The organism is Prevotella sp. P5-108, assembly GCF_002251385.1.
Taxonomy (GTDB): domain Bacteria; phylum Bacteroidota; class Bacteroidia; order Bacteroidales; family Bacteroidaceae; genus Prevotella.
Genome location: NZ_NPJJ01000043.1, coordinates 115,344 through 230,686 on the forward strand (window position 1 = coordinate 115,344; position 115,343 = coordinate 230,686).

A 115,343-nucleotide genomic window follows, 5' to 3' on the forward strand; every position below is an offset into this window, starting at 1 on the left:
ACTCCATCAATTGTGTCATCATGTCGCCGACCCGCGAGCTGGCGCAACAGATAGACCAAGCGTTCCAAGGTTTCGGCTACTATCTCAACGGAGTAAGTAGCGTGCCTGTATATGGTGGCAACGATGGTAACCGTTTTGACCAGGAAACCAAGGGTATGCGTATGGGCGCTGACGTCGTAATCGCAACTCCCGGACGATTTATCAGCCATATTAATATAGGTAATGTAGATTTGAGCAAGACGTCATTCTTCATCCTTGATGAAGCCGACAGAATGTTGGATATGGGCTTTTCGGAAGATATCCTGACCATAGCCAAGCTGTTGCCAAAGGACTGCCAGGTAATTATGTTCTCGGCTACCATGCCGAAGAAGATAGAGGACCTGGCAAAGACTCTGCTGAAAGACCCTGTGGTCATAAAACTCGCCGTAAGCAAACCGGCTGAGAAAATCAAGCAGAGCGCTTACCTGTGTTACGAGCCCCAGAAGATATCGATTATCAAATGGCTGTTCAAGCAGGATGAACTGAAGCGCGTGATAATCTTCTGCGGAAAGAAGACCAAGGTAAAGGAAGTAAGTCGCGCCTTGACCAAGGCCAAGATTTCTGTGGGAGAGATGCACTCAGACCTTTCGCAGGCTGAGCGTGACGATATCATGTTCAAATTTAAGAGCGGACAGATAGATGTGCTCGTGGCTACCGATATTGTGGCACGCGGAATAGATATCGACGACATCGCTATGGTCATCAATTATGATGTGCCCCACGATGCAGAAGACTATGTACACCGTATTGGTCGTACCGCGCGTGCAGACCGTGATGGTGCCGCCATTACTTTTGTCAGCGATCTGGATATCGCCGCCTTCAAAGACATAGAGAAGTTTCTCGAAAAAGAAGTTGAGAAAAATCCTCTTCCAGAAGGTATGGAAGGTCCTGAATACAAGGTGGTCAAGGCCAAGGCCAAATCAATTCGCCGCAAGAGCAGAGACCAGAATGCCCATAAGCACAAGCCTCGCAAGGACTCTGAAAGAGGCAAGGAGCAGAACAGACAGTCTGACCAAGTCAAGGAAAAGCAGAAGTCTGCCGACAAGGGAGATAATGGCAAAAACAGAAGAAGACGCTACCCCGACAACAAGCCCAGCCATCCAGCTATGGACAAGCCTGTCAACCAGCAGGATAAAGGAGACAAGGCAAAGGACAAGGGTGAGAAGGCAAGAGACAAGAGCGACAAACCCAAGGATAAGAAGTATAACAAGCCAAAGCATCGTCGTCCAAACTCTATGAAGAAAGACGGGACCGTGAATGCAAAACCGCAGATGGCAACTCCTGCTCGCCAGGAGCGTGCAAAAACTGAGAAGAAAGATGCTTCGGGTATTTCCGGCTTGCTCAAAAAGCCCATGAAGTGGCTGAAGTCGCTGACCAAGAAATAGGCAAGAATGAGCAATCAAAGGATAGGACCCTTATAGATTTCTATAAACTTGACAAATGATAAAAGTCGCTTATCTACAAGCAAGATAAGCGACTTTTCCATTTAATATACACCTTGCAGATTACTCTGCAGAATGCTTGCGACTGTAAATGGCCATATTGTCAGAAGCCTTAAAGGCAATTTTATCATGGGCTTCGATTTCAATACGCTCTTTGGTGTTGGGATTGAAACCTGTGCGTGCCTGGCAGCTCTTGATATAGAAACGGCCGAAATCGGGAATGGCCACCTCGCCGTCTCCCTCGCAGATGTTGTCGGCTATACAGCCTAATACTGTGTTCAGAAGTTTGCCGGCCTGGGCTTTGGATACTCCAGCCTTTTCGGCAATCTGTGCTGTAAGTTGAGCTCTATTCATAACTTATTACTTTTTCTTTTTCAACAAAAATATCTCGCTATTGGCATTATCTGTCAGCACCAACTCTCCATCGTTGTTGACGTCAAATCGCTTCACCTTGTCCAGAGCCTTCAATACCTTCTGCTCATTGGTCATATCGGCGCACATCATGAGCGTGCATCCCATACCACTGAGGTCTATTTTGTTGTTCTTTGTTTTGAGCAGACCTGTAAGGCTGTTGCACCCCGTGTTACCATAAACTCGCTTGTCCTTGGTGTTAAACCCTAAGAAGGGTATCTCATCTCCGGCTTTTTTGTCTATTGCACTACCGTTGATACGTTCTATCGTCCATTCGCCAGACAAATCAGCCACTGACGCCATCTTCTGGGTGGAACTACAGCTTGTCATCAAGGCAATTGCTGCCATGGAAATAAATAAGTTCTTATTCATTCTTATGATTGTTATTATTATGATACATGCAAAGGTAGTCAAAAATTGAGGCATGGAGAAATAATGCCATGTTTTTTTGTTCGTTCTCCACGTTTTCCGTCCATCTCAGCATGGTGTTCTGGTAAGCAATGATACATACATCTATGAAAAAACCTCAGGACAACAGGTGTCCTGAGGCTGTAAGTCTTAATCTATGATTAATGAGTCAAGCCATATTCATGATGGCATGGTGATTACTTTTCACACTTCTGCTCTTCCTTCTTGTGGTGGTCGCAGCTTTTGCAGTTTTCCTTCAGTTTGGCAATCTGCTCAGCATTCAGGATGGTCTGAAGTTCCTTCATATATTCTTCGTGCAGCTGCTTCATCTTCTTGGGACACATCTTCTTGTGATGATGCTGGCCCTGCTGCTTCTTGCAGTGGCCTTCGCCGGCGGCATGATTTTCCTTGGAGCACTTCTTCTCGGTCTCTACCTTCTTATCGCAGCAACCGTCTTTCTTCTGTTCGTCTTTCTTGTCGCAGCAGCCATCTTGCTTCTTCTCATCTTTCTTGCAAGTGCCTTCATTCTTATGCTCACCCTTGCCGCAGCAATCTTTCTTCTCAGCGTGCTTGCCTTCGCAGACTGCAGACTGCAGCTTCAATTCAAAATTCTTGTTGAGTTCCAGAACCTTGGCTTTCTGAGCCTCATCCAAACCGAGCTTCTGGGCCATCATCTCAGTCTTGTGCTGAGCCTTATCCTGCTTCTTGCAAGAGCCACACTTCGCTTCCTGAGCGTTAACACTTGTTCCTATCAGCACTGAGGCTAATAATGTCAATACGAACTTTTTCATAATTTTCTTTTTAATTGTTTATTTGTTAATGAACTATATCTATTAAGACGTAGAATGTAGTCGTGAGTTTAATGAATATGCAATCAAATGTGATATTTATACTTCTTTTTGGCTCGTTGTGGCTCAAGATTGTCGTAACTACCCTGGAAAGAACACGAAGAGGCAGAGCCACGATATTGGCCATATCTTGCATGAATCCGTTCGACATAATCTACGGTTTCGTGACCACGCATATAGCCATATTTCACAATCGGGTCGTTATAGAAACGAGATTCGCGCAGCCCCAATACAAAGCCAGCTACATCTCTCCAGTGGTGTGGCGCCTTGCCATGCTTCTTGGCCAAAGCCATTGCATCGCGAATATGATGATAACCGCCATTGTAACTGGCCAAGACGAAATTGGTTCTTTCCGCTTTGTCGGGAATATCTCTGAATTTTTCATTGAGCTGTGCGATGTATTTTACCGCAGCGGCAATATTAGCTTCGGGTTCATACAATAGATGTCTTGGCAAGCCTATGTGGTCGGCTGTTTCGGGCATAATCTGCATGAGACCACATGCACCAGCCCAACTGCGCGCCTTGGGGTCAAATGTAGATTCCTGATAACATTGGGCAGCAAGCAATCTCCAGTCTATGCGCGCCACGGGGGCATACTTCTGGAATAGATGGTCGTATTTGGAAATGATACCAGCGCCCTTGTCGAGCATGGGGGAATAGACATGACGCTTGATACTATGGGTGGAGAGGGCAAACTCTTGTTCCTTGATTATCTGGGTAATCATTACCGGTTTGAACCAGCGGTTAAGGGTATCGGCAAGAGCCGTATTAGCATCGCCTACTGCCCAACTGGTTTTGTCCTTGGGGTAAGAAACACCACAAAACTTTATGCCATGGATGGAATGGGGGAGTGGGATGGCGGCAATGTCGCCCTCGCCTTGCTTCAACCGATGGACAAGTTCTGCCGTATCTTTACATACTTCAACGCGGAGCGATACTCCAAGTGTCTGTGCAAACTTTTCGCAAAGCAGATACTGGGTTCCCATACCTCTGCCGTGATATTCGTAATAGGTCTGAGGGCCGGAAAGGGTGAGCATGATAATCTCGCCATTGTTGAGGATATCGTTAAAGGTATAGTCGGTGGATATAGAGTCTGTATTGGTCTCGAGACTCGTGCCCCAAGGCGTTTGCTCAACCTTCTTGTCATGCTGACAAGCCATGAACAAAAGCGCAAAAATTATGAATAAATATTTGTCTAATCGCATAATTAGTACAAAGTTACTACATTATTTGGATTAATGAAACATTTTATCTACTTTTGCATTACAATTTTCATGATAATCAACACTAATTATTATAGTATGTTATGTTAAGGATAGCAGTACAATCCAAAGGCCGCTTGTATGAAGACACAATGTCACTGCTTGCAGAGGCAGATATAAAAATAAGCGCATCCAAACGTACATTATTGGTACAGTCAACCAATTTCCCTGTCGAAGTGTTATATTTGCGTGATGACGACATTCCCCAAAGCGTAGCTACGGGGGTTGCCGACCTTGGAGTAGTAGGAGAGAATGAATATATAGAAAGAGGTGGCGGTTCGGATATCGTGTCGCGTCTGGGCTTTAGCAAATGCCGGCTGTCGCTCGCTATTCCCAAAGATATCGACTATCAAGGGCTGAAATGGTTTAACAACAAGAAAATCGCTACTTCTTATCCTGTCATTCTGAAAGATTTCCTGAATAAGAACAACATCAATGCGGAGATTCATGTAATTACTGGAAGTGTGGAAATATCACCTGGAATAGGACTGGCAGATGCCATCTTCGATATCGTCAGCAGCGGTTCGACACTTGTGAGCAACAACTTGCGTGAGGTGGAAGTAGTCATGGAGAGCGAGGCCCTTCTTATCGGCAACAAGTCGATGGACGAACACAAGAAGAGCGTCCTGAAAGAAATGCTGTTCCGTTTCTCGGCAGTAAAGAATGCAGAAGACAAGAAGTATGTCAGAATGAATGTTCCCAAAAATCGGCTGGAAGAAATCATCAATGTTCTTCCCGGCTTGAAAAGCCCTACCATAATTCCTCTGGCAGACGATGCGTGGTGCTCGGTTCATACTGTGTTAAGCCAAAAGCGATTCTGGGAAATCATAGGTAAACTCAAAGAGCTTGGGGCACAAGGAATCTTGGTTACCCCGATAGAGAAAATGATTTTATAGAACATCTAAACGAAAGAACGGATGAATAGAGAGAAAACCATCTACGGCGAGTATTTTCACTATCCTGCCGCAACGGACTGGGAAAAGATAGCGGCCCGACCTCATCTGGATACCCAACAACTTGCGGAGGTGGTAAAAGATGTGTTGGCAGATATCAAGGCTAATGGCGATGAAGCCGTAAGAAAATACGAGTCCAAGTTTGACCATGTTGAATTGGATAGCCTGAAAGTGAGGGCAGACGAAATCAATGAAGCTGAAGGCTTGATAGATGACGAGCTGAAGAATTCACTCTTGACAGCCTATCATAACATCTATACCTTTCATGAAAGCCAACGTTTTCAGAGCCATCACGTTGAGACATGTCCCGGCGTCGACTGCTGGCAGAAAAGTATGCCTATCGAAAAGGTAGGACTTTATATCCCGGGTGGTACTGCTCCCTTGTTCTCTACGGTTCTAATGTTGGCAACTCCTGCCAAAATTGCTGGTTGCAAGGATATTGTCATCTGTACCCCGCCAAACAAAGAAGGAAAAGTAAATCCCGCCATCCTTATGGCAGCCAAAATAGCAGGCGTGACAGAAATATTCAAGATAGGCGGAGTACAGGCAATCGGAGCCATGGCTTATGGTACAGAAACGGTGCCAAAGGTATATAAGATATTTGGTCCCGGCAACCAATATGTTATGGCTGCCAAGCAACATGTGTCACTTACCGATGTCGCCATTGATATGCCTGCTGGTCCATCGGAGGTTTGCGTCATCGCAGACGACACAAGCAATCCTATATTTGTAGCTGCAGATTTATTATCACAGGCAGAACATGGCGTTGACTCACAGGTATTGCTCATCACCACATCGGAAACGATGTTGGATGAAATCATTGCCGAGATTAAATCTCAACTTGAAGTTCTTCCACGCAAACAGATTGCTGTCAAAGCATTGGAGAATAGCAAATTTGTTTTGGTTCATGATACGGCAGAAGCCATGGCAATAAGTAACGCCTATGCTCCGGAACATCTGATTATAGCTACGGCAGACTACAAGGAACTGTCTGAAAAGGTTGTCAACGCAGGCAGTGTGTTCCTTGGACAATATGCTTGCGAGAGTGCTGGTGACTATGCCAGTGGTACTAATCATACTCTGCCCACTCATGGCTATGCCAAGGCATACAATGGAGTCAATCTTGACAGCTACTGTCGCAAGATAACTTTCCAACATCTGTCACGTCAGGGCGTAGATTCTATCGGTCAAGCCGTAGTCACTATGGCAGAGAATGAGCAACTTGAAGCACATGCCAATGCTATGCGTGTGCGTTTAACCAATCTGTAAAAATGAAGAGTTTAAACAGTTTAGTACGCAAAAACATTTTGAGTCTGGCGCCTTATACCTGTGCGCGCAATGAATATAATGGACACGAGGCCAAAGTTTTTCTCGATGCCAACGAGAACCCGTTCAACAATCCTCTGAACCGTTATCCGGACCCGTTGCAGCTCGAACTTAAAGCAAAGATTGCCAAAGTCAAACATGTCAGTCCTGAGTGTATGTTTCTGGGTAATGGTTCCGACGAAGCAATAGACCTTTGCTATCGTGTATTCTGCGAACCAAGAATTGACAACGTGGTTGCCATCGAGCCAACTTATGGTATGTATCGCGTATGTGCCGACATCAATGATGTGGAATATCGTGCCGTTGATTTGGAAGGCAATTTCCAGATAAAGGCAGACAAGTTGCTGGACGCCTGTGATAACCATACTAAGTTAATCTGGATATGTAGCCCCAACAATCCGACTGGAAACAATCTCGACAGGGATGAAATCGAGAAAGTCATCAATGGTTTTGACGGCATGGTTGTGGTTGATGAAGCATACAGTGATTTCTCCAAAGTCAAACCATTCAGGGCAGAACTGGAACGATACCCTAATCTGATTGTACTCAATACTATGAGTAAGGCATGGGGCTGTGCAGCCATCCGACTCGGTATGGCTTTTGCCGGAAAGGAAGTGATTGACATATTTAATAAGGTGAAATATCCCTACAATGTGAACTATCTCACCCAGCTTAAGGCGATGGAAATGCTCTCTGATCCATTTGAGGTAGAACAATGGATAGACGTATTACTGACAGAGCGCACTCGTACGATGAAGGCATTTGTCGATTTGTCTTGTTGCCATGGTGTTTATCCTACTGATGCCAACTTCTTTCTCGCCAAAATGACTAATGCACAGAAAATTTATGATTATCTTGTGGAGAAGGGTATCATCGTGCGTAATCGCACGCGTGTAAAATTGTGTAACGATTGCCTGCGTATTACTGTGGGTACCAAGAGTGAGAATACAGCTTTAATTGCTGCCTTGCGACAATATACAGGAGATTAGTACTGTCGGTCTCCATCTATTCTAAAATGCTAAAGTATAATGGCTCTACAAATAGGAAACCATTATACTTTAGCATTTTTATATGATACGCAACTTCCGTCTAAAGACGTTCAACTTACTTCTGTTCAATTGTTCGAGGCTTGAGCATGGAGAAGGCTATGCTGCCTACAAGCACCACAAGGATAAAGCCAAGCGACCAGAGATTGTCGATGTGTACAAAATCGCTAATGATGAGTTTTATACCGATGAAGAGCAAGAGAATGCAAACACCAGTCTTGAGATAAATAAACTTGTCGGCTATGGCGGAGAGAAGGAAGAACATAGCTCTCAGTCCCAATATGGCAAATATATTGGAGAAGAAGACCACGTAGGGGTCAAGCGATACAGAGAAGACGGCAGGAATGCTGTCGAAAGCGAATATCAAGTCGCTCAATTCGATTACGAATACAGTGACAAGCAGAGGCGTAATGTGCCATTTTCCGCCCTGTTGCTTAGCCGCCATGACATACTCTTCGCCAACTTTCTTGGCTCTCACCAAGAAATGGTCGCCTGCGAACTGCGGATAGACTCTGAAATGCTTGGAAAGGAACCTAACCAATCCTTGTTTTGATGCATCGGCATCGTCTTTCTTGTTACGGTCACGGTACATCTTGTATGCACTATAAACAAGGAAGAAACCGAAAATCATAAGTATCCACTCAAAGCGTGTGAGGATGGCTGCGCCAGCAAATATGAATATGAAGCGCATGATGATGGCTCCAAAAATACCCCAATTCAAGACATGTTGAAACTCGGTGTTCTGAACCTTGAACGAGGTGAATATCATCATCATAACGAAGAGGTTGTCTACAGAGAGCATCTTTTCGATTAGATAACCCGTTATGTACGACATAGCCATATTGTGGCGGTAAAGGACAATGCCATCTTCCAGACTAACTCTGTCCAAATTTAGGTGGGTGGCGTACCTACGCGACACTTCCTGCAGGTCATCCATCGTGTGTATGCCATGAATCATGTCACCATGAAACCAGAGGAATACACCGAAAAGCAGTGCCAACACAATCCACACCGTGGTCCATATTCCCGCCTCGCGGATAGAGACAACGTGTGCCTTACGGTCGATGGCAAACATATCTACGAGAAGTATGGCTACTATGAATATTACGAAGCCTGCAAAGAATAATAATTCTGAATAATGCATTGTCTATAATCAATTTTGTTGCAAAGTTACTGCTTTTTTATGACAACGGTCGTAAGCCGCTGTTAAAAAGTTGTTACAGATTCCTTGCAGTTGCAGATATCCAGCTCATTTCTGGCTCCGACGAGTGTAGGGGCCATTGCGATAACCACATAAACACCATTATTATTTATATTTCATCCAGTTTCTTTTGCCACTTTGAAAAAATAGTAGTATTTTTGCAAAAAGTTTATAAATACTCGATACCGATATGAAATGTAAAACGATTTCGTTTGTCTTGCTGATGGCATTGCTGGTCTTGGCAGGCTGTAGCAGTAGTAAAAAGGTGGCATATTTCCAGAATATCCAGTCAGTGGATTTCGATAAGTCGAAGGGTTTATATGATGCCAAGATTCTGCCTAAAGATATGTTGACAATCACGGTAAACACACAGACACCAGAAGCGGCTTTGCCATTCAATCTTGCAGTAAGCAATGTTATCAACCCCACAGGACAATTGTCTTCCGGAGCCGGCTCGTTGCAAGGTTATCTTGTTGACAACGATGGAAACATCAATTTCCCAATTGTAGGCAAAATACATGTGCAAGGTCTTACCAAGACACAATGCCAGGACCTTATTGTCAAGAAGATTTCTCCATATCTCTCTAAGACCGAGACTCCTGTTGTGACCGTGAGGATGTCAAGTTATCACGTTACAGTGTTGGGCGAAGTAAACAAGCCAGGAGTGGTAGCCGTCACTACCGAGAAGATGAGCATTATGGAAGCGTTGGCTGAGTCGGGTGACCTGACTATTTATGGCAAACGTGACAATGTGATACTTATCCGTGAGTCTGAGACAGGGCAGAAGGAGTATCATATCATTAATCTCAACGATGCGAATGTATTCAATTCACCTTATTATTATTTACAGCAGAACGATATCGTCTATGTCGAACCCAATGGCGTCAAAGCCAAGAACTCAGGGATCGGCAGTTCGACCACATTATGGTTCTCGTTTGTTGGTATCGTTACCTCGGTGGCATCGTTGATTGTAAATATTGTAAGAAATTAAAAGACTAAAAAAATGAAGAGTGTGAAAGTAATAATAACATTCTTCATTTTTTTGAATATATAAGGGATAACACATGGAAACATTGAAACACGAGTGTGGCGTAGCTATGGTGAGACTACTGAAGCCGTTGTCATATTATCAGCACAAGTATGGCACTTGGATGTACGGTCTCAATAAGCTATACCTCATGATGGAGAAGCAGCACAATCGCGGACAGGAAGGCGCAGGACTGGCATGCGTGAAGTTTGATACTCAACCTGGCCATGAATATATGTTCCGTGAACGTGCCGAGGGTAAAGACGCCATTCGCAAAATATTTGCTACCGTTCATGAGAACTTCAAGGATGTTACTCCAGAACAGATGGCCGATTCTGACTATATAGAGCAGCGTCTTCCCTTTGCGGGCCAGCTTTATATGGGACATCTGAGGTATTCGACCACGGGCAAACGAGGACTGCAATATGTGCATCCATTCCTGCGACGCAATAACTGGAAAGCCAAGAATCTCTGTTTGTGTGGCAACTTCAATATGACCAACATAGAAGAGATTTTCGAACGACTTACAAGTCAGGGACAAAGTCCGCGAATATACAGCGACAGCTATATCATGCTTGAGCTGATGGGTCACAGATTGGACCGTGAAGTGGAGCGCAACTTTGTCAATGCCCAACACGAAGGACTTCAAGGCAAGGACATTACTCGTTATATCGATGACCATGTGGAGATGGCTAACGTTCTCAAGACTTCGATGGCCGACTTTGATGGAGGCTATGTAGTCTGCGGTATTACCGGTTCGGGAGAGATGTTCTCAATGCGAGACCCTTGGGGGATACGTCCAGCCTATTATTATAAAGATGATGAGATTGTGGCGTTGGCTTCTGAGCGTCCCGTGCTTCAGACGACATTCGATTTGTCCTGCGAGCAGGTTAAGGAACTTGAACCTGGAATGGCTCTGCTGGTCAAGCGCAACGGACAATGCCGCATAGAGCGCATCAGAGAGCAAGCCGGAGATTCTGCCTGCTCTTTTGAGCGCATATATTTCTCGCGCGGGTCTGACCGGGACATCTATCAGGAGCGCAAGAGATTAGGTGAACTTCTCACCGAGCCTGTACTCGAAGCCGTAGGGGGAGATACGGAGCATACTGTCTTTTCGTTCATCCCCAATACTGCCGAGGTGGCATTCTACGGACTCGTACAGGGGTTCAAAAAACATGTGCATGAAAAAAAGATTGCTGCTATCCAATCCTTGGGAAGGATTCCCACGCACGAAGAACTCGACAGAATACTGTCCGAGTCTGTAAGGATGGAGAAGGTAGCATGGAAGGATATCAAGCTGCGCACGTTTATCACAGAGGGCAATTCGCGCAACGACCTGGCATCACATGTCTACGACATTACCTATGGCAGCGTAGATGAGGGCAGAGACAACCTCGTGGTAATAGACGACAGTATCGTAAGAGGAACCACTCTCAAGGAGAGTATCATACGCATTCTTGACCGCTTGCATCCCAAGAAGATGGTGCTGGTAAGCAGTGCGCCCCAGATAAGATATCCTGATTATTACGGCATAGACATGGCGCGCTTGGAAGAGTTCTGCGTTTTCCGTGCGACCATGGAACTGATAAGAGAACGTGGCATGCAGCAGCTCATCCTCGACACCTACAACAACTGCAAGTCAGAGATGAACAAGCCCAAAGCCCAGATGCGCAACTGTGTGAGAGATTTGTACAAGCCGTTTACTGTTGCAGAAATCAACAGCAAGATAGTGGAAATGCTCCGGCCTGAGGGAGTGACAACACCCATTGAGATTGTGTTCCAGTCGATCGACGGATTGAGACAAGCCATTCCACATCATAAAGGCGACTGGTATTTCACGGGCAATTATCCTACCCCTGGAGGAACGCGTCTTTGCAACCAGGCATTCATTAACTATATAGACACCATATACAAACAAGAATAACAAACTGATAGATAATGAGAAATGTAACTTTAGTATTGTCTGACGGCACCAAGTTTCATGGCAAATCATTCGGCTATGAGAAACCAGTAGCCGGAGAAGTGGTTTTCAATACTGCGATGATGGGCTACCCCGAGAGTCTTACCGACCCATCCTACGCAGGCCAGTTGATGGTGCTTACGTTCCCCTTAGTAGGCAACTATGGCGTACCCCCATTCAGTTTTGAACCCAATGGTCTGCCCACATTCATGGAGAGTGACAGAATCTATGCTTCGGCCATCATTGTTGCCGACTATAGCGAGCAGTACTCTCACTGGAATGCTAAAGAGAGCTTGGCCGAGTGGCTGAAGCGTGAGCATGTACCAGGCATCACAGGCATTGACACTCGCGAACTGACCAAAGTGTTGCGCGAAGCCGGTGTGATGATGGGTAAAATCCTCTTTGATGACGAGCCAGATATTATCCCCGAGGCCGACTATGAGGGCGTTAATTTTGTTGACCTCGTAAGTTGCAAGGATATTATCAAGTATAACGAGGGTGCTGGCAAGCGGGTTGTGCTTGTCGATTGTGGCGTGAAAGCCAACATCATCCGTTGCCTCATCAACCGTGGCGTTGAGGTCGTACGTGTACCATGGAACTATGATTATACCGACATGGACTTCGACGGACTCTTCCTTGCCAACGGCCCTGGCGACCCTGACACTTGCGAAGATGCAGTCAAGATTATCAAGAAGCAGATGAATATGTCGCGCAAGCCTATCTGTGGTATCTGCATGGGCAACCAGTTGCTCGCAAAGGCAGCCGGAGCCAATATATACAAGCTCAAGTACGGCCACAGGTCACACAACCAGCCGGTATGTATGGTTGGCACAACACATTGTTATATCACCAGCCAGAACCACGGCTATGCAGTCAACGCCAAGACCCTCGGTGCCGATTGGGAGGAACTCTTTGTCAATATGAATGACGGTTCCAACGAGGGTATTCGCCATAAGACCAATCCCTGGTTTAGCAGCCAGTTCCATCCAGAGGCTTGTTCTGGTCCGGTAGATACAGAGTTCATGTTTGATAAATTTGTTGAAACATTAAATAAGTAAGATATACATCATGAAAGATGAAAGTATAAAGAAAGTATTGCTGCTTGGTTCAGGCGCATTGAAAATCGGCGAAGCGGGAGAGTTTGACTATTCTGGTTCTCAGGCCCTCAAGGCTTTGCGCGAGGAGGGTGTAAAGACCGTGCTTATCAACCCCAACATTGCCACCGTGCAGACTTCCGAGGGAGTGGCCGACCAGATTTACTTCCTTCCCGTCCAGCCTTATTTCGTTGAGCGTGTCATTGAGAAGGAGCGCCCTGATGGTATCTTGCTCAGCTTCGGAGGCCAGACCGCGCTCAACTGTGGCGTGGAGCTTTATCAGAGCGGAGTGCTCAAGAAGTACAATGTCCGTGTGCTCGGAACCCCAGTCCAAGCCATTATGGATACCGAGGACCGCGAGCTTTTCGTAGAGAAACTCAATGAGATTAATGTCAAGACCATCAGCAGCGAAGCCTGCGAGAATATCGAGCAGGTGCGCAAAGCCGCTGCCACACTGGGTTACCCTGTGATTATACGTGCAGCCTATGCGTTGGGCGGACTCGGCAGTGGATTTGCCAACAACGAGGACGAGTTGAACAAGCTCTCCGAGAAAGCCTTCTCTTTTTCTCCCCAGGTGCTCGTCGAGAAGAGTCTGAAGGGATGGAAGGAGATAGAATATGAGGTGGTGCGCGACCGTTATGACAACTGTATCACCGTATGTAACATGGAGAACTTTGACCCGCTGGGCATCCACACTGGCGAGTCTATCGTTATAGCCCCTTCGCAGACGCTTACCAACAGCGAGTATCACAAACTGCGTGCGCTCTCTATCAAGATAATCCGTCACATCGGCATCGTGGGCGAATGTAATGTTCAGTACGCCTTCGACCCAGTGAGCGAGGATTATCGCGTGATTGAAGTCAATGCGCGTCTGAGCCGTTCTTCTGCATTGGCATCCAAAGCCACCGGCTATCCATTGGCTTTCGTTGCCGCCAAGTTGGGTATGGGCTACGGCCTCTTCGAGCTCAAGAACTCTGTGACCAAGACCACCAGCGCCTTCTTCGAACCAGCCCTCGACTATGTTGTGTGCAAGATTCCCCGCTGGGACCTCTCCAAGTTCCGCGGAGTGGACAAGGAGTTGGGCTCGAGCATGAAGTCGGTTGGAGAAGTTATGGCTATCGGGCGCAACTTCGAGGAAGCCATCCAGAAGGGTCTGCGCATGATAGGGCAGGGTATGCACGGCTTTGTAGAAAACAAGGAACTGGAAATACCTGATATCGATGCCGCCCTGAGAGAGCCCACCGACAAGCGAGTGTTTGTCATCTCCAAGGCCATGCACAAGGGTTATACCGTAGACCAGATACACGAACTTACCAAGATAGACAAGTGGTTCCTCGAGAAACTCAAGCACATCATAGACATCGACGAGCAGCTCAAGACCGTCAACGCCAATACGTTGGACAAGGAGTTGCTGCGCACAGCCAAGGTTTATGGATTTACTGATTTCCAGGTGGCCCGTGCCATCGGTCTGGAAGGCGAGATGGGCAATATGCACAAAGCCACAATGGTGGTTCGCCGTCTGCGCAAGAATTATGGCATTCTGCCTGTCGTGAAGCAGATAGATACGCTGGCTGCCGAATATCCCGCCCAGACCAATTACCTGTATGTCACCTATGCCGGTGTGACTTCAGATATACAGTTTACCAACGACAAGCGTTCGGTAATCGTCCTCGGTTCGGGAGCTTACCGCATTGGCAGCTCGGTAGAGTTTGACTGGTGTGGAGTGCAGGCGCTCAACACCATACGCAGAGAGGGCTACCGCTCAATTATGATTAACTACAACCCAGAGACCGTATCTACCGACTATGACATGTGTGACCGTCTCTACTTTGACGAGCTCACCTTCGAGCGTGTGCTTGACATCATCGAGATGGAGAATCCTCATGGCGTGGTGGTGTCTACCGGTGGACAGATTCCTAACAACCTTGCCATGTGGCTCGATGCCGAGAATGTGCCAATCCTGGGTACATCGGCTAAGGATATCGACAATGCCGAAGATCGTGCCAAGTTCTCTGCCATGCTCACTGAGCGTGGTATCAACCAGCCCGAATGGAGCGCACTTACCAGTATGGAGGATATCGGCAAGTTTGTCGACCGTGTAGGTTTCCCCGTACTCGTTCGTCCATCCTATGTACTGTCGGGAGCAGCCATGAATGTATGCTCCAATGAGGACGAGCTGAAGAAGTTCCTGCAGTTGGCGGCCAATGTGAGCGTTGACCATCCCGTGGTGGTGAGCAAGTTTATCGAGCATGCTAAGGAGATAGAGATGGACGCTGTCGCCAAGAACGGAGAGATACTGGCCTATGCCATCAGCGAGCATATCGAGTTTGCCGGTGTTCACTCTGGCGACGCCACCATCCAGTTCCCGCCCCAGAAGTTGTATGTTGAGACCGTGCGCCGTATCAAGCGCGTAAGCAAGGAGATAGCTGCGGCCCTCCATATCAACGGCCCGTTCAATATTCAGTTTATGGCGCGCGACAACGATATCCTCGTCATCGAGTGCAACCTGCGTGCTTCGCGTTCGTTCCCCTTCGTGAGCAAGGTGCTTAAGCTCAACCTTATCGAGCTTGCCACCAAGGTGATGCTGGGTCTGAACGTAGAGAAACCCAATAAGAATCTCTTCGACCTTGACTATGTGGGCATCAAGGCGAGCCAGTTCTCGTTCAACCGCTTGCAAAAGGCAGACCCTGTTTTGGGTGTCGATATGAGTTCTACCGGCGAGGTGGGCTGTCTGGGTGATGATACCAATCAGGCTCTGCTCAATGCCATGTTGAGCGTAGGCCACCGCATACCCAAGCACACTGTGCTGCTGTCTACCGGTGGTGCCAAGCAGAAGGCCGAGCTTCTCGATACGGCGCGCACGCTTATCAAGCATGGCTACGAGCTCTATGCGACTGGTGGTACGTCTCGCTATTTGGCCGAAAACGGCGTTGCCAACACTATGGTCTATTGGCCCTCTGACGAGGGCAAGCAGCCTCAGGCTCTCACGCTTATGCATGAGCGCAAGATAGACATGGTGGTCAACATCCCCAAGGACCTCACCCAGCACGAGCTTACCAACGGTTACAAGATTCGTCGCACTGCGATAGACCTCAATATCCCGCTGATTACCAACAGCCGTCTGGCAAGTGCCTTCATTCATGCTTTCTGCACTCTTAACCTCGATGATCTTGAAATCAAATCGTGGAGCGAGTATTGATAAGTAGGAAATAACTAAAAAAAAGTCTGAAACACATAATTCGTGTTTCAGACTTTTTTATTTTGCATCCTCCGTATTTTATTGACGGGCCATCAGGGTTTGCAGGATTCTCTCAGCACTTCTTCCGTCCCATCGCTCGGGTATGGAGTGCTGCTTCCATTTGCTGGCAGTCATGTCGGCAGTGTATTGTGCCAACAATTCGGCGTCTTCTCCCACCAGCACATTGGTACCGGTCTTCACGGTCTCTATATGTTCGGTATAGCTGTTGAGGGTGATACAGGGCACCATGTTGAATGTTGCTTCTTCAGCCACATTGCCACTGTCGGTAATGATACCCTTGGCATGGCTGGCCAGATAGCTGAAGTCGAGATAACCCATGGGGGCAGTTATCAGGAAGCGGGTGGAATCCTTGGGCAACAACTGCGTCACGGTGTCGGCAGCCTTGGTGTGCAGGGGGGCAATTATAGGTGTGTTGCCAGCCGCAGTGATGATGGCTTCGAGCATACGTTGCAGATTTTCGCGTGCGGCCATCAGGGCTTTGCGGTTGAGGGTGAACACAATGTACTCTCCATCCTTAATGCCTTGCTCTGCAAGTATCGGCGGACGGGTAAAACGTGCGTGGTTGTTGCGGATATTGTCTATCAGTATGTTGCCTACCATATACACTTTGGACAGCTCTGCGCCCTCGCGGTTGGCCACTGCGTTGTTGCTGATTCCAGCCGTAAACAGGATGTCGGATAGACCGTCTATGACCAGACGGTTTATCTCTTTGGGCATGGTGATGTCAAAACTTCTCGTGCCCGCTGCCAGGTGTGCAAGTATGAGTCCCTGCTTCTTGGTGACTATGGCTGCTGCCATGGTCGAGGCAAGGTCGTCTACCACGATAACGGCATCGGTCTTGTGGTGTTGCAGATAATCTTCAAACTTGGACATCACTTGTCCGGTGATTTCGTTGAGGTTTTCACTTACTACTCCCAGATAGCTGTCGGGAGGGGCAATCTGCAAATCAGTAAAGAGGGTAGGCTCGAGGGTCGCGTCGTCTGCACTGCCCGCGTAGACCAACTTGATGTCGATATCGGCACCGTTTTGGCGGGCATTGCGGCAAGCGTGCAGTATGGGCGCCACCTTGATGAAGTTAGGCCGGGCGCCTGCTACTATGCAAATGTTCATTTTCTAATTATTCTCCTTTAAATAGTTCTTTAATTCCTCCTATAGAGCCCATCAGATTAGTGGCTTCATAGGGCAAGAATACGGTCTTGGTCTTGTCGCCCTGAGCCACCTCGTTGAGCATCTGTATGTATTTCTGGGCAAGCAGATAGTTGGCAGGATTGGTACTCTTGCCCACTGCTTCAGTGATTTTTGCTATAGCGATAGCCTCGGCTTCAGCCTTGCGTATGCGTGCGGTAGCTTCACCCTCGGCCCTGAGTATAGCCTGCTGCTTGTCTGCCTCGGCACGATTAATGGTCGCGGCCTTGTCTCCTTCCGACTGCAGAATCTGCGACTGCTTGTCTCCCTCGCTGGTCAGGATGGCTGCTCGCTTGTTGCGCTCTGCCTGCATCTGCTTCTCCATGGCCTGGAGTACGCTCGAGGGAGGCGTGATGTCCTGAAGTTCTACGCGATTTACCTTGATACCCCACTTGTTGGTGGCATCGTCGAGCACACCTCTCAACTTGGTGTTGATAGTGTCACGCGAGGTGAGAGTCTGGTCAAGTTCCATCTCTCCGATAATATTACGCAGAGTGGTCTGGGTGAGCTTCTCGATAGCGTTTGGCAGATTGTTAATCTCATACACAGTCTTGAATGGGTCAACAATCTGGAAATAGAGCAGCGCATTGATTTGCATCTGTATATTGTCCTTGGTAATCACGTTCTGCTTGTCGAAATCGTACACCTGTTCACGCAAGTCTATCGCGCTCGAATAGAAATAATGACCACGTTGCTGGGTTACAACTACCTTGGCGCGGTCGATGAATGGGATGATGATGTTGACACCGGGCTTCAGCGTGGCGTAGTACTTGCCGAGGCGCTCGATGATGCGGGTTTCCGACTGAGGGATGATTACTACAGCCATCTTGACAAATACGATGGCGAGGGCCAGCAGGGCCGCCAGTGTGATGAATGTTATTCCTTCCATAATGTTACGTGGGGTTGGTTGTTGTTGTATGTAGATGTCTGAACTCTCTCAACGCTGATGATGATGCTTTCTCGGCCAATAACCTTTACTGTGGTGCCGACCTCGATAGTGGTGTCGTCTGGGCTTTGCGCTTTCCATTCGTCACCGTCTATCTTCACATAGCCATAGTCACCGGGACAGATGGCTTCTATCACTCTGCCTTCGCGCCCTATAAGCGCGTCGGAGTTGCTCAATCGCTCTTGCCGGTTATGAAGTTTTCGTAGAAGAGATGGTCGTACGAAGATGATACTCAGTACTGAACAGATTGCAAAAACAAGTATCTGCGTCCATAATGGGGCTTCGGTAAATGACACTATCATGGAGCAGAACGCGCCAAGGGCAAAACAGGTAAGGAAAAAGTCTCCTGACCCCAGTTCGATAATCAGGCATATTATGGCAATGGCTGTCCATATAGCCCAAAGATTGGATGCTAAATACGCTGTCATGGTTTATATCTTTATAGTATAGCCCAAAGTTAGTGAATTTTCACACTACAGCCAAGGTTTTACCGATTTTTTTAACAGTAAAAATCTCAAGAACCACACAGACAGTCTCGCTACTATGCGAAAGAAACGCCTCCAATATATAATAAGGTTTGGCGCCCCCAGACGTCAATCACCTAACCCCGTTATCAGTTTCTCTCATCCTATCAATTATGGAAAATGCCGCGACTTTAACGAAAATCGTGATTTTTAGAAAAAAGAGGGCAAAAAACTTTATAATATGCGAAAAAAGCAGTACCTTTGCATCGCTTTACGTATGTCCTGATACGAAAAAGTTGACTTTCAAGTGTTTAGGAAGTTTAATAAGACAAGATGAGACAATTAAAAATTCAAAAAAGTATTACCAATCGTTCGAGCGAAGCCTTAGACAAGTATTTGGTAGAGATCGGTCGTGCCCCATTGATATCCATTGACGAGGAAATCGAGCTTGCCCAAAAGATTAAAAAGGGTGGCCCCGAAGGTGAACGTGCTAAGGACAAATTGGTAACAGCTAATCTGCGATTCGTAGTGTCGGTTGCAAAACAATACCAACACCAAGGCCTTACACTCACCGACTTGATCGATGAGGGTAACATTGGTCTTATTAAGGCAGCCCAGAAGTTTGACGAGACCCGCGGCTTCAAGTTCATATCTTATGCTGTGTGGTGGATTCGCCAAAGCATTCTCCAGGCTATTGCCGAGCAGAGCCGCATTGTGCGCCTTCCCCTCAACCAGGTTGGTTCACTCAATAAAATCAACCATGAAATCAACAAGTTTGAGCAAGAGTTCCAGCGTCAGCCTTCGGTAGCCGAGCTTGCTGATGCAACTAATATTGAACCCGAAAAGATTGCTCAAAGCATGATGGCAGATGGTCACCACCTGAGTATCGACGCCCCGTTCCAGGACGGCGAGGACAACTGTATGCTTGATGTCATGGCCTCTGGTGACGACAGCCGTACAGACAAGGTTGTAGACCATGAAAGTATGGCTCAGGAGCTGAATCAGGTGCTGAGCAAGGTACTCAAGGAACGCGAAATCAAGATTATCAGATATTGCTTCGGTATCGGATGTCACGAGAAGGGACTCGAGGAAATTGGCGATGAACTCAAGCTCACCCGTGAGCGTGTGCGTCAGATTCGAGAGAAGAGTATTACCAAGCTAAGAGACAGCGGTAATGCCAAAATCTTGATGAAATATCTCGGTTGATACACCTTTATTATATATACATATATATACGACCTCTATCCCCATCTTCCAAAGATGGGGATTTTTTCTGCACGACTGTTAAAGTTTGATACAAGGTGCGTTTTTTTGTTCAGGCATCCCTGTCATTCCAAGTTTTTTGTGTAGATTTGCATTATGATGCAGAGAGCCAGGTGGACAATTACCATGATCTTCGTATTGCTGTCTATGAATACGATTGCACAAGATGAGGGCAGATTTGATGTCAGCCTGCTCAACCGTATATATGACTTTCCTAATAGTGTTGACACGACGGTCTTTCATGGGCTGGATATTTATACTTATCGCAAGCTCAAAATCAATGTGGTGCGCCGCAATCTCATCCTTTTCCCTATTCCCACCATGTATCGCATCGCCCATAGCAAGGCTCGCGACTACATTGAGGAGAACTTTTCTGTGTGTCATCTATACAATACCAAGGACTATACGATAGAAAGGTTGGCGCATACATCGACTATACCGCAACAGAAGGAGACCATGACGCGCCTACAGAAGTTTTTGACTCCCAAGTTCTATGAAGAAACTATCTTTGGCAACAGCATGCTCTCGCCCTTTCACCGCAACAACAGGGCTTACTATAGGTTCCAGTTCAAGATACTCCATGATAATCAAGTCGAAATCACGTTCTATCCAAAGGTAAAGAATACTCAACTGGTTACGGGAGGCGTCATTGTCGAATCAAAGACAGGTCGCATCAGATGGGGAAAAATCGCGGGAGAGTTTGACATGATTAACTTCACCCTCAAATTCGTCATGTCTGATGACAAACTGTCACCTGTCATTCCCCAACGCTGTGAGCTCAATGCCAAGTTTAAGTTTATGGGCAATATCGTTAAAGCGCAGAATACTGCAATCTATGGTATGCCTGCCCTCAATACGGATTCGGTTGGCTCGCTTACCATGCGCCAGTTGATGGATAGCATCAGACATGACACGCTTACAACCGAAGAGAATGCCATCTATACAAACTATTATGCTGCCTTGGCTCAGGACTCTACTGAGGCAAAAAACGTCAAGCGTAGTTGGGCCAAGCGTTTCTTCTGGGATGTACTGGGGGATAATCTCTTGAACAAAATAAGTTCCAACTATGGCAACGGCAACCAGGGACAGGTAAACATCAACCCGCTGTTCAACCCGCTGTACATGGGATATAGTGGCCGCAAGGGTTATTATTATAAATTTGACGTCCGCAACCTATACAATTTCTCCACGAACCACTATCTCTACACCAGACTTAAGGCTGGCTATTCTTTCAAGCAGCGCCAGCTGTATTTTACATTACCTATAGAATACCATTTTGACAAGCGGCATAACGGCTATGTAAAGTTGCAGTTGGGCAATGGCAACTGGATAAGCAACGGCATGCTGAAAGATGAGATGCTGGCTTCATTGCCAAGCAATACACCTTATAATGGTGAGCGTATTGATTACTTTCGAGACTTCCACCTTACCCTAGAGAGCAGCTATGACTGGTCGCGTCACATTACATTGCAGGTGGGAATGGTGGGGCATAAACGTACGGCGGTAGAGCGTCACACCTATCAGCAGGCGCATGTCCCTACGTCTTATACGTCTGTTGCGCCCAAGGTCGAGATTATCTGGAGGCCTACAGGGTGGAGAGGTCCAGCTGTCAATGTGGCATACGAACGCAGCATCCGCGGCTTTATGGACGCAGACCTTGCCTATGAGCGTGTGGAGTTTGACATACAGCAAATAGTGGCCTTCAATAGATTGAAGTTCCTGTCTTTCCGCGCAGGTTGTGGTTTCTATACACTCATCGACGGTACCAGGAACTTCTTGGACTACTCCAATTTCAGAGACAACAATATCCCTGACGGATGGTATGATGAGTGGACCGGTGAATTTACGCTCCTTCCCAGCCATTGGTATAACCTTTCGCGCTATTATGTTCGTACCAACGCCACTTACGAGACACCGCTGCTCGCCTTGAGCCACATTCCCTTGATTGGAAGATATATTGAGAAGGAACGCATATATACCAACATGCTCTTTGTGACCCATCTGCATCCTTATACGGAAGTGGGCTACGGATTTACCACCCGTTGGGTATCCACCGGAGTCTTCATGGCTCATCGCAATGGGCGTTTTGATGGTGTTGGCATTAAAATCGGATTAGAATTATTCAGACAATGGTAAACTCAATCAACCCACTTACGGTCTATAAAGCAAGCGCCGGTTCGGGAAAAACATTTACTCTCACCGTAGAATACATAAAGCTACTCATCCAGGATCCATCTTCTTTTCACAATATCCTTGCCGTTACATTTACCAACAAGGCCACCGAAGAGATGAAGATGCGCATTCTTAGCATGCTTTATGGCCTTTCCAGGCAGTTGCCTGAAGCCCAGAGTTATATGGACAACATTGTCCAGTCTACAGGCTTCGCCCCAGTCATGGTGGCTACCCAGGCAGGAGAGGCGCTTAGACTCCTGCTCCATAATTACAACTATTTCAGAGTCGAGACGATAGACAAGTTCTTCCAAAGCGTCTTACGCAATATGGCAAGTGAACTCGACCTCACAGCCAATCTGCACATAGGACTCAATGACGTGCAGGTGGAAGAACAGGCAGTTGACGAACTGATAGACGGGCTTAATGTCCACGACAAGGTCTTTGGCTGGATTATGCAATACGTCAAAGAGAACATATCCGAGGACAAGGGCTGGAATGTCATCAATCTCATCAAACGCTTTGGAAGGAATATTTTCCGCGATATCTATAGAGACAACAGCAAGAAACTCAATGAAGCACTCGCCACGGATAACTTCTTTGATGATTATACGCGCATACTGAAGGAAATGCGTGACCATGCAGAAGACCACTTCAAGCACTATGCCGCCACATTCATGGACATGCTTGAAGAGAACGGCCTCCAAACCACCGACTTCAGCAATGGCAACAAGGGAGTGTGTAGCTATTTCATCAAGATGGGCAATGGCAAGTATGGCGATGCTGATGTCCTCACCAACACCGTCAAGGCCGCGATGGAAGATGCAGATAAATGGGTAAAGAAAGCCGAGCGGACTCCAGACAATCCCAAGTACAAGCTGGTGTGCGAGACGCTGCTGCCTTATCTTCAGGAGACCGAGCGTATGCGTCAGGTTCAATCGCGCCTGTATGTTTCTGCCAATCTTACATTGCGCCACCTTAACCAGTTAAGGCTGTTGGAGAATATCGAGAAAACCATTCGCGAGATGAACAGTGACGCCAACAGATTTCTGTTGAGCGACACGCAGCATCTGCTCAACGGTATGATTCAGGACTGCGATTCGCCATTTATCTTTGAAAAGATTGGCACCAGACTGAAGCATATCATGATAGACGAGTTCCAAGATACGAGCACCATACAATGGAAGAACTTCAAAATACTGCTCATGGACTGCATGAGCAATGAAGATACACAAAATCTCATTGTCGGCGACGTCAAGCAAAGCATCTATCGCTGGCGCTCGGGTGACTGGAAGCTCCTCAACAATATCGAAAGCGAATTTCCAGACCAGAGTCAGTCCGTCACAGTCAAATCTCTGGTCACCAACTACCGTTCTGACTACAATATCATTACTTTCAACAATGTCTTTTTCTCATTGGCCACACAGTACGAAGCCCGGTCATTGGATGGGAGCAATGAGGTAGACCAACTGATACAAGCCTATGCAGATGTCGAGCAGAAGCCTCACAACACCCAGGAAAGAGGTAGGGTAGAGATGACCCTGATGCCAAGCACCGAGTATGGAGAACAAATCATGGAGAAAATCCATAGCATGATTACGACCATCTTGGAACAAGGTCATGCACCCAGTAGCATCGCTATCTTGTGTCGAAGCAAGTCAACCATTCAAGAGATAGCCCGCTTTTTCGGGGAGAACTATCCCTCGGTACCGCTTATATCCGATGAAGCGTTCCGCCTTGACGCCTCCGTTGCCGTCAATACCTTAATCAGTGCTTTGCGTTATGTTTCCAATCCAGAGAGTTGCATCGACCGAGCTTATCTTAAGCAGGTGGGAATACTCGCTCCAGTAGAACGCACACGCGAACAGTTGCTTACCATGCCGCTTTACGACATGGTGCAGACCATCTATGCCATGCTCGATGAAGACATCTGCTGCAACCAGAGCGCATATATCTTCGCCTTCTTCGACCAGCTGGCCAAGTATCTCAAAGACAACATGTCCGACATTGACGACTTCCTCAACGAATGGGACAACACGCTCCACGAGAAAGCCATCCAGAGCAGTATGGACAATGGCATCAGACTGTTGACCATCCATAAGAGCAAGGGATTGGAGTACGACCATATTATCATTCCTGCCTGTGATTGGAAACTTGAACAGAGCAACTCTACCTTATGGTGTACGCCCAAGGTAGACCCCTTCAGCCGGATGCCGCTTGTACCTATAGATTTTTCCAAGAAAGGAATGGTAAATTCTATTTACGAAGCCGACTATTATTATGAGCATCTGCAGAATGTAGTGGACAATCTCAACCTGCTCTATGTTGCCTTCACCCGTGCCAAGAGCAGCCTCTACATATTGGGCAAACGCGGCACGCAGGCTATGCGTTCGGGCCTGCTCGAAGGCATTTGGGATGACCTGGCCCAAGCCCTCAACACGACTTATACGGGCAACCTTGACGACAAGACCGATACCCTCCATCTGGAGTTCGGCACATTTCCAGCAGCCCAAAGCAAGCCCACTCGTACACAGCAACCTACCGAGGAGCGCAATGTATTCCGCAAGACTTCCGAACCTATGGATATGCCAGTCATCAAGGCCTACAAGTCTGTGGCGACTTTCCGCCAGAGCAATCAGAGCATCGAATTCACTCACGACAATGAGGGCGACAATCATAATCAGTACATCAAGTTGGGCAATGTGCTGCACAAGGTCTTCTCGACGATACGTACGTCGGCCGATATAGACAAGGCCCTGCAGCAGCTGGAAAATGATGGCATCCTCTACGACAACGAGGTCAAGCGGGAACAGCTCGTCGGCATGTTGCGCAAGCGACTTGATGACGACCGGGTGAGCGAATGGTTCTCTCCCCGTTGGACCGTGCTCAACGAGTGTTCGCTGCTGTTCTACGACAGAGAGCTGCAGAAATCGCGCCTGTTGCGTCCCGACCGAGTGATAACCGACGGCGAAGAATATATCGTCATCGACTTCAAATTCGGAACCCCCAAAGAAGAATACCACACCCAAGTCAGAGAGTATATGCGTCTGCTCAGCGAGATGGGGCATAGCCGTGTGAAAGGCTACTTGTGGTTTGTGTACAGTAATAAGATAGAAGAGGTAAAATGAATAGCACTTTTTTAGAAGCAGTAGCCAAAGACCTGTTACAGAAATATGGCAGTAACCTGTCACGAATAGCCGTTGTGTTTCCTAACAAGCGTGCTTCGCTCTTTATGAACGAATATCTGGCACGGCTGTCAGACGGTCCGTTGTGGAGTCCATGCTATACCACCATCAGCGATTTGTTCAGAGAGAAGTCAGAGTTGATGGTTTCCGACCCTATCAAGCTGGTCTGCGACCTCTATCGTTCCTATACGGAAATCACCGGTAAGGATGAGACGCTCGACCGTTTCTACGGATGGGGCCAATTGCTGCTTGCCGACTTTGATGATATCGACAAGAACATGGCCGATGCCCATAAGGTTTTTGCCAACCTTAGAGACATCCACGAATTGGACGACATAGACTACCTCTCACCAGAGCAGAAGAATATACTCAAGTCTTTCTTCCACAATTTCGCCGACAACCATCTCTCCAAGCTCAAAGAGCGATTCCTTTCTCTTTGGTGCAATCTCGAAGAAATTTACCGTGACTTCAACCAGCGTCTCGCCGCGCAGGGGTTGGCTTACGAGGGCGCGCTGTATCGCAGTGTGGTGGAAGCCCAGGTCGACTATGAGTTCGACAAATATGTGTTCGTGGGATTCAATATGTTACAACAGGTCGAGCAGCGGCTCTTCCTCACGCTTAAAGCGCAGGGTAAGGCATGCTTCTATTGGGATTTCGACCACTATTATCTCGCCAACAACGAGGCGGGGCATTACATCAACGGCTATCTGACTCAGTTCCCCAACGAGCTGAGTATAGATGACGACACATATTACAACAACTTCAGCAAGCCCAAGGACATCACCTACATCTCATCCATGACTGAGAGTGCGCAGGCTCACTATATCAGTCAGTGGATAAGGGAAAACCATCGTATCGAAGCCGGCGCCAAGACCGCCATCGTGTTGTGCGACGAGTCGCTGCTCCAGACCGTGCTGCACTGTCTGCCCGAAGAGGTCAAGAGCATCAACATCACGACCGGATATCCCCTGTCACAGTCGCCGGTGGCTTCGTTTGTCCAGATACTGCTGCGCCTGCAGACCTATGGGCACCTCAAGAACACAGACAAGTATCGTCTGCGCGATGTAGCCAAGATACTCAAGCACCCTTATGGCCGATACATTTCCGACAGTTGTCTTGACCTGTACAAGGATTTGCAGAAATTCAACCGCTATTACCCCACGCGCTCCCAGCTGGCTCTCGATCAGGGATTGCAGCTTTTGTTTACCGACATCGACACGCTGGGCGACTGCCATAACCAGAACATTGCCCAATGGCTGACAGCCATGCTTCAGTACGTGGGCCGCAAGGCAAGCCAGGTCAACGACCCGCTTACCCAGGAGTCCATCTTCCGCATGTACACCATCATCAATCGTCTCGAAGGACTCATTGCCTCGGGCGACCTGCAGGTCGACAAGATTACCTTTGAACGCCTGATAGCCCAACTGATACAGAGCACGACGATTCCGTTCAGAGGCGAGCCGATAGAGGGCATTCAGATTATGGGCGTGCTGGAAACCAGAAACCTGGACTTCGACCACCTGCTCGTGCTGTCAGCCTCCGACAACAATATGCCTAAGGGTGTCAACGACTCTTCATTCATTCCCTATTCTATACGCAAGGCCTACGGGCTTACTACTATCGACCACAAGGTTGCCATCTATGCCTACTACTTTTACCGGCTTCTGCAGCGGTCGCAGGATATCACTTTGACCTACAACAAGGCTACGGAGGACGGCCAGACGGGAGAGATGAGCAGATTTATGTTGCAGATGATGGTCGAAAGTGGCCACGACATACACCACGGCATACTCACCCCAGACCAGTCGGTCAAGCAGGCGCTGTCTGGCAGTGTCATCAAGACGCCCGATTTGATGAACAAGCTCCACCAGTTGACCCAGCTCTCGCCGACAGCCATCAACCGTTACTTTTATTGCCCGCTTACCTTTTATTACAATGTAGTCGAGGGGTTGAAAGAACCCGATGAGACGGATGAAGAGATGAAGGACAGCCGCGTCTTCGGTCTTATCTTCCACCGCAGTGCCGAACTCATCTATCAGCGACTCATGCAGAAGAGCGAGGTGATAAAGCAGGCTGACATCGACGACTTGCTCAATCACCGGGAGGTCATCGAGATGATTGTAGACCAGGCGTTCAAGGAAGAACTCTTCAAGGTCAAAGACAATTCTTATACTCCCGAGTACAACGGATTGCAACTCATCAACCGAGGTGTGGTCATCAGCTATCTGCGCAAGATGCTCGACATCGACAGCCGTCTTACGCCGTTCCGCATCTTGGGATTGGAGAACAAGGTCGAGACAACTGTCAAATTCGACTCTACCGATGGCGAACGCGAAATCAAGGTACTCGGCTTCATCGACCGTCTGGACGAGATTACAGATAATGACCAGCAGCAGCGCATTCGCGTTATCGATTACAAGACGGGAATGCCAGCCCGGAAGAAGGTAGAGGAGATAGCCGAGTTGTTCAGCGATGCCGACATCCACGCCAAACACACCAATTATTATCTGCAGGCTCTGCTCTACGCGTTGATTGTGAGCCACAGCCAGGAGCTCAACCAAAGCGAGCTTGCAGTCAGCCCGGCACTTATGTTCATCCAGAACATGAGCGACGAGCAGTACGACCCCACGCTCAAGCTGGGTGACTCACTTATGGTCAGGGCTACAGATTACGAGGATGAGTTTATGGACGGACTCAGGCTGACTCTGCGTGAAATCTATGATGCCGACATCCCCTTTGAACCCACAAAAGACCAGAAAAGATGTGCCAATTGCATATATAGCAATCTTTGCAAAAGATGAAAAAAATACCAGCAATTCCTTGGTTATATTCGAAATTAATATTACTTTTGCAGCGGTTAAGGAAGATTGGCAGAGTGACCGAATGCGCTGGACTCGAAATCCGGTATACCCTTTTCCGGGTATCGGGGGTTTGAATCCCTCATCTTCCGCAAAGCGATGGAAATGATAAAGGCTCCAAGTAACAACTTGGGGCTTTTTTCATAGCCATAACCTTAATCGTCGGCAGCAGCCCGACACGAGTCACACGTTTTTCCATACCGTTTCCCGCTGATTAAGTCATCACTATAATCTTTAGACATGGCACATGTTTCACACCATTGTAGTCCATATACACCGAGTCCAACTATAAAATGGATGCAAAGCGCGAAATGGGTAATTCAAACTTTGAAATCATAATTGCAAAGTACGAAACCACTGTTTCAAACCCAGAAATCAGAAAAAAGATGATGGCGGACGGTTTGGATATGGGCTGGTTATCAATTGGACTGATGGGGCAACGGATATCGGGGCAGGTTGGGGGAGTGGTGTTGATAGGCGTGGCGATAGAGCCGAGAGGTATAGACACGAAAAAAGCATCATACTGAACCCATCGGTATTCGTATGATGCTTGCTGTGGTCGGGGCGACAGGATTCGAACCTGCGACCACCTGGTCCCAAACCAGGAGCGCTACCGGGCTGCGCTACACCCCGCACAAGGAAATGAGTGAAGATAATAGTCGGGGCGACAGGATTCGAACCTGCGACCACCTGGTCCCAAACCAGGAGCGCTACCGGGCTGCGCTACACCCCGCTTTATCTGATTCTCATTTTTGCGACTGCAAAGGTACGCATTAATTTTCTAATATCCATATAATTTCCCATATTTTTCATGACAAAATGTGCCATTTTAGGTTTTGAATGACCGATTTGGCAGCATTATGCGTCATTTTGTCAGTCGCAGAGCTGTGGGAATGTTTTTTGCAAAAATGATAGTGACAGACGGTAATCGTCTGGATGACTATAAATGAATATAAACTAATAATGGAGGAAAATATTATGATGTACCCAACACGTAACAACTGGTTAGACTCTGCTTTTGATGAGTTCTTTGACAACAATGGTATGCTGCGCACCAACACTACAGCGCCTGCTGTAAACGTAAAGGTCAATGCATTGGAATATACTATGGAGATTGCCGCACCGGGCATCAAGAAGGAATATTGCCGGATAAGCCTTAACAAGGATAACAATCTTGTTGTAAACATCGAGAACAAGATGGAGCACAAGCAGGAAGAGCGTAATGAGCACTACCTGCGTCGCGAGTTCTCTTACGGCAACTACGAGCAAGCCTACATCCTGCCCGAAGATGTAGACCGTGAGAAGATTTCAGCCAAGGTCGAAGACGGCATACTGACAATAGTTCTGCCCAAGTTCAACAAGGAAGATGTCAAGGTAGAACGTCAAATCAAAATCGGATAATCTGAAACAAAAATAGATGGGGGATGCAGCTCACAGCTGCATCCCCTGTTTCGTTTTAGGCCTTACCGATATTCATGCCCACAACATAGCCCATGGTCCATGCCGCCTGGAGGTTAAAACCTCCGGTGATGCCATCGACATCGGTCACTTCGCCTGCGAAAAACAGGTGTGTGCAGTGCTTGCTCTCCAAGGTATTGAGGTTGAGTTCGCCCAAGGCTACGCCGCCACAGGTGACAAACTCGTCCTTGAATTTGCCCTTGCCGGCGATGGCATACTGGTCATTGGTAAGCGTGTCTATCAACTTGTTAATCATCTTCTTGCCCAGTTCTCCCATACGCCGGTCGGCGGGGCATCCACACTTCTCCAGAATGTATGTCCACAGCCGAGATGTAAGGTTGAACGGGTGTAAATTGCCCGCCATCTTATTCGCGTTGCTGGCTATAAACATATAGAACTCCTGCTCGACCTCAGGATGATGCGTGCGGTTAATCCAGTTGACCGCCAAAGTGGAGTGATAATCGGCATCGTGAAGAAAGCGGGCGGCATAGGATGACAGTTTCAGCACGGCAGGTCCGCTCACGCCCCAATGGGTGATAAGCAACGGTCCTTCGGCTTTGAACTTGGTGGAAGGAATAGAGACTGTGACAGGATTGACCACGGTTCCCATCATGCTCTGCAGTCTGCGGTCATTGATGGTCAGCGTGAAAAGCGAGGCTACTGGCGATTCCAGTTTACGTACCACCGGTGACAAAAACTCCAAGCCCTTCATTTGAGGTGAGCCGCCAGTCGTTACAGCCACGCGGTCATAATGTTGCTTCTGCGTAGCGCCTGCCTGCCCGCATGTAGAGGTAATGCACAGCTTCCCGTCGGGCGTTTGCTCTATGCTCGTGATGGTGCATCCGAGTCTGAACTTCACTCCCAACTGTCGAGCGGTAGAGATGAGGCAGTCTATGATGGACTGCGAGTCTTGCGACTGCGGAAAAACGCAGTTGTCCTCTTGTGTTACAAGGGGCACGCCATGGTCTTCAAACCACTGATAGACATCATCGTAATCGAAAGTGTTGAACAAACGCTTTATAAGCTTATGCCCGCGTGGATAGGCATTGCTCAAGTCGGCAATATCTGCAAACGAATTGGTAAGATTGCATCTTCCGCCACCGGTAATTGCCACCTTGGCCAGCAGCTTGTTGTTCTTCTCAAAGATGCAGACATCTGTGTCAGGATAATAGTGCTTGGCGGTAATGGCAGCAAACAATCCGGCTGCGCCTCCGCCGACGATGGCGATATGCAGAGTAGGCATGGTCAGGTGCGGTCTATATGTTTGATGACTTTGCAGGGGTTGCCTACGGCAATACTGTTGGCTGGAATGTCATGGGTAACCACCGAGCCGGCTCCTATGGTGCAGTTGTCGCCAATGGTGACGCCAGGCAGAATAGTCACGCTACCGCCTATCCAGACCGAGTTGCCGATGGTGATGGGGCGCGCCCATTCCACTCCTTTGTTTCGCTCTTCGGGATTGGTGGGGTGGCAAGCCGTGTATAGGCTCACATTGGGGCCGATGAAGACATGGTCGCCTATCTTGACAGGGGCTTCGTCGAGAATGGTAAGGTTGAAGTTGGAAAAGAAGAAGTCGCCCACCTCGATATTGCGGCCATAATCGCAATAGAAGGGCTGGTTGACGATGGGCCTGACACCACACTTGCCGAGCAGGGCTCTGATGGCTTTTTCCTTGTTTGTATAATCGGAAGGTCTGATTTGGTTATACTGCCATACCAAGTCCTTGACCCTGTTCAATTCGTTGATGAGTTCCGGGGCGAGAGCGTCATACACCTCTCCGCTCACCATCTTTTGCCACGAATCTGTCATAAATGTGTCGCTGTATGCTATGAAACGATGTGTAAATAAACAAAAAATGCTCTGCATCATCATGATTACAGAACATCTCTACATATTTGAGCGGAATACGGGAATCGAACCCGCCTCCCAGGCTTGGGAAGCCCGTGCACTACCGATGTGCTAATTCCGCTTATACTTACTCCTGAAATGGAGCCGATACCGGGACTCGAACCCGGGACCCACGCATTACGAATGCGTTGCTCTACCAACTGAGCCATATCGGCAATTTCGCTTGCAAAGATAAGCGTTTTTTCCGTAATATCAAAATAAAGGGGAATAAAAAGTTTGAGCCATACCCGATTAATCATCCCAGCCACCGCGCAGACAATATTTGTGGCAAAAAAGTTGGTCAAACCTTTGGCAGTGTCGGCTAAAATGTATACCTTTGCACTCGCAATTGAGCAAGGGTGGTTACCAGAGTGGCCAAATGGGGCAGACTGTAAATCTGCTGGCTTTCGCCTTCGGTGGTTCGAATCCATCACCACCCACATCTTTTACCAAATATTTATTAGAATGAAATATTTGATTGTTTCCGATATCCACGGTTGTTTTCCCACTTTACAACAAGTTTTGTCTTATTATGATTCCGCAAGTTGCGATATGTTGCTCATCTTGGGCGATATCCTCAATTACGGTCCTCGCAATGGTTTGCCCGAAGGGTTGAACCCAAAACTTATAGCCGAGACGCTGAACGCAATGGCAGACAAGATAGTAGCCATACGTGGAAACTGTGACTCGGAGGTAGACCAGATGCTGCTCGATTTCCCCATCATGGCAGATTATGCTCTGGTGGTCGACAATGGGCGCAGGCTGCTGCTCACCCATGGCCATAAATATAATAAGGAGAACATGTTGCCTGGCAAATATGACGTCGTGTTCAGTGGGCATACGCATCTGTGGACTCTGGAGAATGAAGAAGGCACTGTATTCTGCAATACCGGTTCTATCACATTCCCCAAAGGAGGCAACGTGCCAACATTCGCCATCTACGAAGATGGAGTGGTCGAAATACACCATCTCAATGGCGAATTGCTGAAAAGCATTGGTTTATAAAAATACCGGATAGATAAAAAGGGTGCATCAATATGTAATTGATACACCCTCAAATGATATAATATGGAGTGAATTAATGTCGGCGTCCTGTCACAGGTGGCCGACATTTTTATTTGTCAGCCATCTGATTTTTGCGGATGAGCAGCAGCTCCATCAGCTTCTGCTCCCGCTTGGGATTAATCATCCGTCTGAAGAATATATTGGGTATGGCCACACCAATAGCGATAAACAGGATAATCAGCGATGCGTGGATGGCATTGTTCATCGCCACGGTGACTTCGCCTATAACTCCATGCATATTGATGAAGGCAAACAGGGCTCTGTACATCAGCACTCCAGGAATCATAGGTATGACACTGGGTATGCTCAGGCACTGGTGGGGAGTGTGCAGGCGACGTACCATGAAGCAGCAGATGATACTAATCACTGCAGACCCGACAAAGGAGCCTACGATGAGGCCCATATCCAATCCGACGTTGCCTGAACTGGCTCCAAGATTGACAAAATTGCGGGTGCAGACAGCTACTATACCTCCAAGGGCTACAAAGAGCATCATGTGGCGAGGTACATTGAATATCATGGAGAAACCGATAGCCGAGATAGCAGCAGCCAGCATGTATTCATCATAGGTGTGATGGGGAATCATGGACAAGTCGTGGACAAAATTGTCGATGCCACAAAACTGGATGGCAAAGGCTATGCCGAAAGCCATGGCAAAAAGCATAAGCAGCGTGTTGGTGGCTCGGGTGATACCCACCTGGGTAAAGCCTGAAAGCATGTCGCTTACGAAATTGATGAGCGGTACGCCGGGAACAATGAACAAGGCGCAGGCCAAAAGCGGATGCCATGGGGTGGAGGACTCCAAGAAGGAAATGCCAGACCGGGTGGAAATCAAGGCGAAGAGCCATGCCAACAGCGTGGATACAAAAGCTGCCAAGCCGATGTTGAAATATCCATTGGAGCCCTTGGAATTGAGGAACATACGCAGACGCAAGCCCAATATGGCTGCAATGGAGGCATAGAAGAATGCCGTCCAGTCGCAACCAAACTGGATGCAGAAGCCGCCGCACGCCAGTCCTCCTCCGATGGCTACCTGCCAAGGGGTGTAATTGCGCTTGCGCTGGTGTATCTCTGTAAGCTGTCGCTCGTATTCCTCCAAAGTCAGGTTCTTACGAATAGAGTCCCAGGAGAGATGGCTAACCTCTCGGATGGCATCCAGATTGACGCCATGCTTGTCTACTCGCTGGAACTTGGTGTAAGACTTTTCGACATCACTAAGGTTGACCATCAGCATATTGTAATTGACGTAAATATGCAGATTCTCGATGGGGATGCAGAGATACATAGCCACTCGCTTCATCGTGCGGATGATGCGGCTGGTGTCGGCTGCATTTTCAACGAGAATACAGCCGGTACGTAACAGCAAATCCAATTTGTGGTGAACCAAACGCTCGTCATCCGTTACGGGATGGGTGATAAGTGAAGATGTTTCAACCATGTCTGTCGTTTTTCTTATTTTTTCTAAACTGAATGACGCCATAAACGATAATCAGCAATAGCGCCACATCGACGGCAATAATTTTCAGCATATAGTTTTATCCTAAAGTCAATATTAATATCTGAATGGTGATAATGCGGAGGAACATCGCAAAGGGATATACCGTGGAGTAGGCTACAGCAGGAGAATCACTTGCGGTGAGGTCGTTGGCATAACGCAGGGCTGGGGGGTTGGTGTTGGCGCCTGCCAGAACTCCGATGAGGGTGTAGTAGTTGAGGTGGAAGGCATAACGGCCGATGAGTCCGCCAATAAGGAGTGGAAGCATCGTGATGATGGCTCCATAACCCACCATGGCCAATCCGTTGCCATTGAAGACGGTATCTATAAACTCTTTGCCGGTTCCCAAACCTACGCAGGCAAGGAAGATACACAATCCTATCTCTCGTATCATCAGATTGGAAGAGATGGTATTGTAAGTAATCAGGTGGAATTTGGGACCCAAGAAACCGATAAGGATGGCTACAACCAACGGGCCACCAGTCAGTCCGAGCTTAAGTGGAGCCTGGATTCCGGGGAGATAGAAGGGAATGTTGGCAACAAAACAGCCGAGCGCAATACCCAGGAAGATAGGAATGAGGTTGGGGATGTTGAGACGCTTGATGGAATTGCCCAAACGCTTCTCGGTATGGCTGATGGCCAGTTCGCTACCTACGACGGTGACCTTGTCGCCCATCTGAAGCTGGAGGTGGGGTGCGGCAACGAGTTCTACACCAGAACGGTAAACATGGGTGATGTTGGCTCCAAAGAGAGAGCGTATGCGGAGTTGGGCCAATGTCTTTCCATTGATTTCGGGACGCGTGATAAGAATACGGCGTGAGATGTGGCCTTTGTCACACTTCTCCCAGTCTACAGTAGTGGGCTCGCCAAGGCAGGCGATGATAGCTTCAATGTCACGTGGGGCAGCTGTAATGAGCAGTTTGTCATTGAGATTCAGCACAGTCGAGCCGTTAATGACATCGGTGGGGGAGGCGGCTCCATCTACAAGCATACGAGAGATGACAAAATCTCGTTGCGAGATTTCAGCTATCTGGCGCACGGTTCTTCCGACAATCTGCTCATTCTTCACGCATACGGAGAATGGACGGACGGTCAGTTCTTCAGTAGCGCCGAGACCTCGCTTGGCTGCCTCTTCTTCCTTACCGGTATGGATGCAAAGGATATACTTCAAGAGAAGGAAGATAAGTATGGCGCCGATAACACCGATAGGATAAGCAGCGGCATAGCTGGCGGCAATGCTGGGGTCGTCTATTCCATTGAGGTCGCTATTGGCTTGCTGGGCAGCTCCCAGTCCAGGCGTATTGGTCACGGCACCAGACAAGATACCTGCCATGGTGGTGATAGGAGTGCCTGTGGTATAGAATAGAATGATGGTGACAACAATGCTTATCGCGATGGTCGATATGGCAAGCATATTGAGCCTGAGACCACCTTTGCCAAACGAGGAGAAGAAACTTGGACCTACCTGGAGGCCGAGAGAATAGACGAAGAGAATCAAGCCAAACTCCTTGAGGAAGTGGAGCAGATGCTCATCAAGATTAAAACAGAAATAACCAAAGGTAATTCCGACAAACAATACCCAGGTCAGCCCCAAAGAAATGTTGGCGACCTTGATCTTGCCCAATAATAATCCCAAGGATATTACAAGCGAAAGAATCATTACTGAGTGAGCTACACCGCCGCCCCAAAGATTGGGGAAACCCATGAAAAGGTTGTGAAGTAGTTCCATTTTTATTATGTTTATTATTTGCTATCTATTGCAGATGGAAACCTATAATGGAAAGTTGTCCCATTTTGGCTGCGAAGGTACGGAGATTTGGCGTATTGGCGTCTTTATATTTATGAAATCTCACGAACACAAGAATAGAAAAAATCTCGATAATTGCTATCGGTCGTGACAATAATGAATAAAATGGCTGCCTCTACAAGGGTAGAGACAGCCGGTAAGGTGTGAGTTAGGAAAAAATATGTGTTATTTAACAATTACTTTCTTGCCGTTCTTGATATACAAGCCAGCGGGAAGGGTCTGACCCTCGCTCATCTTAACACCATTGATGTTGTAGATGCCCTGCTTCTTGCTCTCAACCACGATAGTGTTGTTGATACCCAGGGTGATGTCGCCAACCTTTACAGGCTTAATCTGGACATTGTTAGAATAGATACTATTGCAAAGAGCATAAATATCCAAAGACTTGCCTACGCCTGCAGCACTAAGATTCTGGTTACCCCAGAGTTGAATCTTTTTGGCACCACTCATGATGAAATACTTGGCATCCTTGCCTGTGCCTTCTGCGGTTACGGTGACATTCTTAAGAAGTACCAGGTCGCAGAGGTTCTTCTTGGCGAGGAGGTCTTCTACGGTAGTTACAGTAGCGTCCAATTCCAGAGAAGAGCCAGCAGTAATGGAAAGGTCACCGGCATTGGTGAACTCATTTTTCATCATTTCGGGGATGCCATTGTAGGATTTGAAGTTCATCTTGATGCTTCCGCTTACCGTTGAGTTGAGGGTGAGGGCGAGGATGCCTACATTGTAAAGCATAAGGCACTTGCCGTTTTCGCGCAGATGGACTGTGTTGCCATCAGCGTATATCACCTTGGCGTTGTTGAGGGCGAGCTTCACATAAGTCTTGTCGGCAGTCCATCCAACTACTTCCTCTAAGGTAGCGTCAGTGCAAGTAATCTTGCTAAAGTCCTTGCTGGCAACTGTGCTCGACTTGCCACCCTTAACGGCGATAGCATTTACGGTGGTGCTCTCTGTCAAAGAGAAAGGTGCAGTGTACTTCTGCGAACTTGTTGTAGGAGTGCTTTCGTCAGTAGTATAATATATGTCAGCTCCCTCTGGGCCTGTAATAGTTACAGTGGTAGAGGTTTCAAAAGTGGCGTTACCGGTAATTGTTGGCATGGCAACTGTACCCGGAGCAGCAGGCTCCCATTCAATTGATATCTCAGTTGCATAAACCGCACCATTATTGGAACGCAATCCTACATGAGTATAGGTTCCTTCAACAGAAAGCTCAGTACTCTTACCATTTTCTATTGTGCCGATTTTCGTACCCTGAGTTTTTGCATCATATAAGTCCTTAGGGCTGCCATATGCAGAAGTACTTCCATATACATCCAACTTTTGACCAGCCTTGGTGGCTTCATTCCATACAACTGTAATTTTTTTTACAGTACCACCAGATGTCGTTGTAACAATTCCAGAATTACTATTCTTTGAACGAAGCTGAACGCAGGTCGCTTTATTTGTTGCTGCGTTAAGCGAATACTTTGCTGTAGAGGATAATTGGAAATCAGTCAAGTCGGCATACGAAGTCCCCGTGATACCTAAAGCCGAGGCTGTGAACTTGTCTGTTACGTTTGCTGCATTAGCTATGCCACATGCGCAAACTGCTAATAACAAAAGTGATAAGCGTAAAAGTTTAGTCATAATGTTTATTGTTAAAGGATTAAGTTATATTACTGCAAAGTTAGTGGTTATCTATGACACAAACAAGGAAAAAGCACATTATTTTAATTTCATGCGTTTTTTTATTGATTTGTATGAGGATAATTGAAAAGGGAGGCTTGCCAATTGGCAAACCTCCCTTCATCAGTATCCCTATATATTATATAAGGTGTATCAATTCAAGATTAGATAATCTCGCTCCAGTCTTCCTGAGTCTTGCGGACATAGCTGCGATAACGGAGCTTAGCCATACGCTCAGCCTGAGAGAAGAGTTCCTCTGCTTCATTAGGATAAGCCTTCTGAACACTCAGATAACGTACCTCTCCAAGGAGGAAGTCACGGAAGTCAGCCCAGTTAGGCTCCTTAGAATCAAGCGTGAATGGGTTCTTGCCCTCGTCGGCCAACAGTGGGTTGTAGCGCCACAGGTGCCAGTAACCACAATCAACAGCGAGTTTCTCCTCATTCTGGCTTCTACCCATACCGCCCTTACGCTTCAGACCGTGGTTGATACAAGGAGCGTATGCGATAACGAGTGATGGACCTGGATAAGCCTCTGCCTCGCGGATAGCCTTCAATGTCTGTGCATTGTCGGCACCCATAGCAACCTGGGCAACATAGATATAGCCATAGGTGGTCTGCATAAGACCGAGATCCTTCTTGCGGATGCGCTTACCCTGGGCTGCGAACTGAGCAATAGCACCGAGTGGAGTAGACTTAGAGCTCTGGCCACCAGTGTTTGAATAAACCTCAGTATCGAGAACCAAGATATTGATATCCTCACCAGATGCGAGTACGTGGTCAAGACCTCCGTAGCCAATATCGTAAGAAGCACCGTCGCCACCGATAATCCACTGGCTGCGCTTTACAAGATAGTGGTCGAGAGTCTTCAACTCCTGACATACAGGGCAACCCTGCTCAGCACCAGCGGCAATCAGAGGCTTCAGCTCTGCAGCTGCTTCCTTAGAGCCGTCAGCATCGTCCTTAGCAGCAATCCACTTGTCAGCTGCAGCAACAAACTGGGCAGGTACATGCTCATCAGCCTTTGCCTCCTCGAGAAGGTGGCAGATGCGCTCCTTCATCTTCTTGTTACCCAAAGCCATACCCAGACCGAATTCGCAGAAGTCCTCGAACAGAGAGTTGTCGAATGCAGGACCCTGGCCCTTAGCATTGGTAGTGTAAGGAGTAGAAGGAATAGAAGCAGAGTAAATAGAAGAACAACCAGTAGCGTTAGCAATCATCTGGCGGTCACCAAAGAGCTGAGAAATGAGCTTTACATAAGGTGTCTCACCACATCCGGAGCAAGCGCCTGAGAACTCAAACAGAGGCTGAGCGAACTGAGAGTTCTTGGGGCTCTGCTTGATATCTACCAAATCCTGCTTAGAGGCAACATTGTGTACGAGGTAATCCCATGTCTTAGCTTCCTCAACCATAGCGGGAGCGTCAACATTGAATGGAACCATCTTGAGAGCCTTCTCGAGTTCTCCGGTTTCCTTGTTTTTCTTGCCAGGACACACATCGGCACAGTTACCGCAACCGAGACAGTCGAGAACAGAAGTCTCGATACGGAAGTGCATTCCCTTGAGTGCAGCGGGAGCCTTAATCTCCTGAGTAGCCAGGCCAGGAACACCTGCCAGCTCTTCGTCGGTAAGAACGAATGGACGGATAGCAGCGTGAGGACAAACGAATGAACACTTGTTACACTGGATACAATTCTCTACATTCCATACGGGAACGAAAGCCTCTACGCCACGCTTCTCAAATGCAGCGGTACCATTGGCCCATGTTCCGTCAACAGTGTTATGCTTAACGAAGTCAGAAACCTTGAGCAGGTCACCAGCCTGACCATTGATAGGGCGAACCAGCTCCTTAACGAATGCAGGTGCATTGTCTTCCTTGCCTTCTTCGTCAGCAAGAGAAGCCCATGCTGGGTCTACTGTCAGTTCCTTATACTCGCCTCCGCGCTCAACTGCAGCGAAGTTGAGGTCAACAACATCCTGACCCTTTTTAGAGTATGACTTCACGATGAACGCCTTCATCTGCTCTACAGCCAGGTCCAAAGGAATAACCTCAGTGATACGGAAGAAAGCAGACTGGAGAATGGTGTTGGTACGGTTTCCAAGACCAATTTCCTGAGCTATCTTAGTGGCATTGATATAGTAAACCTTGATATTGTTCTTGGCAAAGCAACGCTTAACCTTGTTAGGAATGAAGTTAACCAACTCCTCGCCGTCGAAGATAGTGTTGAGCAGGAATGTGCCATTCTTGCGCAGACCGCGGGTAACGTCATACATGTGGAGGTAAGCCTGAACGTGACAAGCTACAAAGTTAGGAGTATTTACCTGATAAGCGCTGTGGATTGGGCTGTCGCCGAAACGCAGGTGAGAGCAGGTAAAACCACCAGACTTCTTAGAGTCATAAGAGAAATAAGCCTGACAATACTTGTTGGTATTGTTACCAATAATCTGTACAGAGTTCTTGTTGGCACCTACAGTACCATCGGCACCGAGACCATAGAACTTAGCCTCAAACAGGTCGTCACCACCCATTGGGATTTCCTCCTCTTCGGGAAGAGATGTAAATGTAACGTCATCAACGATACCTACGGTGAAGTGATTCTTGGGCTGTGGCAATTCCAGGTTCTTGAATACTGCTACAATCTTAGCAGGTGTAGTATCGGATGAACCAAGACCATAGCGGCCGCCAACGATGAGAGGCTTGCGCTCGTCGTCATAGAGAGCAGACTTAACGTCAAGATACAGTGGTTCGCCCTCTGCACCGGGTTCCTTAGTACGGTCGAGCACGGCAATGCGCTTAACAGTAGCGGGAAGAGCCTTCTTCAAGAAGTCTACAGAGAAAGGACGATAGAGGTGAACTGCAACCATACCCACCTTCTTGCCCTGCTTGTTCAGGTAGTCGATGGCTTCACGGGCAGGCTCTGTAGCAGAACCCATCAGGATGATAACATTCTCGGCATCCTCTGCACCATAATAGTTGAAGAGGTGATACTCACGGCCAGTAATCTTAGAGATTTCGCCGCAGTACTTCTCAACTACTTCAGGAATTCTGTCATAATACTCATTGCAAGCCTCACGATGGGTGAAGAATGTCTCGGGGTTTTCAGCGGTACCACGAGTTACGGGACGCTCTGGAGACAATGCGCGGTCGCGGAATTTTTTGATATACTCAGGGTTAACCAGAGGACGGATATCTTCCATATCAATTTCTTCAACTTTGTGGTACTCATGAGAAGTACGGAAACCATCAAAGAAGTTGATGAAAGGAACAGATGTCTCAAGTGTGGCAAGGTGAGGAACTGCAGAAAGATCCATAACCTCCTGTACAGAACCAGAGCAGAACATGGCAAAGCCAGTCTGACGGCAGGCCATAACATCCTGGTGGTCGCCGAAGATACAGAGTGAGTGAGAAGCCAGAGTACGTGCAGATACGTTGAATACGCAAGGCAACAGCTCACCGGCAATCTTATACATATTAGGTATCATCAACAACAGACCCTGCGAAGCTGTATAGGTAGAAGTTAATGCACCAGCCTGAAGAGAACCATGGACAGCTCCAGCGGCTCCGCCTTCAGATTCCATTTCCTGAATAGAAACTCTTTGACCGAAGAGGTTCTTACGGCCTTTAGCAGCCCATTCGTCCACATGTTCTGCCATAGGAGAAGATGGGGTAATGGGGTAGATGGCTGCCACCTCGGTAAACATGTAGCTTACATGAGCCGCTGCGGTGTTACCATCACATGTGATAAACTTTTTTTCTTTAGCCATTTTTCTAAATTTTAATGAAAGTTTGTATGTTCGTTTTTATATTTACACCTTATTATATTAATATAGGAAGCCGAATAGCCATAGTGGTATCTGGTTTTCCTTACCCACCTCAGTATTATAACGCGCATAGATGGTGTCGGGAGAGAATCTGATTTTCTGCTCACCATGGGCATCGCAAATTCTGAAGTGCTTTTCGCCGTCTACGATGTAGAAGTGGTCTTTGTTGGCCTGATTTACGATATGGTCCTTCCACAACGAGTTCACGAAGAATGTCTCCATCAGTTCCTGGTCATCGATGGTGATGGGGTAGATGGCATACATGAGATTGCTATTGTGCATCATCACCTTGGTAGGCTTCTTGGGGAATTCCTCTCCTACGGGATAGATGATATTGATAAGACGCGCATCGGCCAGATACTTGATATAGTTCATCACCGTGGCACGGCTGGTCTGTATTTCATCAGCCAGATTGCTGATATTGGGTGCCTTGGGACCTTCGACAGCCAAGAGATAAAACAGCTTCTTGATTTTGTGAAGATACTTCAGCTCTATCTGCTTGATAAGGAGGATGTCGACCTCGGTCATCATGTTCATGGTCTTCAGGAGATTCTCGGAGAAATTGCGATGTTCCAAGAAGAATGGGTAAAAACCATGATGGATATAGTCGTGAAAGTACTTGAGAGGACTTACCTTGGGCAGAATGGTCTTGATGATATGCTCATGGTTGTTCAGAATCTCGCCCAACGAATAGGGACGAAAGTCGTTGCCCGTCTGCAGGTTGAGAAACTCTCTGAATGAAAAGCCTCTCAGATTGTAGCTCTTTACGATGCCGTTGAGTTCAGGGTTCTCCTCTTTCAAGCGCATCACGCTCGAGCCGGTGAAGACTATCTTGAGATTGGGGAAAAGGTCATGACATTTTCTGAGCTCGCTGCTCCAATTGGGCTGCTTGAAAACCTGGTCAATCAACAGTACACGACCACCGTTTTTAACGAAGTCTTCGGCAAATTCAGCAATACCCAAGCCCTGGAAGTAGAAGTTGTTCATATTGACATACAGACAACTGCGGTCGGCTGCTCCAAACTTCTCTTTAGCGTATTGCAGGAGAAAGGTGGTCTTGCCGACGCCCCTTGTACCCTTGATACCTATCAAGCGGTCGCTCCAGTCAATCTCATCCATAAGATTACGACGGACTGCAGCATTTGTGTTGTCTACCAAATTGGCATGGGTGCGGAAAAAGGCCTCTTCCATAAATCGATTTACTTATATAGATGCAAAGGTAATACTAATTTTCAAAATTGCAAACTCAACTTTACAAAATATTTCCAATTTCGTATTTTTTGTCACTTCTTTGCGTTGCTAAAGAATAAACTTTGTAATTTTGTGGACAATTTACAAAACAGTTATGAAGCTACATATATTTAACCCCGAGCACGATATAGCACTTGCATCTGACATGTTCAATTTCGTGGCCCCGCATGCAGGTCGCGAGATGCGCTCCGACCTGGGTTTTCTGCCTGCGCTGTGGGCCGAGGATGGCGATATGGTCCTTGTCGATGATATCGCATCGGCACTGAGCAGGGTCAGACACCTGGGTCGCTATGCCCATGATGTGGCTTTTGTGACTTACCAGGACCTGAAGCACCTTCCGCCACTTGAAGAGATATGTCCGTGGGGATGGGATAGGTCTTTGCGCTTTCAGTTGGAGCGCAATGGAATCGCTAAGGAACTGTTGCCAACCGACGCATATCTTGACAGCATCCGCGCGATGAGCCACCGCTGGTGGGCTGGCCAGAATCTGCTGAAAAAACTCACTGAAGCAAATGACGAGCGAGTTGGCAGTTCTCGACTGATTGACAATATAAGCCAACTTGAGAACATCGGCTATACTTATGTAATGAAAGCGCCGTGGAGCAGTAGCGGGCGTGGGCTCAGATATGTCGACCAACTCACTTCCCACCAACGCGGTTGGGCCAAGAATGTGATTGCGCGCCAGGGAGCATTGACCCTCGAACCCTACTATCGCAAGATAAAAGATTTTGCAGTAGAGCTGTACGCCTATCCCGATAGAATCGAGTATTTGGGATTGTCTGTGTTCCAGTCTTCCAATGGTTCGTATGTAGGGAACATCCTTGCGAGCGAAGAGGAGAAGGTGGAAATTATCTCCAAATATATCCCGTTTCATCGGGTGCAGTCGGCCATAGATGAACTATGTGCCATCCTGACCGATGAAATGGTCGGAAAATACACCGGACCGCTTGGCGTAGACATGATGATAGTCGATGAAAACGGCATAAAGCTGCACCCGTGCGTGGAGCTCAACCTCAGGCGCACCATGGGCCATGTGGCTTTGTCATTTAACCAAACCCAGACCGCCCCGCGCAAACTTATGCAGATTTCATATAGCAGAGGGTATCATTTCAGAGTGCTCACAACTGCCGAAAACTGCTATCCGTCAGTGTGGTAATGAACACAGGACGCCTTCAGTCACCTACAATTGCACACGATTGTAAGACATCCGCTCGTAGGTTGTCTTAAACTTGTGTTCAAACCACGAAATGGCAAATTGGAATTCTGAAAAGATTAATGCGAAGTCTGAAATAACAGTTTCCTACCTTAATTTCATTCCATAGACCATCTGTAGGCTCTAAGTTCTGGGGACTCACATTATGCGCAGACGTCCATCAATTATCAAATGACTTGTGGTACTCGTCGGCACAATGACACGAACTCTTTATCCACGTTCAATTATCTCATCATCGCACTGTGTTCGTGGCTCAGCACACTCGATTATCCATTAAATAATACGAAAAAACACATTTGTTGATGCTAATAATGTTATAATTCATCAACGATGCGCTATTTTTTGCATAATTTGTTTTCACGGAAAGATATTTTTTTGTACTTTTGAACTCTGATAAAATATAGGAAAATCGCTTAGAACGCAAATAAATGCCCTTAAATGCGATTTCGACCATTTTAAGTCAGCAAAACAATTAGAATAAATATAAGTAAGTAAATGGACGAAAATCAGACAATCGATCATGATAGAATAATCAAGATCAACATTGAGGAAGAGATGAAGTCATCCTACATTGACTATTCAATGTCGGTAATCGTAGCTCGTGCCCTTCCAGATGTGCGCGATGGTTTCAAACCCGTACATCGCCGTATTCTCTATGGTATGCTTGGCATCGGCAATACCAGCGACAAGCCCTACAAGAAGTGTGCGCGTGTTGTTGGTGAGGTGTTGGGTAAGTACCACCCTCATGGAGACAGCTCGGTCTATGGCGCCCTCGTCAGAATGGGCCAGGAATGGAATATGCGCTATAAGCTCATTGATGGTCAGGGTAACTTTGGTAGCGTAGACGGCGACTCTCCTGCAGCTATGCGTTATACCGAGTGCCGCCTTGCCAAAATGGGTGAGCACGTGATGGATGACCTGAACAAGGACACGGTAGACATGACCAACAACTTTGACGACACCCTCGTCGAACCTTCGGTTATGCCCACCAAGATACCCAATCTGCTCGTCAATGGCGGTAACGGTATTGCCGTAGGTATGGCAACCAATATCCCCACACATAATCTGGGCGAAGTCATCGACGGCTGCTGTGCATACATCGACAATCCAGATATAGACACCGAGGGTCTGATGAAGTATATCCCTGCTCCCGATTTCCCCACAGGTGCCTATATATATGGTTTGGAGGGCGTCAAGCAGGCTTATGAGACCGGCCGTGGCCGCATCGTGATGCGCGCCAAAGCTGAAATAGAGACCTATGACAGTCATGACAAGATTGTAGTAACCGAAATTCCTTACGGTGTCAACAAGCAGCAGCTGATAGAGTATATCGCTGACCTCGTAAAGGAGGGCAAGATAGATGGCATCTCTAATGTGAACGACGAAACCGGTCGTCAGGGTATGCGTATCGTTGTCGATGTAAAGCGCGACGCCAATGCCAAAGTCATCTTGAACAAACTCTTTAAGATGACAGCCCTGCAGAGTTCATTCTCAGTCAACTGCATCGCTTTGGTCAACGGACGTCCCCGCCTGCTTACGCTGCGCGAGTGCGTACATTACTTTGTTGAACACCGCCACGATGTTACCATCCGCCGTACCAAGTTTGAGCTGAAGAAAGCCCAGGACCGTGCACATATATTAAAAGGACTTATCATCGCGTGCGACAACATTGACGAAGTCGTACACATCATCCGTGCCAGCAAGACTCCCAGCGAAGCCAGAGTCAACCTGGAGAAGCGCTTTGAGATTGATGAGCTGCAGTCTCAGGCCATCGTAGACATGCGCTTGTCACAGTTGACCGGCCTCCGCGTCGACCAGCTGCACGATGAATACAACGAGCTGATGAAGCAGATAGACTACCTCAACCGCATTCTCACCGACGACTCGCTGTGCAGACAGGTGATGAAGGACGAGCTGCAGGAGGTCAAGGAGAAGTATGGCGACAATCGCCGTACCGAGATTATTCCTGCCGAGCACGAATTCAATGCCGAGGATTTCTATCCCAATGACCCCGTGGTTATCACCGTGAGCCACCTGGGCTACATCAAGCGTACTCCGCTCAGTGACTTCCGCGAGCAGGCTCGTGGTGGAGTAGGAGCCAAGGGCGCACAGACACGCGACAAGGACTTCATCGAATATATCTATCCTGCCACTATGCACCAGACCATGCTCTTCTTCACCAAGAAGGGCCGTTGCTACTGGCTGAAGTGTTATGAGATACCCGAGTATGACAAGAGCTCCAAGGGTCGTGCCATCCAGAACCTGCTCAACATTGAGCCCGATGACGCTGTGAACGCCTTCCTGCGTCTGCGCGGTCGTGGTCTGGAGGATGCCGAGTTTGTGAACAGCCATTACGTTGTCTTTGCCACCGCAAACGGTACAGTCAAGAAAACTTGTCTGGAAGCCTACAGCCGTCCTCGTGCAAATGGTGTAAACGCCATCCACATCACTGAGGGCGACGAGGTGGTTGATGTTCGCCTGACCAATGGCCATAACGAGCTCATTCTGGCCAATCGCAATGGTAGAGCCGTAAGATTCAACGAGAATGCAATCCGCACTATGGGTCGTGTATCGACCGGCGTACGCGGCATGCGTCTCGACGGTGATGACGATGCAGTAATCGGAATGATTGTGGTCAACGATGCCGACAAGGAGTCTGTAATGGTAGTAAGCGAGAATGGTTACGGCAAGCGTTCGCAGGTGGCCGACTATCGCATCACCAACCGCGGTGGTAAGGGAGTCAAGACCCTCGCCATCACTGAGAAGACCGGCCGTCTGGTTGCCATCAAGAATGTAACCGATGAAAACGACCTGATGATTATCAACAAGAGCGGCATTACCATACGTCTGGCTGTGGCTGATGTACGCATAATGGGCCGTGCCACACAGGGCGTGAGACTTATCAACCTGGCCAAGAAGAACGACATCATTGCAAGCGTTTGCAAGGTAATGAGTTCTGAACTTGAGGCAACTGTCGAGGAAGAAAGCCGCGCTGCCTGGTCGCAGAAGAACGATGAAATCATGAGCGACAACACCTCTATGCCGGTCGATGAAATCGAAAATGGTGAACCTACAGAAGAATAAAACAAATACAAACTAAAAATTAAATTTTATGAAGAAACTATTGATCGCTGTGTTGATGATGCTGGGCACATCCACAGTATTTGCAGGCGACAGTGAGGCTTTGAAGGCAATCTTGAAGGCCAAGACCTACGACGAGGCACAAAGCCTGGTAAAGTCAAGCGTGAACTCTCTCGCCAACGCAGCAGAGAAGGCCAAGGCTTACAATTACCTGGTAGACCTCGCCATGAAGAAAGTGAATCACGAGCAGGAAATCATCGCAGCCAATCAGTTGCAGCAGCAGTTGAATACAGGCAAGTATGAGGCTTATGACACACTGGGTTACTACAAAGCTCTTGAGCAGGCTTTTACCAACGCCATGGAGTGTGACAAGTGGGACAATATGCCTAACGAGAAGGGTAAAATCAAGCCCAAGTTCCATCAGGCCAACCAGAACAAGCTGGTCAACATGCGTACTGAGCTGATCAACGCCGGCCAGCTGCAGCCCGCAGACAACAAGAAGGCTGCTTTTGACTTCTTCTCTCTCTATGTAGACAGCTACTCTCATCCTCTCTTCAAGGAGGTTGACCGCACTGCCAACCCCGATAAGTATCTCGGTGAGGTTGCACGTGTTGCTGCCGTCTTTGCATTCCAGAACAAGGATATGGACAATGCCAACAAATATGTTGACATCGCTCTCAACGACACCGCTTCTTATAAGGAAGCCCTCAATCTCAAGATTTATCTCTCATCGCAGGACCTGAAGACCAAGGAGGACTCTGTCAAGTTTGCCAACACTCTGAAGACTCTCAACGAGAAGGATCCCAAGAATGATATGGTATTCAGCCAGCTCGCTGCTGTACTGCAGGCTTTGGGCGACAAGGACGGTGCAAGCAAGCTCATCGAGTCTCGCCTTGCTCTGAACCCCAATGACTATTCAGCTTTGGCTCTCAAGGCTCAGAACGCCATGAATGCTGCCACACAGGATCCTGCATTGTATGATGTAGCCATTGAGAACTTCAAGAAGGCCATCGCTATCAAGCCCAATGACGACGCGCTGATTTATACCTATCTTGCATTCAGCATCAATGCCAAGGCTGCTGCATGCCAGAACGCCAATGAGCAGAAGGTTCTTTGCCAGGAGAGTGTAACTTACCTGGAGAAGGCTCGTGAGTTGGACCCCAACCGTGAGCGCGCCAACTGGACCTATCCTCTCTACCAGTGTTATTATACGCTCTATGGAGCCGATGACGCTCGTACAAAGGAAATTGAGGCACTGACTAAGTAAAGGTTTAATCACTGATAAATACCGGGGTTGGTCGCCTAATCAATAGGTTGCCAACCCTTTTATTGTTTGAAGATATGATTAGAGATAATAGGACAAATGCGTATATAATGATTATGATGTTCCTTTCTTGCTGCGTCGGCAGCATCTGGGGAGATAACGTAAATCATGCAGCACAGGCAGACAAGGCAAACAGAGAGTTGCAGTTGCTTGTAGCCAAGTTGCCCGTATGCCGCGACAGTACCTATTATTATAGTCTTATCGAGAAGATAGTAGAAAAAAGTATAGAGTGCGACAGTCTGGACTGTCAACCCAATGCCAAGGGAAAGGTGAAGCCGCGTTATCGTCACACAAATTCATCCGTTGTGGGTAAACTCAGACGCAAATTGGTTGATGGTGGTATATATTATCAGGGGAAGGACCCGGTCAGAGGTCTGGCTTTGCTGCAGTTGTACATTGATACACAGCATCATCCCTTATTCGATAAGTCAAAGCAAGAGATTGGTCTGGCGGCATTGTGTGCCGGCAAGATGGCTTATGGTATAAAGGATTACAGCAAAGCGGAACGTATGGCAGATTTGGCTCTACAGCATATAGAGACCGCCAAGGACGCTGCCCAACTGAAAATATACTGCATGAAGATGCTGATGAAGACGGAAAAGGATGCGGTAATCTACATCAATTCTCTCTTGGCGCTTCACGAGAAAGACAGATCTAATCAAAACTATGTGGAATTGATTATACAGTATTATTCCGACAAGGGTCTTGCCGATGAATTGGCTCATTTTGTTGACCACGAACTGGAAAACTCTCCGCGCAACAAGATGCTTTGGGCTCTGAAAGGCGAAAGACACATGCAACTCCATCAGTGGGATACTGCAATAGATGCGTTCAAATGCGCAATTGCCCAAGATTCGCTGTTTCTCCCTGCTATTTATAACGTAGGTATCTGCTATACATCCAAAGCCATTCAGTTGAGCGACAAGCACAAAGAGGATAAAGACAAAGTGCAGATAGACTCAATAAACTCCCTGCTTGAAGAGGGCAAGGTATATCTCGAGCGCGCCAAAGAATTGGACCCGGCAAGGCATACGGTGGACTGGGCTCCGCCTTTGTATCAGCTTTATTATGCGCTCAACGATAAACGCGCCGAAAATATAAAGAAATTGATTAAATACTAAACATAAGCACGATGAAAAGGATAACATTACTATTATGCATAATATGTATCTGTCTGCAAATCAATGCGCAGAAGAAAGAAATATCTTTGGCCAAAGACAATATCAAAAAAGGAACCAACCTGGAGCAGGCCGAGAGTAGCATGGCTAATCTCCTGAAAGATTCGGCCAATAGAAACAATGAGAAGATATGGCTCACACTCTATGAGGCCCAGAAGAAACAATATGAACAAGGCAATGAGAAGTTGTATCTGAAGCAAGATTACGATACAGCCAAGTTATTCTTGTCGGTCAAAAAGATGTTCCAGACTCTTGAAGGGCTCGACTCTGTGGACGGCCTGACCGACAAGAAGGGTAGAGTGAAACTCGTCTATCGCAAAAAGCATGCCGCTATGCTCGACGTACATCGCAGAAATCTCTACAATGGTGGCGCCTACTTTGTAAACAAGCAGAATTTCAAGGAGGCATACAATTTCTTTGATATGTACCTCAACTGTAGTATCCAGCCGTTGTTCACCGGTTACAAATACGATGAAACCGACAAAAATATGCCTTCGGCTGCTTATTGGGCAGTATATTGCGGTTACAAGCTCCAAGACCCTAAAGCTACGCTTCATTATGCTTATTGGGCATTAAAGGATACTGTACATTATCAATATATGCTACAGTATCTTGCCGAGACTTATAAAATGGAGAAAGACACGATGAGATATGTAAGTGTACTGGAAGAAGGCTTCAAAAAGTATCCCCGCTTCCCGTTCTTTTTCCCGCGTCTGATTGAATATTATACCAAAAATGAACAATATGACTCTGCGCTTTCTCTTTGTGATAAGGCTTTGCAAGTAAATGATAGCAGCAATCTATTCAAGTTCACCAAAAGTTCGGTGTTGCTTAGCTTGAAACGCTATAAAGAGTGCATCGACCTCTGCGATAGCGTCATTGCAAAAGACAGTACTATCCTTGGTGCATATCTCAATGCAGGTTTGTCCTACTTCAACCAAGCAGTAGAAGCAGACAAAGCTCTGAAACAAACTGACAAACAAAAGAAAGAAATCATACAGTTATATAAAAAGGCGTTGCCATACCTGGAAAAATACAGGAAGATGGTTCCGGACGAAAAGAGTCTATGGGGGCTTCCTCTATATACCATTTACTTGAACCTGAATATGGGCAAAGAATTTGATGAAATAGACAAACTCTTAAAATGAAAACAATCAATGAACTTACCGAAAAAATCGGTATAAATCATCTCAATGAGATGCAGGGTGCTGTAGTCAAGGCTATACAGCATACAAATGACAACATTATGGTTTTGTCACCAACTGGCTCAGGCAAGACATTGGCCTATATTTTGCCATTGGTATGCATGGTAGACTCGGCTTCGGATGACTTGCAAGCGATAGTCATTGTCCCTGGACGCGAATTGGCTTTGCAGTCTTTGAATGTGTTGCGCAGTCTCGGCAACGATGTTCGCGGCTATGCATGCTATGGTGGTAGACCTACGATGGATGAACATCGTCAGCTCCGTCAGCTCAAGCCCCATATCATATTTGCTACTCCAGGAAGAATGAACGACCACATCGACAAAGACAATGTGGACGTCGACAGCGTCAAGTGGATAATAATAGATGAGTTTGACAAATGCCTCGAAATGGGCTTCCATGAGGAAATGTCTTATCTTATCAATCGTCTGCCCTTCAAAGCACGGCAGATACTTCTATCAGCAACCCCAGCTGAAGAAATGCGCCACCAGACCATCTTGAAAAGCAATTTCAAGGTGATGGACTTCATTCCCAAAGACGAACAGATTTCCGACAGAGTAAGTATATACCAAGTGCGTAGTCCTCAAAAGGACAAATTGGAAGCCTTGGGGAAACTTCTTTGTCAATTAGGCTCAGACAGTACTATCGTCTTCCTCAACTACAGGGATGGCGTGGAGCGTACTGCTAACTACTTGAAGGATTGCGGCTTTGTTGTCAGTTATTATCATGGTGGCTTGGAGCAGAAAGAGCGCGAAGCAGCAATCTACCGTTTCTCTAACGGTTCTTCCAATATACTCGTAAGTACTGACCTGGCATCTCGCGGTCTGGATATTCCCAATATCAAGAATATAATTCATTATCATCTTCCCGATACTGAAGATGCCTTTGTGCATAGGGTAGGGCGCACGGCTCGCTGGAATGCTATGGGTGACAGTTACTTCGTTCTGGGACCAGAAGAAAGCATCCCGGAATATGTGGAAGCTGAGATAAAGGAATTTACCCTGCAAGACGACATCACCACCATACCTCTGCCGACAATGGCCACGATTTATATCGGCAAGGGTAAAAAAGACAAGATATCCAAAGGTGATATTGTCGGTCTGTTGTGCAAAAAGGCAGAGCTTGAAAACAATGAGATAGGTCGTATTGATGTCAAGGATTATTATTCCTACGTTGCCGTTCCTTCGCAGAAATTATCGAGAGTTCTACAACGCTTGGCTGGAGAGAAAATCAAAGGCGTCAAGACGCGTTTTGAGCCCCTAAAATGAGAAAATGAACAAAAATTAAAGGTTTATCAAAAATTGTTAGGTATTTATTTGTTCATACCGAATAAATCTCGTATTTTCGCAATATAAATCAACTTAACTATTTAATCAATATTGATTCGTATGGAAAAATACAACTTTAATGCAGGTCCCTCTATGTTGCCACGAGAGGTGATTGAGAACACAGCCAAGCAAATGTTGGATTTCAATGGTTGTGGTTTGTCTTTGATGGAGATTAGCCACCGCGCTAAGTACTTCCAGCCTGTAGTAGATGAGAGTGTTGCTCTTATCAAGGAATTACTTGATATACCAAGCGGATATTCGGTTATTTTCCTTGGAGGCGGCGCTTCTCTGCAGTTCATGCAGATTCCAGCCAACTTCTTGCTCAAGAAAGCAGCTTATGTGAACACTGGAACATGGGCAAAGAAGGCAGAGAAAGAAGCAAAACTTTTTGGTGAAGTTGTAGAAGTCGCCTCGTCTGCAGATGCAGGTTACACCTACTATCCTAAGGATTTTGAGGTTCCTGCTGACGTTGATTATCTGCACGTTACCACCAACAATACGATTTATGGAACGGAATACCGCAAGGACTTCGATGTAGACGTTCCACTTATCGCGGATATGAGTTCAGATATTATGAGCCGCCCGATAGACGTGTCTAAATATACGGCTATTTATGCTGGCGCCCAGAAGAATATGGCCATGGCCGGCGTTACCGTGGTTATTGTTAAAGACGATATGCTTGGTAAAGCTCCCCGCGAATTGCCCACAATGATAGATTATCGTACACATGTAGACAAGGGCTCTATGTTCAACACTCCTCCAGTTGTCCCCATTTATTCATTGATGGAAACTATGCGTTGGGTGAAAGCCCAGGGTGGTGTCGCAGAAATGGATCGCCGTGCAAAAGAGCGTGCTGATATGCTGTACTCAGAAATCGATCGCAACAAGCTGTTCCATGGCACAGTTAAGGAGGAAGACCGCTCATTGATGAACATTTGCTTCGTCATGAACGAAGAATACAAAGAGTTGGAGAAGGACTTCTTTGATTTCGCTACTGAGCGCGGCATGGTGGGCATTAAGGGCCACCGTTCTGTTGGAGGTTTCAGAGCGTCATGCTATAACGCACAGACCATCGAAGGTGTTAAGGCCATGATTAAGGCCATGCAGGATTTTGAGAATCAACATTAATATATTGGATATGAAAGTATTAGTTGCAACAGAAAAACCATTTGCAGCACCTGCGGTTGTAGGTATCAAGAATGAGTTGGAAGCCGCTGGAAACGAGGTTGTTTTTCTTGAGAAATATACAGAAAAGAGCCAGCTGTTAGAGGCCGTTGCTGACATAGATGCAATGATTGTCCGTTCAGACAAGGTTACTTCCGAAATTCTCGATGCAGCCAAGAACCTCAAGATTGTAGTTCGTGCTGGTGCCGGATATGATAATGTTGATTGCGCCTATGCCAAGGAGAAAGGCGTAGTTGTAGAAAACACTCCAGGCCAGAACTCCAACGCAGTAGCAGAACTCGTCTTTGGTCTGTTGGTTTACGCTGTACGTAATTTTTATAACGGCAAAAGCGGTTCAGAACTTAAAGACAAGCGATTAGGTATCTTGGCTTTTGGTAATGTCGGCCGTAATGTTGCCCGCATTGCAAAGGGATTTGGTATGACTGTATCTGCATATGATGCGTATTGTCCTGCAGAAGCAATAGAAGCAGCGGGCGTGCATGCATGTAGCAGCGTGGATGAGTTGTTCCAGAACAATGATGTGGTTTCATTGCATATTCCTGCTACCCCTGAGACCATCAATAGCATCGACTATCGCACGGTCAACCAGATGCCTAAGGGAGGAATCCTCATCAATACTGCCCGTAAGGAGGTTATCAATGAGGCCGAACTGCTGAAGCTCATGGCAGAGCGTACTGACATGAAATACATATCAGACATCAAGCCCGATGCCGACGAGGATTTCGCAAAGTTCGAAGGACGCTATTATGCCACTCCCAAGAAGATGGGCGCTCAAACTGCTGAGGCAAATATCAATGCAGGTATCGCCGCAGCGAGTCAGATTAACTCTTTCTTTGAAAAGGGTGACACCAAGTATCAAGTGAACAAATAATCTATAAAAGATCATCTCCTCCGCCATTGGTGGAGGGGATGTTTTTTCTTAACAAACCTAAACTTAATTATGGCAATCATCAAACCCTTTAAAGGTGTTCGTCCTCCTCAGCAATATGTCGAGGATGTAGAATCTCGTCCTTATGATGTTCTTGATTCAGAAGAGGCAAGAATAGAAGCAGGGGATAACGAGAAGAGTCTTTATCATATCATCAAACCGGAAATTAATTTTGAGCCAGGCACTTCCGAATACGACCCACGTGTTTATGAAAGTGCCAAAGAGAATTTTGAACTTTTCCAGAAGAATGGATGGCTGGTTCAGGATTCCGAGGAACATTATTATATATACGCCCAGACAATGAATGGCAAAACCCAATATGGTATTGTTGTTGGAGCATATGTAGATGACTATCTTAATGGCGTTATCAAGAAGCATGAATTGACACGTAGAGACAAAGAAGAAGACCGCATGAAGCATGTCAGAATCTGTGATGCCAATATGGAGCCTGTCTTCTTTGCATATCCTGACAATCAGACGCTTGACGCATTGCTGACAAGATATGCTGCGACCAAACCTGAATATGATTTCATAGCCCCCATTGACGGCTTCAGACATCAGTTGTGGGTTGTGTCTGACGCTGCAGACATCCAGACCATCACGGCCGAGTTTGCCAAGATGCCGAGCCTTTACATTGCCGATGGGCACCATCGTTCAGCAGCAGCTGCGCTTGTAGGTGCCGAAAAGGCAGGCAAGCATCCCAATCATACAGGAAGCGAGGAATACAACTACTTTATGGCAGTTTGCTTCCAGGCATCCCAGCTTACCATTCTCGATTACAATAGAGTCGTCAAGGATTTGAACGGTATGTCGTCAGCGGAATTCTTGGAAGCGCTAACAGCCGATTTCATCGTAGAGAAGAAGGGAGAGCAGGAATATCATCCCGCCCGTTTGCACGAGTTCTCGCTCTATCTTGATGGACTTTGGTATAGCCTTGTTGCCAAAGAAGGAACCTACGATGACAATGACCCCATCGGCGTCTTGGATGTTGACATCTCTTCTCGATTGATACTGGATAAACTTCTCAATATTACTGACTTGCGCAGCGACAAGCGCATCGACTTCGTTGGCGGTCTTCGTGGATTGGGCGAACTCAAACGTCGTGTTGACTCTGGAGAAATGCGCATGGCATTAGCCCTCTATCCAGTGACCATGCAACAGATTATGGATATTGCCGACAGCGGCAAAATCATGCCTCCCAAGGCCACTTGGTTTGAACCCAAATTGAGAAGCGGATTGGTTATACACAAACTTGATGACTGACGAATATAAGACAATAACAGAAGTAATAGGCGAGGGATTCTACTCGGAGAAACGGAGTAAATTTCTCGCCTTTGCTCATCATGTAGAGACCATCGATGAGATTAAGGACATTCTGGCGTCATACCGTAAAAAGTATTATGTCGCCAGACACGTATGCTATGCCTATGTGCTTGGTGCCGACAAGGCCGATTTCCGAGCCAATGATGATGGCGAGCCCTCATCCACGGCAGGCAAGCCCATATTGGGACAGATTAATTCTTATGACTTGACCAATGTGCTGGTAATTGTGGTCAGGTATTATGGCGGTGTCAACTTGGGAACCGGCGGCCTGATTGTCGCATACCGCACCGCAGCCGCCGATGCCTTGGACCACGCGACCATCGAAACCCGCCTGGTTGAGGAAGTCATAACCTATTCATTCCCATACCCTATGATGAATGCAGTGATGCGTGTCATCAAAGAGATGCAGCCGCGCATTGTATCGCAGACTTTTGACAACACTTGTTCCATTTCTATGTCGATACGGCAAGAAATGGCCCCGGTTCTGCGCGACAGACTTGAGAAATTATCTTTCGAATAACCACTAATTGTCGGTATTAAGAAAGATAATTCTCTCACATTGCGTTGCGCTGGATTTGGTTTTAGGAGTCATCAGATACCACTTGTATGGCTCTATATACAGCGACTGAACATTTTTACAGCTGCGCAGCTGATCTTTATAGAGTACATAGTTCCCCGTTTTACCCATTTGCGCCTTTTGGAAGACGCTATGCAGGGTTTGGTTGCCCACAGTCGTCTTGAGTCTCGTGCCAACAGAATTGTAGGTAAGAGTGACATTTTTGATATAATAAGGAGCCTCCTTCCAAGTGCCACCAATGAGATATGGCTTGTAACCTGTCATTTTGTCACCCTTTTTCAGCTTCTTGAAACCCACTTCGTTTGCAGTTCCAGAGACACCCTCATAAACTTCAACTCCTTCACCAAAAACTTCCCATGGGTCATCAATGGTAAAGGGGAGCACCAACGTGTTATAATAACCCACTTCAAATTTTCTATCGAACTTGATGGTACCCGTAAACTTTGTATTCGTCAAGTCGGTATTACCGTTGAGCTCCAGCACAGGGTCCTCGCCCTTCTCTTGGACTACATAAAATTTGATAGGAAGATAATCAGTAGAGCTTTTGTTAATCAGGCGATAGGTATATGCAGTACGATGAAAGCGCATGAACTTGCTCCCCACCTTGACATCAGTCACGCCATTGGCGGTTTCAAAGGTAATGGGGCTACGCGCGTCGGCAGTAAGGGCAAACATGAACTGCAAAACATTGTTAGATGAAATACTATTATCGACTATAGATACAAATGCATTTGACTCAGGCAAATATAGGTAGAACTTATCTTCGACCAGTTTTACCTTAAACATTTGAGTATTTGCAGCTAACTTATCAATTTCCTTATACGTAGCTGTGCCTTTGAAGTCATAGACAACATCACTTCTATCATCTCTACTAAGAACCAAATCATACAATTTAGTCTGTCTTTCACCAGTAACAAAGCAGTCTTGCCCGTCTTTCAATCCGCTGGCAGCCTTGATTTGTTTGTATTCAAGGTTTTGTCCGCATATTGTCATAGCTACCAATAAGGCAGCTTGTAATAGATATAGTCGTTTTAGCATTGCTTATTTTTATAGCAAAGATAGTGCTTTTTATTGTTATACCAAAAGGGAACTGAGCATTTTTATCTTGGTTATTCATTAAAATATAGTTTTTCCATCCAAAACCAAATGTCCGAAACAGCAATTATTTATCATTTCAAAGTTGAATTTATTCAAATCATGACTTGAAATTGTCAGATAAAATCTCGCATTGAGCATTTCCCACTTGTAATTTTAGTATTTTTCGGTTTCGGGCAAAATAGGCTCGAATTTGCTGTTTATATAATATAATAAGGTGGCTTTGTCGTATATGAGCAGAAGAATAGAAAAAATCGATGTTTTTATGAAAAAAATCTTGGAAAGACTTGCAGGTATAACAAAAAAGCACTACCTTTGCATCGCATTTAGAGAAATGCTCCTTACAAAAGGATTTATGCGGCAATAGCTCAGTTGGTAGAGCACGACCTTGCCAAGGTCGGGGTCGCGAGTTCGAGTCTCGTTTGCCGCTCACATTTTGGATAAAGCCAATAGAGAATTTTCTCAATGCCCAGGTGGCGGAATTGGTAGACGCGCACGTTTCAGGTGCGTGTGCCGCAAGGCGTGCAGGTTCGAGTCCTGTTCTGGGCACGGTTTTTATCTGAGATATTTATTTGTTGGAGGGGTGGCGGAATTGGTAGACGCGCTACTTTGAGGGGGTAGTGACAATTATGTCGTGGGAGTTCGAGTCTCCTCCTCTTCACAAATAAAAAATTATTTCTTGTGCGGCAATAGCTCAGTTGGTAGAGCACGACCTTGCCAAGGTCGGGGTCGCGAGTTCGAGTCTCGTTTGCCGCTCTTTTCTTGTCCTTTTTATTTATAGAGAAACATCAAAATTAAATGAATTTATACATTAGATATTTCGATAAGGAAATTCTTGTTTATAGCGTTGAAGAAGCATTGGATTTTCTTCGTTCTATTCCAGAAGTTGATATCACGCCCAGTATGGAGAAAGACATACGTGAGTTTGCAAGCAACGATATGTTTTTCCCGAAGAGATATAAGGTTCGTCCACGCGTATATTTTATAATGATAAAGACGACCGCTCAAAACATGGATGATTTCAAGCAGAAGAAAGCTGTACGCCCAATGGTTCCAGGTATGAATGACCGCCGCGACTTGATAGCCTCTGTCACCACTAAACTTACTGAGATTCGCGAAGGATGGTATGAGGGTAGTTTGGATTTCAAGCGCGTTGTAATGGTTCCCAATACCGGCAAGCACGAATATAGAGATACCCATTTTGAGGTAAGGTGCAAAGCCGTGTCAGGCATGGACTGCTATAACCGGATGGTAGAATATCTGCGCCAGCGCGTCGACGCTCGCAGCCAATTCCCTTCTGCCAAGGGTAAAAACTTTAAGTTCTCTTATTTAGGAAGATGGAAGGAGGAATGTGACTTATGAATAAAGTAATGTTGATAGGCAATGTGGGCAAAGATCCTGATGTGCGCTACTATGAGGCTGACCAGGCCGTAGCCCAAGTATCACTTGCAACCACCGAGCGCGGTTACACACTTCAGAATGGTACACAGGTGCCAGACCATACAGACTGGCACAATCTTGTCTTCTATCGCAACTTAGCCAAAATTGTCGAAAAATACGTCAAGAAGGGTGACAAGTTGTATATAGAAGGACGCATACGTTACCGTTCGTATGATGACAAGCAGGGCAACCGACGATATTTAACGGAGATTTTAGTGGAGAATATGGAAATGCTTACCCCGAAAGCTACATCTCAGCCCACGCCCACAACCGAACAGGGCAAGACTGATGGTGGCACTGCCTCTGCCGAAAACAACAAGGTACTTCCGTTTTAATTAAGGTTATACTAACATTGGACATTACATTTCTATCTGAAACATTAAGCGATGTACACTTGAATGCGCCATCCTTTGGCGTACTCTTTGCCTTCTTCATGGCAATAGTGCTGTTGTTTGTATCTGGGTTTGCCAGTGCTTCCGAGATAGCATTCTTCAGTTTGTCTCCTTCTGATGTATCTGAACTCGAGCAGTCAAAGACCAAGAAGGACAAGCATATAAGTATGTTGCGCGAAGACAATGAGCGCACACTGGCAACCATCCTTATCGGTAACAATTTCGTCAATGTTACCATCATCATGCTATGCAACTATGCTTTTGGCAACTTAATCAGTTTTGGCGCCAAGGCTTATTGGCTGCAGTTTCTGAGCCTTACTGTCATCCTTACATTCCTGTTGCTCCTTTTCGGCGAGATTATACCCAAGGTCTACAGTCGGCAGAATCCTTTAGCATATTGCCGAGTATCAGTTGGAGGAATAATGTTCATGCGCCGGCTCTTTTGGCCGCTCGAAACGATACTGATCAAGAGCGGCATTTTCTTGGAGAAGATGGTGCACAAGGAAAACCAGCATCTGAGCATGGATGACCTGGAACAGGCATTGGAGTTGACTGACAAGAATGAAATCAAGGACGAAAAGAGCATCCTGCAAGGCATCATCCGCTTTGGCGATGAGACGGCGAAGGAAATTATGACCAGCCGACAGGACATTGTCGATATAGACATTCGTAGCTCGTTTTCTGAAGTGATGTCATGTATCCTGGAAAACAACTATAGTCGCATTCCTGTCTATCAGGACAATGATGACAACATACGCGGTATTTTGTATATCAAGGATCTGCTGCCTCACGTCTCCAAGCCGGCCAATTTCAGATGGCAGAGTCTGATTCGCTCGGGTTATTTTGTTCCCGAAACCAAAAAGATAGACGACTTGTTGCGCGAATTCCAAGAAAACAAAATCCATATTGCCATTGTGGTAGATGAATTTGGCGGCACCTGCGGCTTGGTTACACTTGAGGATATTCTGGAAGAAATAGTAGGCGAAATCAATGACGAATACGATGATGACGAAAAAACGTATTCCAAGATTAATTATAATACCTATCTCTTTGAGGGTAAAACACTGCTAAGTGATTTGAGCCGAATTCTTAATGTCGATGACGACGCCTTCAGCGATGTGGAAGGCGATGCTGATACTCTGGCAGGAATGTTGCTCGAAATCAAGGGAGACTTCCTTAGCCTGCATGAACGCATAGACTACAAGAATTACACCTTTGAGGTAATGGAGCTGGAGGGCAGACGCATCAGTAGGGTAAAGGTTATCGTACACGATTTGCACAATAATTGACCATGCCACTTATAAGTATTGACGCAATCGCACCTCAATGCCATTTGGGATTGTGGCGGATAGAAGAAACCATAGACGATATAATAGCAACTGACAATCGGTTGGCTGGCGTGGTTGATAAGATTGAGCATTTCCATTCAGAATCAAGACGCAAAGAAGTGCTGGCCGTCTATGGATTATTGTTTGCCATGACAGACAATCCCTATTTACGTATTGAGCATGACGATTTGTCACGACCAGTAATCGACGGCTATCATGTCAGCATAAGCCATACCCGTGGCTATGCGGCACTGCTGCTCTCAACTCGGCACAAGGTGGCTATAGACATCGAATTCATCAGCAATAGAGTAGAGCGTGTCGCTTCCAAGTTCATCAGAAATGATGAGGTGGCAGACTCTCTCTATGCGAAACTCATCCATTGGAGCGCAAAGGAAACGATTTATAAGCTATTTGCTAACGAAAACTTGGACTTCTTTGATATGCGAATCGCCCCATTTGATCAGCGGGAAGAAGGAGATATCGAGGTAGATGACCTGAAAATAGAAAAGAAACAGTCGGTGCATTATCTTTGCAATGACAAATATGTGCTTACCTATGCAGCGATTTAGAAAACTCTGTCTGGCTATTTACCTTCTTCTGACATCAATAGCCACTCATGCGGAAAGCCGGGATACTATACAAATAATCCGTATAAATCCGCAACATTCCTTCCCCTTATCTGTCAAAGCAGGTAACTATAGTGGCATAACCTATTTGGGCAACAATGAATATCTCGTTGTCGATGACAAATCAGCATCAGATGGTTTCCATCTGTTTACTATAGAGATAGATAGCTTGACCGGAAATATTCTGTATGTATCCAATCATGGTTTTGTGTCATCGGGCATGGCCAACCGAGACGGTGAGGGGATAGCTTATATCAAGTCGTTCAATTCGGTACTGATAAGCGGAGAGGCTGTTAATAGAATCTTGGAATATAGTCTGGATGGAACACCTACCGGACGAGAGGCCGAAATACCAGAAATCTTCAAGAATTCTGCTGCAAACATGGGGTTTGAAGCCTTGGGATATTCCGAGTCTATGCATCGCTTATGGACCTGTAATGAAAGCCCATTGAATGGAGATGGGGGTAGGGCTGAAGTCAACAACCCGATTGAAAACCGATTACGTTTTCAATCTTTCAGTGACTCTCTTAAGGCTATGGAGCAATACGTTTACAAAATGGACAAACCTATTGCCAGAAAACCTTCCAAGTATTATGCCATGGGCGTCTCGGCCATAACACCTCTTGCCGACGGGTCACTGCTTGTTTTGGAACGAGAATTCTACGTTCCCCCAATGCTTATGGGTAGTTTTGTAAACTGCAAGATTTATCAAGCCTGGCCCTCAATGCCTATAACGCATGATAAAGAAATCACAGCAGACGAAACACCTGTTATGGATAAATTCCTTTTGGCGGAATGGAAAACTAACATAGGACTTTTCAAACGAAATATTGCCAATTATGAAGGCATGTGCTTGGGCCCACAACTTGCCGATGGCTCGCAAGTTGTAGTCTTGGTGTCAGACTCACAGGGGCAATATGCGAATACACTAAAGGACTGGTTCAAAACCATTGTCATAAAATAGACAGTAAAATAAAAAAGTGCCAATGCAAAGCAATGGCACTTTAATATTAGTTGTAATTTACTTAATCCTGAACAGGAATCTTCTTGACACGGCGCTCATGACGACCACCTTCAAATGTGGTTGCAAAGAACTTGTTCATTATGGCTTCAGCCGTCTTGTTGTCTATAAAGCGACCAGGAAGAACCAATACATTTGCATCGTTGTGCTGACGAATAAGGCCGGCAATCTCAATACACCATGCCAATCCTGCGCGAACTGCCTGATGCTTGTTCAAGCAAATCGCCATACCTTCTCCACTGCCGCATATAGCAATGCCTGGATAAACTTCACCACTTTCTATACCTTTAGCCAACTCGTGAGCGAAATCAGGATAGTCAACACTTGAGTCACTATATGTACCATAATCTTTGTAAGAATAACCTTTCTTCTCAAGATAATCGATAACAAACTGCTTTAATGGATAGCCTGCGTGATCGCAAGCGACTCCGACTGTCTTTACGTCCATAGTTTTAATTGTTTAGAAGTTCTTTAACTTGGTTATATACATTCTGGGCTGTGAAGCCTAACTTTTCATCCAATACCTTATAAGGAGCAGAGAATCCGAAGCTGTTAAGACCGAATACCTTGCCATTCTCACCTACAAGACCTTCAAGAGTGACAGGAAGTCCGGCTGTGAGACCAAAGCGCTTGACACCTGCGGGCAGAACCATCTGCTGGTATTCTTTGCTCTGTCGACGGAACAATCCTTCTGATGGCACGCTCACGATACGAACCTTAATGCCATCTTGGCGCAGAAGTTCTGCACCGGCCTGCAATGTTGACACTTCAGAACCGCTTGCAAGCAGCACCACATCAAACGCATCATCTGAGCCAGCCACGATATATGCGCCCTTGCGAGCTTGCTGATAATCGTTGCCTTCGGGCAAATTCTTGATTCCTTGACGTGAGAATATCAATGCTGTCGGCGTATCCATATTCTCCATTGCCATCTGCCAACATACTGTAGCCTCATTGGCATCAGCAGGACGGAATACGCGAACAGAATCCTTGCCGTGATGATTTTTCAGTTTCTCCATGAGTCTGATTTGAGCCTCTTGCTCTACTGGTTCATGGGTAGGTCCATCTTCACCGACACGGAACGCATCATGAGTCCAGATAAACTTGATTGGCACTTCCATCAATGCCGCCAATCTGACAGCAGGCTTCATATAGTCAGAGAATACGAAGAATGTTCCACATGCAGGAATGACTCCGCCATGGAGATACATACCTATACACATGCAAGCCATAGTAAGCTCGCTGACGCCTGCCTCAAAGAACGCACCTGTGAAATCGTCCTTGCTAAGATCATGTGTCTTCTTCAAGAAACCATCGGTCTTGTCGGAATTAGACAAATCGGCAGAGGAACAAATCATATTGGGTACCTGTTCGGCAAGAACGCCCAAGCAAGCCGCCGATGCTGCACGAGTAGCGATGTCTGGCTTTTGGATAAGACCACTCCAATCTATCTGAGGAGCATTGCCCGAGAACCAAGTGTCCTTAAGCTGAGCCTTATCTGGATTTTCTTCTGCCCACTTCTTTTCTGCCTTTCTACGCTCGGCAACGATTGTTCTCAATTCATTGGCACGATTGGCATAGAGAGCTTTTACTTCGTCGAAAATAACAAATGGATCATCAGGATTTCCCCCAAGAGCAGTCACCGTATTGCGGTAAGCATTCCCGCCAAGGGGTGCGCCATGAGTCTTAATCGTATTTTCATAGCTTGAGCCATCTTCTTTGAGGGCGCCTTTACCCATAATGGTTTTGCCGATAATAAGAGTCGGGCGGTGTTGCTCAAGATTGGCCATGTCAAGTGCATGGCGAATTTCGTCGACATCATTTCCATTGATAGTAATAACATTCCAACCCCATGCTTCGTATTTTGCTTTGGTATCTTCCTGCATTACGACTTTACATTCGGTAGAAAGCTGAATATCATTAGAATCATAGAACATGATAAGATTGTTGAGCCCGAGAAGTCCGGCCAATCTACCAGCACCTTGGGAAATCTCCTCTTCTATGCCACCATCTGAAATATAGGCATAAATCTTATGCTGCATAACGGTTTTCCCGAGACGTGCCTCCAAGAACTTTTCGGCAACTGCAGCACCCGCTGCAAATGTGTGTCCCTGACCTAACGGACCTGATGTATTCTCAATACCACGGCAGATGTCACGTTCTGGATGACCTGGAGTAGGAGAGTCCCACTGGCGGAACTGCTTCAACTCGTCTATTGTAAATTTTCCCTGTAAGGCAAGTGCAGAATATAACATGGGCGACATGTGCCCGGGATCAAGGAAGAAGCGGTCACGTCCTGTCCACGTTGCATCATCTGGATCATAAACCATATACTCGGAAAAAAGCACATTAATAAAATCTGCTCCGCCCATAGCACCTCCAGGATGGCCTGAATTAGCTTTCTCTACCATAGAAACAGCCAAAATGCGGATATTGTCGGCTGCACGGTTCATAACTTTCGTTTCGTTCATTATATAATAAAATTATATGGTCCTCATTATATCTGTCGGCACACTACTTGACTCTAAATCTGTATGCTGTATGGCTAATGTATGTCTCGCCAGGTTTGATATATGAAGATGGGAAATTAGGATTGTTCGGTGAATCGGGGTATTTCTGGCTTTCCAGGCATACCGACGCATGCTTGGGATAAGCAATGCCATGCTTTCCTTTAACTTTACCATCAAGGAAATTGCCTGTATATACTTGTACGCCAGGCTCGGTAGTGAACATTTCAAGACAAATTCCTGTATTGGGAGCATAAAGGCTTGCTGCAACTATTTTGTCGTTACCTTTGCCTTTGGTATATGTGTTCAGGCACCAATTGTGGTCATATCCTCTGGCATACTTGATTTGCTCAAAACTTGTATCACCAATCGTTTCATAAAGCGCATGGCGTTTGGTAAAATCCAATGGGGTACCATAGACAGACTTGACCTTGCCATTGGGTATAAAAGTCGAATCAATTGGGGTATAATTGTCTGCATTAATATAAAGAACCATATTTGTACCTGCCTGGCTCATATCGCCAGTCAGATTAAAATAAGAATGGTTGGTCATATTGATTACAGTCTCTCTATCAGTAGTAGCTTCGTACTTGATATCCAATACATTATCGCTTGTTAATGTATAAATGACTTTAGCGGTTACCGTTCCAGGAAAATTGTTGTCTCCATCGGGAGATACAATTGATAATTGCAGAGTACTGTCATTCGGTTGAACCGCATCATATACTTGATACTGCCATCCAGACGGACCGCCATGCAGACAGTGATCAAAGTTATTGGTCGGTAGCTGAATTGTTTTTCCGCCAACTTTAAGCTGTCCCTTATTGATTCTATTGGCATAACGGCCAATAGATGCTCCGAAATCACTGGGTGTATTGACCGTATCAGCATATTGATGAATATTGTCAAAACCCAAGACCACATCTGTCAATTGTCCAGCTTTGTTGGGTACACACAATGAAACGAGTCTTCCACCATAATTGGTGATACAGGCTTCCATACCACTTTCATTGGTCAAGGTAAACAGCTTTACGGCTTTGTTGTTGATTATGGTATCAAAATCAGCAGGGTTAAGTCCAGAGATAGTACGCTGTCCACCACCTGAGCAAGCGCAGAGGAAAACGGTTATAATTCCAATGCATAATGTTAGATTTCTGACTCTTTTCATTATTTCGTTGTTTTTAGTATTATTTCCTTTTTGGGTGTAAATATACATCTTTTTTTTTAGATAAACGGCCATTTGCAATGATTATTTTCTAATGGATACAAAAAAAGCCACTGTCCGTATAGAACAATGGCTTTTTTATAATTATTAGATGATATTATTTGCCGTAAGAACCTATGCTAAATTAGCATACTTTGTGAGCACCGTCATTGATAACGACGTTGTATACAGCTGGCTCATGACCATATTTCTCGGCAAATTTCTGCTTTGCATTAGCAATGAATGAGTCATAGATGCTGTCCTTTACCAGATTGATGGTACAGCCTCCGAAGCCACCGCCCATGATGCGACTTCCAGTGACACCATTTTCCTTAGCCAACTCATTGAGATAGTCAAGCTCCTCGCAAGAAACTTCATACTCCTTGCTAAGGCCGTCATGGGTCTCATACATCTTTTGGCCTACGGTCTCATAATCGCCTTTCTGCAAAGCATCACATACAGCAAGTACACGATCCTTTTCTCCAAGAACGAAGTGTGCGCGAGTGTAGTCTTCCATTCCTACCTCATCCTTAACCTCTTCCAATTGCTCCCAAGAACAATCACGAAGTGTCTCAAAATGAGACTCTGGATGTTTGGCGGCTATGTGTTTTACTACATTCTCGCAACTATTGCGGCGGTCGTTATATGGTGAGCCCTTGAGTTCGTGCTTAACTTTGGAATCAAGCAGCACCAATTTGTAGCCTTCTGGGTTGAAAGGGAAGTACTCGAATTCTCGAGAACGGCAATCCAAACGCATAAGTTTGCCTTCCTTACCAAATACACTTGCAAACTGGTCCATAATACCACAGTTTACACCGACATATTTATGCTCCGTAGCTTGTCCGGCGAGAGCCAAATCCCATTTGGAAACTTTATTGTCACCAAAAAGGTCATTAAGCGCAAATGCGAAACAACTCTCCAAAGCAGCAGAAGAAGACATGCCTGCACCAAGTGGTACATCTCCGTAGAAAGCAGTATTGAAACCCTTAACATCCACACCGAGGGCCTTCATTTCTTGCACGATTCCATAAATGTATCTTGCCCAAGTAGTGCGAGGACCTACGGGGTCGTTAACCTTAAATTCTACGCGATCCTTAAGGTCAATAGAGTAGCACATAACTGTATCAGTACCATTAGGGCGTACCTCCGCCATAATACCTTTATCTACAGCTCCTGGGAAGACGAAACCTCCGTTATAGTCAGTATGCTCACCAATAAGATTGATACGACCTGGAGACATATAAATGTTACCAGTTTTGCCATCAAAATGCTTGATGAAGCGGCTTCTTACTTTTTCAATATCCATAGTTTGTAAATTCAAAAAGGTTAGACAATATAATAATTGTAATGTTATTCTACAGGAATGTCTTTATTCACATTCTTTGAGCCGAGAAGTGCATAATATAAAATGTATACAGCACTCAGCAGTACTACAATAAAGCTGGAGATGTAGTTGTGAGTAAAGTCGATAACCTTAGCCTGGATAAAGATCATAACAGCAAAACCTGCAACCATCATCATGAAGGCTCCGGAAGCAGCAGCTGTATATTTTCCGAGTCCCTCTGTGGCAAGATTGAAGATACCACCCCACATAACAGAAGCACAAAGGCCAACCAACAGGAATGCAAAGATGCCGACGGGTATCTCACCCCATACCAAAGTAAGATGGGTATAATCGATACCAGGACATTTTACCATCATGGTCTCGGGCAAAAGCATACCTGCTGCTGTAAGGATGATAGCTGCAATGCTGACGGTAGAAATCATGGACTTGGCAGAAATCTTACCACCAATCATACCTCCAACGAAACGACCAATCAGCATAAAGATAAAGTAAACAGCACCCAGTGTACCGCAATAACCGGCATCCATTCCTAATCCAGGATTAGTAGCATCTTTTGCAGCGGTAAGATAAGAGAAGATGTAAGTAGGAGGACATACCTCTACTGCACCATAAACAGCAATAGCCAACATACCGAGTTTGAAATGGCGGAAAGAATAGCAACTGTGCTCGTCCTTTGCTTCTTTAGCTTTCGCTGCTTGCTGTGGTTCTTGGATTTTAGTAAAGAATATTACGACAAAGGCAAATATGAAGATTGCCAAGGCTATAAACAATGCAGGTTGGGCGTCTGAAACCTTTGCTGTAGCAGCATCGCCGATAAGGCTACCCATAAGGATGTAAACGCATACGGCTGCGGCAGAATTGAAGACTCCACCAATCTGAACCAATTGATTTCCTCTGTTACCGCCTCCGCCAAGCAGATTAAGCATTGGATTAACTACAGCGTTAAGCATACACATGCAAAGTCCTGATACAAAGGCACCAATAAGATAAACAATAAATCCAATTGTACCACTAGACCAACCGACAGAGCCGCTAAGCCACTGTACAAGTAAGCCAACGATACCCACAACCAAAGCAGCCAATGCAGTAGTCTTATAACCAAACTTCTGAATAAGCAATCCTGCAGGGATACCCATAAGGAGGTAGGCACCAAAGTTGCCATAGTTACCAACTTGGGCAAGCGATTCGCTTACTGAGAAATTGTTTTTCAGAATAACTGCCATCGGCGAACAGAGATTAGTCACAAACGCAATCATCGCAAAAAGGAAGACCATTGCCAAAATGGCAATAATACTACCTTGTTTCTTTTCTAATTTTTCCATTTTACTTGTTATTAATGATGTTATTATGATTATTCTATTGTTCTACGCCAAATTTGTATATGGTCTTCTGCGTATATTTACCTTCGGGTTTAAGCACTACAGATGGGAAATATGGGTGATTGGGGGAATCGGGGAAGTGCTGAGCTTCAAAACAGATTGCGCTACGACAGGGGAATGTAGCTCCATTCTGTCCCTTGTAGCCATCAGCCCAATTGTCTGTATAGACCTGTACACCTGGCTCTGTTGTATAGACCTCCATAGTACGGCCACTCACTGGTTCAACGATTTTTGCAGCAAAACTAAGCTCTCCCTCTTCTTTCTTATTAAGAACAAAGCAATGGTCGTAGCCAGCTCCATTCCTTATTTGCTCATCATCGGCGTCTATGTCCTTGCCAACAGCTTTAGGTGAGGTAAAGTCAAATGGAGTATTTTTTACAAAACGAATTTCTCCGGTAGGAATACTCGTTTCATCAATTGGAAGATAGTAATCAGCATTTATTTGACAAATAAGGTTCTCTATACTTGCAGTTGGATTAGCAATACCCGACAAAGAGAAAAAACCGTGGCTTGTAAGGTTAATGATGGTTTTCTTATTTGTAGTAGCCATATAATCGATAACAAGTTCGTTATCATCAGTAAAACTATAAACAACAGTAGTTTTAACTTCACCTGAGAAGCCCTCTTCGCCATAAGGGCTGGTATATTCAAGAACCAAAGAGTGTTCATTCATTTGTCTGGCATCCCATACTTTGGCGTTAAATCCTTTCTTTCCGCCATGCAAGCTGTTGGGACCATTGTTTATGGGTAATTGATACTCTTTGCCATGCAACTGGAATTTGCCTTTACAAATTCTATTTCCGTAGCGACCAATGAGGGTCGAAAGATAGGGTTCCGGGCTGTTGATGACATCTTGTACATTGTCATGTCCTTGTATGACATTGGCCTTTACACCATTTCTATCAGGAACCATAATTGCAACCAATGCGCCACCATAATTGGTAATAGCCACCACGTTGCCACGATTATTTTTCAGGAAGTATAAGTCTGTCTTCTTTCCATTGATTGTGGCCTGAAAGTCTTCTCGTCTCAGGCCACAGATGTGTTCTGTTTCTGTTGTGCTCATCATAAAAAGTTTTTAGTTACTTTATGTACTTGCAAAGTAAATAAAAAAAAGTGAATACCACAAAAGTCACGCCATTTATTATCGCGTTTGTTGCGTTAAAAACAATTAACAAAGCACTATGGCAATAGACGATTGGCGAAATGTACCGCTATATATAAAGAAAACGACACCAAAAGACAATTATTCTTTTGGTGTCGCGAGACAGGCAAGCAGATCAGACACAATATAACTGCTTCCACCTATAAAAACGAAATCATTGGGGACGGCAATTGCAAGCGCAGCCATATAGGCGCTCTCAACGCTATCGTAAACACGACCAACAAGTCCGTGAGCAAGCCCTTTTTGAGCAACAACCTGACTTGGAATAGCTCGATGCGTAGTTGCCTGTGACCAATAATAAATAGCATCTTTGGGCAACAACTCCATAACAGAATCAATATCCTTGTCATCAACCATTCCGAATACAATGTGCTTTTGATGACATTCTTGGTGGATAATTTGCTTTGACAAATACTTCCAACCGCCAACATTATGTCCTGTATCACATACTATCAATGGCTGGTTGCACAATATTTGCCATCTTCCCATGAGGCCAGTCAGCTGAACAACATTGAGGAATCCTTTCTTCACAGCCTCAACATCCGTTATGCCTAATTCTCGGATAGCACATAGGATTGTATTTGTGTTTTTTATTTGATATTCTCCTATCAGAGCACCCGTAACGACGCCATAGTTAACCGTTTGATAGGAGATACCACCACCCTGAGATTTATCAACCGAGACAACTTCGCAAGCGTCTTCTGCAAAAATAATCTTGGAGTGTGTTTCGATTGCTTTGTGTTCAAAAACATGACGCGTTTCAGGGATTGCTTCCCCTATGACGACAGGCGTATTGGGCTTGATTATCCCCGCTTTCTCCGCTGCAATCTGAGGCAATGTTTCACCAAGGAATTGGGTATGGTCTTTGCTTATATTAGTAATGATTGACAATATTGGAGTTACTATATTTGTACAATCAAGACGCCCACCAAGGCCTACCTCGACAACGGCGTAATCAACATGCTTCTCCGCAAAGTACTTGAAGGCCATTGCTGTGGTTAGCTCGAAAAACGAAGGATGAAGGGGTGTGAAGAAATTCTTTTCCTTGTCGACAAAGTCCACCACATACTCTTCGGGTATCATTTCGCCATTTACCCGGATACGTTCTCTGAAATCTACCAAATGCGGAGATGTATATAGTCCGACATTATATCCCATAGCTTGCAATATTGCAGCAAGCGTATGAGAACAAGAACCTTTACCGTTAGTTCCCGCAATATGAATAATCTTATAGTGCTGATGCGGGTGACCAAAGTGTTTGTCAAGCGCATGAGTATTATCCAGACCTTCTTTATATGCAGATGCACCCACATGTTCGAAAACAGGGGTGCATTCATATAGATAATTAACAGTTTCCCGATAGTTCATAACACCTTAACTGAAATAGTTTTTGAACTTGTCAAAAATCGATTTCTTAGTACTTGCGTCTCCTTTGAAATTATCACTGTCACGCATACTTTCAATTGCAGCGCGTTCCTGCTTACTCAAGGCTTTCGGAACATAAACACTGATATTGACAACCAAGTCGCCATGACCTGTTCCATATCCTTGTACATGAGGCAGTCCCTTCCCGCGCAAGCGCAGTGTCTTACCTGGCTGGGTACCAGGCTCAATCTTGATTTTTACTTTACTTCCTTCAATAGTAGGGATTGAGACTTCACCACCAAGTGCAGCTGTAGGAAAATCGAGCAGAAGGTTATAGATGACATCTTGACCGTCACGGACGAATGTATCGTTTTCCTCTTCTTTGATGTAGACTTGAATATCGCCGTTTATTCCATTATGTGGACCGGCATTTCCTTTACCAGAGACATTTACGACCATTCCTTCTGCGACTCCTGCAGGGATGTTGATTTCAACGACTTCTTCGCCTTTTTCGACGCCGGTGCCGTTACATGCCTTACATTTATTCTTGATAACAGAACCCTCGCCATGACATGTTGGGCAGTCCGTTTGGGTCTGCATCATGCCCAGCATCGTACGAACTGTTTTTACGACATAGCCTCGACCTTGACAAGTCGGACAAGTCGTATTGCCACTTCCATCCGCGGCGCCTGTTCCATGGCAATGGCTGCATGTAATGTCCTTCTTTACCTTGAACTTCTTTGTTACGCCTGTCGATATCTCCAGAAGCGAAAGCCTTACAGTGAGTCTCAAGTCAGTACCCCTGTATTGCGGACGACCTCCACCGAATCCACCAAAGCCGCCGGCATGTCCTCCAAACACATCGCCAAACATAGAGAAGATATCATCCATAGAGAATCCTCCACCGAATCCTCCGGCACTTCCGAATCCGCCACCAGGTGCGTTAAATCCGAACTGGTCGTATTGTTGTCTCTTCTGTGAATCGTGAAGAACATCATAAGCCTCTGCCGCTTCTTTGAATTTTTCTTCAGCTTCAGCATTATCTGGATTTCTGTCGGGGTGATACTTTATAGCCAACTTACGATAAGCGGCTTTAATCTCGCTTTCAGTTGCGTTTTTGCTAACGCCCAGCACCTCATAATAGTCGCGCTTTGCCATACGTTAATATAATAATGTATTAATCGCCAACAGCAACTTTGGCATGTCGTATCACTTTATCGTTCAGCATATAGCCAGTCTGGGTACAGTCAACGACCTTACCCTTCTTGTCATCGCCCATACCAGGGACTTTGGCTATAGCTTCATGGAAATCCACATCAAAATCAGAGTTTTCCGTTTCAATGCGCTTAAGACCAAGCCCTTCGAGAGTCTTATGCAGCTTCTGGTCGATAAGTTCCCAGCCTTCTTCAAGAGCCTCTTTAGTTTCTATTTTGGTAGCATTGGTTATAGCTCTTTCCATATCATCAAGAACAGGAAGAATTGCAGTGATAACCTTTTCTCCACCATTAAGAATCAATTCAGCTTTCTCTCTGATGGTACGTTTCTTATAATTCTCGAATTCGGCCAAGGTACGCAGATATTTGTCTTTAGTTTCGGCCAGTTCCTTATTAAGAGCATCTAAAGATTCTTTTGCATCTTCTTCAGAACTCTCTGTTGAGGTATTCTTAGAGTCATCAGCAGCCTGAGAAGAGATGGTATCTTTAGCCTCTGATGACGTTTCTTCGTTAACTTTGTTTTCTTTTACTTCACTCATAATACTTATCTTTTATTACTTTTGGAATAACAAAAAGCATGCCAAACACTACTCTGCGTAGAGTTTTGCCTTGAGTTCTTTGATTTGCTCATCATGAATATATTCATCATAGCTCATCAGTTTGTCTATTATTCCATTAGGTGTAAGTTCAATGATGCGATCAGCTACAGTTTCAATAAACTCGTGGTCATGTGAACTGAAAATGATATTTCCCTTGAACGAAGTAAGATTATTGTTAAATGCCTGAATACTCTCAAGGTCCAAATGGTTGGTAGGTGTGTCAAGTATGAGACAGTTGGCATTACGCAACTGCATGCGTGCAATCATACATCTCATCTTTTCGCCTCCCGAAAGAACATTTACCTTCTTCATTACTTCTTCACCAGAGAACAGCATTCTTCCCAAATAGGCCTTCATCTGAACCTCATTGCCAGGTCCGTACTGCGACAGCCAGTCCACCAAATTCATATCGCTCTGGAAGTATTCGGTATTGTCCAAGGGCAAGTAGGCTGTTGTTATCGTGATGCCCCATTTGAAAGTACCTGCATCAGCCTCTTTATTACCGTTTACAATCTCAAAGAGCGCAGTCATTGCCTTCGGATTGCGTGACAAGAACACAACTTTCTGGCCCTTTTCTATATTGAAGCTGACATTGTCAAACAACACGTTACCATCGTTGTCTGTAGCTTTCAGTCCCTCGACTTCGAGTATCTGATTTCCGGGTTCACGTTCCATCTGGAAAATGATACCTGGGTATTTACGGCTTGAAGGACGGATTTCCTCCACATTAAGTTTTTCAAGCATCTTTTTACGTGATGTAGTCTGCTTGCTTTTGGCCACGTTCGCGGAGAAACGACGGATGAACTCCTCCAACTGCTTCTTTTTCTCTTCAGCCTTCATGCGCTGGTTCTGGGCTTGGCGAAGAGCCAACTGTGAACTCATATACCAGAAACTATAGTTACCAGAGAAAACGGTAACCTTACCGAAGTCAATGTCTATAGTCTGAGTTGAGACAGAGTCAAGGAAGTGACGGTCGTGCGATACGACTAAGACTGTCTGACGTTCGTCGATTTCGCTCAAATAGTCTTCCAACCATTCTACAGTATCCAAATCGAGGTCATTGGTAGGCTCATCAAGAAGAAGATTCTCAGGATGGCCAAACAAGGCCTTAGCCAACATAACTCTTACCTTTTCATTATTGGCAAGTTCGGCCATCTGCTTTTGGTGCAAGTTTTCCTTGATGCCCAAGTTCTGGAGCAATTGAGCCGCATCAGATTCAGCCTCCCAACCATTCATTTCAGCAAACTTCAATTCCAGATCAGCTGCTTTATTGCCATCTTCCTCTGTCATTTCCGGCTTAGAGTAGAGACGCTCACGCTCTTTCATGTTTTCCCAAAGGGGCTGATGCCCCATGAGTACAGTGTCCATTACGCTGTAGTCATCATATTTGAAGTGGTCCTGTTCAAGAACGCTGAGGCGTTCACCAGGACCAAGTTCTACAGTTCCCTTATTGGGCTCCAAATCGCCGCTGATGGCGCGCAACAGCGTTGACTTGCCGGCACCATTGGCACCAATAACACCATAAATGTTTCCTGGAGTAAATTTGATATTGACGTCTTTGTACAATACTCGTTTGCCAAACTGAATGGCAAGGTTGGTAAGCGTTATCATCTTTTGTATATACCTTATTTATAATTTAGTGTGCAAAGTTACAAAAACTCTTGGGTAGAACAAAATATATATGCTCGTTTTTTATAACGCCCCACATGCAACGTGTTAAAAACGACCACAAATCCCATTCGGTCAGCACTTGTCATTTTGCCAATGCCAGCTTTAAGTATTTTGAAGTATATCCTAATTTGCAATCTGCCACTTGTTCGGGAGTTCCGGTTACGAGCACCCTGCCTCCGTTTCGACCACCTTCAGGACCCATATCGATTATATAATCAGCCAATTTAATGACATCAAGATTATGCTCGATAATTATAACTGTATTACCCTTGTCGACAAGTTTCTCTATTACATTCATTAATATTCGGATGTCTTCAAAATGCAATCCGGTAGTTGGCTCATCCAATATATACAGAGTTTTTCCAGTATCCCGTTTAGCCAACTCGGTTGCGAGTTTAACACGCTGGCTCTCTCCACCAGAGAGGGTAGTGCTTGACTGTCCCAACTTGATATAATCCAGTCCGACGTCTTGCAGCGTCTTGATTTTAGGCAAAATTGATGGAACGTTCTCAAAGAACTCTACCGCCTGGCCTATGGTCATATCCAAAACATCTGCAATGGACTTGCCCTTATATCTTACCTCTAGAGTTTCACGATTGTACCTCTTGCCATGGCAGGTCTCGCATGGCACCATCACATCTGGCATGAAGTTCATTTCTATTGTTTTATATCCATTTCCTCCACAAGTTTCACATCTGCCGCCTTTGACATTGAATGAGAAGCGACCGGGCTTGTAACCACGAATCTTGGCTTCGGGGAGTCCCACAAACAAGGTGCGGATATCGGAGAATACACCGGTGTAAGTCGCTGGGTTGCTTCGCGGTGTACGACCAATGGGGCTTTGGTCTACGGTTACCACTTTGTCCAGGTATTCCAACCCTTCAATAGAAGAGTAGGGCATAGGCTTCTTTAATGCCCGATAAAAGTGATGCGCCAATATGGGTTGAAGAGTCTCGTTTACCAGTGTAGATTTACCGGAACCACTGACACCGGTAACAACTGTAAGGACACCAAGAGGGAACTCAACATCAACATTTTTCAGATTGTTGCCAGTACATCCGTGCAATACCATCGCCTTGCCATTAGGCCGACGACGTTGAGCAGGTATCTGTATACTCTGGATTCCATTCAGATAATTGGCCGTGATTGTATCGCGGTGAAGCATTTCTTCGGGCGTACCCTGAAACACCACTTGGCCACCCTTTCGCCCAGCTTTGGGACCGATGTCAATTATCCAATCAGCCGCTCTCATCATATCTTCATCATGCTCGACAACGATTACAGTATTCCCCAGATCACGCAGTTCTTTAAGCGAATTGATGAGCCGCTGATTATCACGCTGATGAAGGCCGATACTTGGCTCATCAAGGATATACAGAACATTGACAAGCCTTGTTCCGATTTGCGTGGCCAGCCTTATGCGCTGGCTTTCTCCACCAGAGAGGGTTGCCGACTGACGATTAAGCGACAGATAGTCAAGGCCCACATTTAATAAAAAACCAACACGTGTACGTAGTTCTTTTATTATTTCGCTGGCTATTATTTTTTGATTTGTCGACAGGCCCTCAGCCATATTAGATAGCCACTCTGCCAATTCATTCAAATCCAGATTGGCGACTTCAGAGATATTCCGGTCGCCAATCTTGTATGAGAGGGATTCCCTTTTGAGTCTTAATCCATGACACTCGGGACATACGTTTGTGGCCAGGAACTGTTCAGCCCACTTTTGTCCTGCCGATGTGTCATCATTATCCATGATGTCACGCAGATATTTGATGATACCATCAAAGGTGACAAAGTAATCACTCGATGTATGAACCACTTCTTTAGGAATTTTCAGGTTTTCCATTGTTCCATAGAGAATTTCGTCCATGGCTTCCTGTGGGACATCACATACGGGCGTCTTCAAGTTACAGTCGTATTTTTGCAGGATAGCATCAATCTGCCAAAATACCATTTGGTTCTTATATTTGCCTAAGGGAGATATTGCTCCATCACGGATAGACAGCTTGTCATCGGGTATTACCTTGTTTAAATCTATTTCGTTGACCACACCCAAACCTTTGCATCGCGGGCAGGCGCCTTCAGGAGAATTAAACGAAAAGATATTTGGAGCCGGTTCACCATACGACAACCCGGTTACAGGGTCCATAAGACGCTTGGAGTAATTCTTGATGCTATTATCGTGTTCGTCAAAAATCATTAGCGTGCCGTCGCCTTGGCGCATCGCTATCTGCACACTTTTCTTGAGCCGTTCGTCGTCTTTACCACGTACTTTCAGTTTGTCGACAACCACCTCGATGTTATGATTCTTGTATCGGTCAACCTTCATGCCACGCTCAATCTCCTTTATCTCTCCATCTACGCGTATATAGAGGTATCCTTTACGCCGCATACTTTCAAAGAGTTCGCGATAATGTCCTTTGCGTTGACGGACCAAAGGGGCGAGGATAAAGATACGATGGTCGATATACTGGTCAAGTATCATTTCCAGCACCTGCTCCTCTGTATATTTTACCATCTTCTCTCCCGACAAATAACTATATGCCGTACCAGCCCTTGCATAAAGCAGACGCAGATAATCGTATATTTCGGTAGTAGTTCCGACCGTTGAGCGGGGATTCTTGTTGGTGGTCTTTTGCTCAATGCTGATTACAGGGCTTAAACCGGTAATTTTATCCACGTCGGGGCGTTCTATATTGCCCAAAAAATTGCGTGCGTATGCCGAAAAGGTTTCGATATATCTCCGCTGACCCTCTGCATATATGGTATCAAAGGCCAACGAAGACTTGCCAGAACCCGACAAGCCTGTTATTACTGTGAGTGAGTTGCGGGGAATTGTGACATCCACATCCTTGAGATTGTGCACGCGTGCCCCCCATACATTTATAGTTTCTTTCTTATCTTTCATCGGTCTGAAGATATCTTCTTTAATGTTCGGTTTCGATGTAATCACGCATGAGATTTACATCCTTCTTGATATTGAATACGCGGCCGTCTGCACCACGTGCCTTGACGACGCAGTAGTATGTTCCGGTTTTCATATCCTTTCCTTTGAATGTGCCGTCCCAGCCACCTGCCGGATCATTCCATTCATACAGTTTCTGGCCCCAGCGGTTGATAATAATAGCCTTAAACTCTACAATACTCTGATATCCAGGCTTGGCGCGATAGATATCATTTATACCATCTCCATTGGGAGAGAAAGCGTTTGGAAATTCGAGTTTGCTTTCGTAGACGGTTACCGTGAAGCGGGCCTCACGCCAATAGTCAGCTTCGTATCTGACCGTGTCTGCCCCGAGGGTAAACACTGTGTAGCATACCACATGATTGACTCCCGATTCGGCAAATATGTATTCTGTATCTTCTTCATATCTCACAAGATATGGCTCATTCTCTTTACCTTCTTTGAAGAAGCGCCATTCGTAATGCGCCGTCCATCCATCCGCATCAGAGGGGTTGAGCTTGAAGGTCGCTTTTATAGGCGCCGAACCGGAGAAATAACTATCCGTACTCTCGTTGCCAGCAGCATCTGTAAATACAACCGAAGGGGCGATTGATGGCATTCCTGGTGTAGCATAGACGGGACCAAATATGCCAAGTGTTAGCAATAAAAAAACTAATTTTGCTATCTTCATTGTGTATGAACTTAAAAATAGATAGCAAAGTTAACAAAAAGTTTAGAGTTTTGGGAGTGAAGTAATAGTTTTTTTGTATTTTTGCAAATGGAAATAATCATAAAGATAATGAATAAACGTTTGTTACGCTATATTTTGCTGCCCATGCTCCTTATGGCGTGTGCCGTCTGCGATGCCCAGATAAACAATTGGCAAGACTTGTACAAGGCCAAGAAGAAAGATACCATCTATGGCATTGCCCATAAATACGGCATCACCGTTGACCAGCTGATGGAGGCCAATCCTGACATGAAAAAGGACGGCTATCAGTTGAAGAAGGGCGACATTGTGTTCATCCCCTTTGTATCACAGCCCAAAGAGGTACAGCAACCATCCAAGAAGAGCACCGAGAAAGACATCGATATACGCTCGAGAGCCATTAGAATAGGCATGATGCTGCCTCTGCACAATGTTGATGGCGACGGCAAACGCATGACTGAGTATTACCGAGGTTTCCTTTTGGCATGCGAGCAGATGAAAGCCCAAAATATCTCAGTTGATATCCACGCATGGAATGTACCGATAGATGCGGATATACGCCAGACTTTGCTCGACAAGGGCGCCCAGAATTGTGATATCATCTTTGGCCCGCTGTATTCCAATCAGGTCAAGTATCTTGCCGAATTCTGCAAGACATATAAGATTAAGATGGTTATCCCATTTTCCATCACTGGCGACGAGGTGAAACACAATAGCCAGATTTTCCAAGTTTACCAGTCGCCCGAGCGTCTCAACGAGAAGGCTATCTATGCCTTTATGGAACGTTTCCCCAAGCACCACGCCATTTTTGTAGATTGCAATGACAGCACCAGCAAGAAGGGCATTTTCACATTCGGTTTGAGAAAGCAGCTGGATAGCAAAGGCATCAAGTACAGCATTACCAATATCAAATCATCTGAACAGCAGTTCGGTAAGGCATTCAGCCGTACTCTCCCCAATGTAGTTGTACTTAATTCGGGACGGTCTCCAGAACTTAATGTTGTTTTTGCCAAACTCAATGGTCTGAAGATGACAGCACCCAATGTCCAGATTTCCGTCTTTGGCTATACTGAGTGGCTTATGTACACCAAATACAATCTTGCCAATTATTATCAGTTTGATGCATATATCCCTACCACTTTCTATTACAATCCTTTGTCCGAATCGACCCAGCAGATAGAAGCCCTTTATCGACAGTGGTTCAAGACCGAGACCATCCAGGCACTCCCCAAGTTTGCCTTGACCGGTTACGACCATGCCATATATTTCATCAATGGATTGCACAAATACGGACAGAGCTTTTCCGGAACAAAAAAGCAACAAGTCATGAAACCCGTTCAGACCCAGTTGCACTTTGACAAGAACACTAACGGAGGTATGGAGAATGCCTGTTTCCAGTTAATTCACTATAAAAACGAACAAACGATAGAATCTATAACATATTAATGAAGAAGTTATATTTGATTTTAAGTTTAGCCATGATGCCGTTTCTTTCCGTCATGTCGCAGATAGGCGAACATCGGAACGATTTCACATTGGGCGTCAATGGCGGATATATCCTGAGCAATGTCAGTTTTACCCCTAAGGTGACTCAAGGTTATCATGGCGGCCTTACAGGTGGTTTGTCCATACGCTATGTATGCGAAAAATATTTCAAGACCATTGCTTCAGTATATGCGGAGGTCAACTATTCGCAGTTGGGATGGAAGGAGGATATTCTCGACATCAACAACCAGGCTGTAATCAATCCCGTCACAGGATTGGCAGAAAACTATAGCCGTACGATCAACTATGTACAGGTCCCCATATTGGCCCATTTGGCATGGGGAAAGGAATACAAGGGCGTCAGTTTCTTTGTGAATTTGGGTCCACAATTTGGTTTCTACCTCAGCGAGAAGACCAAAAGCAACTTTAATGTTAAGGATTGCAATATGGATGACCGTGTTTCCACTGTTGTTGCACAAGACACAATGGCCGTAGAAAACAAGTTTGATTATGGCATTGCCGTCGGAGCAGGCATGGAGTACACCGTACCCAAGGTAGGACATTTCCTGGTAGAGGCCCGATACTACTATGGACTCGGCAACATATACGGCGACTCCAAGCGCGATTACTTTGGCAGCTCCAACTTTGGCAATATAATCATCAAGGCTGCTTATCTGTTTGATATAACCAAAACCAAAAAATAATAATTATGTTTGAAGGACAACCTAAAGGTCTTTATGCGTTGGCTCTTGCCAACACTGGCGAGCGATTCGGTTATTACACCATGCTTGCCATCTTTGCCCTGTTTATGCAGGCTAAGTTCGGATGGACAGAGTCACAAGCCGGACAGGTTTATGCCATATTCCTGGCAGTAGTTTATTTTGCTCCGCTCTTTGGCGGTATGATAGCCGACAAGATTGGCTATGGCAAGTGCGTAACCATTGGTTTTGCCACAATGTTCCTCGGCTATCTGGGTCTTGCCATCCCCACAGAGGCCGATACTATCGGACAGATTTCCATGTTTGGCGGACTGGCTTGCGTGTCATTGGGTACCGGCTTGTTCAAAGGCAATCTCCAGGTATTGGTAGGTAACCTCTACGACGACCCCAAGTACTCATCACGTCGTGATTCGGCCTTCAGCCTTTTCTATATGGCTATCAATATCGGTGCAATGTTTGCCCCCTCAATGGCTAAATGGATTACCAACGTATATCTGTCTCACTATGGCTTCCAATATGACGCAGCAAGCACTGACCCCAGTTATCTCCAGGCCCTCTCTGGCGCATACGGTCTTTGCTTTGGTGTAGCCTGTGTATCTCTGATTCTGTCAGCAGTCATCTATTTTGCCTTCCGCGGATGGTTCAAGCATGCCGATGTCACTGCCAAGCAGGCCAAGGAGCAGGCTGTAGCTGTAGAGGAGTTGACTCCCAAGCAGACCAAAGACCGCATCGTGGCATTGCTGCTCGTCTTTGCCGTGGTTATCTTCTTCTGGATGGCATTCCACCAGAACGGTTCGGCTCTTACATTCTTTGCGAAGAAGTATACCGACCTGACTGTTAGCGGCACTATGCGCATCGGATTCAACATCTTCAGTCTGGCTCTTATCGCCATCTCTGTTTATACCGGTTTTGCAACATTCCAATCCAAGTCTACTCGCAGTCGTGCTATCTGTGGTGTCGCTACCGTTCTGCTGCTCTCTGGAGCCTACGCTCTCTATGCAGTAATGGACAATCCTACATACGCACAGCCATCAGACTTCCAGCAGTTCAATCCTTTCTTCGTAGTAGCACTCACCCCATTCAGCATGGCATTCTTCGGCGCTCTTGCCAACAAGGGCAAAGAGGTTAGCGCGCCAACCCGTATCGCATGGGGTATGCTTGTGGCCGCTCTTGGATTTGGCGTCATCACCATGGCATCTACCGACCTTATTTCGCCGATGTCATTGGGCGACAAGACCCAGAGCATACTGTCTCCAGGATGGCTCATCTCTACCTACTTTACCCTTACACTGGCAGAGCTGTTGCTGTCGCCTATGGGCATCTCATTTGTTTCCAAGGTTGCACCTCCTAAGTATAAGGGCCTTATGATGGGTGGATGGTTTGTTGCCACAGCCATTGGTAACTACCTGAGCTCAATCCCATCTATGTTGTGGAACAGAATACCACTGATGTACAACTGGGGTATCCTCATCGCGCTTTGTCTCGTCAGCGCATTGGTAATGTTTGCATTGCTCAAGAAGCTGAAGGAAATGACTGCATAGGCAGATAGATTATTTACTATTAAAGGCTGATTTCTAAACGTATAGAAATCAGCCTTTAATTATATCTACAGGGCAAAGATAGATGCTTGCTTAATGAGTATATACGTAGATGACAAGACAGGTGATGGCGACAGCTATCACGCATAAGACTCTAAACAGAATTTTAGCTAACTTCTTGCGGCGCTGAGCAACACTCAAGTTCTTTCTTTTATAGATCTCGGCTTCATCCAAATGCTCGTGATGATGGATATGATGTCTATTGTTATTCGTAGTCATGTATAAAGTTTTTATGTGTTATTGGTAGTTTTGTCTAAGTCTAAATGTATTAGATTACAAAAGTAGATAATATAATTGATTTAGCAAACAAATCAAAGGCAAAAGTGATTGTTTTGCTATTTTTTAACAATACTAATTCCCGCATTGAGGCCATAAGTGTAACCGTAACCCACAATTATCCAGAGGTCAAATACTAAATGACTTCAAACTACAAAACAGATATTTCAAGTTTGGAATTATCAGAATCACAGTTCGCATTAGCCATTTCATGCCTCGCAATTTGCCCCAGATAGACTACCTGTCACATGTCGACATGAAACGACTGGTATGGCATGGTGCCAGACTAAATGAACCAACCGGGCGTGAGCCTCGACACAAGGAACAACGAGAGGAAGAATAGGGTAGTGGTGAAAGAAAACAAACAGGAGGAAAACAAACGATGCTTTCCTCCTGGTCGGGATGGTAGGAATGATGGCTTTAGAAACGGAAAGCCAGTTCTACATCTACCATATTATAATTATGTTTGGTCAGACTGCGGTCATTGACAAACGCATATTCTCCACTCAACTTGAGATTGCGGCAGAACTCATAGTCCAGGCCCACCTCATAGAATGTCTTCTGCTTGGAGGCATCGCCTGAGGGCTGATACATATCATAACGGGCTTTGGCGTGCATCTTCTTCTTGATGATTGGGGCAATAACCAGAGCATAGACACCTTGCGCCTTGTCACCGTTCTTGCTAAGCTCGAAGTCGGTAGCATTCTCCGGCTTCTGATAGCGTGTCTTGAAAGCCAAGCCTGTACTATGGGCATACTCAGAGCGGAATGTCCAGTCGTTGGTTACATATTCTGCAGAAAAGGCATATCTGCGTTGGGGCAGACTCAAAATCTCTGTGACTTTACCGTGGTCAGTATCAACTGTGCGTTTACGTGCATAAGAGCCAGTCCAACCAAAAGCACCGATTCTCATACCAGCAACAGGCATAACCCAAACTCCACCGATAATGTCTTTGCGCTGGTCTACATCTTTAACGTTGATGCCCTGTCCATTGAATACACCTACCTGGTAATGAAGCAGGTTGCGGCCGTTGGCATTGGGCAGGAAATCGCCCTGCAACTGGACACCGATATCGCGGCCGTTGCTGGCGTGGGCACCAGCACGGTCATTGAAACCTGCGATGGAGGAGGTAATCTGGCTGTAGCTCATGAACCCTTGATCTACTGGGTGCATGGGATTCTCAAAAGAGAATGGACGCTTGAACTGTCCTGCTTTTATCTTGAAGTAACCATATTTCTGCCACTCCGCAAAAAGGTCAACGACACGGGGAGAATTGCCAAGATCCGTGGTGTTGCCATTAAACTGAATTTGGGCTTTCCAATAAAAGTCATCAAGTATACGGCCATCGAGGCTTACACGTGCCAATCTCAAGTTGAAAGAGTTGGACTTGTCATTAACTTTGCTGCTACTTTGGTATTGTACGATGCCATAACCCGATAGCTTTACATTGTTAATCCAAGAAGCAGGTTTGTTCTGCGCATAGCTGGCAAAGGCGGTCATCAAAGCCATAGCCAGCATTATTGATTTCTTCATTTTATATTAAGTATTTTAGTTATTATTCTCAGAAGTGCGCTTGACCAGCAGAACAACATTCTCCACATGAGGCGTATGAGGAAACATGTCTACAGGCTGAACTTTGGCCACTTTGTATTCGGCATCCATCAACGCCAAGTCCCTTGCCTGCGTTGCAGGGTTACAGCTCACATATACAATGCGTTCGGGCGACGCGTTAAGGATCACATTTACCACATCAGGATGCATTCCTGCGCGTGGGGGGTCGGTGATAATCACATCTGGACGTCCATGCTCCTTGACGAAGTCATCGGTAAGGATGTCCTTCATGTCACCGGCATAGAACAATGTATTGTCGATATTGTTGATTTTGCTATTGACCTTTGCATCGGCAATCGCCTCGGGAACATACTCGATGCCGACCACCTTGCGGGCACGTCTGGCTACGAAGTTGGCAATGGTTCCCGTTCCCGTGTACAAGTCGTAAACGAGCTCGTTACCAGACAATTGGGCAAAGTCACGGGCTACACAGTAGAGGTGATAAGCCTGATCGGTATTGGTCTGATAGAAACTCTTGGGGCCTACCTTGAACTTGAGGTCTTCCATGGCTTCATAAATGAAGTCCTTTCCCTTGAACAGCGTCAGTTCCAAATCGTTGAACGTATCGTTGCCTTTCTGGTTGTCTACATAGAATATGGATGTAAGTTGAGGGAACTTGTCTGCAATATGATTGAGCAGTAAGAGGGCTTTCTGCTCGTCGCCCTCCTCATCGTAATGGAACTGCAGAATAAGCATCCATTCGCCGGTATTGGAGTTGCGGAAAACCATGTCGCGCAGCAATCCTACCTGATTACGTATATCATAATAGGTATAACCATGGGCAAGCGTGAAATCGCGTATCTCATTGCGTATCTGATTGTGCAAGTCATCCATCAGATGACACTTGGAGATGGGATAAATCTTATCAAAAGCGCCAGTAATATGAAATCCAATTGCCGGTTCGCTCAAGTTGCTTGGGCCATCTTCGGTCCTTGGAGGCAATGCAGCTACCTCCTCTTTGGTGTACCAACGCTTGTTAGCGCAGCCAAATTCAAGTTTATTGCGATATTCGCATGTTTTTTCTGAACCCAGAATGGTCATAAACTCGGGCAATTCAACTTTCCCGATACGCGAGAGTTGGTCATAGACCTGCTGTTGCTTGGCTTTTAGCTGCTCCGAATACAAAAGATTCTGCCACTTACAACCTCCGCAAATGCCGAAATGGTCGCACATGGGCTGGGTGCGCAATGCACTGTATTTAATAAATCTGACAGCCTCGGCTTCGCAATATTTGTGTTTCTTCTTTTTTACCTGCAAATCAACAATGTCGCCAGGTACTACAAAGGGTACGAATACGGCCATCTCATTGACATGGGCAACACACTTGCCTTCGGCTGCCACAGCTTCGATGGTCACGTTTTCCAATATGGGTAAGGGTTTACGCTTACGGGTCATAATTCTTTTTAAGGGCAAAGTTACAAATAAATTAGGTATTTGTAAATAATTTTTGCAGAAAATATGCTGCCCAAACCAAAAAACATAAAATGTAAACTCCACATGTCAATTTTTCAATAATTTACTTGGAGATATTCTAAAAATGAAGTAACTTTGCAATAATAGAAAAACTAAATAATTTTTGAATAAATTTGATAATATGAGTGAGAAAAGAGTCTATACTTTTGGCAATGGTAAAGCCGAAGGTAACGCAAAAATGAGAGAGGAACTCGGCGGCAAGGGTGCTAACCTTGCCGAGATGAACCTTATCGGAGTTCCAGTTCCTCCCGGTTTCACAATTACCACTGGTTGCTGTAATGAATATTACGAGGTGGGCCAGGAGAAAATCAAGGAAATCCTGAACGATGAAGTAACAGCTGCTGTCAAGCACATCGAAAAGCTGATGAACTCCAAATTTGGTGACGTCCAGAATCCTTTGTTGGTAAGTGTACGTTCTGGCGCCCGCGCATCTATGCCTGGTATGATGGACACCATCCTCAACCTGGGTCTTAATGACGAGGTAGCAGAAGGTTTGGTTCGCAAGACCAACAACCCTCATTTCGTATATGACTCATATCGTCGCTTCGTACAGATGTATGGTGACGTAGTTCTCGAGATGAAGCCCGTAAACAAGGAAGACATCGACCCATTCGAGGAAATTATTGAAAGCGTAAAGGCTGAACGTGGTATCAAGCTCGACAAGGACTTGTCTGTAGAGGAACTGAAGAAACTGGTTGAACTGTTCAAGACCGCCATCAAGGAACGTACTGGCAAAGATTTCCCCGATGATCCTATCGAGCAGCTTTGGGGTGCCATCTGCGCAGTATTCCGCAGCTGGATGAACGAGCGTGCTATCCTGTACCGCAAGATGGAAGGAATTCCAGACGAGTGGGGTACCGCTGTTAGCGTTATGGCCATGGTATTCGGTAATATGGGTGAAACCAGTGCTACTGGTGTTTGCTTCAGCCGCGATGCCGGAAACGGTGAGAATCTCTTCAATGGTGAGTATCTCGTAAACGCACAGGGCGAGGACGTTGTTGCAGGAATCCGTACTCCTCAGCAGATTACCAAGATTGGCTCTCAGCGCTGGGCTGAGCGTGCAGGTATCAGCGAAGAGGAGCGCGTCAGCAAATATCCTTCTATGGAAGAGGCTATGCCTGAGATTTACAACCAGCTGAATGAACTCCAGGATATGCTTGAGCACCACTATCGCGATATGCAGGATATGGAGTTCACTGTTCAGGAGGGCAAGCTGTGGTTCCTTCAGACCCGTAACGGCAAGCGTACCGGTACCGCAATGGTTAAGATTGCCATCGACCTGCTGCACGAGGGTATGATTGACGAGAAGACAGCCATCATGCGCTGCGAGCCTCAGAAGCTGGACGAACTGCTTCACCCCGTATTCGACAAACTTGAGCTTCAGAAGGCTAAGGTTATCACCCAGGGCCTGCCCGCTTCTCCCGGTGCCGCATGTGGCCAGATTGTATTCCATGCTGACGATGCACAGAAGTGGCACGCCGACGGCCATCGCGTAATTATGGTTCGTATCGAGACAAGCCCAGAAGACTTGGCTGGTATGGCATCTGCCGAGGGTATTCTTACCGCTCGTGGAGGTATGACCTCTCATGCTGCCGTAGTTGCCCGTGGTATGGGTAAGTGCTGTGTATCTGGTGCAGGTAGCATCAATGTAGATTATAAGACAAGAACTGTAGAAATCGACGGAGTCGTTTACAAGGAGGGTGATTATATCTCTCTCAATGGTTCAACCGGTCAGGTTTATGCAGGCGAAGTTCCCACCAAGGCTGCTGAGCTCAGCGGAGACTTCAAGGAGCTGATGGACCTCTGCGACAAGTATACCAAGTTGCAGGTTCGCACCAACGCAGACACTCCTCATGACGCAGCCGTAGCCCGCACATTCGGTGCCAAGGGTATCGGTCTTACACGTACTGAGCACATGTTCTTCGAAGACAAGAAGATTGTTGCAATGCGTGAAATGATTTTGGCTGACAGTGCCGAGGGACGCAAGAACGCTCTTGACAAGCTGTTGCCTTATCAGAAGGCAGACTTCAAGGGTATCCTTGAGGCTATGGATGGTTGCCCCGTCAACATACGTCTGCTTGACCCACCTCTCCACGAGTTCGTTCCCCACGATCGTGCTGGTCAGGAAGTTATGGCAAAACAAATGGGCGTGGATGTTTCTGCTATCAAGCGTCGCGTTGAGAGCCTCGCAGAAAACAATCCTATGCTTGGTCACCGTGGTTGCCGTCTGGGAATCACATTCCCAGAGATTACTGCCATGCAGACTCGTGCCATCCTCTCTGCCGCTTGCGAACTGAAGAAGGAAGGCAAGAATCCTATGCCAGAGATTATGGTACCTCTTATCGGTACACTCAACGAGTTTAAGCAGCAGAAGGGTGTTATCCTCAAAGCCGCTGCCGAAGTATTCGAGGAGTATGGTGAGAAGATTGATTTTGAAATCGGTACAATGATTGAGATTCCTCGTGCCGCCCTTATAGCAGACCGCATTGCTGAGGAGGCTGAGTATTTCAGCTTCGGTACTAACGACCTTACTCAGATGACCTTCGGTTACAGCCGCGATGACATCGCCAGCTTCTTGCCCGTATATCTTGAGAAGAAGATTCTGAAGGTCGATCCTTTCCAGGTTCTCGACCAGGCTGGTGTTGGTCAGTTGGTTAAGATGGCTGTAGAAAAGGGTCGTGCCGTACGTCCAAACCTGCTTACCGGTATCTGCGGTGAGCACGGAGGCGAACCCAGCTCAGTTAAGTTCTGTGCCAAGATTGGCCTCAACTACGCCAGCTGTTCACCTTTCCGCGTGCCAATAGCCCGTCTTGCTGCGGCCCAAGCTGCTGTAGAGGAATAATTCATTATTCTTAATTATAAAAGAGGTGGAGATAACATTCTCCACCTCTTTATATTTAATACATTATTATATATATACAAATAAGAGTGAAGATAATCAAGTTTCTTTTGTCCTTTATCTTTTGCGTTCTGCCATTGACAGAAGCATTAGGAGAAGGTTTCGTCACTATAGATTTTGGAACTTCTAAAAAGGAAGCAACTGAACACTTTATTACAATGTGGGGCCAACCCGACATTGTTAATGATGAAGCCATCGTCTTTCTGAATAAAGACTATCGTGGCTTCAGGTTCAACAAGATTATTATCGGTTTTGAAAACAAGAGCGATGACCATCATTTCAATCAGGCCCGCTTCTTCATTGCCCGCCACGCAAGACATCATGCTGTTGTACAGCGTGACTCTATAGCCAGAGTAATGGCCCAGAAGTATGGTTACGGCATCAGCACCGACTACGAGGAAAATGGAAACAAATTCTATAAAGGCGGCGCATCTCCAGAGGGTATCGGCTTCCTGTTTACTATTTATACGCAGCGTAGAGAAGGTCGCTGGATGACCGAACTTCGCTTCGGTGCCTTTCATAAAATAAAGAAATAAATCATAAATCTCATGTTAAAAAGCGCACAGGCAACAGCTGAAAGCGTAAAATTTGTGAATAATATCACCACAATGGCCACATTATGGTTAAAAGATGTTATAACAGAACAAAATTTGCGCAAAAATACTTGCATAAATATATGATAATTATTAAATTTGCAGTGTGTTTTTCATGGTATTAGATTATTAAGGTTTAGAAGGATTGGTTGTCGTGAGACAATCAATCTTTTTTTTGCCCATAACATTCGGGAGATTTTCCATATGCGTTACAAGAACAACCAGAGTAAGGATATCGGTCGGGAGGATAGATGGCGATAGCGTTAAATCTATCTAAAAAGAAACATCTTGTTATGTCAGCTCAAATTCTTTTCGTACATTTGCAATCCCAAATTTTTGATTATGGCAGATAATAATAATTCTACTCGCCGCAAAGCGTCTTCGACAACAATTGATACCTCGTATGGTCACTTGCAGCCCCAAGCCCTGGATGTGGAAAGGTTGGTATTGGGCGCCTTGATGATAGACAAAGATGCATTTTCAGTAGTTTCTGAGTTTTTAAAACCTCAGACGTTTTATGAACCACGCAACCAAAAAATATATCAAGCTATCCAAACGCTTAATGTGGATGAGCATCCTGTTGATATCTCTACAGTTATAGAAGAATTAAAACGCGAAGGCACTCTTGATGACATCGGAGGTCCCTCGTATGTACTCCAGTTAAGCCATGACGTGGCTTCGTCTGCTCATATTGAATACCATGCACATATCCTGGCGCAAAAGTTCTTGGCACGCCAACTTATTTCTTATGCAGGCAACATTGAGACCAAAGCCTTTGACGAGTCCATTGATGTCAACGAACTGATGCAGGAGGCAGAGGGAAGCCTGTTTGAGTTGTCGCAGAATAACATGAAGAAGGACTATGTACAGGTTGATCCGGTTATCAATAAGGCTATCGAAATGCTTCAGAAGGCCGCCGAAACCACAGGAGGTCTTACTGGAGTACCAACAGGCTATACCAAACTTGATGAGAAGACCAGTGGCTGGCAGAAATCAGACCTTGTCATCATAGCCGGACGTCCTGCAATGGGTAAAACTTCTTTCGCTCTGTCACTTGCCAAAAACATTGCTGTAGACTATAAATTCCCCATTGCTTTCTTCTCACTTGAAATGAGCAATGTCCAGCTTGTCAACCGCCTTATTTCCAACGTTTGCTCCATTTCGGGCAGCAAAATGCTTAACGGTCAATTGTCCCATGACGAGTGGGAGCGTCTTGACAAGGACATACGAAAACTCCAGGGTTCACCTATCTATATCGATGACACACCCGGATTGTCTATCTTTGAATTAAGAACCAAAGCTCGGCGATTGGTACGCGAAAAAGGGGTGAAGATTATAATGATTGACTACCTACAGTTGATGAACGCAAATGGTATGCGTTTCGGTAGCCGTCAAGAGGAGGTTGCCAAAATATCGCAGTCACTCAAGGGTCTGGCTAAAGAATTGGACATTCCCATTTTGGCTCTCTCTCAGCTCAACCGTACTGTAGAAGGTCGTGAAGGAGTCGAGGGAAAGCGTCCACAACTTAGCGACTTGCGTGAATCGGGAGCCATTGAGCAGGATGCGGATATGGTAATGTTTGTACATCGTCCTGAATATTATCATATCTTCCAGGATGACAAGGGACGCGACCTGCATGGAATGGCGCAGATTATCATTGCCAAACACCGTAAAGGAGCAACTGGTGATGTGCTTCTTACCTTCAAGGGCGAGTTTACACGCTTTCAAAACCCAGAAAACGAGAATGGTCCTGAACCTCAAGGTCCCAACGGGGAAATTATCGGCAGTCGCATGAATGACCCGTTGAGTGATGACACTTCGTTTCCACCGCCAGACATGCCATTCTAAGATATAAAACTTTAATTATGAAAGTATCAAAACTATTGTTGGCGGCTGCCCTTTGTATAATCTGCGACATGGGTTATGCACAAAAGACCAATCCGCTGCGAGACAGTTTGAAGATTGCCGTCAACGAACTTGCATTCCATCCCGATTCGATAGACTTGCTGCTCAAGAAAGCTGCCTGGAATATCGAGTTGGGTGAGTGGAATTATGCCAAAAATGCTTATGATAAGGTGTTGGCGCTCCAACCCACCAATATCGCAGGCCTGTACTACCGGGCATATGTCAACGAGCAGTTGAGACGTTACAACTTTGCCCGTATGGACTATGAAAACCTACTTCTACTTGTACCCGGAAACTTTGAAGCGCAACTCGGCTTAGCCCTTCTCAATCAAAAGGACAAAAGATACACGCTGGCCCTTGACCAAATTAATCGCCTTGTTAGCCAATATCCCGACAGTGCACTTGCGTATGCTGCCCGAGGCGGTATGGAAATTGAGCGAGGAATGTATGATTTAGCATTAGACGATTACACGATGGCATTGAAGAAATCTCCGGGCAACACTGATTACCGTCTGAATCGTATAGATTTGTATATCCGCTTGGGTAAATTAGATGCTGCCAAAGCCGATCTTGATTGGATGGTAGTCCACGGTGTACCACGTGCAGCTCTGTTGGAACAGTACAAACGGCTAAAGCGTTAGCCTATAACGACATTCTTGATCAAATGCTTTCGGCCAATGCCTTCCACAAAGCATCAGATGGGGTAGGGGCTTCCACCTGTATTGTATCTTTAGATACCGGATGAACAAACTCAATACGCTTGGCCATGAGGGAAATGCTGCCATCAGGGTTAGATCGCGGAAAACCATATTTCAGGTCGCCCTTGATAGGGCAGCCCATATGGCTCAGCTGACATCTTATCTGGTGATGCCTTCCAGTCATAAGATGCACTTCAAGCAAGGTGTATCTGTCTGTTCTTGCCAGCACGGAATACCGCAAACAGGCATTCTTAGAGTTCTTTACTTCGTGATCATAGGCGTAGCTTTTATTTTGTTTCTCGTTACGCACTATCCAATTATTCAGTTCGGCTTCACTCTGTATTGGTGTGTTTTTCACTATTGCCCAATAGGTTTTGTGTACGTCTCCCTTGCGGAACATTTCATTGAGACGTGCAAGAGCCTTAGATGTTTTAGCAAAGACAACTAACCCACTTACAGGTCTATCTAAGCGATGCACCACACCGAGGAATACGTTCCCCGGTTTGTGGTACTTCACCTTAATATATTCTTTCACCGTCTCCGAGAGAGGGCGATCGCCGGTTTTATCTCCCTGAACGATCTCGCCACTCTGCTTGTTGACGATAATGATATGATTGTCTTCGTATACTACTTCCATTACATATTCATGCCGCCGTCAACCTGTATTACCTGGCCACTTACGTATGATGACATGTCTGAAGCGAGGAACAGACATACATTAGCAATGTCGTTGGTCTGTCCGCCACGACGCAGAGGAATCTTCTTCATCCAGTCTTTGCGGATATCCTCAGAAAGCTGAGCTGTCATAGGTGTCTCAATGAAACCTGGTGCTACTGCATTTGCACGAACGCCCTTAGGTCCAAGTTCCTGTGCAATTGACTTTGCCAATCCAATCATACCCGCCTTTGAGGCAGAGTAGTTACACTGGCCAGCATTACCATGAACTCCAACTACAGAAGACATGTTGATGATTGAACCACCACGCTGACGCAACATAATGGGGGCACAAGCATGGATGAAGTTGAATGCAGACTTTAGGTTTACATTGAGTACTGCATCCCACTGAGCTTCCGACATACGGAGCATCAGTCCATCCTTAGTGATACCAGCATTGTTGACCAATACGTCGATGCTGCCGAAATCAGCATGAATCTGCTTTACTACTTTTTCTGTCTCCTCGAAATCAGCGGCATTGCCAGCATATGCACGACATGTTACGCCCAGAGCTTCGATTTCCTTACGTGTTGCTTCGAGTCCAGCGGCCATATCGTCGTTGAGCACGAGGTCGGTAAATGCGATGTTTGCGCCTTCTGTGGCAAATTTCATTGCGACAGCTTTTCCGATGCCGCGTGCTGCTCCTGTGATAAGAGCAGTTTTACCTGTTAATAATCCCATGTTAATCTAATATTAAAGTAAATTTTATAATGTTCCTATAATCTATCGCTTATCCATGAATTCACGACTTTTACCCAAGGCTCCATATACCACCTTTGCCACCTGCGGCTTGCTTGTTTCCACGTTGAGACCGTGGCCTAATCGTCCGTATATGAAAGGCACTTCGAGTCCTTTGATACAATAGTGCGTGATGTCTGCGACCAGATCCACGTTGTCTATATCAAACTCTCCGTCAGCCTTACCATCAGAATAAACCTTACGGAAGAGCTCAATCTCGTATTCGTCAAAATTCTTTCTAACTTTTTCGACCATCCATATATTACGGAAGAATTCTGCACGCAGATTTCCATTGCGTACAACCGTTTCGCGTATCATGCTGAGATGTGTATATATAAGTTCGATGATTTTTTCCTGTGGGGGAATCTTCTTGTTTGCCACTTCATCAAGTTTTTCAGACAAACGCTCCAATTCAGACTCAATGACAGCAGAAAAGATTTCCTCTTTACGATTAAAGTATGTATAGAGGGTTCGGCGACCTTTGCCTGAAGCGACTGCAATGTCGTTCATAGTGGTGTTAGCTATACCTTTCTTGGCAAACAGCTGACGAGCTACGTCTACCAGCATCTGTCTTGTCTTGGATATGGACATAATCTATAACAATCTAAAGGCGTACAAAATTGCACATGCCAATTTTATTGTGCAAAAGTAGGGACTTTTAGGGAATAATACAAACAATTCGCTCCCAATTTTTAGAGAAGTATTAAAAAACTTTAATTCCACGACAGCTATAGTCACAATACCAAGTTAGGAAATTAATTCGAGATGGGCCATATTGATTAATCGAAAAATTCCAGGGGCGTTGATAACATGGAATGATATATTGACATCAAGTTAAACTAACACGACTAAAAGTTTAACCACTAAAAAAGACTACACATTAATAATTACTACGCCCAAAGCAACAAAAATCAGAACTGAAGCGAAACAAACAGAATGTATTAAATGAAAGCACTGTTATTTTCTCCCATTCCGCAGTATTCGAGAAAAGAATAGGACATGCAGTCATAATATTTATTTAACATAATGCCGATTATATTATTTTTCTATCTATTCACATTTGGGTTTATATTTGGTATTTGTGACAAATTTATGAAGATAAAGTGAAGTGCGTGCTTTAATTTATTTTTTTCATGACTTTCCTTTTTCTTTTCAGCATTTTATTTTTTCTTTTCAGCATTTTATTACTATATTTGCAACTGATTAAACAAGATATAGAATATAGACAACAAGATATAGAAATATAGACAATGACTTATATTGAAACAGGCGACGAACAGACCCACCGGCTGAGTTTCTATCTCGCCATGGAAGAATATATAGCACGCCATTTGTTACATCAAGACGATTGCTTCTTCATGTGGCAAGTGGAGCCCTCCGTAATATTCGGACGCAATCAGGTTCCTCAGAACGAGGTAAATATAGAATACTGTATCGAGAATAGCATACAAACTTACCGCCGCAAGAGCGGAGGTGGATGTGTCTATGCTGACCAAAGCAACGTGATGCTCTCCTATATAACTCCTGACGCCAATGTGACCGATACGTTCAGCAGATATATGCGAATGGTAGCCGACACTCTGCAGGAAATAGGTATCGACGCTCATCCCAACGACCACAACGACATCATGATTGGCAACCGCAAGGTGTCGGGCAATGCCATCTACCGGCTGCCAGGCAGCATCATCGCCCATGGCACTCTGCTCTACGATACAGATATGGAACATATGATGCACGCCATTACCCCCTCACGGCAGAAGCTCGACCGTCATGGAGTAGAGAGTGTACGTCAACGCATCTGCCTGCTTAAAGACTATACTCCACTCCCCTTTGCAGATATACGCGCAAAGATACGCCAGCACCTCTGCCAAACGACCTATACGCTGACAGAGCATGACCGCGAAAAGGTGAGAGAGATAGAGCTCGAATACCTTGACCCTCAGTTTATCGGAATTGCAGACTAATAACATTAACAGACAAGATATGGAAAACAAGAAAACGTGTCTCTATGACAAACATGTAGCGCTGGGCGCACTCATCTCTCCCTTCGGCGGTTTTGACATGCCGATACAGTACAGCTCCATCATCGATGAGCATCAGGCAGTAAGACAACACTGCGGTGTATTCGATGTGTCACACATGGGCGAAGTACGCGTAAGCGGTCCAGACGCCGAAAAATATGTAAACCACATATTCACCAACGACATCAAGGACGCCCCACAGAGCAAAATATACTATGGCATGATGTGCTACCCCAACGGTGGCACCGTAGATGACCTGCTCGTCTACAAGATGGGACATCAAGACTATTTCATCGTCATCAATGCTGCCAACATTGACAAAGATGTGGAATGGATGAAAGGCCACGCCGAGGGATTTGACATCACGCTCGACCACTGCTCTGACCGTTATGGCCAGCTGGCCGTGCAAGGTCCTAAATCGCCACAGGTGATGCTCGACATTCTGGGCCTCGACTGCAATGACCTCGTTTTCTACACCGTCAAGACCATTACCCTGGCTGATGGAGAAGAGATTATCGTATCACGTACTGGATATACTGGCGAAGACGGATTTGAGATCTATGGAAGCCACGACTATATACGTCAGGCATGGGACAAACTGATTGAAAGTGGCCAGTGCAAACCTTGCGGACTGGGTTGTCGCGACACACTGCGCTTCGAGGTTGGACTGCCTCTCTACGGTGACGAGCTCAGTCAGGACATCTCTCCCGTCATGGCCGGCCTTTCCATGTTCTGCAAACTCGACAAAGAAGAATTCATTGGTCGCGAAGCCCTGGCACAACAGAAAGCCGAAGGAGTAAGTAAGCGTCTTCGCGGAATAGAACTCGAGGGACACGCCGTGCCCCGACATGGCTACAAGGTGCTCAAAGATGGTGTGGAAGTAGGCGAAGTGACTACAGGCTACCGACTGATTTCCGTTGATAAGAGTTGCGCCGTAGCTCTTGTCGACAGCAGCATCCAGATGGGTGACACCGTAGAAGTTCAGATACGCAAGAAAACCTTCCCTGGTAAGGTTGTCAAGAAGAAGTTCTACGAGAAGCACTACCACAAGGCATAACCACCCCACCCCAACAACACAAAAATCAATAATCACTATTAAAGAATAAAACTATGGCAACAGTAATGGAAGGACTCTATTATGCAGAGTCACACGAGTATGTAAAAGTAGAAGGCGAATTCGGCTACGTAGGCATCACAGACTATGCTCAGCACGAATTGGGCAACGTAGTATATGTAGATATGCCCGAAGTTGACGACGAAGTGACTGCCGGCGAAGAATTTGGTGCTGTAGAAAGCGTCAAAGCTGCTTCTGATTTGCTCTCCCCCGTCAGCGGAACTGTGGTAGAAGTTAACGAAGAGCTCGAAGACCAACCCGAGAAAATCAACGAAGATGCCTTCGGCAACTGGATTATAAAAGTAAAGCTCAGCGACCCATCGGAACTCGACAATCTTATGGACGCCAAGGCCTACGCTGAAATGACCAAATAAAAGGTTTAATCACACTGACACAACCATTCAAGTTATGGCATACAAATATTTTCCACAGACAGAGGAAGACATCCGCGAAATGCTGGCCAAGATAGGCGCGGGCTCGCTGGATGACCTCTATGCGGAAGTGCCCGACGAAATACGCTATAAAGGCGAATACCGACTGCCCGACGCAATGAGCGAGGTAGAAGTACGCCAGTTTATAGGCAAGTTGGCACAGAACAACAAGCAGCTTGTATGCTTTGCCGGAGCCGGAATCTATGACCACTACACCCCGTCGGCCATTCCTTCACTGATAGCACGCTCCGAGTTTCTTACAAGCTACACCCCCTACCAGGCCGAGATTTCACAAGGTACCCTCCACTACATCTTCGAATACCAATCGATGATGAGCGAACTCACCGGAATGGAAATCTCCAACGCATCAATGTATGACGGCACCACTGCTACAGCGGAAGCTGTACTCATGGCCAACGCTTCGAGCAAGAAGTCTAACCGTGTGCTCGTATCTGAGACACTCGACCCCAAAACTCGCAGTGTAGTGGACACCTATGCCCATTACCACGGAGTGGAACTGGTTACGATTCCCGCTCAAGACGGAGTGACCTCACACCAAGCCCTTGCTTCGCTCGTTGACGAAGCTCCCGTGGCAGGAGTTGTAGTACAGCAGCCCAACCGATATGGCATCATCGAAGACTTTACAGGTATGGCAGACCTCTGTCACGACCATAAAGCCCTCTTCATCATCAACAGTATTGCAGCCGACCTGGCCCTCCTCAAGACCCCAGGAGAATGGGGCGCTGACATTGCTGTAGGCGACGGACAGTCACTCGGTATTCCAATGACCTACGGAGGCCCCTCGGTAGGCTACATGTGCTGTACAGAGAAGATGATGCGCAAGATGCCGGGACGCATCGTTGGCAAGACCACCGACCACGACGGACGACGCGCCTTCGTACTCACATTGCAGGCTCGCGAGCAACACATACGCCGTCAGAAAGCCACCAGCAACATTTGCAGCAACGAGTCACTCATGGCTCTCTTTGTGACCATTTACATGAGCTTGATGGGCAAGGAAGGTCTGAAAGAAGCTGCCCAACTCTCCTATGACGCAGCCCACTATCTCTACGACAATCTGCTCAAGAGCGATAGCTTCTCCCCCACTTTCGACCAGCCTTTCTTCAATGAGTTCTGCATCGATTACAAGGGAGATGTAGACCAACTCCTGAACAGACTCGAAGCAAATGGCATTTTGGGAGGTATCAAAATCGGTGACCATACCATCATGATGGCCGTAACGGAGAAACGCACCAAAGAAGAAGTTGACCTTTTAATTAGTTTGTGTCATGAACAGTAGATTATACGGAAACCTCATATTTGAGCTGTCACGCCCCGGCACCCGAGGCTACAGCCTGCCCCGCAACCACTTCGGCCATCATGCACTCCCTGACAGCCAGCGCCGTCAGCACGATGCAGAATTGCCCGAGTGTGACGAACTGACCGTAGTAAGACACTACACAAATCTTAGCGGCAACAACTTTGGCGTCAACAATGGTTTCTATCCTCTCGGCAGTTGTACGATGAAGTACAATCCCTGCATCAATGAGGAAATAGCCAACCTCCCACAGTTTGCCAACCTCCATCCCGCCCAGTCTACAGATAGCTGCCAGGGAGCCCTCGAGGTAGAATACAACCTGCAGCAGTCGCTTGCCGAACTTACCGGATTGGCTGACTTCACTCTGAATCCCTTTGCCGGTGCTCACGGAGAGCTCACCGGACTGATGATTATCAGCAACTATCACCAGCAACGTGGTGATACCAAGCGCAAGAAGGTAATCGTGCCCGACTCAGCCCATGGTACTAACCCTGCATCAGCAGCTGTATGCGGACTGGAGATTGTGGAAGTCAAGAGTACTGCCGAAGGCGTGGTTGACGTGGAAGACCTCAAGCCACTATTGGGAGATGACATTGCTGCAATGATGATGACCAATCCCAACACACTTGGTCTTTTTGAAACAAAGATACCTGAGATTGCGAAACTGGTACACGACTGCGGTGCACTGATGTACTATGATGGAGCCAACCTCAATCCCATGCTCGGTGCATGCCGCCCTGGAGATATGGGATTTGACGTTATGCACATCAATCTCCACAAGACATTCTCTACGCCCCATGGAGGCGGTGGTCCGGGAAGCGGCCCCGTTGGTGTGCGCAGCGGACTGGAGCAATACCTTCCCTCGCCCCACGTGGTTAAGCATGGCGACAAGTTCACTGTTACAAACGATAGCCACAACCATGTAGGAGCATGGCTTGGAAACTTCGGAGTGATTCTGCGCGCCTATACCTATATACTTACTTTGGGTCACGAGAATGTCAAGATGGTTGGTCCTTTGGCCACCCTCAATGCCAACTACATCAAGGAAAGTCTCAAAGACGTCTACGAGCTACCCATTGAGGGACTCTGCAAGCACGAATTCGTATTCGACGGACTCAAGGACAAATCTACCGATGTTACCACGATGGATGTGGCCAAGCGTCTGCTTGATTATGGCTACCACGCTCCCACTATCTACTTCCCACTCCTCTTCCATCAGGCTATGATGATTGAGCCCACAGAGAATGAGAGCAAACAGACTATCGACAGCTTCATCCACGTGATGCGACAGATTGCACAGGAAGCCAAGGAAAACCCAGATGTGGTGAAGACAGCTCCCCACAATGCGCCAATCTCTCGTGTTGACGACGTTCTGGCTGCCAAGCATCCTATACTCACCTATAAACAATTGGTCAATGACAAAGACTGATCTGATTATCATTGGAAGCGGCCCCGGAGGTTACCGGGCCGCCCAATATGCAGCACAGCACGGACTGGAAGTCATCATCTTTGAAGACCGTCAGGCCGGAGGAACGTGCCTTAACGAGGGATGTATACCCACCAAATGCCTGGTTCACGACTCCCTCAAAGGCACCCCATTTGAGCAGGCCATGCTACGAAAGGAGGAAGTTAGCGCACAGCTGCGTCAGGGAGTGGAGATACTCATGTCGCAGCCCCATGTCACAATGGTCAAGGCCCATGCCCGTATCACCGCCCCCGGCACTGTAGAGGCAGGAACAGAGACCTATAGCGCCGACAACATCATCATCGCTACTGGCAGCAGCGCCAAGATGCCACCCATCAGCGACATCGACAGACCAGAAGTGATGACTTCTACCCAACTGCTACAACTAAAGTCGCTCCCCAAGCGCCTTGCCGTAGTAGGAGCAGGCGTGATAGGCATGGAGTTTGCCGCCATCTTTCATCGTATGGGTGTAGAGGTGGAAGTCTATGAATTCCTCAAGGAATGTCTGCCTATGATAGACAAGGACCTCGCTAAGCGCCTCCGCAAGAAGATGGAAAAAGACGGTATCAAATTCAACATGGGTTATAGTGTAGAGAGCATTGCATCTCTTCAAGCCGACGCCGTGTTAGTGGCAACTGGTCGCAAACCCAATCTTGATGAAGACGAATTGCAGACATTGGGCATAGAGTATGACCGCAGAGGTATCGTCACCGACAACAATATGCAGACATCGGTAACAGGTATCTATGCCATCGGCGACGTCAACGGTAAGGCTTTGCTCGCCCACGCTGCCACATTCCAGGGGTTCCGTGCAGTTAACCACATACTTCAACGGGCAGACTCTATCCGTCTTGACATCATGCCATCCGCGGTATTTACAGACCCGGAAGTCGCTACCGTCGGACTTACTGATGATGCCTGCAAGAAGGAGGGTATTACATGCAAAGTGCACAAAGGGTTCTATCGCTCCAACGGTAAGGCTCTGGCAGATGAAGCAACCGAAGGTCTGGCCAAAATTGTAACAGATGACGAGGGCCGCATAATAGGTTGCCACATTCTGGGTGCCCATGCAGCCGATATGGTACAGGAGATAGCCGCCCTCATGAACCAGGATGTCACGCTTGCACAACTTGCTGATATTGTGCACATCCACCCCACTTTTGGCGAAATCATCCAGGACATCGCTATCAACAGTTGATTTAATCTGACACGAAAAAAGTCAGACAATAGTTTTGTAAAATGAGCGATATGTTGTAATTTTGCATGCACAAAACAGGGGTTGCACCGATTCGATCGGGATAGTCATCACATTTAAAACAATTACCGAGAAAGCTCCTCTTGTCAATGGCGGGCCATATAAACTCCCTCAAGGGAACTAAGTCGAAAGACCGATGGATTACAAAGGCGGAGGGCACTCAAATCTTATTTACTCGGACTTATCATCACATCATCGTGCAACCCCTTCTTTATTTTTTTACCCAATAATACGATTACAGCATGTTTAGTGGAATAGTAGAAGAGATGGCCACAGTCACAGCCATCGTCAGAGAACAAGAGAATATACATATCACCCTGAGATGCTCGTTCACCGCTGAGCTCAAGATAGACCAAAGCATAGCCCACAACGGCGTCTGCCTTACAGTAGTGGCTATCGATGGTGATTGTTATACGGTCACCGCGATGAAAGAGACGCTCGACCGTTCTAATTTAGGTATGCTTACCGTTGGCAGCCACGTTAACATAGAACGCTCGATGCTCATGAATGGCCGCCTCGATGGACATATCGTACAAGGACACGTGGACCAAACCGCACTATGCACTGCCGTGACCGATGCCGACGGCAGTACCTATTACGATTTTACCTACCATTACGACAGGGCTATGGCCCATCGTGGCTACTTTACAGTGGACAAAGGCTCAGTAACAGTCAATGGCGTATCACTTACTGTATGTCAGCCCACGGACAACAGTTTCCGCGTTGCCATCATCCCCTACACACGCGAGCACACCAATATTGGTGAAATCACAGTAGGCTCTACGGTCAACATAGAGTTTGATATTCTCGGAAAATACATCGCAAGATTGCAATCTCTCCAATAGATTGCAATCTTTTTATAATAGAATTTCTTCTGGCGTCTCTACCAAGCGTTGGGCACCATGCTCGATGAGGAAATCGCGAGAACGGAATCCCCACAGCACACTGATGCAAGGCATATTACAGTTGCGAGCGGTCTCAATATCCACATCACTGTCGCCAATATACACTGCACCATCCCTACTTGCCCCAAGTTGTCTTAGGGCCTCCTCTACCGTATCAGGAGCAGGTTTCTTACGAATATTCTCGCGTTCACCAATCGCCACCGCTACATATTCGCCAAAAAAATGACGGCATAGCTCTTGTGTGGCGGCATAAAACTTATTGCTCACCACAGCAATGTTCTTTCCACGTTTCTTGAGTTCTTTCAGCATAGGCATCACTCCCTCGTAGGGCGCCGTGGTGTCGAGATTGTGCTTGAGATAATGCTGACGAAAACAGGCATAGGCATCGTCAAAGAGCGGATTATCCGTCCCTTCGGGTATAGCCCGCTCCATAAGTTTCTTCACTCCGTTACCTACAAATCTTCTTACATCATCTTCGCTGTGTTCGGGCATGCCATAAGTACGAAGAGCATAATTGGTACTCGCTGCCAAGTCATGCAATGTATCGAGCAGCGTACCATCAAGGTCAAAAATATATGTCTGATATTCCATTGTATATCCTCCAAACATCGGCAAAGGTAACAATTATTCCCCACTCATCTATCCTGAGCAACTATAAAAAATGCTAATTATTGGCCTTATCCTTATCTTTATGGCAAACCACGGGAAACAGCTACTCTCACGGGCAAAAAATAAATCATTTTATTTTGTTCTCCAATGGCTTTTCGCTAACTTTGCATGAAACTAATTAGTATAAAGATGAAACCACTTACAAAAAGCAATAAGAAGTATATCGTCATGGCATTGACCTGCCTCGCGGTCATGTCGGGATTTGCATATTACTACTTCTTCTCGGCCTTCTCCGTTTCTTCCACAACAGAATATCTGTACATAGACCAGGACGATAACATCGACTCGGTATTCACCAAACTTACCCCGATAGCCTCGCGTCACGGTATGCAAGGATTGAGCACGCTTGTAAGACACAGCGATTACCCAGAAATCATTAAGACCGGACGCTACGAGATAACCACATCAATAGGGGCATTCCAGCTTTTTAGAAGAATCAAAGCAGGCATGCAATCTCCCGTGCACCTCACAGTCCCCTCGGTACGTACGGTGGAAGATTTGGCAGAAGAGCTCACAACCAAGCTCATGCTTGACAGTGCCACACTCCATGCAGCCCTTGTCAACCCAGATACCTGTAAGACTTACGGCTACACACCTGAGACTATCACATGTATGTTTGTACCAAATACATATGAGGTCTACTGGAACATATCTCTCTCCAAACTCCTCAAGCGCATGAAGAAGGAGAGTGATTCATTCTGGAATGAAGACCGTATGGCTAAGGCGCAGCGTCTGAAACTAACACCCATAGAGGTTATCACCCTTGCAAGTATAGTAGACGAAGAGACTGCCAACAATGCCGAGAAGCCCATGGTGGCTGGTATGTATTACAATCGCCTGATGATGCGCGATGGAGAATACCCAAATGGCATGCCGCTGCAGGCCGACCCTACTATCAAATTCGCGCTCAAGCAGTTTGCGTTGAAACGCATTTACCACAATATGCTACAAACGCAAAGTCCATACAACACATACGTCAACACAGGTCTGCCTCCAGGCCCCATCCGCATTCCTACCGTGGCAGGCATAGACGCAGTACTCAATATGGTACACCATAATTATATATATATGTGCGCGAAGGAAGACTTCAGTGGTACTCATAATTTTGCCAGCAACTATAAGGACCATCAGGCCAATGCTGCCAAGTATAGCAAAGCCCTCAATGCAAGAGGCATAAAGTAGAATTCACCTATTTATTAACAATCAATGTGGCCATCCCCTATCCGCATGTTGCATCAGTCTTTATGATTACTTCGTCCGATGGGAATGGCCACTAATACTCTAACTTCATTTAATACCCAATGAAACAGAAATCACTGTTGTTCTTAATCCTGATGGCTCTCGCCATCCAGTATGGTTGGGCTCAGAAGAAGCCCCTTACCCACGATGTGTATGATGCTTGGCAGAGCGTACAATCTGCTTTCCTCTCCTCAAAAGGCAATGTAAGCCTATGGGAAGTTAATCCACAACAAGGCGACGGCACACTCTACATCCGCGACAACCGCAACGGTCGCCTCATCACACTCCCCAGAGGCCACAGAGCAAGAATCACCTCAAACGAGAAATATGTAGTGGCGCAGATTAAGCCATTGTTCTCACAGACACGTGATGCTAAAATCAAGAAGAAGAAAGCAGCTGATATGCCCAAGGACTCTGTGGCTATCATAGACCTCAATGATGGAAGCATTAAGAAAATCGCCAACGTCAGCGGATATAGCATGGGACGAGTAGAGCAGCCTGTAGTTGCCATTGCTCTGACCTATAAGACTCCAGAGCCATCTATGGTAGCCGAAAAGGAGAAGGCTAAAAAGAAGAAAAAGGACAAAAAGACAAAGGATGAGGCTCCCAAGGCCAAGGTGGACAAGGATGCTGCCAATGACATGATTCTCTATACCTTTGCTACAGGAGACACCGTGCGCATGCGCTGTGTAGCTGGTTACGAAATCAATGCCCAAGGTTCACAGATGGCATACGTTGCCCGCGACAAAAAAAACCATAATATCATGAAACTCGCCAATCTGTCGAACCTGGATGCTCAGAGCATCTCGGCAGAAGCCACATTCATGTCATCGCCTAAATTCAATTGGACAGGCGACAGACTTATGTTTATGGCAGCCACAGATACCATACCCTCTGGTAGCCGCCACTGTTCACTCTATGAATACCGTCTTCAGGGAGGACTCCGTACGGTTGTAAGCAGTGATGATTCTTCAAAACTCATTGATGGTTGGGGAATTACGGACAAATCAAATCCATACTACACCCGTAACGGCAATCGCATTATGGTAGGCATTATGCCCTATGTAGCTCCAGACAACAAAACCAAGTATGACTTCGAGACCGCCGAGCCCAGCATTTGGCGCTATGATGCCGACCTTATTCCACCGATGTTCAAATCAGGAGAACTGAAGAACGGCACCTCGCAGGTAATATGCACCATTGACAACGAAGGCAACTTCATCCGTCTTGGGCAGTCTTACTACGACCGACTGCTATTCCCCGACCTCAGTGTTACAAATACGGCCCTTTCCGTGGACAATACCGGACGCATACTCGAGCAGCAATGGGATATTCAGACCAAGAAGCGCATCTCTGTCATAGATACCTATACAGGCAAGCGCACCCAGATTGCCGACTGCAAAACTGCAGGCGAAACCATTTCACCCGATGGCAAACACGCCGCATGGTTTGACTTGGAAAAGCATCACTGGATGCTTGCCAACACCTCTACCCATAAGATTGCCAACATTACAGCATCACTCAAGGTTCCATTCTACAACGAAGACACAGACACCCCCAGCGAAGCGGCTCCCTACGCCGGCGTTGTATGGACTTCGGACAATCGTGGTATGATTCTCACCGACCGTTTCGACCTATGGTATATCCCTCTCGACGGCAACAAACCACTTAACCTCACTCAGGGCAACGGACGCAAAGATAGCATACAATACCGTTTCCGCAACCTTCAGCCTTCTACAGACAAGGTTGGCTTCGACGCCTGCCAGCCTATATATCTTTCGGTATACAACTACCGCACCAAGGAGAACGGCTTCGCAAAGACAGATTTGAATGCCAACCTGCAGCAACTCGAATATGGAAAGTATACCTATACCAGCCTGTGCAAGGCCGATTCTGCCAACACGTTCATGGTATGCAAGGGTAACTTTGAAGTTCCTATGAATCTTTGGCTCGTCAACGACAAGTGGACTCAGTTGAGCAACATCAATCCCCAGCAGGCTGACTATGCTTGGGGTAAGCCAGAGCTCTTCCAGTGGAAGGCATTTGACGGCACCCCACTCGACGGTGTGCTCTATAAGCCAGATAACTTTGATCCCAACAAGAAATATCCGGTCATTGTCTATTTCTATGAGCGCAACAGTGAGTCACTCTACCGTTACTTCAGTCCTGCGCCCAGCCGCAGCATCGTTAACATCCCTTACTTTGTAAGCAACGGATACATTGTTTTTGTTCCCGATGTGGTTTATAAGGTAGGTCATCCTGGCAAATCTGCTTACAATTGTATTGTAGCTGGTGCCAAAGCTCTTGCAGCCAATAAGTGGGTGGACAGTTCCCACATGGCCATCCAGGGTCAAAGTTGGGGTGGCTATCAGGTAGCTTATCTCATAGCCCACACTGATATGTTTGCTGCAGGTGGAGCCGGTGCTCCCGTTTGCAATATGACGAGTGCTTATGGAGGCATCAGATGGGGCACAGGAATAAGCCGCCAATTCCAGTATGAGCAGACACAGAGCCGTATTGGCAAAGACCTCTGGAGCGGCTTCGACCTCTACATAGAGAACTCTCCCCTCTTCGATTACCCCAAGGTAAAGACCCCTGTGCTCATCATGCACAACAATGCCGATGGTGCTGTTCCCTATTATCAGGGAATTGAGATGTTTATGGCGCTCCGTCGTTTGGGCAAACCCGCCTGGTTGCTTGAATATAACCGAGAGGCCCATAATCTCTCCAATCGTAAGAATGCCAAAGACCTGAGCAAGCGTCTGTCTGATTTCTTCGACCACTATCTCAAGGGAGCTCCTCTCCCCGACTGGATGAAGCCCGACACACCTTATATCATCAACGGCCAGGCCAAGAGGCTCTATTAACAGCGACAAAGATTTTGCTAAATTGCTCGTTTTTATTGTCTTTTCAAGAACATTTCTTTGATATGTCAGAAATAATACGTTATTTTGCATAGCAAAAGGTAGACGAGCAATGGATACAATACTGACTATTACAGGTTCAGACAATACAGGAGGCTCTGGTGTTCAGGCGGACATCAGAGCCATTACTGAACTTGGAGGCCGTATGGTTTCTGTAGTCACTTGTATCACCATCCAGAATACGCTTGGTATTCAGGAGTTTTATGACATACCCGCCCAAGTAGTTGCAGACCAGATTGAAGCCATTGGGAATGATATGCAGCCCCCCATCGTCAAGGTTGGAATGGTGCGCAATCTCCAGACCTTATCGGTCATCATCAATTACCTCCGCCGATACAAGCCTTCATACGTTATCTATGACCCCGTCGTCTTTTCCAGTAACGGCGACCTGCTGATGGAAAGCCATCTCATAGGTATGATACGCCAGCATCTCCTGCCCCTTTGTTCGCTGATACTTCTCAGAAGGAAGGAGTCTACGCTGGTATTAGGCAATACATCCCCAGACAATGTCTCACTGCTCGACGACACCCCTGTTCACGGATATTCCAACTTGCTTTCCACCGCCATTACTTATTATCTCTCGCAAGGCAACTCGATAAACGAGGCCATGCAGAAAGCATCCGAGTATCTGCGCATCCACGTTTCTCCCGATGACAGTTCGCATAACCGCAGCACCGAACTCTACCGCGATTTCACCAAGGCCATAACCGCCTACCTCAAGCAGCGGAGCGATGTTGCCTATTATGCCGACTTCCTGAATGTCACCCCGCGCTATCTGGCCCAGGTTACAAACCGCATCAGCGGCATGACACCCAAAGCCATCATAGAGCAGCATTTGGAAGACGCAATCTGCAACGAACTTTTTAACACAGGGAAGACTATTCAGGAAATAGCCTATGAATACCAGTTCTCTTCACAGGCTCACTTTACCAAGTTCTTCAAACGTATCACTGGATATACTCCAAGTAATTATCGTAAAAATCATATACAATGACAACAGAAAGACAAATTTTGAACCGCAACTTGGCTCAGATGCTCAAAGGCGGTGTAATCATGGACGTAACAACCCCCGAGCAGGCACGTATCGCCGAAGCAGCTGGTGCCTGTGCCGTAATGGCATTGGAGCGAATCCCTGCGGACATCCGCGCAGCCGGAGGTGTATCACGTATGAGTGACCCCAAGATGATAAAGGGAATCCAGGAGGCTGTCAGCATTCCTGTAATGGCTAAATGCCGTATCGGCCATATTGCCGAGGCACAGATTCTGCAGGCTATCGAGATTGACTATATCGACGAGAGCGAGGTACTCTCTCCTGCCGACAATATCTATCACATCGACAAGACCCAGTTTGACGTGCCCTTCGTATGTGGTGCCAAGAATCTGGGAGAAGCCCTCCGTCGTATTGCCGAAGGCGCTACCATGATACGTACCAAGGGCGAGCCCGGTACAGGCGATGTCGTTCAGGCCGTTAGTCACATGCGCATGATGCAGAGCGAAATCCGTCGCATTACCAGCATGAGCAAGGATGAACTCTATGAAGCTGCCAAGCAACTCCAGGTACCTTACGACCTCATAGTCTATGTTCACGAGAATGGCAAGCTCCCTGTAGTAAACTTCGCCGCTGGTGGTGTTGCCACACCTGCCGATGCCGCCCTCATGATGCAGTTGGGTGCTGAAGGCGTATTTGTTGGAAGCGGAATCTTCAAGAGTGGCAACCCTGCAAAGCGCGCAGCCGCCATCGTACAGGCTGTTACCAATTACAATGACCCCGTCAAACTGGCAGAACTGAGCGAAGACTTAGGCGAAGCTATGGTTGGTATCAACGAGCAGGAGATTGAACTGCTTATGGCAGAACGTGGCAAATGAGAGTAGGTGTATTAGCTCTCCAAGGAGCCTTCATCGAGCACGAACAGATGCTTCAGCACATAGGTGTTGAAGCATTTGAAATCAGACAGTTAAAAGATTTCCAACAACCCATCAACCGTCTGATTATCCCGGGCGGAGAAAGCACCACATTGCGCAAGTTGCTCAAGGATACAGGGCTCTTTACACCTATCCGCGAGCGCATCCTTGACGGAATGCCAGTCTTTGGAACATGCGCAGGAATGATACTTCTCGCCCAACACATCGAGAACGAGACCGACACCGGACTTGCCACCATGGATATTACCGTGCGTCGCAACGCCTACGGACGTCAGTTGGGCAGCTTTTATACCGAGTCTGAGTTCAAGGGCATCGACCATCCGATACCTATGACATTCATCCGTGCTCCATACATCCAGTCTGTGGGCGAGGGAGTAGAAGTATTAGCAACAGTCGATGGCAATATCGTGGCCGCACGCCAAGGTAGCCAGCTTGTTACCTCATTCCATCCCGAGCTCAATGACTCGGAAGAGATACACAGACTGTTCCTCAGCCTCTAAGATAATCATAATATTCTAACACAATCATCTTGGGCATTACAAATGGTAATCTTTAGCATACCCAAGGTGATTGTTTTTTTCCCAATCACCATTACTTAAGCATTACCAATTATTCTTCTTATGGACTATATAGAACTGAAAGGCGTAAGGGTCAACAACCTGAAAAATATCAATATATCAATCCCCCGCAACAAGTTTGTTGTCATAGCGGGAGTCAGTGGTTCGGGCAAGAGTTCATTGGCTTTCGATACGCTCTATGCCGAAGGACAGCGCCGTTATGTAGAGTCTCTCTCCAGTTATGCCCGTCAGTTCTTGGGAAGAATGAGCAAGCCCGAGTATGACTTCGTCAAGGGACTTCCTCCTGCAATTGCCATTGAGCAGCGTGTAATTTCGCGCAACCCGCGTTCTACCGTAGGTACATCTACAGAGATTTACGAATATCTTCGATTGCTCTTCGCACGTATAGGCAAGACCTTCTCTCCGATTAGCGGCCAGGAGGTAAAGCGTCATTCTACAGAAGACATCATAGCGTGCACCCACCAGTTTGCCGAGGGTACCCGCTTTCTGATATTGGCCCCTGTCCATGTGGCCGAAAACCGCACTCTGGCTCAGCAGTTGGAAATGTACCGACAGGGAGGCTACCAGCGCCTGTATGTCAATAAGGAGGTGCAGCGTCTGGACGACCTTCTCGCAAGCACCGAGCCCCTACCCGATGCCAAAGATGTATATATAGTGGTCGACCGCCTTACCGTTTCGGCAGAGAATGACCAGGTGTCACGCCTGGTCGATTCGGCAGAGACCGCCATGTACGAAGGCAACGGCACCTGCGTATTGGTATTCATACCGTCCAACTTGTCCTACGAGTTCTCCACAAGATTCGAGGCCGACGGCATAACCTTTGAAGAGCCCAATGACAATATGTTCTCCTTCAACTCTCCTGTAGGGGCCTGCCCTACCTGCGAGGGCTTTGGAAGCATCATCGGCATTGACGAGAAACTGGTTATCCCCAATTCTACGCTGAGTGTCTATGAGGGATGCGTCAAATGCTGGCATGGAGAGAAGATGAAGGCTTGGAAGGAAGAGTTCTGCCGACGCGCACAGAAAGACAACTTCCCCATCTTCACCCCCTATAATGCCCTGACCCAAGCCGAGAAGGATATGCTGTGGCATGGGCTGCCATCCGAGCAACACATGAACATTCATGACAAGGTTTGCATCGACTCTTTCTTCCAGATGGTCAAAGACAACCAGTATAAAATACAATATCGTGTGATGCTGAGTTGCTATCGTGGACGCACCACGTGTCCTGATTGTCGTGGCGGACGTCTTAAGAAGGAGGCCAACTGGGTAAAGATTAATGGGCGAAGCATAACCGACCTCGTACAGATGCCCATAGGCAACCTGCTGGAATGGTTCAGGAATCTGCAACTATCTGAGTACGAGCAGAAAGTAAGCAAACGTCTGTTGACAGAGATTACCAATCGTCTGGATTACCTGTGTCAGGTTGGGCTGCAATACCTCACGCTGAACCGCCAGTCCAACAGTCTGTCTGGAGGCGAATCTCAACGCATCAGCCTTACCACCGCCATCGGCAGTTCGCTTGTGGGTTCTCTTTATATCCTTGACGAACCGTCCATAGGACTTCACAGTCGCGACACCCAACGGTTGATAAAAGTTCTGAGAGAACTGCAGCAGTTGGGCAATACCGTGATAGTGGTAGAACACGACGAAGAAATCATGCGTGCCGCCGACTACCTGATAGATGTCGGTCCCGATGCAGGCCAGCATGGAGGAAGCATCGTCTTCGAAGGCGATATGGCCCAGCTGTCTAAGGCTACCGTCAAGGACTATCCGCAGTCTTATACCGTGAAATATCTTACCGGTGAAGAGACAATAGCCATACCCGCATCGCGCCGTCCATGGAATCGCTCCCTGACGGTCAAGGGCGCCCGCATGAACAACCTCAGAGGCATAGACGTACAGATACCGCTCAATGTCATGACCGTCGTCACCGGTGTGTCGGGTTCGGGCAAGAGTTCTCTCATCAAGGGTATACTCTATCCCGCACTGAAGCGCAGACTCGATGAGGTTGCCGATTTGCCAGGAGAGTATCTGTCCCTCGAGGGCGACGTGGATTCCATCAAGCACGTCGAGTTTGTCGACCAGAATCCTATTGGCAAATCCACCAGGTCCAATCCGGCCACCTACGTCAAGGCATACGATGCCATCCGGCAGTTGTTTGCCGACCAGCCCCTTTCGCGCCAGATGGGGTATACTGCCCAATACTTCTCGTTCAACGCCGAGGGTGGACGATGCGAGGAATGTAAAGGAGCAGGCGTCATCACGGTAGAGATGCAGTTCATGGCCGACTTGGTGCTCGAGTGTGAAGCCTGCCACGGCCGGCGGTTCCAAAAAGACATCCTCGATGTTACCTTCCACGACAAGAACATCTACGATGTGCTCTGCATGACCATATCCGAAGCCATCGACTTCTTTACCCAGTACAACCAACCAGTCATTGTCAACCGCCTGAAGCCTCTTCAGGATGTCGGACTTGGCTATATAAAGTTGGGACAGAGCTCTTCTACGCTGTCGGGAGGCGAAAACCAGCGTGTCAAATTGGCTTACTTTATTGGGCAAGAGAAAGCCGACCCCACCCTGTTTATCTTTGACGAGCCTACGACGGGCTTGCATTTCCACGACATCCAGAAACTGCTCCACTCGTTTGACTCGCTTATCAAGCGAGGTCATTCCATACTGATTATCGAGCACAATATGGAGGTCATCAAGTGTGCCGACTGGGTCATCGACCTCGGACCCGATGGCGGAGACAAAGGTGGCGGCCTGGTATTTGAGGGAACGCCAGAAAATCTGGCGACATGCAAGGAAAGCATTACCGGCAAGTATCTGGCAGACAAACTCAAAGAAGCATAAAGATATGAAAGGACTGTCCATACTGATACCTGAATACAATTGCGACTGCACCCAGCTTGTGCGCGATTTGCACCGCCAATGCGCCTCGGCCCAGTTGCCTTCTTGGGAGATTGTCGTTGCAGACGATGGTTCTATCGATGAGACTGCCGTCAATCAGAATCGCATCATCGGCACCTGGGACAATTGCACCTTCATCCGCAACGAGCAGAATATGGGTCGTGCGGCTATCCGCAACTTCCTTGCCGAGAAAGCGCAATACGACCGCCTGCTCTTCATCGACTCAGATATGTGCATCGTGTCCGAAGACTTTGTGAAAACCTACCTTGCATCTTCAGCCCCTGTAATATATGGCGGCTATAGTATCGTGGGAAATCATGCGGGCAATCTGCGCTATGAGTATGAACGCCAAGCCGAGCACAGTCATCGGGCCTCGGTGAGACAACGGAACTGCTATAAAGACTTTCACACCTCCAACTTCTGCATAGACCGAAGCATCTTTATCGCCCACCCATTAGACGTTTCCTACGAAGGCTACGGATATGAAGACGTGGCGTATGGCGACCAGTTGTGCCGAGCAGGCATTCCCATTCAGCATATTGACAATCCCGTGGGTTATTATGATTTTGAGACCAACGAATCATATATGCTAAAAGTAGAAGAGAGCCTGTTGACCCTGTACCGGCACCGCTCCCAACTGAAAGACTATTCCCGCATCATCGCCGTAACGGCAGTTGTCGAACGCATACACCTGCATCATCTGGCTGGAGCATTGTTCCGATTGGTACAAAACAAAATGCGGAGACAGATTGTGACCTGCCCCCGCTTGATGTTGTTCACGTTATATAAGATTGGGTACTATATTAATCTTGCTCGTTGTCAGAAGTAAGTTTGAATACACCTGTCGGTATCTTGCGTTTCAGTACATCCAGTTTCAAACTGCCTCCTATCGGTTTTCCGGCTTCTGCCAATGTCTGTTCTATGGTTATGCGTGCAAGTTCCGGATGATTGTTTTCTTCAGACAAATGGCACAACCATATATGTTTCAGCTTCTCTGAAGCCTCTTCGGCTATTACTTTGGCACAATTCTTATTGCTGAGATGTCCGTTGGGACCACTCACTCGCTGTTTGAGATAGGCCGAATAGGGGCCGCTCATCAGCATGGCTTCATCGTGATTGGCCTCAATTATCAGGTAATCAGCGACGCTGATAGCCTTTCTGATTTCATCGGTAATTTCACCCACATCGGTTGCCAGAACTATAGTCATACCCTCATGCTCTATCTGGTAGCCCACGCAGTCCATACTGTCATGAGGCACATGGAATGAGGTAATGTTGAAATTGCCCAACTTCTGCATGACGCCATTTTCTATCACATGCTTGTTGCCAACCGGAACCTTGGCCCTTACACAGTAATTTCGCTCAATGCCATGATGGACCGTGGCCGTGGCGTAGACCGGGATATGGAAGTCCTTGCTGATACAGCCCACAGACTTGATATGGTCAGCATGGTCATGGGTGACGATGATATTCTGTATCTGCGACAGAGAAAGACCATAATTAGAGAAGTGTTTCTTCAGCGTTCGTATGCCGACACCGACATCAACCATCAGATTGTCAGTGTCATTATAAAAAAAATAGCAGTTACCACTGCTACCGCTTCCGAAAGATATAAAATTGAGCATTGTCGTTTTGTCTTTTTTGAAATGCAAAACTACTCAAAAATGGCGAGATTACAAAACTTACCTACACTTTTTTCAAGCCGCTCCTTAATTCCGCCAAGCCCCAGTCTGATTCATTCTACCCCATGACCACCTACAAAGTGATTGCGAACTACGAGTTGCAGAAATCAGACCGTGAAAAATCTATTGCCAACCACGAAACCGTCATTTCAAACCTTGAAATTATCTTCAACATGGTTGGGAAAGAAAACAACATAATCACTGACGAAATTCAAGCACATAAAAAAGGTGTCTGATTGGTCAACATGACGACAATCAGACACCTAAATCTATTTACTGGCTATAGGAGCGTTGGGTTAGAGACCCAGCTGCTTCTTGATTTCCTCTATCTTGGCCATACCTTCCTCCTTGCAACGGGTATAGCATCCTGCGCACTTCATAGTGCCCTTGACCTCAAAGTAGAACTTAATCTTAGGCTCAGTTCCAGACGGTCTTACGCTAAGTTTGGTGCCATCCTCGCAGAACCACTGCAGCACATTGCTGGTAGCAGGCATATCAAGTTTGGTGACATTGCCCTCGCTATCGGTCTGGGTCAGGCTCTGGAAGTCCTTAGAACATACTATCTTGCTTCCTGCGAGGTCCTTGGGAGGATTGTTGCGGAAGTTGGTCATCATCTGCTTGATTTCGTCGGCACCAGTCTTGCCAGGCTTAACCACATTGATGGTATATTCCTCTGAGAAACCATACTCAAGATAGATTTCCATCAACAGTTCGTAGAGAGTCTTGCCCTTGTCCTTGGCATAAGCACAAATCTCAGCCAAGAGAGAACATGCAGAAACGGCGTCCTTGTCACGAACAAAGTCTTCGGCCATAAAGCCGTAGCTCTCTTCGCCACCACCGATAAACTGCTGCTTGCCTTCAGAGATGGCAATCTCACGTGCAATCCACTTGAAGCCTGTGTAGCAATCGCGCATTTCGATATGGTTCTTCTCAGCAATCTTGCGGATAACCTCGGTGGTAACAATAGTCTTGACGATAAAGTCGGTGTCCTTCATCTTGCCCATTGCCTTGCGGTTGGTAATGATGTAATAGAGGAAGAGCAGACAGGTCTGGTTGCCATTGATAAGTATCCACTCGCCCTTGTCGTTCTTGCAGGCCATACCTACGCGGTCGGCATCGGGGTCGCTGGCCATAACGATGTCGGCGTCAATCTCCTTGGCGTCTCTGAGAGCCAGAGTCAGCGCCTCGCCATTCTCGGGGTTAGGAGAAACCACTGTTGGGAAATCGCCACTACGCTGCATCTGCTCCTTGACACAATGTACATTCTCAAAGCCCCATAACTTGAGTGACTGGGGAATCAGCATCATACCAGTGCCATGCAGAGGAGTGTAAACTATCTTCAGGTCTTTCTGACGCTTAATCACTTCAGGGTCGATGCATACAGTACGTATCTTCTCGAGGTATGCCTTGTCAATCTCTTCGCCGATAATCTGGATAAGGTCCTTGTTGGCAGCAAACTTCACGTCGGCTACAGTAACCTTGTTGACTTCGTCGATGATGCCAGTATCGTGGGGTGACAGCACCTGGGCTCCATCCTCCCAGTAAGCCTTATAGCCATTGTACTCCTTGGGGTTGTGGCTGGCAGTAATGTTAACACCTGCCTGGCATCCGAGATGGCGGATTGCGAAAGAGCACTCTGGAGTAGGACGCATATCGTCAAAGAGATATACCTTGATACCATTAGCAGAGAAGATAGCTGCTACATTCTCGGCAAAGAGGCGGCTGTTGTTGCGGCAGTCATGACATACTACAACAGAGATTTGCTCCTTGTCCTTGAAGTTCAGTTTAAGATAGTTGGCAAATCCTTGTGTTGCCATGCCAACTGTATAGATATTCATACGATTGCTACCTGCACCCATGATACCACGAAGACCACCGGTACCAAATTCAAGGTCCTTATAGAAACATTCGATGAGATTGGTCTTGTCTTCCGAAGCGATGAGCGCTTCTACCTCCTTGCGAGTAGCCTCGTCAAAAGCAGGAGTTAACCATTGCTGTGCCTTTTCTGTGCACTGAGCAATCAATTGTGCATTATTTTCCATATTACGTTAAATAAATTGTT

The 115,343-nt window shown here is 46.5% G+C and carries 90 protein-coding genes and 10 tRNA genes (1 of these 100 only partly in view); 60 read left to right on the forward strand and 40 right to left on the reverse strand.

Annotated features, from left to right (window positions below; genetic code table 11):
- Positions 1 to 1,424 carry the 3' portion of a DEAD/DEAH box helicase gene (locus CIK95_RS08645; RefSeq protein ID WP_094466802.1) on the forward strand. Its footprint begins 211 nt before the window's first position, so only the last 1,424 of its 1,635 coding nucleotides appear in the window; its start codon lies beyond the left edge, outside the window; it ends in the stop codon at positions 1,422 to 1,424.
- 120 nt (positions 1,425 to 1,544) lie between these two features.
- On the opposite strand, the gene CIK95_RS08650 is transcribed toward CIK95_RS08645, so the two are convergent.
- The 4 genes from CIK95_RS08650 to CIK95_RS08665 all read right to left on the reverse strand — a co-directional run bounded on the left by CIK95_RS08650 (position 1,545) and on the right by CIK95_RS08665 (position 4,308).
- Positions 1,545 to 1,835 carry an HU family DNA-binding protein gene (locus CIK95_RS08650; RefSeq protein WP_022310985.1) on the reverse strand — a complete coding sequence of 97 codons (291 nt, stop codon included), beginning with the start codon at positions 1,833 to 1,835 and terminating at the stop codon, positions 1,545 to 1,547.
- A 6-nt stretch (positions 1,836 to 1,841) separates the two neighbouring features.
- A complete protein-coding gene (locus tag CIK95_RS08655; protein ID WP_158214738.1) occupies positions 1,842 to 2,264 on the reverse strand; it encodes an META domain-containing protein in 423 nt (140 codons plus the stop codon).
- A 233-nt stretch (positions 2,265 to 2,497) separates the two neighbouring features.
- The gene (locus CIK95_RS08660; protein WP_144007788.1) at positions 2,498 to 3,091 is read right to left on the reverse strand and encodes a hypothetical protein; all 594 of its coding nucleotides are present in this window, start codon (positions 3,089 to 3,091) and stop codon (positions 2,498 to 2,500) included.
- An 83-nt stretch (positions 3,092 to 3,174) separates the two neighbouring features.
- The gene (locus CIK95_RS08665) at positions 3,175 to 4,308 is read right to left on the reverse strand and encodes a transglycosylase SLT domain-containing protein (RefSeq protein ID WP_173823486.1); all 1,134 of its coding nucleotides are present in this window, start codon (positions 4,306 to 4,308) and stop codon (positions 3,175 to 3,177) included.
- A 146-nt stretch (positions 4,309 to 4,454) separates the two neighbouring features.
- On the opposite strand from CIK95_RS08665, the gene hisG reads away from it, so the two are divergent.
- The 3 genes from hisG to hisC are packed head-to-tail and all read left to right on the forward strand — an operon-like array spanning position 4,455 to position 7,678.
- The gene (gene hisG, locus CIK95_RS08670; protein ID WP_094386384.1) at positions 4,455 to 5,306 is read left to right on the forward strand and encodes an ATP phosphoribosyltransferase; all 852 of its coding nucleotides are present in this window, start codon (positions 4,455 to 4,457) and stop codon (positions 5,304 to 5,306) included.
- Positions 5,307 to 5,327: 21 nt separating this feature from the next.
- The gene (hisD, locus tag CIK95_RS08675; RefSeq protein ID WP_094466803.1) at positions 5,328 to 6,632 is read left to right on the forward strand and encodes a histidinol dehydrogenase; all 1,305 of its coding nucleotides are present in this window, start codon (positions 5,328 to 5,330) and stop codon (positions 6,630 to 6,632) included.
- A gap of 2 nt (positions 6,633 to 6,634) precedes the next feature.
- On the forward strand, positions 6,635 to 7,678 hold the full coding sequence (gene hisC / locus CIK95_RS08680) for a histidinol-phosphate transaminase (protein WP_094466804.1): 1,044 nt from the start codon (positions 6,635 to 6,637) through the stop codon (positions 7,676 to 7,678).
- Positions 7,679 to 7,793: 115 nt separating this feature from the next.
- On the opposite strand, the gene CIK95_RS08685 is transcribed toward hisC, so the two are convergent.
- Entirely contained in the window at positions 7,794 to 8,879 is a 1,086-nt protein-coding gene (locus tag CIK95_RS08685) for a TerC/Alx family metal homeostasis membrane protein (protein WP_094466805.1), read from the reverse strand.
- A gap of 247 nt (positions 8,880 to 9,126) precedes the next feature.
- Here CIK95_RS08685 and CIK95_RS08690 point away from each other — a divergent pair, with 247 nt between their 5' ends.
- The 4 genes from CIK95_RS08690 to carB all read left to right on the forward strand — a co-directional run bounded on the left by CIK95_RS08690 (position 9,127) and on the right by carB (position 16,216).
- Positions 9,127 to 9,927 carry a polysaccharide biosynthesis/export family protein gene (locus tag CIK95_RS08690; RefSeq protein WP_094388361.1) on the forward strand — a complete coding sequence of 267 codons (801 nt, stop codon included), beginning with the start codon at positions 9,127 to 9,129 and terminating at the stop codon, positions 9,925 to 9,927.
- Between the two features lie 73 nt (positions 9,928 to 10,000).
- Positions 10,001 to 11,887, forward strand: a complete 1,887-nt coding sequence (locus CIK95_RS08695) for an amidophosphoribosyltransferase (RefSeq protein ID WP_094466806.1) — start codon at positions 10,001 to 10,003, stop codon at positions 11,885 to 11,887.
- A gap of 14 nt (positions 11,888 to 11,901) precedes the next feature.
- Positions 11,902 to 12,981 (forward strand): glutamine-hydrolyzing carbamoyl-phosphate synthase small subunit, encoded by a 1,080-nt coding sequence (gene carA, locus CIK95_RS08700; RefSeq protein ID WP_094466807.1) that lies wholly within the window; start codon positions 11,902 to 11,904, stop codon positions 12,979 to 12,981.
- A 10-nt stretch (positions 12,982 to 12,991) separates the two neighbouring features.
- On the forward strand, positions 12,992 to 16,216 hold the full coding sequence (carB, locus tag CIK95_RS08705) for a carbamoyl-phosphate synthase (glutamine-hydrolyzing) large subunit (RefSeq protein ID WP_094466808.1): 3,225 nt from the start codon (positions 12,992 to 12,994) through the stop codon (positions 16,214 to 16,216).
- Positions 16,217 to 16,294: 78 nt separating this feature from the next.
- Here carB and CIK95_RS08710 read toward each other — a convergent pair whose 3' ends face one another.
- From CIK95_RS08710 to CIK95_RS08720, 3 genes are read right to left on the reverse strand one after another with little or no spacing between them, the layout of a single operon-like run.
- Positions 16,295 to 17,386 (reverse strand): UDP-N-acetyl glucosamine 2-epimerase, encoded by a 1,092-nt coding sequence (locus CIK95_RS08710; RefSeq protein WP_094466809.1) that lies wholly within the window; start codon positions 17,384 to 17,386, stop codon positions 16,295 to 16,297.
- Positions 17,387 to 17,393: 7 nt separating this feature from the next.
- The gene (locus CIK95_RS08715; RefSeq protein WP_094466810.1) at positions 17,394 to 18,350 is read right to left on the reverse strand and encodes an SPFH domain-containing protein; all 957 of its coding nucleotides are present in this window, start codon (positions 18,348 to 18,350) and stop codon (positions 17,394 to 17,396) included.
- On the reverse strand, positions 18,338 to 18,709 hold the full coding sequence (locus CIK95_RS08720) for an NfeD family protein (RefSeq protein WP_254045998.1): 372 nt from the start codon (positions 18,707 to 18,709) through the stop codon (positions 18,338 to 18,340). The genes CIK95_RS08715 and CIK95_RS08720 overlap by 13 nt, the downstream gene beginning before the upstream one ends.
- On the opposite strand from CIK95_RS08720, the gene CIK95_RS13470 reads away from it, so the two are divergent.
- The 7 genes from CIK95_RS13470 (at position 18,633) to CIK95_RS08750 (ending at position 28,873) form a co-directional block, all read left to right on the forward strand.
- The gene (locus tag CIK95_RS13470) at positions 18,633 to 18,857 is read left to right on the forward strand and encodes a hypothetical protein (RefSeq protein ID WP_254046005.1); all 225 of its coding nucleotides are present in this window, start codon (positions 18,633 to 18,635) and stop codon (positions 18,855 to 18,857) included. The two genes, CIK95_RS08720 and CIK95_RS13470, sit on opposite strands and share 77 nt — an antisense overlap.
- Before the next feature lie 347 nt (positions 18,858 to 19,204).
- Positions 19,205 to 20,077, forward strand: coding sequence for an RNA polymerase sigma factor RpoD/SigA (locus tag CIK95_RS08725; protein ID WP_022310969.1), 873 nt, complete (start codon positions 19,205 to 19,207; stop codon positions 20,075 to 20,077).
- Between the two features lie 204 nt (positions 20,078 to 20,281).
- Entirely contained in the window at positions 20,282 to 22,270 is a 1,989-nt protein-coding gene (locus CIK95_RS08730) for a DUF5686 family protein (protein WP_144007789.1), read from the forward strand.
- On the forward strand, positions 22,264 to 25,431 hold the full coding sequence (locus tag CIK95_RS08735) for an exodeoxyribonuclease V subunit beta (protein WP_094466812.1): 3,168 nt from the start codon (positions 22,264 to 22,266) through the stop codon (positions 25,429 to 25,431). Before CIK95_RS08730 ends, CIK95_RS08735 begins: the two co-directional genes overlap by 7 nt.
- On the forward strand, positions 25,428 to 28,289 hold the full coding sequence (locus CIK95_RS08740) for a PD-(D/E)XK nuclease family protein (protein ID WP_094466813.1): 2,862 nt from the start codon (positions 25,428 to 25,430) through the stop codon (positions 28,287 to 28,289). Before CIK95_RS08735 ends, CIK95_RS08740 begins: the two co-directional genes overlap by 4 nt.
- A 60-nt stretch (positions 28,290 to 28,349) precedes the next feature.
- A tRNA-Ser gene (locus CIK95_RS08745) sits at positions 28,350 to 28,438 on the forward strand.
- A 201-nt stretch (positions 28,439 to 28,639) separates the two neighbouring features.
- Complete coding sequence (locus CIK95_RS08750; protein WP_094466814.1) at positions 28,640 to 28,873, forward strand: hypothetical protein; 234 nt, start codon at positions 28,640 to 28,642, stop codon at positions 28,871 to 28,873.
- A 29-nt stretch (positions 28,874 to 28,902) separates the two neighbouring features.
- Here the strand turns inward: CIK95_RS08750 and CIK95_RS08755 are convergent.
- Positions 28,903 to 28,979, reverse strand: a tRNA-Pro gene (locus CIK95_RS08755).
- A 26-nt stretch (positions 28,980 to 29,005) separates the two neighbouring features.
- A tRNA-Pro gene (locus CIK95_RS08760) sits at positions 29,006 to 29,079 on the reverse strand.
- 245 nt (positions 29,080 to 29,324) lie between these two features.
- Between CIK95_RS08760 and CIK95_RS08765 the strand changes: the two genes are divergently transcribed.
- Entirely contained in the window at positions 29,325 to 29,747 is a 423-nt protein-coding gene (locus CIK95_RS08765) for an Hsp20/alpha crystallin family protein (RefSeq protein ID WP_094387448.1), read from the forward strand.
- A 55-nt stretch (positions 29,748 to 29,802) separates the two neighbouring features.
- Here CIK95_RS08765 and CIK95_RS08770 read toward each other — a convergent pair whose 3' ends face one another.
- From CIK95_RS08770 to CIK95_RS08785, 4 genes are all read right to left on the reverse strand, one after another.
- On the reverse strand, positions 29,803 to 31,047 hold the full coding sequence (locus tag CIK95_RS08770; protein WP_094466815.1) for an NAD(P)/FAD-dependent oxidoreductase: 1,245 nt from the start codon (positions 31,045 to 31,047) through the stop codon (positions 29,803 to 29,805).
- Between the two features lie 2 nt (positions 31,048 to 31,049).
- Positions 31,050 to 31,613, reverse strand: coding sequence for a sugar O-acetyltransferase (locus tag CIK95_RS08775; RefSeq protein ID WP_094466816.1), 564 nt, complete (start codon positions 31,611 to 31,613; stop codon positions 31,050 to 31,052).
- Between the two features lie 89 nt (positions 31,614 to 31,702).
- A tRNA-Gly gene (locus CIK95_RS08780) sits at positions 31,703 to 31,773 on the reverse strand.
- Positions 31,774 to 31,791: 18 nt separating this feature from the next.
- A tRNA-Thr gene (locus tag CIK95_RS08785) sits at positions 31,792 to 31,867 on the reverse strand.
- Between the two features lie 181 nt (positions 31,868 to 32,048).
- Here CIK95_RS08785 and CIK95_RS08790 point away from each other — a divergent pair.
- Both CIK95_RS08790 and yfcE read left to right on the forward strand, forming a co-directional pair.
- Positions 32,049 to 32,131: transfer RNA gene (locus CIK95_RS08790), tRNA-Tyr, on the forward strand.
- A 25-nt stretch (positions 32,132 to 32,156) separates the two neighbouring features.
- Positions 32,157 to 32,696 (forward strand): phosphodiesterase, encoded by a 540-nt coding sequence (gene yfcE / locus CIK95_RS08795; RefSeq protein WP_094421268.1) that lies wholly within the window; start codon positions 32,157 to 32,159, stop codon positions 32,694 to 32,696.
- A gap of 109 nt (positions 32,697 to 32,805) precedes the next feature.
- Here yfcE and CIK95_RS08800 read toward each other — a convergent pair whose 3' ends face one another.
- From CIK95_RS08800 to CIK95_RS13475, 3 genes are all read right to left on the reverse strand, one after another.
- Positions 32,806 to 34,194, reverse strand: a complete 1,389-nt coding sequence (locus CIK95_RS08800) for a threonine/serine exporter ThrE family protein (RefSeq protein WP_094385430.1) — start codon at positions 34,192 to 34,194, stop codon at positions 32,806 to 32,808.
- A gap of 97 nt (positions 34,195 to 34,291) precedes the next feature.
- Entirely contained in the window at positions 34,292 to 35,980 is a 1,689-nt protein-coding gene (locus tag CIK95_RS08805; protein ID WP_094421272.1) for a putative transporter, read from the reverse strand.
- 243 nt (positions 35,981 to 36,223) lie between these two features.
- A complete protein-coding gene (locus CIK95_RS13475; protein ID WP_254046446.1) occupies positions 36,224 to 37,153 on the reverse strand; it encodes a chitobiase/beta-hexosaminidase C-terminal domain-containing protein in 930 nt (309 codons plus the stop codon).
- A 439-nt stretch (positions 37,154 to 37,592) separates the two neighbouring features.
- Between CIK95_RS13475 and CIK95_RS13305 the strand changes: the two genes are divergently transcribed.
- Entirely contained in the window at positions 37,593 to 37,808 is a 216-nt protein-coding gene (locus tag CIK95_RS13305) for a hypothetical protein (protein WP_173845665.1), read from the forward strand.
- Between the two features lie 76 nt (positions 37,809 to 37,884).
- Here CIK95_RS13305 and nifJ read toward each other — a convergent pair whose 3' ends face one another.
- Positions 37,885 to 41,481: a pyruvate:ferredoxin (flavodoxin) oxidoreductase gene (gene nifJ / locus CIK95_RS08815; RefSeq protein WP_022309589.1), complete on the reverse strand. Its 3,597-nt coding sequence runs from the start codon at positions 41,479 to 41,481 to the stop codon at positions 37,885 to 37,887.
- A 57-nt stretch (positions 41,482 to 41,538) separates the two neighbouring features.
- Complete coding sequence (locus CIK95_RS08820) at positions 41,539 to 42,729, reverse strand: ATP-binding protein (protein ID WP_022309590.1); 1,191 nt, start codon at positions 42,727 to 42,729, stop codon at positions 41,539 to 41,541.
- 154 nt (positions 42,730 to 42,883) lie between these two features.
- Here CIK95_RS08820 and CIK95_RS08825 point away from each other — a divergent pair, with 154 nt between their 5' ends.
- The 10 genes from CIK95_RS08825 (at position 42,884) to CIK95_RS08870 (ending at position 56,071) form a co-directional block, all read left to right on the forward strand.
- Complete coding sequence (locus CIK95_RS08825; RefSeq protein ID WP_022309591.1) at positions 42,884 to 43,945, forward strand: hypothetical protein; 1,062 nt, start codon at positions 42,884 to 42,886, stop codon at positions 43,943 to 43,945.
- Positions 43,946 to 44,497: 552 nt separating this feature from the next.
- Positions 44,498 to 47,086, forward strand: a complete 2,589-nt coding sequence (gene gyrA / locus CIK95_RS08830; RefSeq protein WP_094466818.1) for a DNA gyrase subunit A — start codon at positions 44,498 to 44,500, stop codon at positions 47,084 to 47,086.
- Between the two features lie 28 nt (positions 47,087 to 47,114).
- Positions 47,115 to 48,350 carry a hypothetical protein gene (locus CIK95_RS08835; RefSeq protein WP_022309593.1) on the forward strand — a complete coding sequence of 412 codons (1,236 nt, stop codon included), beginning with the start codon at positions 47,115 to 47,117 and terminating at the stop codon, positions 48,348 to 48,350.
- A 47-nt stretch (positions 48,351 to 48,397) separates the two neighbouring features.
- Positions 48,398 to 49,528, forward strand: coding sequence for a lipopolysaccharide assembly protein LapB (locus tag CIK95_RS08840; protein ID WP_144007790.1), 1,131 nt, complete (start codon positions 48,398 to 48,400; stop codon positions 49,526 to 49,528).
- 11 nt (positions 49,529 to 49,539) lie between these two features.
- The gene (locus tag CIK95_RS08845) at positions 49,540 to 50,733 is read left to right on the forward strand and encodes a lipopolysaccharide assembly protein LapB (protein WP_094466820.1); all 1,194 of its coding nucleotides are present in this window, start codon (positions 49,540 to 49,542) and stop codon (positions 50,731 to 50,733) included.
- Entirely contained in the window at positions 50,730 to 52,055 is a 1,326-nt protein-coding gene (locus CIK95_RS08850; protein ID WP_094466821.1) for a DEAD/DEAH box helicase, read from the forward strand. The genes CIK95_RS08845 and CIK95_RS08850 overlap by 4 nt, the downstream gene beginning before the upstream one ends.
- 120 nt (positions 52,056 to 52,175) lie before the next feature.
- The gene (gene serC / locus CIK95_RS08855; protein ID WP_022309597.1) at positions 52,176 to 53,243 is read left to right on the forward strand and encodes a 3-phosphoserine/phosphohydroxythreonine transaminase; all 1,068 of its coding nucleotides are present in this window, start codon (positions 52,176 to 52,178) and stop codon (positions 53,241 to 53,243) included.
- Between the two features lie 10 nt (positions 53,244 to 53,253).
- On the forward strand, positions 53,254 to 54,171 hold the full coding sequence (locus CIK95_RS08860) for an NAD(P)-dependent oxidoreductase (protein WP_094385415.1): 918 nt from the start codon (positions 53,254 to 53,256) through the stop codon (positions 54,169 to 54,171).
- Between the two features lie 69 nt (positions 54,172 to 54,240).
- Positions 54,241 to 55,491, forward strand: a complete 1,251-nt coding sequence (locus tag CIK95_RS08865; protein WP_094466822.1) for a DUF1015 domain-containing protein — start codon at positions 54,241 to 54,243, stop codon at positions 55,489 to 55,491.
- Positions 55,484 to 56,071, forward strand: a complete 588-nt coding sequence (locus CIK95_RS08870; RefSeq protein WP_094466823.1) for a YigZ family protein — start codon at positions 55,484 to 55,486, stop codon at positions 56,069 to 56,071. The genes CIK95_RS08865 and CIK95_RS08870 overlap by 8 nt, the downstream gene beginning before the upstream one ends.
- Before the next feature lie 3 nt (positions 56,072 to 56,074).
- Here CIK95_RS08870 and CIK95_RS08875 read toward each other — a convergent pair whose 3' ends face one another.
- Positions 56,075 to 57,121, reverse strand: a complete 1,047-nt coding sequence (locus tag CIK95_RS08875) for a hypothetical protein (protein WP_144007791.1) — start codon at positions 57,119 to 57,121, stop codon at positions 56,075 to 56,077.
- Positions 57,122 to 57,580: 459 nt separating this feature from the next.
- On the opposite strand from CIK95_RS08875, the gene CIK95_RS08880 reads away from it, so the two are divergent.
- The 9 genes from CIK95_RS08880 to CIK95_RS08920 all read left to right on the forward strand — a co-directional run bounded on the left by CIK95_RS08880 (position 57,581) and on the right by CIK95_RS08920 (position 61,973).
- A tRNA-Gly gene (locus tag CIK95_RS08880) sits at positions 57,581 to 57,653 on the forward strand.
- Positions 57,654 to 57,690: 37 nt separating this feature from the next.
- Positions 57,691 to 57,772, forward strand: a tRNA-Leu gene (locus tag CIK95_RS08885).
- 28 nt (positions 57,773 to 57,800) lie between these two features.
- A tRNA-Leu gene (locus tag CIK95_RS08890) sits at positions 57,801 to 57,884 on the forward strand.
- 22 nt (positions 57,885 to 57,906) lie between these two features.
- Positions 57,907 to 57,979: transfer RNA gene (locus tag CIK95_RS08895), tRNA-Gly, on the forward strand.
- 42 nt (positions 57,980 to 58,021) lie between these two features.
- Positions 58,022 to 58,585: a hypothetical protein gene (locus CIK95_RS08900; RefSeq protein ID WP_094385409.1), complete on the forward strand. Its 564-nt coding sequence runs from the start codon at positions 58,022 to 58,024 to the stop codon at positions 58,583 to 58,585.
- On the forward strand, positions 58,582 to 58,998 hold the full coding sequence (locus tag CIK95_RS08905) for a single-stranded DNA-binding protein (protein WP_094388960.1): 417 nt from the start codon (positions 58,582 to 58,584) through the stop codon (positions 58,996 to 58,998). Before CIK95_RS08900 ends, CIK95_RS08905 begins: the two co-directional genes overlap by 4 nt.
- 17 nt (positions 58,999 to 59,015) lie before the next feature.
- Entirely contained in the window at positions 59,016 to 60,344 is a 1,329-nt protein-coding gene (gene gldE, locus CIK95_RS08910) for a gliding motility-associated protein GldE (protein ID WP_022311389.1), read from the forward strand.
- 2 nt (positions 60,345 to 60,346) lie between these two features.
- Entirely contained in the window at positions 60,347 to 60,952 is a 606-nt protein-coding gene (locus CIK95_RS08915) for a 4'-phosphopantetheinyl transferase superfamily protein (RefSeq protein ID WP_094466826.1), read from the forward strand.
- Complete coding sequence (locus tag CIK95_RS08920; protein ID WP_094466827.1) at positions 60,939 to 61,973, forward strand: esterase-like activity of phytase family protein; 1,035 nt, start codon at positions 60,939 to 60,941, stop codon at positions 61,971 to 61,973. Before CIK95_RS08915 ends, CIK95_RS08920 begins: the two co-directional genes overlap by 14 nt.
- A gap of 61 nt (positions 61,974 to 62,034) precedes the next feature.
- Here the strand turns inward: CIK95_RS08920 and CIK95_RS08925 are convergent, their stop codons facing one another.
- From CIK95_RS08925 to CIK95_RS08980, 12 genes are all read right to left on the reverse strand, one after another.
- On the reverse strand, positions 62,035 to 62,478 hold the full coding sequence (locus CIK95_RS08925) for an RpiB/LacA/LacB family sugar-phosphate isomerase (protein ID WP_094385399.1): 444 nt from the start codon (positions 62,476 to 62,478) through the stop codon (positions 62,035 to 62,037).
- Between the two features lie 4 nt (positions 62,479 to 62,482).
- On the reverse strand, positions 62,483 to 64,501 hold the full coding sequence (locus tag CIK95_RS08930) for a transketolase (RefSeq protein ID WP_094466828.1): 2,019 nt from the start codon (positions 64,499 to 64,501) through the stop codon (positions 62,483 to 62,485).
- A 43-nt stretch (positions 64,502 to 64,544) separates the two neighbouring features.
- A complete protein-coding gene (locus tag CIK95_RS08935) occupies positions 64,545 to 65,705 on the reverse strand; it encodes an aldose epimerase family protein (protein ID WP_094466868.1) in 1,161 nt (386 codons plus the stop codon).
- A gap of 181 nt (positions 65,706 to 65,886) precedes the next feature.
- A complete protein-coding gene (gene galK / locus CIK95_RS08940; RefSeq protein WP_022311395.1) occupies positions 65,887 to 67,047 on the reverse strand; it encodes a galactokinase in 1,161 nt (386 codons plus the stop codon).
- A gap of 44 nt (positions 67,048 to 67,091) precedes the next feature.
- On the reverse strand, positions 67,092 to 68,408 hold the full coding sequence (locus tag CIK95_RS08945) for an MFS transporter (protein WP_094466829.1): 1,317 nt from the start codon (positions 68,406 to 68,408) through the stop codon (positions 67,092 to 67,094).
- Positions 68,409 to 68,442: 34 nt separating this feature from the next.
- Positions 68,443 to 69,534, reverse strand: a complete 1,092-nt coding sequence (locus CIK95_RS08950) for an aldose epimerase family protein (protein WP_094466830.1) — start codon at positions 69,532 to 69,534, stop codon at positions 68,443 to 68,445.
- A 177-nt stretch (positions 69,535 to 69,711) separates the two neighbouring features.
- The gene (locus CIK95_RS08955; RefSeq protein WP_094385391.1) at positions 69,712 to 70,998 is read right to left on the reverse strand and encodes a folylpolyglutamate synthase/dihydrofolate synthase family protein; all 1,287 of its coding nucleotides are present in this window, start codon (positions 70,996 to 70,998) and stop codon (positions 69,712 to 69,714) included.
- Positions 70,999 to 71,004: 6 nt separating this feature from the next.
- Positions 71,005 to 72,153, reverse strand: coding sequence for a molecular chaperone DnaJ (dnaJ, locus tag CIK95_RS08960; RefSeq protein WP_022311399.1), 1,149 nt, complete (start codon positions 72,151 to 72,153; stop codon positions 71,005 to 71,007).
- 19 nt (positions 72,154 to 72,172) lie between these two features.
- Complete coding sequence (locus tag CIK95_RS08965; protein ID WP_022311400.1) at positions 72,173 to 72,748, reverse strand: nucleotide exchange factor GrpE; 576 nt, start codon at positions 72,746 to 72,748, stop codon at positions 72,173 to 72,175.
- A gap of 48 nt (positions 72,749 to 72,796) precedes the next feature.
- Positions 72,797 to 74,419 (reverse strand): ABC-F family ATP-binding cassette domain-containing protein, encoded by a 1,623-nt coding sequence (locus CIK95_RS08970; RefSeq protein WP_022311401.1) that lies wholly within the window; start codon positions 74,417 to 74,419, stop codon positions 72,797 to 72,799.
- A gap of 142 nt (positions 74,420 to 74,561) precedes the next feature.
- Positions 74,562 to 77,390 (reverse strand): excinuclease ABC subunit UvrA, encoded by a 2,829-nt coding sequence (uvrA, locus tag CIK95_RS08975; protein WP_094466831.1) that lies wholly within the window; start codon positions 77,388 to 77,390, stop codon positions 74,562 to 74,564.
- 19 nt (positions 77,391 to 77,409) lie between these two features.
- Entirely contained in the window at positions 77,410 to 78,117 is a 708-nt protein-coding gene (locus tag CIK95_RS08980; protein WP_022311403.1) for a gliding motility-associated C-terminal domain-containing protein, read from the reverse strand.
- A gap of 108 nt (positions 78,118 to 78,225) precedes the next feature.
- Between CIK95_RS08980 and CIK95_RS08985 the strand changes: the two genes are divergently transcribed.
- Genes CIK95_RS08985 through CIK95_RS08995 form a run of 3 tightly spaced genes read left to right on the forward strand, consistent with a single transcriptional unit; the run spans position 78,226 to position 81,880 of the window.
- A complete protein-coding gene (locus CIK95_RS08985; RefSeq protein WP_094466869.1) occupies positions 78,226 to 79,581 on the forward strand; it encodes a LysM peptidoglycan-binding domain-containing protein in 1,356 nt (451 codons plus the stop codon).
- Positions 79,581 to 80,324 carry a porin family protein gene (locus CIK95_RS08990; RefSeq protein ID WP_094421303.1) on the forward strand — a complete coding sequence of 248 codons (744 nt, stop codon included), beginning with the start codon at positions 79,581 to 79,583 and terminating at the stop codon, positions 80,322 to 80,324. Before CIK95_RS08985 ends, CIK95_RS08990 begins: the two co-directional genes overlap by 1 nt.
- Positions 80,325 to 80,329: 5 nt before the next feature.
- On the forward strand, positions 80,330 to 81,880 hold the full coding sequence (locus tag CIK95_RS08995) for a peptide MFS transporter (protein ID WP_094421305.1): 1,551 nt from the start codon (positions 80,330 to 80,332) through the stop codon (positions 81,878 to 81,880).
- 753 nt (positions 81,881 to 82,633) lie between these two features.
- On the opposite strand, the gene CIK95_RS09000 is transcribed toward CIK95_RS08995, so the two are convergent.
- Both CIK95_RS09000 and rlmD read right to left on the reverse strand, forming a co-directional pair.
- Positions 82,634 to 83,746: a porin gene (locus CIK95_RS09000; RefSeq protein ID WP_094386903.1), complete on the reverse strand. Its 1,113-nt coding sequence runs from the start codon at positions 83,744 to 83,746 to the stop codon at positions 82,634 to 82,636.
- A 15-nt stretch (positions 83,747 to 83,761) separates the two neighbouring features.
- A complete protein-coding gene (gene rlmD, locus CIK95_RS09005) occupies positions 83,762 to 85,219 on the reverse strand; it encodes a 23S rRNA (uracil(1939)-C(5))-methyltransferase RlmD (protein WP_094466832.1) in 1,458 nt (485 codons plus the stop codon).
- A gap of 199 nt (positions 85,220 to 85,418) precedes the next feature.
- Here rlmD and ppdK point away from each other — a divergent pair, with 199 nt between their 5' ends.
- The 4 genes from ppdK to CIK95_RS09025 all read left to right on the forward strand — a co-directional run bounded on the left by ppdK (position 85,419) and on the right by CIK95_RS09025 (position 91,335).
- Positions 85,419 to 88,139: a pyruvate, phosphate dikinase gene (gene ppdK / locus CIK95_RS09010; protein ID WP_094466870.1), complete on the forward strand. Its 2,721-nt coding sequence runs from the start codon at positions 85,419 to 85,421 to the stop codon at positions 88,137 to 88,139.
- Positions 88,140 to 88,225: 86 nt separating this feature from the next.
- Positions 88,226 to 88,732, forward strand: a complete 507-nt coding sequence (locus CIK95_RS09015) for a hypothetical protein (RefSeq protein WP_144007792.1) — start codon at positions 88,226 to 88,228, stop codon at positions 88,730 to 88,732.
- A 399-nt stretch (positions 88,733 to 89,131) separates the two neighbouring features.
- The gene (gene dnaB, locus CIK95_RS09020) at positions 89,132 to 90,637 is read left to right on the forward strand and encodes a replicative DNA helicase (RefSeq protein ID WP_022311414.1); all 1,506 of its coding nucleotides are present in this window, start codon (positions 89,132 to 89,134) and stop codon (positions 90,635 to 90,637) included.
- Positions 90,638 to 90,654: 17 nt separating this feature from the next.
- Entirely contained in the window at positions 90,655 to 91,335 is a 681-nt protein-coding gene (locus tag CIK95_RS09025; RefSeq protein WP_094466834.1) for a tetratricopeptide repeat protein, read from the forward strand.
- A gap of 19 nt (positions 91,336 to 91,354) precedes the next feature.
- Here CIK95_RS09025 and CIK95_RS09030 read toward each other — a convergent pair whose 3' ends face one another.
- From CIK95_RS09030 to CIK95_RS09040, 3 genes are read right to left on the reverse strand one after another with little or no spacing between them, the layout of a single operon-like run.
- Positions 91,355 to 92,029, reverse strand: coding sequence for an RluA family pseudouridine synthase (locus CIK95_RS09030; protein WP_094386898.1), 675 nt, complete (start codon positions 92,027 to 92,029; stop codon positions 91,355 to 91,357).
- On the reverse strand, positions 92,029 to 92,787 hold the full coding sequence (fabG, locus tag CIK95_RS09035) for a 3-oxoacyl-[acyl-carrier-protein] reductase (RefSeq protein ID WP_022311417.1): 759 nt from the start codon (positions 92,785 to 92,787) through the stop codon (positions 92,029 to 92,031). The genes CIK95_RS09030 and fabG overlap by 1 nt, the downstream gene beginning before the upstream one ends.
- Before the next feature lie 42 nt (positions 92,788 to 92,829).
- Positions 92,830 to 93,435, reverse strand: coding sequence for a TetR/AcrR family transcriptional regulator (locus tag CIK95_RS09040; RefSeq protein ID WP_094386897.1), 606 nt, complete (start codon positions 93,433 to 93,435; stop codon positions 92,830 to 92,832).
- A 659-nt stretch (positions 93,436 to 94,094) separates the two neighbouring features.
- Between CIK95_RS09040 and CIK95_RS09045 the strand changes: the two genes are divergently transcribed.
- From CIK95_RS09045 to CIK95_RS09075, 7 genes are all read left to right on the forward strand, one after another.
- Positions 94,095 to 94,808, forward strand: coding sequence for a lipoate--protein ligase family protein (locus tag CIK95_RS09045; protein WP_094466835.1), 714 nt, complete (start codon positions 94,095 to 94,097; stop codon positions 94,806 to 94,808).
- A gap of 19 nt (positions 94,809 to 94,827) precedes the next feature.
- Entirely contained in the window at positions 94,828 to 95,922 is a 1,095-nt protein-coding gene (gcvT, locus tag CIK95_RS09050) for a glycine cleavage system aminomethyltransferase GcvT (RefSeq protein WP_094466836.1), read from the forward strand.
- Positions 95,923 to 95,975: 53 nt separating this feature from the next.
- On the forward strand, positions 95,976 to 96,353 hold the full coding sequence (gene gcvH / locus CIK95_RS09055) for a glycine cleavage system protein GcvH (RefSeq protein WP_022311421.1): 378 nt from the start codon (positions 95,976 to 95,978) through the stop codon (positions 96,351 to 96,353).
- A gap of 34 nt (positions 96,354 to 96,387) precedes the next feature.
- Positions 96,388 to 97,710 (forward strand): aminomethyl-transferring glycine dehydrogenase subunit GcvPA, encoded by a 1,323-nt coding sequence (gcvPA, locus tag CIK95_RS09060; protein ID WP_094421320.1) that lies wholly within the window; start codon positions 96,388 to 96,390, stop codon positions 97,708 to 97,710.
- Entirely contained in the window at positions 97,700 to 99,157 is a 1,458-nt protein-coding gene (gene gcvPB, locus CIK95_RS09065; RefSeq protein WP_022311423.1) for an aminomethyl-transferring glycine dehydrogenase subunit GcvPB, read from the forward strand. Before gcvPA ends, gcvPB begins: the two co-directional genes overlap by 11 nt.
- The gene (locus CIK95_RS09070; RefSeq protein WP_094466837.1) at positions 99,144 to 100,391 is read left to right on the forward strand and encodes an NAD(P)/FAD-dependent oxidoreductase; all 1,248 of its coding nucleotides are present in this window, start codon (positions 99,144 to 99,146) and stop codon (positions 100,389 to 100,391) included. The genes gcvPB and CIK95_RS09070 overlap by 14 nt, the downstream gene beginning before the upstream one ends.
- Positions 100,392 to 100,690: 299 nt before the next feature.
- Positions 100,691 to 101,293 carry a riboflavin synthase gene (locus CIK95_RS09075; protein WP_022311425.1) on the forward strand — a complete coding sequence of 201 codons (603 nt, stop codon included), beginning with the start codon at positions 100,691 to 100,693 and terminating at the stop codon, positions 101,291 to 101,293.
- A gap of 12 nt (positions 101,294 to 101,305) precedes the next feature.
- Here CIK95_RS09075 and CIK95_RS09080 read toward each other — a convergent pair whose 3' ends face one another.
- Positions 101,306 to 101,944: an HAD family hydrolase gene (locus CIK95_RS09080; protein ID WP_094386894.1), complete on the reverse strand. Its 639-nt coding sequence runs from the start codon at positions 101,942 to 101,944 to the stop codon at positions 101,306 to 101,308.
- Between the two features lie 207 nt (positions 101,945 to 102,151).
- Here CIK95_RS09080 and mltG point away from each other — a divergent pair, with 207 nt between their 5' ends.
- From mltG to CIK95_RS09115, 7 genes are all read left to right on the forward strand, one after another.
- Positions 102,152 to 103,204: an endolytic transglycosylase MltG gene (gene mltG, locus CIK95_RS09085; RefSeq protein WP_094466838.1), complete on the forward strand. Its 1,053-nt coding sequence runs from the start codon at positions 102,152 to 102,154 to the stop codon at positions 103,202 to 103,204.
- A gap of 119 nt (positions 103,205 to 103,323) precedes the next feature.
- Positions 103,324 to 106,128: a prolyl oligopeptidase family serine peptidase gene (locus tag CIK95_RS09090; protein ID WP_094466839.1), complete on the forward strand. Its 2,805-nt coding sequence runs from the start codon at positions 103,324 to 103,326 to the stop codon at positions 106,126 to 106,128.
- A gap of 109 nt (positions 106,129 to 106,237) precedes the next feature.
- On the forward strand, positions 106,238 to 107,179 hold the full coding sequence (locus CIK95_RS09095; protein ID WP_094386891.1) for a bifunctional hydroxymethylpyrimidine kinase/phosphomethylpyrimidine kinase: 942 nt from the start codon (positions 106,238 to 106,240) through the stop codon (positions 107,177 to 107,179).
- Positions 107,176 to 108,051 carry a pyridoxal 5'-phosphate synthase lyase subunit PdxS gene (gene pdxS / locus CIK95_RS09100; protein ID WP_094386890.1) on the forward strand — a complete coding sequence of 292 codons (876 nt, stop codon included), beginning with the start codon at positions 107,176 to 107,178 and terminating at the stop codon, positions 108,049 to 108,051. Before CIK95_RS09095 ends, pdxS begins: the two co-directional genes overlap by 4 nt.
- Complete coding sequence (gene pdxT / locus CIK95_RS09105; RefSeq protein WP_094388941.1) at positions 108,048 to 108,608, forward strand: pyridoxal 5'-phosphate synthase glutaminase subunit PdxT; 561 nt, start codon at positions 108,048 to 108,050, stop codon at positions 108,606 to 108,608. The genes pdxS and pdxT overlap by 4 nt, the downstream gene beginning before the upstream one ends.
- Before the next feature lie 120 nt (positions 108,609 to 108,728).
- Complete coding sequence (gene uvrA / locus CIK95_RS09110) at positions 108,729 to 111,542, forward strand: excinuclease ABC subunit UvrA (protein WP_094388940.1); 2,814 nt, start codon at positions 108,729 to 108,731, stop codon at positions 111,540 to 111,542.
- A gap of 4 nt (positions 111,543 to 111,546) precedes the next feature.
- Complete coding sequence (locus tag CIK95_RS09115) at positions 111,547 to 112,428, forward strand: glycosyltransferase (protein WP_158215116.1); 882 nt, start codon at positions 111,547 to 111,549, stop codon at positions 112,426 to 112,428.
- Here CIK95_RS09115 and CIK95_RS09120 read toward each other — a convergent pair.
- Entirely contained in the window at positions 112,403 to 113,224 is an 822-nt protein-coding gene (locus tag CIK95_RS09120; RefSeq protein WP_094388938.1) for an MBL fold metallo-hydrolase, read from the reverse strand. The genes CIK95_RS09115 and CIK95_RS09120 overlap by 26 nt on opposite strands.
- A gap of 122 nt (positions 113,225 to 113,346) precedes the next feature.
- On the opposite strand from CIK95_RS09120, the gene CIK95_RS13190 reads away from it, so the two are divergent.
- A complete protein-coding gene (locus tag CIK95_RS13190) occupies positions 113,347 to 113,517 on the forward strand; it encodes a hypothetical protein (RefSeq protein WP_158215117.1) in 171 nt (56 codons plus the stop codon).
- A gap of 60 nt (positions 113,518 to 113,577) precedes the next feature.
- On the opposite strand, the gene CIK95_RS09125 is transcribed toward CIK95_RS13190, so the two are convergent.
- Positions 113,578 to 115,323: a phospho-sugar mutase gene (locus CIK95_RS09125; RefSeq protein ID WP_094466841.1), complete on the reverse strand. Its 1,746-nt coding sequence runs from the start codon at positions 115,321 to 115,323 to the stop codon at positions 113,578 to 113,580.
- Positions 115,324 to 115,343: the final 20 nt, after the last annotated feature.

Coding starts and splice junctions, on each gene's coding strand:
- CIK95_RS08650 (WP_022310985.1), bottom strand. CDS start 1,835: ATGAATAGAGCTCAACTTACAGCACAGATTGCCGAAAAGGCTGGAGTA.
- CIK95_RS08655 (WP_158214738.1), bottom strand. CDS start 2,264: ATGAATAAGAACTTATTTATTTCCATGGCAGCAATTGCCTTGATGACA.
- CIK95_RS08660 (WP_144007788.1), bottom strand. CDS start 3,091: ATGAAAAAGTTCGTATTGACATTATTAGCCTCAGTGCTGATAGGAACA.
- CIK95_RS08665 (WP_173823486.1), bottom strand. CDS start 4,308: ATGGCTTGTCAGCATGACAAGAAGGTTGAGCAAACGCCTTGGGGCACG.
- hisG (WP_094386384.1), top strand. CDS start 4,455: ATGTTAAGGATAGCAGTACAATCCAAAGGCCGCTTGTATGAAGACACA.
- hisD (WP_094466803.1), top strand. CDS start 5,328: ATGAATAGAGAGAAAACCATCTACGGCGAGTATTTTCACTATCCTGCC.
- hisC (WP_094466804.1), top strand. CDS start 6,635: ATGAAGAGTTTAAACAGTTTAGTACGCAAAAACATTTTGAGTCTGGCG.
- CIK95_RS08685 (WP_094466805.1), bottom strand. CDS start 8,879: ATGCATTATTCAGAATTATTATTCTTTGCAGGCTTCGTAATATTCATA.
- CIK95_RS08690 (WP_094388361.1), top strand. CDS start 9,127: ATGAAATGTAAAACGATTTCGTTTGTCTTGCTGATGGCATTGCTGGTC.
- CIK95_RS08695 (WP_094466806.1), top strand. CDS start 10,001: ATGGAAACATTGAAACACGAGTGTGGCGTAGCTATGGTGAGACTACTG.
- carA (WP_094466807.1), top strand. CDS start 11,902: ATGAGAAATGTAACTTTAGTATTGTCTGACGGCACCAAGTTTCATGGC.
- carB (WP_094466808.1), top strand. CDS start 12,992: ATGAAAGATGAAAGTATAAAGAAAGTATTGCTGCTTGGTTCAGGCGCA.
- CIK95_RS08710 (WP_094466809.1), bottom strand. CDS start 17,386: ATGAACATTTGCATAGTAGCAGGCGCCCGGCCTAACTTCATCAAGGTG.
- CIK95_RS08715 (WP_094466810.1), bottom strand. CDS start 18,350: ATGGAAGGAATAACATTCATCACACTGGCGGCCCTGCTGGCCCTCGCC.
- CIK95_RS13470 (WP_254046005.1), top strand. CDS start 18,633: ATGATACTCAGTACTGAACAGATTGCAAAAACAAGTATCTGCGTCCAT.
- CIK95_RS08720 (WP_254045998.1), bottom strand. CDS start 18,709: ATGATAGTGTCATTTACCGAAGCCCCATTATGGACGCAGATACTTGTT.
- CIK95_RS08725 (WP_022310969.1), top strand. CDS start 19,205: ATGAGACAATTAAAAATTCAAAAAAGTATTACCAATCGTTCGAGCGAA.
- CIK95_RS08730 (WP_144007789.1), top strand. CDS start 20,282: ATGAATACGATTGCACAAGATGAGGGCAGATTTGATGTCAGCCTGCTC.
- CIK95_RS08735 (WP_094466812.1), top strand. CDS start 22,264: ATGGTAAACTCAATCAACCCACTTACGGTCTATAAAGCAAGCGCCGGT.
- CIK95_RS08740 (WP_094466813.1), top strand. CDS start 25,428: ATGAATAGCACTTTTTTAGAAGCAGTAGCCAAAGACCTGTTACAGAAA.
- CIK95_RS08750 (WP_094466814.1), top strand. CDS start 28,640: ATGGATGCAAAGCGCGAAATGGGTAATTCAAACTTTGAAATCATAATT.
- CIK95_RS08765 (WP_094387448.1), top strand. CDS start 29,325: ATGATGTACCCAACACGTAACAACTGGTTAGACTCTGCTTTTGATGAG.
- CIK95_RS08770 (WP_094466815.1), bottom strand. CDS start 31,047: ATGCCTACTCTGCATATCGCCATCGTCGGCGGAGGCGCAGCCGGATTG.
- CIK95_RS08775 (WP_094466816.1), bottom strand. CDS start 31,613: ATGACAGATTCGTGGCAAAAGATGGTGAGCGGAGAGGTGTATGACGCT.
- yfcE (WP_094421268.1), top strand. CDS start 32,157: ATGAAATATTTGATTGTTTCCGATATCCACGGTTGTTTTCCCACTTTA.
- CIK95_RS08800 (WP_094385430.1), bottom strand. CDS start 34,194: ATGGTTGAAACATCTTCACTTATCACCCATCCCGTAACGGATGACGAG.
- CIK95_RS08805 (WP_094421272.1), bottom strand. CDS start 35,980: ATGGAACTACTTCACAACCTTTTCATGGGTTTCCCCAATCTTTGGGGC.
- CIK95_RS13475 (WP_254046446.1), bottom strand. CDS start 37,153: ATGCCAACAATTACCGGTAACGCCACTTTTGAAACCTCTACCACTGTA.
- nifJ (WP_022309589.1), bottom strand. CDS start 41,481: ATGGCTAAAGAAAAAAAGTTTATCACATGTGATGGTAACACCGCAGCG.
- CIK95_RS08820 (WP_022309590.1), bottom strand. CDS start 42,729: ATGGAAGAGGCCTTTTTCCGCACCCATGCCAATTTGGTAGACAACACA.
- CIK95_RS08825 (WP_022309591.1), top strand. CDS start 42,884: ATGAAGCTACATATATTTAACCCCGAGCACGATATAGCACTTGCATCT.
- gyrA (WP_094466818.1), top strand. CDS start 44,498: ATGGACGAAAATCAGACAATCGATCATGATAGAATAATCAAGATCAAC.
- CIK95_RS08835 (WP_022309593.1), top strand. CDS start 47,115: ATGAAGAAACTATTGATCGCTGTGTTGATGATGCTGGGCACATCCACA.
- CIK95_RS08845 (WP_094466820.1), top strand. CDS start 49,540: ATGAAAAGGATAACATTACTATTATGCATAATATGTATCTGTCTGCAA.
- CIK95_RS08850 (WP_094466821.1), top strand. CDS start 50,730: ATGAAAACAATCAATGAACTTACCGAAAAAATCGGTATAAATCATCTC.
- serC (WP_022309597.1), top strand. CDS start 52,176: ATGGAAAAATACAACTTTAATGCAGGTCCCTCTATGTTGCCACGAGAG.
- CIK95_RS08860 (WP_094385415.1), top strand. CDS start 53,254: ATGAAAGTATTAGTTGCAACAGAAAAACCATTTGCAGCACCTGCGGTT.
- CIK95_RS08865 (WP_094466822.1), top strand. CDS start 54,241: ATGGCAATCATCAAACCCTTTAAAGGTGTTCGTCCTCCTCAGCAATAT.
- CIK95_RS08870 (WP_094466823.1), top strand. CDS start 55,484: ATGACTGACGAATATAAGACAATAACAGAAGTAATAGGCGAGGGATTC.
- CIK95_RS08875 (WP_144007791.1), bottom strand. CDS start 57,121: ATGACAATATGCGGACAAAACCTTGAATACAAACAAATCAAGGCTGCC.
- CIK95_RS08900 (WP_094385409.1), top strand. CDS start 58,022: ATGAATTTATACATTAGATATTTCGATAAGGAAATTCTTGTTTATAGC.
- CIK95_RS08905 (WP_094388960.1), top strand. CDS start 58,582: ATGAATAAAGTAATGTTGATAGGCAATGTGGGCAAAGATCCTGATGTG.
- CIK95_RS08915 (WP_094466826.1), top strand. CDS start 60,347: ATGCCACTTATAAGTATTGACGCAATCGCACCTCAATGCCATTTGGGA.
- CIK95_RS08920 (WP_094466827.1), top strand. CDS start 60,939: ATGCAGCGATTTAGAAAACTCTGTCTGGCTATTTACCTTCTTCTGACA.
- CIK95_RS08925 (WP_094385399.1), bottom strand. CDS start 62,478: ATGGACGTAAAGACAGTCGGAGTCGCTTGCGATCACGCAGGCTATCCA.
- CIK95_RS08930 (WP_094466828.1), bottom strand. CDS start 64,501: ATGAACGAAACGAAAGTTATGAACCGTGCAGCCGACAATATCCGCATT.
- CIK95_RS08935 (WP_094466868.1), bottom strand. CDS start 65,705: ATGAAAAGAGTCAGAAATCTAACATTATGCATTGGAATTATAACCGTT.
- galK (WP_022311395.1), bottom strand. CDS start 67,047: ATGGATATTGAAAAAGTAAGAAGCCGCTTCATCAAGCATTTTGATGGC.
- CIK95_RS08945 (WP_094466829.1), bottom strand. CDS start 68,408: ATGGAAAAATTAGAAAAGAAACAAGGTAGTATTATTGCCATTTTGGCA.
- CIK95_RS08950 (WP_094466830.1), bottom strand. CDS start 69,534: ATGATGAGCACAACAGAAACAGAACACATCTGTGGCCTGAGACGAGAA.
- CIK95_RS08955 (WP_094385391.1), bottom strand. CDS start 70,998: ATGAACTATCGGGAAACTGTTAATTATCTATATGAATGCACCCCTGTT.
- dnaJ (WP_022311399.1), bottom strand. CDS start 72,153: ATGGCAAAGCGCGACTATTATGAGGTGCTGGGCGTTAGCAAAAACGCA.
- CIK95_RS08965 (WP_022311400.1), bottom strand. CDS start 72,748: ATGAGTGAAGTAAAAGAAAACAAAGTTAACGAAGAAACGTCATCAGAG.
- CIK95_RS08970 (WP_022311401.1), bottom strand. CDS start 74,419: ATGATAACGCTTACCAACCTTGCCATTCAGTTTGGCAAACGAGTATTG.
- uvrA (WP_094466831.1), bottom strand. CDS start 77,390: ATGAAAGATAAGAAAGAAACTATAAATGTATGGGGGGCACGCGTGCAC.
- CIK95_RS08980 (WP_022311403.1), bottom strand. CDS start 78,117: ATGAAGATAGCAAAATTAGTTTTTTTATTGCTAACACTTGGCATATTT.
- CIK95_RS08985 (WP_094466869.1), top strand. CDS start 78,226: ATGAATAAACGTTTGTTACGCTATATTTTGCTGCCCATGCTCCTTATG.
- CIK95_RS08990 (WP_094421303.1), top strand. CDS start 79,581: ATGAAGAAGTTATATTTGATTTTAAGTTTAGCCATGATGCCGTTTCTT.
- CIK95_RS08995 (WP_094421305.1), top strand. CDS start 80,330: ATGTTTGAAGGACAACCTAAAGGTCTTTATGCGTTGGCTCTTGCCAAC.
- CIK95_RS09000 (WP_094386903.1), bottom strand. CDS start 83,746: ATGAAGAAATCAATAATGCTGGCTATGGCTTTGATGACCGCCTTTGCC.
- rlmD (WP_094466832.1), bottom strand. CDS start 85,219: ATGACCCGTAAGCGTAAACCCTTACCCATATTGGAAAACGTGACCATC.
- ppdK (WP_094466870.1), top strand. CDS start 85,419: ATGAGTGAGAAAAGAGTCTATACTTTTGGCAATGGTAAAGCCGAAGGT.
- dnaB (WP_022311414.1), top strand. CDS start 89,132: ATGGCAGATAATAATAATTCTACTCGCCGCAAAGCGTCTTCGACAACA.
- CIK95_RS09025 (WP_094466834.1), top strand. CDS start 90,655: ATGAAAGTATCAAAACTATTGTTGGCGGCTGCCCTTTGTATAATCTGC.
- CIK95_RS09030 (WP_094386898.1), bottom strand. CDS start 92,029: ATGGAAGTAGTATACGAAGACAATCATATCATTATCGTCAACAAGCAG.
- fabG (WP_022311417.1), bottom strand. CDS start 92,787: ATGGGATTATTAACAGGTAAAACTGCTCTTATCACAGGAGCAGCACGC.
- CIK95_RS09040 (WP_094386897.1), bottom strand. CDS start 93,435: ATGTCCATATCCAAGACAAGACAGATGCTGGTAGACGTAGCTCGTCAG.
- CIK95_RS09045 (WP_094466835.1), top strand. CDS start 94,095: ATGACTTATATTGAAACAGGCGACGAACAGACCCACCGGCTGAGTTTC.
- gcvT (WP_094466836.1), top strand. CDS start 94,828: ATGGAAAACAAGAAAACGTGTCTCTATGACAAACATGTAGCGCTGGGC.
- gcvH (WP_022311421.1), top strand. CDS start 95,976: ATGGCAACAGTAATGGAAGGACTCTATTATGCAGAGTCACACGAGTAT.
- gcvPA (WP_094421320.1), top strand. CDS start 96,388: ATGGCATACAAATATTTTCCACAGACAGAGGAAGACATCCGCGAAATG.
- gcvPB (WP_022311423.1), top strand. CDS start 97,700: ATGAACAGTAGATTATACGGAAACCTCATATTTGAGCTGTCACGCCCC.
- CIK95_RS09070 (WP_094466837.1), top strand. CDS start 99,144: ATGACAAAGACTGATCTGATTATCATTGGAAGCGGCCCCGGAGGTTAC.
- CIK95_RS09075 (WP_022311425.1), top strand. CDS start 100,691: ATGTTTAGTGGAATAGTAGAAGAGATGGCCACAGTCACAGCCATCGTC.
- CIK95_RS09080 (WP_094386894.1), bottom strand. CDS start 101,944: ATGGAATATCAGACATATATTTTTGACCTTGATGGTACGCTGCTCGAT.
- mltG (WP_094466838.1), top strand. CDS start 102,152: ATGAAACCACTTACAAAAAGCAATAAGAAGTATATCGTCATGGCATTG.
- CIK95_RS09090 (WP_094466839.1), top strand. CDS start 103,324: ATGAAACAGAAATCACTGTTGTTCTTAATCCTGATGGCTCTCGCCATC.
- CIK95_RS09095 (WP_094386891.1), top strand. CDS start 106,238: ATGGATACAATACTGACTATTACAGGTTCAGACAATACAGGAGGCTCT.
- pdxS (WP_094386890.1), top strand. CDS start 107,176: ATGACAACAGAAAGACAAATTTTGAACCGCAACTTGGCTCAGATGCTC.
- pdxT (WP_094388941.1), top strand. CDS start 108,048: ATGAGAGTAGGTGTATTAGCTCTCCAAGGAGCCTTCATCGAGCACGAA.
- uvrA (WP_094388940.1), top strand. CDS start 108,729: ATGGACTATATAGAACTGAAAGGCGTAAGGGTCAACAACCTGAAAAAT.
- CIK95_RS09115 (WP_158215116.1), top strand. CDS start 111,547: ATGAAAGGACTGTCCATACTGATACCTGAATACAATTGCGACTGCACC.
- CIK95_RS09120 (WP_094388938.1), bottom strand. CDS start 113,224: ATGCTCAATTTTATATCTTTCGGAAGCGGTAGCAGTGGTAACTGCTAT.
- CIK95_RS13190 (WP_158215117.1), top strand. CDS start 113,347: ATGACCACCTACAAAGTGATTGCGAACTACGAGTTGCAGAAATCAGAC.
- CIK95_RS09125 (WP_094466841.1), bottom strand. CDS start 115,323: ATGGAAAATAATGCACAATTGATTGCTCAGTGCACAGAAAAGGCACAG.